The sequence below is a fragment of the Enterobacter sp. BWH52 genome (assembly GCF_001037565.1).
Lineage (GTDB): Bacteria > Pseudomonadota > Gammaproteobacteria > Enterobacterales > Enterobacteriaceae > Enterobacter > Enterobacter hormaechei_C.
In genome coordinates this window covers 891,050-1,006,392 of sequence record NZ_KQ089854.1, presented here as the reverse complement: position 1 = coordinate 1,006,392, position 115,343 = coordinate 891,050, and the positions used below count along the sequence as shown (strand labels likewise).

Genomic DNA, 115,343 nt, shown 5'->3' with positions numbered 1-115,343 from the left:
ACGCTGCGCCGACTTCGGGCCAACGCCCGGCAGGCAGCGCAGTGCTTCCATTAACTGCGTGAGCAGCGGACTGGTTTGCATCAGAATGGCATCTTAAAGCCCGGCGGCAGTTGCATACCGCTGGAAACAGAGGCCATTTTCTCTTTCTGGGTTTCGTCGATACGGCGAGCGGCATCGTTAAACGCGGCTGCAACCAGATCTTCCAGCATCTCTTTGTCGTCTTCGAGCAGGCTCGGGTCGATTTCCACGCGACGGCAGTTATGCGCACCGTTGATGGTCACCTTGACCAGACCGGCACCGGATTCACCCGTGACTTCCAGTTGAGCGATCTCTTCCTGCATCTTCTGCATTTTTTCCTGCATCTGCTGAGCCTGCTTCATCAGGCCACCCAGACCGCCTTTTCCACCAAACATAGGCTTCTCTCTTCTTTCACGTTAAGGATTACAACCGTAAGTCAGACTCACGATCAAATGGGGCGAATACTCTCTTCATCCAGATCGGCGTCGAAGAACCGGCGCAGGGTCTGGATGTTGTTATCCGCGATAATCGACTCGCGCGCCTGCGCGAGCTTCTCTTCATAAATCGCCTGTCGCCACTCGAGCGGCGTTTTCACCGCCGGATTATCATCTTCAATGATAGTCAATTCAACCGGCACACCCTGTAATGCGGTAAGCGCCTCGGCCAGCGCCTTTTGCGCGCCTGGGGAGTTGAGGTGCCGCTGGCCAGGGCGCAGGTGCAGACGCACCTGATTACCGTCCTGCTCTTTCCAGGCGTTCAGCGCGACCTGCTCAACCAGCTTCGGCAGCTGAAGTTTGCTGACCTCAGCGGCCCAGGCGTCGCGCTCGATGGACTCTTCCGCGAGCTTCGCGGACAGCTCCGGCGTTTTTTCATGCTCCAGCGCCTTTTTCAGCGCTTTTGGCGTGGCGACCACTTCCTTGACCGTTTCAACAACGGTAGTCGCCTTCCAGCGGTATGCCTCTTCTTTCGCCGGGGCTTTTTGCTCGAGCGCGGACGGTGCCGGACGCGACTGCACGCGCTCCGTTACCGAGGCCAGTCGTTCAAGCGCGGCGTTGTTCACCGGCCGCGCTCTTGCAGGCGCTGCCGGTTCACTCTTTTTTGGTTTGGTTGCTCCCTGCGCACGTTGCAACTGGCTTCGTGCGGCAAGCACCGAACTGGTGGCATCCGACAGCGGCACGTTTTGCGGCGGCGGCGATGCCGGTTGCGGTGGCACCTGCTGCGGTGACATTACCGCGGTCGGCGCAACCGGCGCAAAGGACTGCCGGGGCGTTTCCGGCTCCGGCAATGGCTTGCGCGGATGGAAGGCCAGTGCGCGCAGCATCGTCATTTCAACGCCCATCCGGCGATCCGGTGCAAACGGCAGCTCTTTGCGGCCGATCAGCAGCGTCTGATAATAAAGCTGAACGTCAGCCGGCGGCACGGTGCGCGCAAGTTCGCGCATCCGCTGCTCAATGGTCGCCATGTCCGCGCCAATGGCCGACGGGGACAGTTGCAGCATCGCCACGCGGTGTAGCAGGCTGAGCATCTCGACCAGCAGCGCTTCCCACTCAATGCCACGGGCAGCGGCGTCGTTGACGAGGGTCATTACCCGCTCACCGTTGGCGGCAATCATCGCTTCAATAAGCGACAGCGCCTGATCGTCATCCAGCGTGCCGAGCATGGTGCTGACCGCGTCGGTGGAGAGTTTACCGTCACCGCTGGCAATCGCCTGGTCGGTCAGGCTCAGCGCATCGCGCAGGCTGCCGTCCGCGGCACGGGCCAGCAGTTGCAGCGCGCGCGGTTCATGGACAATGTTCTCTTCATCGAGGATATGCTCAAGCTGAGCGCGGATCTGCTCAACGTCGAGCGCCTTCAGATGGAATTGCAGGCAGCGTGAGAGGATCGTGACCGGCAGCTTTTGCGGATCGGTGGTCGCCAGCAGGAATTTGACATGCGCAGGCGGCTCTTCCAGCGTTTTCAGCAGGGCGTTGAAGCTGTGGCGCGACAGCATGTGCACTTCATCGATCAGATAGACCTTGAAGCGGCCGCGCGCCGGGGCGTACTGCACGTTGTCGAGCAGATCGCGGGTGTCTTCCACTTTGGTGCGCGAGGCGGCGTCGATCTCAATCAGATCGACAAAACGCCCCTGCTCGATCTCACGACAGTTGTCGCACACGCCGCACGGGGTGGCGGTGATCCCGGTTTCGCAGTTCAGACCTTTTGCCAGCAGACGGGCAATAGAGGTTTTACCGACGCCGCGGGTGCCGGAAAAAAGATAGGCGTGATGGATGCGACCTAGCGACAAGCCGTTCGCCAGGGCCGTCAGCACATGTTCCTGACCGACAACGTCAGCAAAGGTTTGTGGTCGCCATTTACGGGCTAACACCTGATAACTCATGGGCAGGCTCTGCAACGCTGGAAGGTGAATTAATGGAGGGGAATGCTATCACAACCTCACCCATTGAGCGAGGTTGTGAGATATGGGATTAATGTCCCGGGAATGGCACCAGGCTGTAGCTGGTAATACCCTGTTTTTCCAGACGCTGCTCGCCGCCGAGATCGAACAGGTTGATGATGAATGCCGCGTCGGTCACTTCCCCGCCCAGACGACGGATCAGCTTCACGGTCGCTTCGATGGTGCCGCCGGTTGCCAGCAGATCGTCCACCACCAGCACTTTGTCGCCTGGCTTGATAGCATCAACGTGAATTTCCAGCTGATCGGTGCCGTATTCCAGCTCATAGCTCTCAGCAATGGTTTCACGCGGCAGTTTGCGCGGCTTACGCACCGGCACAAAACCCACGCCCATCGCCAGCGCAACCGGTGCGCCAAACAGGAAGCCACGGGCTTCAGTACCTACTACTTTGGTGATCCCGGCGTTTTTATAACGCTCAACCAGCAGTTCAATGCTGAGGGCGTACGCTTTCGGGTCTTCCAGCAAGCTGGTGACATCGCGGAAAAGAATGCCAGGTTTTGGATAGTCCTGGATACTTTTGATGCTATTTTTCAGATATTCAAGCTGCTGTGCAGTTGCGGTCATCGGTTTGTGCCTAAATGAAACAGTGTTACTCACGGCGCGCGACGAGTCGGTCAAAGTAACAGTTGTTTAACCTTTGACCAGGCGCACCTGTGCTCGAAAACGGTCGAATTTACTGGCTGTGCGCCATAATTGCAACCGCCATGATGAGGCTTCAGTGCTTTTGTTGCTTTTCATCAACCACGGGGATCCGCCACATAAAGATCAGCAGGCAAACCAGGATCGCCAGCAGCAGAATGCGCACCCACATCATTTTCACCAGCCATAACGAGACGGCGAAGGTGATCAGGATGAAGGCAATGGCGCGCGGCTTGGCCCCGGGCGGCATAGCCCGGTGTTTTTGCCAGTGCCGCAGGTAGCCGCCGAACCACGAGCGGTACAGAAGCCAGTGGTGAAAACGCGGCGACGAGCGGGCGAAGCACCAGGCGGCCAACAGGATAAACGGGGTGGTCGGCAGCAAGGGCAAAACCACACCCAGCGTACCCAGCACTACCGCGAGCCAGCCAATGATGATTAAAATAGTACGCTGCATAATGCGAATCGTTATCAAACTGAACGGCTACTTTACCACTGGAGAGCGCCTTGAAAACAGCACTGCTTCTTGAGAGGCTGCAAAATCAGCTGATCGCGCTGCGGGCGCAGGCCACACCGCTGATGGGCCACGCCACGCTGAAACCGCGCTTTGACCGGCAGCTCTTCCGCACCCGCAGCACCGTCATTCAGGATTATCTTGCTGAAGCGCAGACCAACCTCGACGAGCTTCGCCACGCGGTTGAGAGTGAACAGCAGGAACAGGTCGCGTGGCTTGCGGAGCATCTTACCGAGCAGATCACCGCCCTGCACCGGGAAATCGCCGCCTGGCCGCTACGGGCGTGGGACAGCGCCTCGCCGGGACTGGGAAAATGGCAGCGCAAGCGGCTGGAGAACCAGGAGTTTGAGCGCCGTCTGTTTGAGATGAAGCGTGAGCGCGAAGCCCGCCTGAACATCAGCGAAACGCTGGAAGAGCAGCAGTTATTAATGCGTGAAATCAGCGCGCTGGAAGGCCGCATCGTCCGCTGCCGTCAGGCGCTGGATGAGATTGAACGCGTCATTGAACGCCTGACCCGTTAACAGGAGCCGCTGATGTCACTGGAAAATGCCCCCGATGAGGTCAAACTGGCCGTCGATTTAATTATGCTGCTGGAGAATCATGCGATCCCGGCTGAGACGGTGCTGAAAGCGCTGGAGATTGTGCGGCGGGATTTTGAGGGGAAACTTCCCCCTCACCCTGCCCTCTCCCCAGTGGGGAGAGGGAAATAATTCAGGCGGGAGTCGGGTCGTCCCCCTTAATCTCGCGCTTCACTTCCGTATGCTCGTCACCTTTCTCGTTACGCAGGTGCACTTCAAGCTGGTTGAAGGCGATATTAATGTTGTTTTCACGACACAGACGGTCAATGGTGCGGTTCAGCTCATCGACGGTGTAGCTGCGATCGCGCAGTTCACGTACGTACAGGCGCAGCTCATGATCCAGCGTGCTTGGCCCGAAGGTGGTGAAGAACACGTCAGGCGCAGGATCGTGCATCACTTTAGGATGTGATTTCGCGGCTTCCAGCAGGACCTCTTTCACTTTATCCAGATCTGAACCGTAGGCCACCCCGAGTCGGATCACCACGCGGGTGGTGGTATCCGAGAGCGACCAGTTGATCAGGCGCTCGGTCACAAAGGCTTTGTTCGGGATGATCACCTCTTTACGATCGAAGTCGGTAATGGTGGTCGCACGGATGCGGATCTTGCTGACGGTCCCGGAGAAGGTGCCGATGGTGACGGTATCGCCGATACGCACCGGACGTTCGAACAGGATAATCAGGCCAGAGACAAAGTTACCAAAGATCTCCTGCAAGCCGAAGCCGAGACCCACCGACAACGCTGCCGCCAGCCACTGGAGTTTATCCCACGAGACGCCCAGCGAACCGAATACCGTCATCGCCCCGACAATAATAATGACGTAGTTCAGGATGGTAGTAATGGCGTACGACGCCCCCTGACGCAGGTTCAGTCTTGAGAGCACCAGCACTTCCAGCAGACCCGGCAGGTTGCGGATCAACGCCCAGGCAACCACTGACGACACCAGCGCAAAGAGCAGGCTGCCCATGGTGACGCTTTTCATTACCGCAGCGCCCGCTTCGGTACCGTTGTATTGCCAGAGCGTGATACTGTCGAGGTAGGCGAAGACGGTAATTAAATCAGACCAGATGGCCCAGAACATCACCGCAAACAGGGCGATCATCACCAGCATGGTAATACGCATCGTTTGCTGGTTGACCTGCTCCAGGGCGATAGTCGGCTCTTCCTGCGGCTCTGCCCCTTCAGCCCCCTCTTTCACCTGATGCTGCCGACGGGCAACAGCACGACGATACGCAATGCGGCGCGCCGCTACGCTCAAACCACGCAGCACGGTCTGGAACAGCAGGTTCCACACAATCACCAGATAAACCGTTTCGATCCAGCGGCCTGACAGACGCAGCGTGGTATAGAAGTAACCCGTCGCCGTCAGCACCATCAGCGCCAGCGGAATGATCGCCAGCACCGTTACGGTAACCAGACGAAGATTATGGGACTCTTTATCCCGCCAGCTGTCGCGGCACATCGGCCACATAAGGACGGCAATCAGCAGCAGGTTCAGCATAATCACCAGTTGCCCCAGTACGTCATCCATCAGATGCAGCGGCGAAAGCTCGGCCACAACTGACCAGAAGTGCAGCGGCAGCAGCGCGAGGCTGATGCGTACAATCTGGCGACGCCAGTGGCTGGTGAGTTTTTCCGGCATGTTGAAGTGGCGGACGGCGACGCCATCTTTTTCCAGCACTTTCCAGCACAGGCCAAACACCAGCCAGAACAGCGCCAGCTTCTTGCTGAACGCCCACAGCAGATCGCTGATATTCAACTGCATGGTCAGCAGGATCAGGCCCACGGCGAGTATCAACAGGCAGACCGGCAGAGCACGGATCAGATCGATCAGGATCGCTTTCGGGGTGTGCAGCTGGCTGTCGTTACGCAGTTGCCCCACTTCCGAGGCCAGCTTCGCCTGGTACTGTTTCAGCCATTTCAAACGCCAGCGTATTACGCCAGCGATGAGCAACAAAGGCAGTCCCGCCAGGAAGGCAATCATTACCGCAGGCCAGGCTTTCTCCCAGTTCACGGTAATTTTCATGCTTTTTATCTGGGATTTCAGCGTTTCCGGGAAAGATTTAAACCAGTCCCAGTCCATGGGTTTATTGCTGTTCACCCAGAAAATCTGCTGAGTCAGGATCTCCTGGAGGCTTTTAGAAACGCTCACCAGCTGCTGCTGGTTGATTTGCAGGTTAATCGCCATCATCAACTGGTTGCCCAGCTGCTTGTTGAGCTGATCGAGCAGTTCGCGGCGCATGTCCACCACCTGCAACAGCGCGTCGTGAACTTCAGCGTTCACTTCACCTGAATGGCCCTCTTCCACTTTGGCAACGAAGGTATCGCTCTGGAATAGCGCATCGCGCTGCTGGTTGACGTCAAACTGTTCAAGACGCAAATCCGCAATGCGATTGGTCATGTCTTCCAGCTCGTCGGCGGACGGCAGCGTCTGCTGTTGCTGGTAGAGAATGCGCGACAGCAGCAGGCTGCCCTTCAGGACGGCAATCTGCTCCTTGACGTTACGCTCGGCCTGCAACGCGCGATCCAGCCAGTTTTTGACCTTGATATTCTGCTGTACCAGCGCGCTGCCGTTTTCAGTCGCCTGGATCAGACGTTCGCTCAGCTGGTGGTTAATCTCCAGCTCCTGCTTCACCAGCGGGTTGGCCTGAATACGCGCCGTCTCGTCTGGCGAGACCGCTTCCTGGGCCGTTTTTTCAGTCAGGGTCAGGCGCTTGCTGTTTACCGCTTCCTGCAACAGCTGAAGCTGATGCTCAAGCCGGTTGATATTCGCGGTCACGTAGTCACGCTGTTTTTGCAGCGCATCCTGTAGCACCGTGTTGCCTTCCAGGCTCTTACGCTGCTGTTCAATCTCCGCGTTTAGCAGCGTCTGCTGGATATTCAGCAGCGTTTGCTGGGTGGGGCGAAGCGCCCCTTCCCCAACGGTGACGCCATTCAGACGGTTACGTATCTGCTGTAGCTGTTGCGATGCGGAGTACATGGCGTTCTGCACGCGCTCAGGCTGGGTTTGCAGCGAAACCAGCTGGCTGTTATAGGTTGAGAGATCGGACTGCGCCGTTTGCAGATCGTCCAGCAGCTGCGCCACGCGCGACTCAAGCTGGCGCAACGACAGCGTGGCAAGCGTTTTTCGGGTTTCATCGTCGTTGTCGACGTCGCTGAGCGCATTCAGCGCCTCCGTAGCCTTACGCATGTTTTCCGGCGCCTGAGCGACCTTCTGCCTCAGCTGGGCCGTTTCGGCTTTGATGCGCTCTATCTTGTCCAGCGTTTCCAGGGTTTCCGTCAGGTCCTGCTGAACAAGTTTTTCCAGGGCGGACAGATCTTTCTGCTTATTCAGGGTGTCGAGTTGCGCCTGAACATCAGCACGCGTGGGAATGTCACTGCCGTTGTCTGCACGGGCCCAGGAAAGCGGCGCGGCTGCAAAGTAAAACAGCAGGATCAAAAACAGGGCCAGAACAGGATGTTGCGAGCGATTGGTGTGCAGCATAGTTGTGAATGTGATGTGAGAAATGACCGGAAATAGTCGGGCATGAAGGATATCACGCCCGGCTGAAGCAGAATAGTACGACGGAAAGGGTCTACGATTTTTCCCGTACCCGATCAGGCAGAACGGGGGTGATGCTTACTTTGAAGGGTCGGACAGAGCTGGCACATCTCAAGAAAAATGTCGACATAGCTGCGCGCCTCTGATCTGAGATCGAACGACTCCGGAGCAAAAAGCCAGTTTTCCATCAGGCCGGAAATATAGCTGCGCATCAGGATCGCCGCCCGGCGGGTGAGTAAGGTGGCAGGAAGCATTTTGGCCTGCATGCACTCCGTGAGGACCTGTTCGATGCGATCGTAGCTTTCCAGACACAGGTCGCGTTGCGCCTGCTGAACCACCGCCATTTCGCCAACGAACTCACATTTATGGAAGATGATTTCCATCATCAGACGGCGGCGCTCTTCAACAACTGTCGCTTCAAGGATATATACTAGAATTTCTCTTAACACAGAGAGTGGATCGTGAGGGAATTTTGCCCGATACTCACTCTCAAGATCGCTAATGCTGGACTCTGAAAGCTCCCAGATTTCACCAAACAGATCGGACTTGTCTTTGAAATGCCAGTAAATCGCTCCCCGCGTGACGCCCGCGGCCTGAGCAATCTGTGCCAGCGAGGTTGCCGAAACACCCTGCTGTGAGAACAAACGCATTGCCACATCCAGAATGTGTTGTCGGGTTTCCAGCGCTTGTTGTTTGGTTTTTCGTGCCATACGTTGATGAATTTACAGGAGTCAGATTTACATACATTTATGAATGTATGTACCATAGCATGACGATAATATAAACGCAGCAATGGGTTTTTAGACTCAGGACCCTTGATCAATTTGAAATCGGACACTCGAGGTTTACATATGAACAAAAACAGAGGGTTAACGCCTCTGGCGGTCGTTCTGATGCTCTCAGGCAGCTTAGCGCTTACAGGATGTGACGACAAAGAGGCTCAACAAGGAGCTCAGCAGGTGCCAGAAGTTGGCGTCGTGACGCTCAAATCCGAACCTCTCCAGATGACAACAGAACTACCGGGCCGCACCAGCGCCTATCGCATTGCGGAAGTGCGTCCGCAGGTAAGCGGTATCATCCTGAAACGTAACTTCACCGAAGGCGGTGATGTCAAGGCAGGTGAGTCTCTGTATCAGATTGATCCAGCAACCTACCAGGCGTCTTATGAGAGCGCTAAAGGCGATCTGGCGAAAGCAGAAGCGGCAGCCAAAATTTCGCAGCTGACGTTGAATCGTTACAAGAAGCTGCTCGGCACGCAGTACATCAGCCAACAGGATTATGATTCAGCCCTGGCCGATGCGCAGCAAGCCAACGCGGCCGTTGTGGCGGCGAAAGCGGCGGTAGAAACCGCGCGTATTAACCTGGCCTACACCAAAGTGACCTCCCCTATCAGCGGTCGCATTGGTAAATCTGCCGTCACCGAAGGTGCACTGGTGCAAAACGGTCAGACCAACGCACTGGCCACCGTGCAGCAGCTTGACCCGATCTATGTTGACGTTACCCAGTCCAGCAACGATTTCCTGCGTCTCAAACAGGAGCTGGCAAGCGGTCAACTGAAACAGGAAAACGGTAAAGCCAAGGTTGAACTGGTTACCAACGACGGTATCGAGTTCTCGCAGACCGGTACACTGGAATTTTCTGATGTGACCGTCGATCAGACCACCGGCTCAATCACCATCCGGGCCATTTTCCCGAATCCGGATAAAACCCTGCTGCCGGGTATGTTCGTACGCGCCCGTCTTGAGGAAGGGACTAACCCAAGCGCCATTCTGGTTCCTCAGCAGGGTGTGACCCGTACGCCACGCGGCGATGCGAGCGCGCTGGTTGTGGGTGCCGATAACAAAGTCGAAATGCGCAATATCACTGCAACGCAGGCGATTGGCGACAAGTGGCTGGTGACGGAAGGTCTGAAAGATGGCGATCGCGTGATTATTACTGGTTTGCAAAAAGTTCGTCCTGGCGCGCAGGTCAAAGCGCAGGAAGTGAAATCTGACGACAAACAACAAGCGTCGGCCGCTGGCCAGTCAGAACAAACCAAGTCTTAACTTAAACAGGAGCCGTTAAGACATGCCTAATTTCTTTATCGATCGCCCCATATTTGCGTGGGTGATCGCCATTATCATCATGCTGGCCGGGGGACTTGCGATCCTGAAGCTGCCTGTTGCGCAATATCCAACGATTGCGCCACCGGCAGTAACGATCTCCGCAACCTATCCGGGCGCTGATGCGAAAACGGTGCAGGATACCGTTACGCAGGTTATCGAACAGAACATGAACGGTATCGATAACCTGATGTACATGTCCTCAAACAGTGACTCAACCGGTACGGTTCAGATCACCCTGACCTTTGAATCCGGTACGGATGCGGACATTGCGCAGGTTCAGGTGCAGAACAAATTGCAGCTGGCGATGCCTCTGCTGCCGCAGGAAGTACAACAGCAGGGCGTGAGCGTCGAGAAATCGTCCAGTAGCTTCCTGATGGTTGTCGGCGTGATCAACACCAACGGCACCATGACGCAGGAGGATATTTCCGACTACGTGGGCGCCAACATGAAGGACGCCATCAGCCGTACGTCAGGTGTGGGTGACGTTCAGCTGTTTGGTTCCCAGTACGCCATGCGTATCTGGATGGATCCGAATAAACTGAACAACTTCCAGCTGACGCCGGTTGACGTGATTAACGCCATCAAAGCGCAGAACGCCCAGGTGGCAGCCGGTCAGTTAGGCGGTACGCCGCCGGTCAAGGGCCAGCAGCTTAACGCCTCGATCATCGCGCAAACCCGTCTGACCTCCGCGGATGAGTTCAGCAAAATTCTGCTGAAAGTGAATCAGGACGGTTCGCAGGTTCGCCTGCGTGACGTAGCGAAAGTGGAGCTGGGCGGCGAGAACTACGACGTTATCGCGAAGTTCAACGGCAAGCCGGCATCTGGTCTGGGTATCAAACTGGCGACCGGCGCTAACGCCCTGGACACCGCGACGGCTATTCGTGCAGAGTTGAAGAAGATGGAACCGTTCTTCCCGTCAGGTCTGAAAATCGTTTATCCGTATGACACTACGCCGTTCGTAAAAATTTCGATTCACGAAGTGGTAAAAACCCTGGTTGAGGCGATCATCCTCGTCTTCCTGGTAATGTACCTGTTCCTGCAAAACTTCCGCGCGACGCTGATCCCAACCATCGCCGTACCGGTTGTATTGCTTGGGACCTTCGCGGTTCTGGCGATATTTGGCTACTCGATAAACACCCTGACGATGTTCGGGATGGTGCTCGCCATCGGCCTGCTGGTGGATGACGCCATCGTGGTGGTCGAAAACGTCGAGCGTGTGATGGCGGAAGAAGGCCTGCCGCCGAAGGAAGCAACCCGTAAATCTATGGGCCAGATCCAGGGCGCGCTGGTCGGTATCGCGATGGTACTGTCCGCGGTATTTATCCCGATGGCCTTCTTTGGCGGCTCTACCGGTGCGATTTACCGTCAGTTCTCCATCACCATCGTTTCGGCGATGGCGCTGTCGGTACTGGTTGCGCTGATCCTGACGCCAGCCCTGTGCGCGACGATGCTGAAGCCGATTCAGAAAGGCGGACACGGCGAGCATAAAGGGTTCTTCGGCTGGTTCAACCGCATGTTTGATAAGAGCACGCACCACTACACCGACAGCGTGGGTAACATCCTGCGCAGCACCGGTCGTTACCTGCTGCTCTATATCATCATCGTGGTGGGGATGGCATTCCTGTTCGTTCGTCTGCCAAGCTCGTTCCTGCCAGATGAAGACCAGGGCGTGTTCCTGAGTATGGCGCAGCTTCCGGCCGGTGCGACGCAAGAGCGTACGCAGAAAGTGCTGGATGAGATGACCGACTACTTCCTGACCAAAGAGAAAGACAACGTCGAATCCGTGTTTGCGGTTAACGGCTTTGGCTTCGCGGGTCGTGGTCAGAACACCGGTATCGCCTTCGTTTCTCTGAAAGACTGGTCTGAACGTCCAGGTGCAGAGAACAAGGTAGAAGCCATTACCGGCCGTGCAATGGGCACCTTCTCACAGATTAAAGATGCGATGGTCTTTGCCTTTAACCTGCCAGCGATTGTTGAACTGGGTACGGCGACCGGCTTCGACTTCCAGCTGATTGACCAGGGCGGTCTGGGCCACGAAAAACTGACGCAGGCGCGTAACCAGCTGTTTGGCGAGGTGGCAAAACACCCTGACCTGCTGGTGGGCGTGCGTCCTAACGGTCTGGAAGATACGCCGCAGTACAAGATCGATATCGACCAGGAAAAAGCGCAGGCGCTGGGTGTTTCCATCAGCGACATTAATACCACGCTGGGTGCAGCCTGGGGTGGCAGCTACGTCAACGACTTCATCGACCGTGGTCGCGTGAAGAAAGTGTACGTGATGTCCGAAGCGCAATACCGCATGCTGCCGAACGATATCAACAACTGGTACGTTCGCGGTAGCGATGGCCAGATGGTGCCGTTCTCCGCCTTCTCAACCTCGCGCTGGGAATACGGTTCGCCGCGTCTGGAGCGTTATAACGGCTTGCCATCGATGGAAATCCTCGGTCAGGCAGCGCCAGGCCGAAGCACCGGTGAAGCCATGAACCTGATGGAAGAACTGGCCAGCAAACTACCTGCGGGTATCGGCTACGACTGGACCGGCATGTCCTATCAGGAACGTCTGTCCGGTAACCAGGCCCCTGCCCTGTACGCCATTTCACTGATTGTGGTGTTCCTGTGTCTAGCGGCATTGTATGAGAGCTGGTCGATTCCGTTCTCCGTTATGCTGGTGGTTCCGCTGGGGGTTATCGGCGCACTGCTTGCCGCAACCTTCCGTGGGCTGACCAACGACGTTTACTTCCAGGTGGGCCTGCTGACAACCATTGGCTTGTCGGCGAAGAACGCGATACTCATCGTCGAATTCGCCAAAGATCTGATGGAGAAAGAAGGAAAAGGCCTGATTGAAGCCACGCTGGAAGCCGTTCGTATGCGTTTGCGTCCAATCCTGATGACGTCCCTGGCGTTTATCCTCGGCGTTATGCCGCTGGTTATCAGCTCCGGCGCGGGCTCCGGCGCACAGAACGCGGTAGGTACGGGTGTAATGGGTGGTATGGTCACGGCGACCGTTCTCGCCATCTTCTTCGTACCGGTGTTCTTCGTGGTGGTTCGTCGCCGCTTCAGCCGCAAAAATGAAGATGTTGAGCACAATCATTCGGTAGAACATCACTGATACCGGTTTCACATGATAAAAAGGCCGCATTTGCGGCCTTTTTCATTTTCAGAAAAAATCATAAAATAGACCTATTGCTTTTCTATTTATTTTCTTCTTTTTAAATGAGGCCTGGCATAATAGGCCGATAACTTACACCAGGGACTCAGCCTTCTTTTATTATCATTTTGCGGCGTAAATTATTCGGACTATTCCTAAGTAACGGAAATTATCTGAAGATATCTGGTTTCGGACTTCACATGAAACTTTGCGCTAACTCAATGAATTTTAAGGAACCGATAAAAAACGGTTTTTTATTTGATTAACGTGGTTGCTGCAAAAGGTACATTTGCGTAAAGGCTCGCACAGTAACGATTTAATTGTAATTTTTCGTAATAGCGCGGTGAAATCTTGATCAGAGTGGCTTATAGTTAGAGTTATCAGGAACACAGCTCCCATGTGGCTAAGCAAGTTGTATCCATCCCGACATGATGTTCGGTGAGTAAAAAATCACTCAGAAGGGGATGCGCTATGGACGAGTACTCGCCAAAAAGGCATGATATCGCGCAGTTGAAATTTCTCTGCGAATCCTTGTACCATGACTGCCTTGCCAATCTTGAAGAAAGTAACCATGGCTGGGTGAACGATCCAACGTCTGCTATCAATTTACAGCTTAACGAGCTGATCGAGCATATCGCCACCTTCGCACTTAATTATAAAATTAAGTACAATGAAGATAATAAGTTGATAGAGCAAATTGATGAATACCTGGACGACACCTTTATGTTGTTCAGCAGCTACGGCATTAACGCACAGGATTTGCAGAAATGGCGTAAATCAGGAAACCGCCTATTTCGCTGCTTCACTAATGTCAGCAGAGCTAATCCGGTTAGTCTTTCCTGTTAAAATTATTACAATTACTAAGGTGAATTTATGTCTGATAAACCATTAACAAAAGTCGATTATTTGATGCGCCTGCGACGCTGCCAGTCAATTGACACCCTCGAACGTGTTATTGAAAAAAATAAATACGAGCTCTCTGATAATGAACTGGCGGTATTTTATTCAGCTGCCGACCATCGTCTGGCTGAACTAACCATGAATAAACTGTATGACAAGATCCCCTCTTCGGTATGGAAATTTGTTCGTTAATCGTTGAAGAGAGACTGTAAAGGCATTACGCCCGTTGTTAAGCTGAATTTACCTTTCGAATTACGCTTCAAGTGCAAACGCCAGGTTCCCGTATAAAACGTATTTATGCGCATAAATGTTGTGACTCCCGTCACAGCCGCTTTTAGGGAACGTTCCCTTTCTGGTTAATCCTCTTTACGCTGCGTAAAACGATTCCAGAGAGGTTCCCATGAGTGAAGAAAAACAGAAGATGATTGCAGGTGAATATTACCGCCCTGGCGATGACACGCTGAGGGCTGACCGTTTACGCGCGCGTCATCTTGTTCACCGCTATAACCATACCGCACCCGATGAGAAGGCCGAACGTCGCGCCTTATTAGCTGACCTGCTGGGCCAAAGCGAAGGCGCCTATATAGAACCGAGCTTCCGCTGCGACTACGGGTATAACATCTATCTGGGCAATAATTTTTATGCCAACTTTGACTGCGTCATGCTGGATGTCTGCCCTGTCCGCATTGGCGATAACTGTATGCTTGCGCCGGGGGTGCACATTTATACGGCCACGCATCCTCTGGATGCGACCGAACGTAACAGCGGGCTGGAGTACGGTAAACCGGTCACCATTGGTGATAACGTCTGGATCGGCGGACGTGCGATCATTAACCCGGGCGTAACCATTGGCGATAATGCGGTTATCGCTTCCGGCGCGGTAGTGACCAAAGACGTGCCGGCCAATGCTGTCGTGGGCGGCAATCCGGCGAAAATCATTAAAATGCTCTAAGCGCATCCTGAGTAACTGTTATGCTTTTTCCTGGCATAACTGTTACTTTCATCGCGTAAACCCCTCTCATAAAATAAGCAGATCACCTGTATTTTCAACAATCATAAAGGCAAAAAATGACAGAGATACAGCGCCTGCTTACCGCCACCATCGACGATCTCAATACTCGCGAAAAGCGCGACAATCGCCCGCGCTTTAGCATCAGCTTTATTCGCAAACACCCCGGGTTGTTCGTCGCCATGTACGCCGCCTGGCTGGCAACGCTTATCGTCATGCTGAAGTCTGAAACGCTGGTCGATTCCGTCTGGCTGCTGGTAGTGCTGTTCGTGGTGTTTAACGCGTTTTTCTTTTTCGACGTCAATCCGCGTTACCGGTATGAAGATATCGACGTACTCGATTTCCGCGTGTGCTACAACGGGGAGTGGTACAACACGCGTTACGTGCCGAAGGAGCTGATCGACAGCATCCTGCACTCGCCGGCTGTCGAAGCCGGGCAAAAAGAGAAGTTGCAGAAAATGGTCACCACCAAGGGCCAGCTCTCTTTTTATGATGTCTTTACCCTTTCCCGCCCCACTGCTGCGTAATTAACGCCTGAAGACGTCGGATACCCGGCGCAAACTGCGAAGCAGAGGTATTGCCGTAACCTAAAACCAGACCGGTTTGCCCCTGCTTCGTCTCAAGGTAATATCCGCTCAGCGCAGCGGGTGCCAGCTGAAACGCTCTTGCCTGCTCCACCAGCCGCTGGTCGTCGATACCGTCAATCGCCAGCGCCAGGTGCATCCCTCCTTCTCCGGCAAGAACGCGATGCGGCGTATGAAGCTCTGCGCTTAGCACCTCTCGCAGTTGGCGGTATCGCTTACGATAAAGTCGGCGCATGGCGGCAAGATGTCGCGCATAGTGGCCTTCCTCAATAAACAGCGCCAGGGTGCGCTGTTCAGCGCGATGCCCGCCGCGCAGCAGCGAGCCGATGGCGGGACGTGCCGCCTTCGCCAGCGCTGGCGGTAACACCATGAACCCCATTCGGAGCGACGGAAACAGCGTTTTGCTGAACGTCCCCAGATACACAACGGGCGCGTTGTTGACCATACCCAGCATCGCCGGGACGGGCTCACCGGTATAACGGAATTCGCTGTCGTAATCGTCCTCAATGATCCACGCGTTGTGCTGCCGGGCCAGTTCCAGCAGCGCCAGACGCCGCCGCGCGCTGAGTACGCTTCCGTAAGGGAACTGATGCGATGGCGAGGTAAAAATCAGCGTGGGTGAAGGCGCACACAGCCCTTCCCAGCACATCCCCTCGTCATCCACCGGTATGCCGGTCATCGCCAGGCCGGTTTTGACAAAAGCGCTTTTGGCGCCGCTATAGCCGGGATTTTCCACCCAGGCGACATCCCCCGGCTCGCTTAACAGCATTGTGCACAGATTGACGCCCTCCAGCGCCCCTTCGGTTATCACTATCTGGCTGGCGTCACAGTCAATGCCGCGGGAGAGCGCAAGATGGCGGGCAATGGCGGCCCGTAGCGACGGCTCGCCGGCAGGGTCGCCATACCCTAACAGGGCGCTTCCCTCCTCGCGCAGGACGCGATCGTACAACCGCCGCCACAGCGGCAAGGGGAAATAGTTGATGGCAGGCGTTCCCGGCGTAAACGCCATCACCGGAGTGTCACGCGGCACAGGCGCGGGCAGCCGGGCGACACGTTTTGTCAGCCTGACGTCCGGGTCCGGTAATGTCCGGGCAATCGTACGAGGAGTGAATTGCCCCACCCGCGTGCCCTGGCGGCTACGCAGCAAATAACCTTCGAGCGTGAGCTGGTCCAGCGCCGCGTTGACGGTATTTCGGGACACCGAGATCTGATGCGCCAGCGTTCGTGAGCCGGGCAAATGGCTGCCGGACCGAAGCCTTCCGCACAGTATGGCCTCCCGCAAAGCAAGATAGAGCGCGCGCTGGAGCGTCTCTGTCCCACGTTTTTTAGCGCAGCATGGAGCAAGGTGTATAGCTCATCACCCGGTATATTCATCATTCCTCCTTGTGGTACCAGAAAAACATAACCTGGTGGTTCTTTTTAAGGAACCAGCAATTCATTAATCTGGAGATCTTCTTAACGTCATGGAAATAAAGATGAATACATTCAATGAGTTTGGTCAACCTGTAGGGGAAAGCCTTATCGACTGGCAGCCTCGGCCGCACCCGTCCCGGGTGGTACTTCAGGGTCGCTATTGTCGGCTTGAGCCGCTGCGCATGGAGCATGCCCACGCGTTGTTCTCTGCGTATTCCGTGGCCGGAGATACCCGAAGCTGGACGTGGCTGCTGCGTGAGCCCGATGCCACCGCAGAGGAGTTTGCCGAATGGGTGGCGAGCGTAAGCGAATTAGCCGATCCCATCCACTTTACCGTTATCGATAACCAGACCCAGTCTCCTGTCGGGACGCTGTCCCTGATGCGGATCGATCCTAAAAACGGCGTCGTGGAAGTGGGACATGTTCACTTCTCGTCACTGTTAAGCCGCACGCCCATGTCGACAGAAGCGCAGTATCTGCTGATGCGGTACGTGTTCGATACCCTGGGCTACCGGCGTTATGAATGGAAGTGCAATAGCCTGAACGAACCCTCCCGCAAAGCGGCCCTGCGTCTTGGCTTTCAGTTTGAAGGGCGTTTTCGCCAGGCGCTGGTCATTAAAGGCCGAAACCGGGACACCGACTGGTTTTCAATTCTCGACAAAGAGTGGCCAGCGCTGGCGAGCGCCTTTGAAAGCTGGCTTGCCACCGACAATTTTACTGCCGACGGCAAACAGAAAAGATCCCTGGAAAGCTGGCGAGAAACGCGCGTCTAGCGCCTTTTTTTACGCCCCTGCACCGCCTTAAAGCGCGGGTTAGATTTGCAAATCACGTATAAGCGTCCCTTGCGTTTGACTATCTGGCAATCCGGGTGACGCTGTTTTGCACTGCGCAATGAGTTAAGCACCTGCATGATTAGCCTCGCTTCGCATCAAGAAAGCCGCCAAAACGCTTGCGGAAGCGTGCCGCGCTGCCATCTGTCGAGAAGGTCTTCTGCTTCCCGGTATAAAACGGATGTGATTTAGAGGAGACATCAAGAGTAACGTAAGGATACGTTTTCCCCTCAAGCTCAATTTCACGATCTGTCTTAATCGTTGAGCCAACTTTAAAATATTCATTAGCCGTGGTGTCGTGAAACACAACGGTGCGATAGGTTGGATGGATATTCGGTTTCATCTCTGGCCTTCATGTATTGTTATAACATAACAAAATACTATCTGAGCTTTGCTGCAAAAACAACCCCTGTGACGCGCAGCCTGTTTTTGAAAGGTTTATTCAGATACCTGCCTGAGACGGTTGCATGCTATAACTATATCATTTACCGATAAAAACTTTTTCCTCTGGCGCGCAAACTCCAGGCCCGGGGCGGGCATATGGGAAGGATAAAACAGCATGCGAACCCGACATCTGGTCAGCCTGGTGACAGGCGTACTGATCTTCTCTGTGCTGGTCCCTGTGTGCCTCAGTATCTGGCTGGCGCATCGTCAGGCTGAGGAGAAATTTGTGGACGCGCTGGACAGCTATGCCTCGCGTGTTCTGATCCGTACCGACAGAGTCGTTGCGCAGGCAAAACAGGCGCTCACGCACCTACAGACATTCCACGCCCCGCCCTGCACTCCCCCGCATTTACGCGAAATGCGCCGGGTCGCGTTCTCATGGCGCTATATCCAGGAAGTGATGTATATCGATAACCTGAAACCGCTCTGCTCATCGCTTGAACAATCCAGTGATACGGCGATCTTACCGCCCCCAATGCGGATCACCGAAGATGGTTATAGCGCGTGGCTCACCTCGCAAAACGACCTCGGCATTCAGCGTTATATGGCCGTTCTGGGGAAAGGACATTATCTGGTAATGGTCGATCCGGCGTCGCTTGTGGATGTTGTTCCGTTTGGTGAAATCTCAATGGATGCCGCCCTGGTGGGCAGCTCAACCCATTATATATTTGCCAGAAGCAATGTTCTCGACCCGTATATTCTCTCTGTCGTTAAGGAGCAGCAGGACGTTACGCGCGTGCAATACAACGGCTCAATGTACGTGATGAAACCTGTACCCGAACTGGGGTTTACGGTGATCGCTTGGGCGTCGTTAAAACCGCTGGCGGCTTCCTGGCACCAGCAACTGATCATCTGGCTACCGGCTGGCATACTGCTAAGCCTGGTTGCTGCCCTTATTGTCCTGCGCATTCTCCGCCGTTTGCTGTCCCCGCGTCACCGCCTGATCGACGCGATCAACAACCGGGAGATCGAGGTTCACTACCAGCCCATCGTGGCGCTGTGTAGTGGAAAACTGGTGGGTGCTGAAGCGCTGATGCGCTGGCCGCAGCCAGATGGCAGTAACCTGTCGCCTAATCTCTTTGTTCCGCTGGCTGAGCAGACAGGGCTTATTTCAACGCTGACGCGGCTAGTGGTAAATGAGGTATTTGAGGATCTAGGCGCCTGGCTACACCATCACCCGGAACTGCATATTTCTGTCAACCTTGCGCCATCGGATTTAACGTCCCCCGAGCTGCCTCGCCAGCTGAGTCAGTTGCTCAACAAATGGGGCGTCCACCCGCGCCAGATCGCCCTTGAATTAACCGAGCGCGGGTTTGCCGATCCTGCCGTCAGCGTACCTGCTATCGCTGCATTTCGCCGCGCCGGGCACGCTATCTACATTGATGATTTTGGCACGGGTTACTCCAGCCTGAGCTATTTGCAGGATCTGGATGTCGATACTCTGAAGATTGATAAATCCTTTGTGGATGCGCTGGAGTACAAGCACGTGACTCCCCACATCATCGAAATGGCCAAATCGCTTAAACTGGCGATGGTCGCAGAAGGCATTGAAACTGAAGGGCAGATCGAATGGTTGCATCGCCACGGCGTGCAGTACGGCCAGGGCTGGTATTTCAGCAAGGCGCTGCCTAAAGAGGATTTCATTCTCTGGGCCGCGCACAACCTCAGGAAATAAACCGATTGTGCGGTGTTACGTGCGGCCACGGCAGTGGCCGCACGTTTCGGCTCAGCCGTTCTGCTGCCAGCTAAACGTGTAGCGCAGCCGGCGGTTTTGCAGAATGAAGGCCGGGGCTACGCTCGGGCTCCATGAGTCGTCCCCCCCTACGCCCATGTGAAACGCATCAAGATTCAACCAGCAGCCAGCCTCTTCCCGCAGCAAGTGCTGATGCGTTGTCTCATGCAGCTGCCGCTGGCTATAACGGCTCAGGGAGAAATGGAACTGTCCCTGCAACTGATGGGAGCCAAACGTCAGCTCGCGGGTGTCGCAGCGCAAACCGTTCTCCGTCGGGAAGATATACGGCGTCTGCATCTCTTCCAGCGGTAACGCCCAGCGCCCCTGCTGCGCCGCCAGTTTTCTGTCCGGATAGTTTTCCAGCGGGCCTAGTCCCAGCCAGCGCACCGTTTCCGGGATATCCGCCAGCATAACGCTCAGGCCCACGCGAGCGGGCTCAGGAATGTCAGACGCCACCGTCACCTGCACATCACCGTGCAGCACCCCGTGGTCATCAATCCGCCAGACCTTGCAGCTTATAAACAGCGCTTTACCCTGATGCTCCCAGACGTGCTGCGTGGTCACCACCACCTCACGGTTATGCTGCTCCGCTTCACACTGGAGGAGGCGCGCAGACATCTCATACATCCCTGCCGCTTTCCAGCGTTCCACCCACGCGTTCGGATCGATGCGGGTCGCCTCGCTGACGCCAATGTCATTGTCCAGCGGCGCGCGGGTGAAGTTATCCGTTAGCGGAGAACGGAGCGTTTCAGCGCCCTCGTTCCACCACTGGGTCAAGTTTCCGGTGAGACGGCTAAACTGCCAGCGCTGCTGCTGATGAGTAATGTCCAGCGCCTCGTCCTGCACCGTTAGCTGCGGAGAGGTTCCGCCTGCTTTCGGTGGCGCAAGGTACAGCGGCGCCGGGAGCGGCCACTGATCCCAGGCACAACGGTGGCCGGGCGGCGACCACGGCGTGGCCTGCGGCTGAACGATCTCCACGTTGAGCCAGACCTCGCCCGGCTCAGCGACAAGTTCAGGCAACGGGATCTCAACGTGCTGCGTCCCCTCGGGCGCAACAGAGAGGGGTGTTTCGCCGGAAGCCAGTACCGCACCGTCACGCGCCACCGACCATCGCAGATACTCGTTGTCAGTATGACGGAACAGATAATCGCTCTGGATCTCGACGACCAGCGGAGCGGTGCTCACCAGCGTAAAGGTAAAGAACTGCTGGGCACGCTGCGCCTCGTAAAGGGCAGGATGCGGAGTGCGATCGGGAAACACCAGCCCGTTGAGGCAGAACTGACGGTCGTTGGGCTTATCGCCAAAATCGCCGCCGTAGGCCCAGAATACCGTGCCGTCTTCCGCTTTTTTCGTCAGCGCCTGATCGACCCAGTCCCAGACAAAGCCGCCCTGCAACCGGGGATGGCTGCGGAATGCCTGCCAGTAGCTGGCAAAGCCGCCAAAGCTGTTGCCCATCGCGTGGGCATACTCGCACAGGATCAGCGGACGGGTTTCGTCCGGCATACCAATCCACTTTTTAATCGACCACTTTGGCACCGCCGGGAACGGCTGATCCTGATCGACGCGAGCGTACATCGGGCAGACAATATCGGTTGCCGCCGTACTGGCGCCGCCGCCTTCATACTGCACCGGCCGCGTGGGATCGGTGGTTTTCAGCCAGCGGTACAGCGCATCGTGATTCGCCCCATGCCCGGACTCATTCCCCAGGGACCAGATGATGATGGACGGATGATTCCGGTCCCGCTGCACCATACGCGTTACGCGTTCGCTCATTGCAGGCAGCCAGCGCGGATCGTCCGCCAGGCGGCTCATTGGCACCATGCCATGGGTTTCAATATTCGCCTCATCAACCACGTACAGGCCGTAGCGATCGCAAAGCGTGTACCACAGAGGATGGTTCGGATAATGCGAGCAGCGCACGGCGTTGAAGTTATGCTGCTTCATCAGTTCGATGTCGCGGCGCATGGTCGCCTCATCCATCACCTGCCCCTTCTCAGGATGATGTTCGTGACGGTTCATGCCGCGGATCAGCAGCGGTTTGCCGTTAAGCTTCAGCTGGCCGTTGCTGATTTCGACGCGTCTGAAACCGACATCGCAGGCTTCAGTCTCCAGCACGTTACCCTGCGCATCCCGAAGCGATATTGTCAGCCGATAGCATTCCGGTGTTTCAGCGCTCCATAGCGCAGGAGCGTTCACGGGTATCGCCACCCTAAGCCGTTCTGCCCAACTGCCGCGTTCGTCCACGATGGCCGATCCGGGCTGCTGCGTGGTTTGCGCGCAGGCTTCGCCGTTACGCCACAGGGTAAACGCCACCTCGCATTCGGCGTAGCGTGTGCCTTCCAGCGCAACGTCAACCCGGAGTATCGCCCGATCGCATTCGGCATTCAGATCGGTCACGATCTGATAATCGGCAATTCGCGTTTCCGGCTTGTGCAGCAGCGAGACGTCACGGAAAATGCCACTCATCCGCCACATGTCCTGATCTTCCAGATAGCTTCCGTCGCACCAGCGTAACACCATCACCGCCAGGCGGTTCTGCCCCGGTCGCAGCACCGCGCTGAGATTGAACTCCGCAGGCAGACGGCTGTCCTGCGAATAGCCCATCCACTGGCCGTTACACCACAGATGAAAAGCTGAATTCACCCCGTCAAAAATAATGCGGGTTTGCCCGCTGCACATCCAGGCGTCATCCATCTCAAATGTGAGCGAGTAACAACCGGTTGGGTTTTCAGCCGGAACATAGGGCGGGTTCACATTTATCGGATAGGTGACGTTGGTATAGATGGGAGTATCAAATCCCTGCATCTGCCAGTTCGACGGCACGGGCATCTCAACGGCATCAGCCAGATCGTCCGTTATCCATGCCTCCGGAACCTGCTCTGGCGCCGGGAAAAAGCTGAATCGCCAGATGCCGTTAAGCAGACGCTTGCTCCGCGAAGGCTTATCCTCGCGGGCGAAGGTTTCATCGCGCCAGCTATGAAAAGGCGCGTGTGCGGCCAGACGATTCCACTGCGTCACACCCGGGTTTTCCCAGTCACGACGCGCCAGAAGTGCGCTGAGAGTCAGCGGCAATGTAGAAGACATATCAACCTCTTTGCGAAGCGCTCACAATTTTAGCCAACATGCCCTGGTAAACGGTGGCGGTAAAGACTTTGATCGTCACCAGGCGAGCACGATCACAAAAGTGCTAGCTGCGCGCCAGTTTCTCCGCCAGCAGCGCCAGCGTTCTGAGCTGTTGCGCAAGATCTTCACGATCGGCCTGCTGTGCGGCGCGCGGCGCGGTGGAATGACGCACGATCAACGTAACGGGAAGTTGTTCCTGCCAGCATTCGTCGTGATGGGCAGGTGCCATCAGCCACTCCACGCTGCGCTCACCGGCCTCGCGGAACGCCTGCCGAACGGTGGTGAGCGGAGGTGAAAACCACGCGCTGTCAGCCGTATCATCAAACCCGACAACCGAGATCTGCCCCGGTACCGCAACGCCTTTTTCCGCACAGGCGCGTAAAACGCCAAGCGCCATCTGATCGTTAGCGACGAGGATCGCCTCCGGCAGCTGCGCGCCCGCCAGGAGCTGATGCCCTTTCTCATAGCCCGAAGCCGCGCTCCAGTCGCCCTGCGCCACCGCAAACGCCTCCACGCCGGCCTGAGCCAGCGTGGTTTTCCATCCCGCCAGACGAGCCCGGGCAGAGACAGAACTTTCCGGCCCGGCGAGCAGCGCAATTCGCTGGTGCCCCAGCGAAAGCAGATGCTCTGCCCCCAGGGCAGCGCCCTGTTCGGCATTGAAAACGAGACTGTTAACCCGAGCTGTGGGGGACACATCGAGAAAAAGAACCGGGGTCGGCGAGGCCATTTCCTGAAGCATTTCTGCCAGGGCATCTTCCAGCGGAACGTTCACCAGCAGCGCCTCTACGCGCTGCGCCAGTAATTCCTGCAAAGCAGCCTGACACTGCGCGGGTTGCTCCACCATGGAGATGAGTACGCTAGCCCCCTGCTCCACTGCCCGGGATTTTACAGCTGAGGCGATTTGCGACGGCGCATGTAGCGCCAGATCGCTGGTCATCAGCCCCAGCGTGCGGGTGCGTTTCCCGGCCAGCTGCTGCGCGCCACGGTTGGGCACATAGTGTAGCGCCGCCATGGCCTGCCGGACCTTTTCCCGCGTACGGGCAGAAACGTGTTCCGCGTCGTTAATCACCCGGGAAACGGTCTGATAAGAAACGCCTGCCACGCGGGCAACGTCATAAAGAGTGATCGCTTTCATACATTCTGGCGTCGTGAAAAGAGAAGTCTCTATTCTGACACAGTTACGCCATCATAGCCTGTGAGCGCTTCGCAAAATTAAACAATCCGCTCCGGCTGTGCAGCTTTCTGAATGCGCGGTCTCTGGCGAAACCACGGCAAACAGAGCTGGATCAGCGGGCCGATGGTTAATGCATACAGCACGGTTCCAACGCCAAACGCTCCCCCGAGGAGGTAGCCGACGATCAACACAGTCACCTCGATCGCGGTACGCACGCTGCGGATCGACCAGCCCAGCCGGGCGTGTATGCCGGTCATCAGGCCGTCGCGCGGGCCTGCGCCAAAACCCGCGCCGATATACATCCCGGTGGCAAGGGCGTTAACCACAATGCCGGAAACCAGCAGGGTGATGCGCACGGGCAGCGAGGTGAGCTCAGGGATCAGCGCCATTGACGCATCTGCCGCCAGACCAATACAAATCACATTACTGATAGTGCCCAGCCCCGGCAGCTGACGCAGCGGGATCCACAGCAGCAGCACCGCTGCCCCGGTTAAAATAATCACCGTGCCGATGCTCATCCCTGTCTGGATGGCGACGCCAAGGTGAAAGACATCCCAAGGGTCGACACCCAGATCCGAACGAATAAACATCGCGGTTGAAAGCCCGTACAGGCCTAAACCGACATAAAGTTGTACCAGACGACGTACCATTTTCTCTTCTCCGAAGTACCAGGTTCCATCTTCGGTGAAAATGGCACTATGATTAATGTCCAGTTTTCAAATAGTGGACTGCACATGTCATCACGTCGTTTTGGAAGCCAGTCTCTGGTACGCCTGTTAGGGCACTGGCAGCAAGCCTCTTCCCGTACCCCGCTGTGGCGCCAGCTGGCTGACGCGTTACGCCTGTTGATTCTGGATGGCAGGCTGGCGCTAAACACGCGCCTGCCCGGAGAGCGGGAGCTGGCCACCGCACTGAGCGTAAGCCGCACCACCATCAGCAGCGCGCTGGCGCATCTGCGGGAAGAAGGTTATCTGGAGAGCCGTCACGGCAGCGGTTCGCGGGCGATCCTGCCAGACAGCCGCGCCGTGCCCACGCTTTCCACAGCCAGTGCGGCGCTGGATCTCTCAACCGCCGCGCTCAACGCGGGGCCAGAGATCCACCAGGCCTACGCCCACGCGCTAACGGCCATCACGCCGAATCTGGCGCTGACCGGGTACGATCAGCTTGGGCTTCCGGCGCTGCGTGAAGCTATCGCCGCCCGCTACACCGCACGCGGTCTGCCCACCCGGGCAGACGAAGTGATGGTGGTGAACGGCGCCGTCAGCGGCTTTGCCCTGATCTTAAGAATGATGACCGGTCCCGGGGATCGCGTGGTGGTGGATCATCCCACTTACCCGCTGGCAATAGCCGCCATTCAGGGAGCACTATGCCGGCCCGTGGGCGTCTCGCTGCCTGAAACGGGTTGGGATACCGACGGTTTTGCCGCAACGCTCGCCCAGACCGCCCCGCGTCTGGCCTATCTGATGCCGGATTTTCATAATCCGACCGGGCGTTGCATGGATGCCGCGACGCGCCAGACCATAACCGACATCGCCGCGCAAACCCGCACCACGCTGGTGGTGGATGAAACCATGGTCGATCTCTGGTTCGATGCTCCCCCGCCGCCGCCGCTGGCCGCCTTTAACCCGGAGGCCGCGGTGATGACGCTGGGTTCCGCAGGCAAAAGTTTCTGGGGTGGGCTGCGTCTCGGCTGGATCCGCGCCTCGTCCCGCACTATCGCCACGCTCGCGCAGACGCGCGACACGCTGGATCTGGGTTCTCCGGTGCTGGAACAACTGGCCACGCTGTGGCTTATCGAAAACAGTGAAACCTTCCTGCCTGCCCGGCGGGAAATGCTGGCAGAACGTCGCGACCGCTGCGGCCAGATGCTGCGGGAACATTTCCCCGAATGGCGGTTTCAGGAAGCGGAGGGAGGGCTCTCATACTGGATTGAATTACCCGGCATGCTGGCGACGCAGCTGGCGGCACGCGCCGAGACGACAGGCATCATTATGGGCACCGGCACGCGCTTTGGGCTTTCAGGCGCGTTTGACCGCTATCTGCGAATGCCCTTCTCACTCAGTCCGCCGGAACTTGAAGAGGCATTATTGCGGATCAAACCGCTGTGGCGTGCGTTAAATAAAAGTGTAGCGCCAGTAAAACGGAGCCTGGTGTAAATTATTCGCCAGAAACAATAAAAACTGCTGACTGTAACGCATGCAGTCAGCAGTTTTCATGAAGAACAGCTTAATGTTGAGGAGGAATCGGGAAGCCTTTCAGCGAAATAATGAAATTATCCCCTTCTTTCTTTATTTTTGCACCGGTATCACACCAGTCAGACGCAATTCGAAAGAACTCATCACTTCCTACATTCCAGCCAAGACGAACATGTTTCACGTAGCCGGAACGTAACAGATTGCAGGCCTCGTTGTAGTCACTGGCAGTCGATAGTTGTTGTTTCATTTTCTCTTCTTCAGAAGTTTACGTAGTGCTTTGATTTCTTTAGGAGTAAATGGAGTTACGCTCTCTTCTTCCGTATGCTGATTATCAACATCCTCTTCCGATACTCCCGCCTCTTCTACTGCTTCAAATGCCAGCAGCAGCAGTTTCTCTGTGGTCACGCTTAAATTCTCATTATTGTCTTCCGCATAGTGGCGAAGTCTTTCTTTTAGCGCTTCATCAATTTTAACGTTTAAAACCGCAGTAACCATGATTGTCACATCCTTTCGGAACACGTGTTTAATTTAATACACGAAGATAAGTTTGTTATCCAGATATATATTTTTTAGCTTATGACAGAATAAAGGCATCCGAAAATAAAATGACAGTCTATTATTACAGGTTTATGACATTATTATTTCAGTTAAATGAAGGCTGTATTACAGAAAATACAATAGTCACATAATTTAGAAGGTTTATTCAGGGGAACAACTGAGAGGATCACAAATGGGTGGGGGCCCTGCCAGCTACATCCCGGCACCCACGTCGTCTGCCCTGGCTGCTTCCTTCCGGACCTGACCTGGTGAACAGAGTAGCGTTGCGGGAGAACCAACAGAGCCCCCATTGAGAGCGTTGATAACCAACGCGCTGGCGCATTATCCCTGTGGAGCACCTCAATTGCAAGCCGCTGGCAACCGGATGCTGGATTATTGCGCAAACTGCCCCGACAATCTTCTTTATCTTCGTATAACATTACCCTTCGCTGATTTCCCGCAGGAGAAACAATGGACGAACATGACACTTTCCCACAGCGAGTGTGGCAAATCGTGGCTTCGATTCCGGAAGGCTGTGTCACGACCTATGGGGAAGTCGCCCGGCTGGCGGGTTCTCCGCGCGCGGCGCGTCAGGTTGGCGGCGTGCTGAGAAGGCTACCGGAGGGAAGCACGTTACCGTGGCACCGGGTCGTCAATCGCCATGGTGCCATTTCCCTCACCGGGCCAGACTTGCAGCGCCAGCGTCAGGCATTACTCTCAGAAGGGGTGCAGGTGTCCGGGGCAGGACAGATTGATATGCAGAAGTATCGCTGGGAGTACTGACGCCCTCTCCCGTCAACATGGAGAGGGCGAAGGAAAATTACATCTGTGTTGGGGGTGTAGGCAGAGTCGGCTGATTGGTTTGCGTTGCAACAGGCACTTCAGTTTGCTGCACCGGTACCAGGGTCAGGTCGATTTTGGTGCCGCCTTTGTTGACCGCTTCCTGTACGGTATCGGTGATAAAGACCAGCTTATCGTTGATCGTTACCACCGCGCTCAGGAGGATACGCGCGTTAGGCTGGACGTCAGACGGGTTGTACGGCAGCACGAAGCTGAACGGCGCCTGTTTACCCTCTGTACGAACTGCACGCTGTGCAAGGACTTTAGACGGTGCATCCGCCAGAGACGCATCGGATAACGTGACCGTTAAAACCGCGTCCGGCGGCAGAGCGACTTTCTGTTTGATCCAGATGGTACCGGACACGTTGGGCTGTCGAATAGCTTGCTGTGAAAGGGTGTTAATCCCGTTTGGGGTCGCCGTTGGTACCGCTACATCGGCACTCTTATCCGCACAGGCGGACAACGCCACCGCCATTGCAACACCGCTTAACATAGGCACGAGTTTCATTGAAGTCTCCTTATCATCAATGCACCGGCGGGATCGATCCCATCCGATGTCGTTTTATTCACATAACGTAAACAAGTGTGGCACAAATCACGGATTTATGCCTAATTTTGCCCAGGTATTAAGATTATTCTACCCATCGGACCACTATCGTTTCTGCGTTATACTCAGCGTATCTTTCGCCACGGCGTTTATTGAGGACCACTATGAGTCAGGCACTGAACAATCTGCTGACATTGCTGAACCTGGAAAAAATAGAAGAAGGGCTTTTTCGCGGACAGAGCGAAGATTTAGGCTTACGCCAGGTTTTTGGCGGCCAGGTCGTGGGGCAAGCGCTGTATGCCGCCAAGGAGACCGTCCCGGCAGACCGTCTGGTGCACTCATTCCACAGCTACTTTTTACGCCCCGGTGACAGCGCTAAACCGATTGTGTACGACGTGGAAGTTCTGCGTGACGGCCAAAGCTTCAGCGCCCGTCGCGTGGCGGCCATCCAGCATGGGAAACCCATCTTCTACATGACCGCCTCCTTCCAGGCGCCAGAGCCGGGCTATGAACATCAAAAAAAGATGCCGCCTGCCCCGTCGCCGGACGATCTGAAATCGGAAACCGAAATAGCCCGCGCACTCGCGCATCTGTTGCCGCCGCAGGTAAAAGAGAAGTTTCTGTGCGATAAACCGCTGGAGATCCGCCCGGTCGAATTTCATAACCCAATGAAGGGGCATACCGCTGAGCCCGCCCGTCAGGTGTGGATCCGCGCCAACGGCAGCGTACCGGCAGACTTGCGCGTGCATCAGTATCTGCTGGGTTATGCGTCGGATTTCAACTTCCTGCCGGTTGCGCTACAGCCGCACGGTGTGGGCTTCCTCGAAAAAGGGATGCAGGTAGCCACAATTGACCATTCCATGTGGTTCCACCGTCCATTCGATATGAATGAATGGCTGCTTTACAGCGTGGAAAGTACCTCTGCGTCCAGCGCGCGCGGTTTTGTTCGCGGGGAATTTTACACCCAGGATGGTGTGCTGGTGGCTTCTACCGTGCAGGAAGGTGTGATGCGTAATCGCGGGTGATGTAAAAAGCCCGGTGGCTATGCTTACCGGGCCTGCAAATTACGCTTTTTCAGGCCGGGTAAGGCGAAGCCGCCGCCCGGCAAGGCACTCAAATTATGCGTTATAGGCATTCTCGCCGTGGCTGTTGACGTCCAGGCCTTCGCGCTCCTGCTCTTCCGGCACGCGCAGCCCTACGGTCATATCAGCCAGCTTGTAACCGATAAAGGCCACAACACCCGACCAGACAACGGTGATTGCGATACTTTCCAGCTGTACCAGCACCTGATGCCCCATGGTTACACCTTCTGCGTAACCCACACCGCCCAGAGATTGGGCAGCAAAGATACCGGTCATGATACAGCCGACAATGCCGCACACACCGTGCACGCCGAATACATCACACGGATCGTCAACGCGCAGAACACGTTTCAGTGCGGTAACGCCCCACAGCCCCGCCAGTCCTGCGACGATACCGATCAGCAGCGCACCGCCTACGCCCACGTAACCGCACGCTGGCGTAATACCTACCAGACCGGCAATCGCCCCGGAACAGGCACCCAGCAGCGATGGCTTGCCGCGAACGGCCCACTCGCCAAATACCCATGAGAGGATAGCGCCGGCGGTTGCCACAACGGTATTCACGAAGGCCAGTGCAGCGATTTCGTTAGCGGCGCTGGCTGAACCTGCGTTGAAGCCGAACCAGCCAAAGTAGAGGATGGCGGTGCCGGTAAAGACCATCGGCAGATTGTGCGGCTTGAATGCTTCCTTCCCGAAGCCCACGCGCTTGCCAATCAGGTAGGCGCCTACCAGGCCTGCTACCGCGGCGTTGATGTGCACAACGGTACCACCCGCAAAGTCCAGCGCGCCATGGGAAGCCAACAGACCACCGCCCCAGACCATATGCGCAATCGGGATATAGGAGAGCGTCAGCCAGACCACCACGAAAATCAGTACCGCAGAGAAGCGGATACGCTCAGCCAGCGCGCCCACAATCAGCCCCACGGTGATGCAGGCGAATGAGCCCTGAAACGCGACATGAATATACTGATAGAAGCTGCCCATTACCGCGGTCAGTTCGATATTTTTCAGCATCGCCCAGTTAACGTTGCCGAAGAAGGCGTTGCCCTCCCCGAAGGCCAGCGAGTAACCGTAAACTACCCACAGCACGCACACCAGCGCGAACGTGACGGCAACCTGCGTCAGCATGGAGAGTACGTTCTTGCCGCGGATCAGGCCGCCGTAAAACAGCGCGATCCCCGGAATCGTCATGAACAGCACCAGCGCGGTGCAAATCATCATAAAGGCGTTATCGGCTTTGTCTGCCACAGCAGGTGCAGCCATTGCCAGGCCCGGCAGCAGTGCCAGCGACCCCAGACCTGTTTTCATTGTTGCTTTCTTCATTTTCTCGATCCCTATCACTGTGTGCCTGGAGTTACTTACAACGCCGCTTCGTCAGATTCGCCGGTACGGATGCGAATAACGCGCTGTAGTTCGGCAACGAAAATTTTGCCGTCGCCAATTTTTCCGGTATAGGCCGCTTTGCTGACGACATCAATCACCTCATCAAGCTGATCGTCGGCAATCGCCACATCAATTTTCACTTTTGGCAGGAAGTTAACGCTGTATTCCGCCCCGCGATAAAGCTCGGCATGACCTTTCTGACGCCCAAAGCCTTTCACTTCGGTGACAGTCAGTCCCTGAATACCCATGGAAGACAGCGCTTCACGCACGTCTTCGAGTTTGAATGGTTTGATTACCACCGTAACCAGCTTCATATATCCCCTCCAGTCAGAATTCGGTAATGGCCGCAGCTAACACGAGAGTGATATTGCAAAGGGTGTGCCAGAAGTGAAAGGTGAGGAGGAAAGCGCCGCAGCGCGCATGCGCCGGGAAAAAGTGAAAAAAAACGCACCATGGCAGTGCAGGGTGCGTTTCAGTTTTGCACCAACGGTTAAGTCTGTTAGCGCATTGCCTTGTTATGGTGCATCAGGCGCTGAGTGACTCTTCCTCGCGCACGCTGGCGGTCAGTTCGTCGCCTGCCAGCTGCAACTGATACATCTGCCAGTAGCGTCCTTTTGCCTCAAGCAGCGCTCTGTGTGTACCCCGTTCAACGGCCTGGCCACGGTGCAGCACCAGAATGGTATCGGCATCGACGATCGTTGACAGGCGGTGGGCGATCACCACCAGCGTAGTGTGATCCCGCACGGCAGCCAGCGCCTGCTGGATCGCCTGCTCGGTACCGGAGTCAATACTTGCGGTCGCTTCATCCAGAATTAACACCTGTGGCGTCTCAATCAGCACGCGCGCCAGCGCCAGAAGTTGCTTTTGCCCGACGGAGAGGTTGTTGCCCTGCTCACCCAGCCGGGTATTGATCCCCTCGCTTAACCCGCGCGCCAGATCCGCCAACTGCACCGTTTCCAGCACCTCCCATACCTGCTCAGGGGTGAAAGGACGTCCCAGCGTCACGTTGGCATAAAAGGTATCCGCCAGCACCACCGGATCCTGCTGCACCATCGCGACGCCCTTACGCAACGCGTTGTGGGTAAGCGAGGCAAGCGGCCGTCCGTCCAGACGGATCTCCCCCTGCGTCAACGGATAGTAGCCCATCAGCAAACTGGCGAGCGTGCTTTTGCCGCTGCCGGTATGCCCAACCAGGGCGACAAAACCACGCGACGGTACCTCGAGGTTGATATCCTGCAAGACAAGCTGGTCGTCGCGGTAGGCAAACGAGACATGATCAAACGCTATGGATCCACTTTCCAGCGGGCGTTCGTCATCGCCATAGGTCTGACGCGGCCTGTCCATGAGCTCGAATACACGTTCGCCCGCGACCACTGCCTGTTGCAGCATCGACTGCTGCGTGGTGAGTTCAATCAGCGGTTCGTTAAGGCGTCCGAGGTAACTGATAAACGCGTACAGTACCCCCACCTCGATGGTTCCGCGCGTCGTCAGGCCGAACAGCATCAGCAGTCCGCACAGCACCAGCGCCGAGAAGAGGCTCAGCAGCGGACGTAACAGGAAACCGTCCAGGCGTAACGTCTGCATCCGCGCCATATAATGCGAGCGGCTGGCTTCCCCCATTCGCTCACCAAAACGCGCCTGCTGGCGAAACTGCTGAATAACGCTCATGCCGTTGATCACTTCGTTGAAGCCATCATTGATATCTGCAAGGTAAGCGCGCACGCGGCGCACGATCGGCGTGCTGTAGCGCTGGTAAATCACCATCACGATCAGCACCGCCGGGAAAATGGTGATTGCCACCAGCGCCATCCGCCAGTCCAGGCTGAACATCGCCACCAGCATCGCGCCAATTAGCGCGGCACTGCGCAGAACCGTTGCAACAACGGTTACATAGAGGTCGCGGATCACCTCGGTGTCATTGGTGACGCGCGAAATAACCTGCCCGACCGGCTGGGTATCAAACTCGCTCAGCGGCTGGCGCAGCGCGGCATCCATCACGTCCGTGCGCAGCTGCTGCACCACGCCCACGGCGGCCCGGTTAAAGAGCAGTGACTGCGCGTAATGCAGCCCTGCCGCCGTCAGCTGTAGCCCGACGTACGCCACGCCCAGCCCGGCGACCAGGCCGAGAGGCAAATAGCTTTTCGCTACCATGTTATCGATGAAATAGCTGATAAGCAGCGGACCGGTCACCTCCGCAATCGCGGCGATCCACAGCAACAGCACGGCGATGGAAAGCGGTTTGCGCCACGGTGAGCCATAGGCCAGCAGCCGTTTTAACGTCGGCCACATCTGTCCAAACTTACGCATCGGCCACCTCCTCATCCAGCGCGGCTTCAAGCTGTTGATAGCGGTACATATCCCGATACCAGCCGGTCTGCCCGGCGAGCTGCTCATGCTGACCACGCTGGGCAATATGTCCGTGCTGAAGCACCAGAATTTCACTGGCTTCGGTAAGCGCCGACAGACGGTGCGCGCTGATGATGACCGTGCGCCCCTCTCCCCACTGGCGAAGGTTATGCAGAATTTGATGTTCAGTACGCCCGTCAACCGCGGACAGCGCATCATCCAGAATCAGGATCTCAGCGTCCAGCAGTAGCGCGCGGGCAATAGAGATACGCTGTTTTTGTCCGCCGGAGAGCATAACGCCCCGCTCACCCACTTCCGTGTCGTAGCCCTGCGGCAGGCGCAGAATATCCTCGTGGACGCTGGCCAGACGCGCCACGTGCTCGATCTGGTCCTGTGTCGCCGTCGGACACCCGAGCGCAATATTATTGGCAATGGTGTCTGAAAACAAAAACGGCGTCTGGCTGACGACCGCCAGGCGGCTGCGCCAGTCATCCAACAGCAGACGTGGCAGAGGGATGTCGTGAAAACGGATATCGCCTTCGCTCACGTCAAAATGGCGCTGAATCAGTGACAGAATGGTGCTTTTACCGGAGCCCGTCGGGCCGCAGATGCCCAGCATCTGACCAGGACGCAGCGTGAAACTGACGTTCTCAAGCACCGGATGTTCCGTTTGCGGGTAGATAAAGGCGCGGATATCAGCCTTGAGAATACCCGGACCTTCCGGTACCGGCTCGCTGCCATCGTTCACGACCGGCACTTCCGCCAGCATGGCGCGGATGCGGCTGTAAGCGGCGCTCCCACGTTCAACGATATTAAACATCCAGGCCAGCGCCAGCATCGGCCAGATCATCAGCCCAAGGTACATCGCAAAGCTGGTTAACTGCCCGAGGGTCATGGTGCCTCGCACCACCATCCAGCTGCCGCCGCCCACCGCCAGCAGGTTCGCCATACCAATCGCAATATAAATTGTCGGATCGAAACGGGCATCAATACGCGCCACGCGCATGTTTTTCGCGCCGGTATCGGCGGCGTCGGCGGCAAACAGCGCGGACTGGCGGTCTTCCAGACCAAACGCTTTGATCATGCGGATGCTGGTCATGCTCTCCTGGGTGCGATCGTTCAGCGACGAGAACGCCGCCTGCGCCAGCTTAAAGCGTTCATGGAGCTGCTCGCCGTAGCGGTTAATTGCCAGCGCCATCAGCGGCATTGGCAGCAGCGCCAGCAGCGTGAGCTCCCAGCTAATTTGCGTAGACATCACAATCAATACCGCACAGCCCATCACCAGGGAATCCACCAGCGTTAACACCCCTTCACCGGCGGCAAACACCACGCGGTCTACATCGTTAGTGGCGCGGGCGATGAGATCCCCGGTACGGTGACGCAGATAAAACTCAGGGTGCTGGCGGCTCAGCTGACGGTAAAAGTCCTCGCGCAGCTCAACGGCAAGCTGATAGGACGCACCGAACAGCAGCACGCGCCAGACATAACGCAGCAGGTAAACCACCACGGCCGTCAGCACCAGCGTACCGACCCACATCATCACCCGTGCGGCGGTGTAATGTTGTTCGGTAACGCCATCCACGACGTAGCCCACCACTTTGGGGGGGAACAGTTGCAGAATGGCAATGATAATAAGCAGGGCCACTGCGCCGAGGTAGCGTTGCCACTCCCGACGAAAGTACCAGCTTAATTGGGCAAATAATCGCACGCGGTCTTTTCCTGAAGGTATTTTAAGAAGTTATTCAATGGGTAACGCTGTGGTGTATTTAATCTGTTCCATGGCGAAGCTGGAGGTGACATCGGACAAGCCCGGTACGCTATTGACCAGCCGCTTGTAAAAATCATCGTAGCGCTTCATGTCTGCCACCTGAACGCGCATCAGATAGTCGTATTCCCCCGCCATGCGCCAGAAGCCGAGCACCTCGGGCATGTCGGAAACCTGCGTGACGAAGCGGCAGTACCATTCGCTGCTGTGATGCTGCGTTTTTATCAGGACGAAGGCGGTCAGTCCAAGCCCCAGTTTTTCGGGATCCAGCAGCGCCACACGTCCCAGCAGAATGCCATCATCTTCCAGCTTCTTGAGGCGCTTCCAGCACGGTGTGGTGGTCAGATTAACGGCATCTGCCAGCGCCTGCAAAGAGAGGGTACAGTCGCTTTGCAGCAAAGAAAGCAGCTTACGGTCAATTTTATCTAACATAGCCACCTCGAAGAGAAAATTATTCTCCTTACATTCTATTTTAAAGGTCAGATAGCAACAATTTTTTCTGTGCTTTTCGCTATGCTGGGCACAAAATGACAAACGGATAACTACGATGAATAGCACCTGGGTTAAACATGCCATCAGCGAAATAAATGCCGACTATCAGCGCTCGGCAGACACCCACTTAATACGCCTGCCTCTGCCGGGATTTCCCGGTATTCAGCTCTATCTGAAAGATGAAAGTACCCATCCTACCGGTAGCCTGAAGCATCGCCTGGCGCGTTCACTCTTTTTATACGGTTTATGTAACGGCTGGATTAAAGAAGGCACCACGATTATTGAATCGTCGTCCGGATCAACTGCCGTCTCCGAAGCCTACTTTGCCCGCCTGTTGGGTCTGCCGTTTATCGCCGTGATGCCCTCATGCACGGCGAAACGTAAAGTTGAACAGATCGAATTTTACGGCGGACGCTGCCACTTTGTGGACAGTGCCTGCGAAATCTATGCGGCCTCCGAAATGCTGGCCCGCGAACTGAATGGTCACTATATGGACCAATTCACCTTCGCCGAGCGCGCCACCGACTGGCGCGGCAATAATAACATTGCGGACAGCATTTTCCGCCAGATGACCCACGAGCCGCATCCTGTTCCCTCTTACATTGTCATGAGCGCGGGCACGGGCGGAACCTCCGCCACCATCGGACGTTATATCCGCTGTCAGGGTTATGATACGCAGCTGATGGTGGTTGACCCGCAAAACTCGGTGTTCCTCGATTACTGGCAATCCCGCGATGCCAGCCTGCGCAGCCCCGTGGGGAGCAAGATCGAAGGGATTGGTCGCCCGCGCGTCGAACCCTCATTCATTCCGGACGTTGTGGATGAGATGCTCCGCGTGCCGGATGCCGCCAGCGTCGCGACAGCGCACTGGCTGGAGACACAGCTTGGCCGTAAAGTCGGGGCTTCTACCGGCACCAATATGTGGGGCGCGCTACAGCTGGCCGCGAGGATGCGTGAAGAAGGCCGTACCGGCTCTGTCGTCACGCTGCTGTGCGACAGCGGGGAGCGATACCTGGACACCTATTACAACGCAGAATGGGTGCAGGCCAATATTGGCGATGTTGAGCCGTGGAAAGCGCAGATTTCGCAGCTGGTGAAATAAAAAAAGCCAGGCTTTAGCCTGGCTTGCTGGAAGGGTCTCACTATTCGGGGGAATATGGGAGGTTATTTTTGTCCAGCCAATGCGTCAAAAAATGGGACACCGCTTCGTTACGACAGTGTCCGATAACCGGTAAATGCGGGAGCGCGGCGATAAGCTGCGGCATCGCGTTCCCCATAATCAGCCCACGACCTACGTTGCTCAGCATCTCGTGGTCGTTCATGGCGTCACCAAAGGCCATACAGTCCTGCATCGTCAGCCCAAGATGATCGCTCAGCACCGCCAGCGCGGATCCTTTGTTACAGCCCACCGGCAGCACTTCAAGACAGTCCACCGCCGAGAAGGTCAGGTGCGCCCGTTCGCCCAGCGCCTCGTTAAGCTGAATACGCAGACGGCAGAGATCGTCGTGATCGCCACAGAAGCAGATCTTGGTCACCTTGTGTGCCGGAATGCGGCGCAAATCGATAAGCTGATATTTAAAGCCGCTGTAAACGTGAGCGTGCAGCAAGGCCGGGATCTCACGCCCGGTAAACCAGCCTTCATCATTAAAAACATGCACGCTGGCCTGCGTATCCCAGGTGCTGTGCAGGACAATGTCCGCCACCTCCGGATTCAGATCCTGACGGTGCAGCACATCGCCGTCGACGGAGTGAATGCGCGTTCCGTTGCCGGTGATCAAGAACGCATCGAGGGCAAATGTCCCCAGCAGATGGCGCATCTCCAGCACATGACGACCAGTAGCAAACGTCAGGGTAACTTCACGCTCGCGCAGGCGCTTAAGAGTGTTCAGGGTTTTCTCCCCTAAACGGTGATCCGGCATTAACAGCGTGCCGTCCATATCAAATGCAGCGAGCCGAGCCATGATTACTCCCGAAATGTGATGCGGTTAACTTGTGCATCAGTATTACGTGGGATATACGGAAGTAATAGTGAATAGATGATAATTATTGTTCCGGGTTTTTCATGCGCCAGCTTAACCGTCTTAACCAGTATCAGCGTCTGTGGCACCCGTCTGCCGGCGCACCGCAGCAGGTGACCATCAGTGAACTTGCCAGCCGCTGCTTTTGCAGCGAGCGACATGTTCGCACCCTGCTGCGCCAGGCGCAGGAGGCGGGCTGGCTAAGCTGGCACGCCCGCTCCGGACGAGGTAAGCGTGGGGAATTACGCTTTCACGTCACCCCGGATTCGTTGCGTAATACGATGATGGAAGAGGCCCTGAAAAGTGGACAGCAGCACAACGCGCTGGAGCTGGCCCAGCTCGCGCCTGAAGATTTGCGATCGCTGCTGCATCCGTTTATGGGCGGGCAGTGGCAGAACGATACGCCGACGCTGCGTATTCCCTACTATCGCTCGCTGGAGCCGCTTCAGCCGGGGTTTCTCCCTGGCCGGGCGGAGCAGCATCTGGCGGGACAGGTATTCTCTGGTTTGACGCGTTTTAATGGTAACAGCAGTGAACCCACGGGCGATCTGGCGCATCACTGGGAAGTCTCTGCTGACGGCCTGCGCTGGCATTTCTACATTCGCTCCACCCTGCACTGGCATAACGGCGATAAAATAGAGACGGCACAGCTCCGGCAAAGCCTGACGGCGCTATTATCGCAGCCCGGCATGGGCACGCTGTTCCGCAGCGTCTTACGTATCGAAACCACGCACCCGCAGTGCCTGACGTTTATTCTCCATCAACCTGACTACTGGCTGGCGCACAGGCTGGCAACCTACTGTAGCCGTCTGGCGCATCCCGATTACCCTGTGGTAGGCAGCGGTCCCTTTCGGCTGAGCGTTTTTGAGCCTGAACTGGTGCGTCTGGAAAGCCACGAGCAGTATCATCTTGGCCATCCGTTGCTTAAGGCTATCGAGTACTGGATCACGCCCCAGCTTTTTGACTACAGTCTGGGCACCAGCTGTCGCCACCCGGTGCAAATCGCCATTGGCGAGGCCGACGAGCTGGCCAGCCTGCGGCTGGTGAGTAACAGCACCAGTCTGGGCTTCTGCTACCTCACGCTGAAACAGAGTCCACGTCTAAGCGAACTTCAGGCAAAGCGGCTGATTAATATCATTCATCTCTCAACGCTGCTGCACACGCTTCCCCTGAACGAAGGGCTCATCACTCCTACCGAGGAACTGCTTCCCGGCTGGGCGATCCCCCAGTGGCCTGATTTAACCGACGTTGCGCTGCCAGAGGCATTGACGCTGGTCTACCACCTGCCGGTTGAGCTTCACACCATGGCCAGCCAGTTAAAAGCATACCTTGCGCGGCAGGGTTGTGAACTGACCGTCATCTTTCATGACGCCAAAACGTGGGACGGGTGCCAGCAGCTTGCCGATGCAGACATCATGATGGGAGACAGACTGATTGGCGAAGCGCCGGCGTACACGCTTGAGCAGTGGCTCCGCTGCGATGCGCTCTGGCCGCATCTGCTGAGCGCACCGGCATTCGCCCATTTGCAGGCCACGCTGGATGCGGTGCAGTCGCAGGCCGACGAGCGTGACCGACACGCAGGAATTCAGGCTATATTCAGCCGGTTAATGGAGACAGCCGTCCTGACGCCGCTCTTTAACTACCAGTATCAAATCAGCGCGCCTCCGGGCGTCAACGGCATACGCCTTAACACTCGCGGCTGGTTTGACTTCACCGAAGCCTGGCTTCCTCCACCAAACGCGTGAAGAAGCTGGTCGCCGCTTTAGCCAGGCGTTAACATGACGCTTTTACTGTAACTGTCGAGATGATCTATGAAACGTGCCGTCGTCGTGTTCAGCGGAGGACAAGATTCCACCACCTGCCTGATTCAGGCGCTTCACCAGTATGATGAAGTGCACTGCGTCACTTTTGATTATGGTCAGCGTCATCGCGCTGAAATCGATGTCGCTCGTGAACTGGCTCTCAAACTGGGCGCCCGCGCTCATAAAGTGCTGGACGTGACGCTGTTAAATGAACTGGCCGTCAGCAGCCTCACCCGCGACAGCATTCCGGTGCCTGATTACGAACCGGATGCCAGCGGCATTCCGAACACCTTCGTACCGGGCCGCAACATTCTCTTCCTGACCCTGACGGCAATATACGCTTATCAGGTGAAGGCCGAAGCGGTGATCACGGGCGTGTGCGAAACCGACTTCTCTGGCTACCCGGACTGCCGGGATGAATTCGTGAAAGCACTCAATCACGCCGTCGATCTGGGAATGGCAAAAGAGACCCGCTTCGAAACGCCGCTGATGTGGCTGGATAAGGCTGAAACCTGGGCGCTGGCCGACTACTGGGGCAAGCTGGATGTCGTTCGCAACGAGACCCTGACCTGCTACAACGGCATTAAAGGGGACGGCTGTGGGCAGTGTGCCGCCTGTAACCTGCGCGCGAACGGTCTGAATCATTATTTTGCGGATAAAGCGGGCGTTATGGCCGCAATGCAGAAAAAGACCGGGCTGAAATAAGGGCTACCTGACCGTGCTGTCGAACAGTTTTACACCGGCAGCACGGGTAATTTTCATCAGTGTAGTCAGCGTTGGGTTACCATTTTCGGACAGGGTACGGTATAGCTGCTGACGTGAAAGCCCCGCTTTGGCTGAAATCTCTCCAATACCGCCGCGCGCTTCGATAACGCGTCTGAGGGCAATCAAATAGGCTGGGATCCCCTGGTCCTCGTAAATTTCATCCAGTGCAATTTGCAGATAGAGTTGCGCGTAAGAAGGATTTTCGCGCAGCATTTTGACTACAGCTTCATCATGGCTGACGGTACTTGAGAATTTTCGCTCACTTTTGCTCATGGAGTTTATCCTTTTGATGATCTTTCCAGTAATCTATTGCCAGCATCACATCCGCTTTCTGGCTCTTTTTGTCACCGCCGATCAGCAACAATAAGATTTCCCGATGCTGGACCGCAAAATAGACTCGATAACCGGGACCACTATCAACCTTCAACTCCCAGACACCCTCTCTGAGATAACGGTAATCGCCAAAATTCCCCTTCTCAGCGCGGTCGATTCGCAGAAGGATCCGAAACGCCAGCTCCGGATCCTTTCGTCTCAACTTTGCTACCCAATCCTCAAACGGTATTTTTCCGTCGCGGGTTCGGTAACGTTTAACAACGTAGTCCCTGTTCATGATTTTATCCCTGAAAACCCTTCTTGTCTTTTATAAAAGACAAAAATTTACGCGATCATCAGCTCCAGCTTTTCGCGCAACTCCCCTTCCAGCGGCAACGCTTTCTGGGTTTTGAGATCGATACAGACAAAGGTGATCAGCGCATCGGCCACAATCTGCCCTTCTGGCTCCAGCGTAACGACCTGGCTCAATACACCACTTTTGCCATTCAGTTGTTGAACCTCACTGGTCACGGTGAGCACATCCCCCAGCACAGCCGGGCGGCGGTAGTTAATGTTGATATTGACGACCACAAACGCGATGTTGTGTGCGGTTAGCCACAGGAAGCTTTCGCTGTTCTCCAGGCCGTCCCAGCGCGCCTCTTCAAGAAATTCAAGGTAGCGGGCGTTATTGACGTGCTGGTAAACATCGAGGTGATAACCACGGACTTTGATTTGTGTCTGCATAGCGCAATAGCCTTTCGTTGTTATAGGTTCAGAGGTCATAACTGGTATGACCTCTTTATCCTGGCAAATTTTTGCCGCAGTGCAAGTGATTACGTGATTACAGCGTCAGGTGTGCGAGATTGCGCTCAACCAGCGCGCTGCCCATACCCGGCACCTGCTTGAGATCGTCAAGGGTTTTGAAAGGACCATACTCTTCACGATAGCTGACGATGGCCTGCGCTTTTTTGAGGCCCACGCCATTCATTACGCGGGCAAGATCGTCCGCAGAGGCAGTATTAATACTGACCCGCGTACCCTCGTCCTCAATGGCTTTCGTGCTGGCCGTCGCGTTGGCTTTAACCTGACCTTGTGACGTTGCATCGGCCTGAGTTTGTGCAGCCTGGGCTTTAGACGAGGGTGACGCCGCCAGCGCGCCCGCACTCATCCCGGAAGTGGCAATAGCCAGTGTAATTAACAGTGCTTTGATTCCACATTTCATGCTGTTTTCTCCTTGTTTGTTGACAGCCATGCCACGATAGCCGCACGGGAAAACAGGGACAAACAGCAGATTGCAGAAATGGAAAAGGCCGCGAAAGCGGCCTTTAGTTTTTGCAGAACGTTACGAAAATCTGCGAGCAGACACGTAATTATTGCTCCTGAGTGACCACATCACCCAGCTTGATTTTGGCTTCTTTACGCAGGTTGCTCATCAACGCTTCGAAAGCAATCTGGGCATTGTTCTGGGTAATTCCCTGAACCATGGCCTTCTTCTGCGCGTCTGGCAGCGTGCCGGCTTTCACTTCATCCAGCGCCAGAACCACCACGTTACCCTGCATATCGGTCGTGGTGCCAAAGACAGGTTTGTCTTTCGCCGGCAGGCTCAGACCAAACGCCGCCTGGCTGACAGGATCCTGACCGGTACGGCTCAGCGTTTTTGCTTCGCCAAAGCTCAGGCCAGCCGCTTTCAGCGCATCGTTCTTACCGGCTTTCAGGTCGGCCAGAATTTTCTCTGCATCCAGTTTTGCCTGCTGTGCCGCTTTGTTGTGTTTCACCAGCGCCACCACCTGATCTTTCACTTCCGCCAGGGGCTTCACTGCCTCGGCTTTGTGCTCGCTGACGCGCAGTACGAACGCACGATCACCGTCAACGGTAATGATATCTGAGTTGCTGCCCGGCGTACCATTCTCACCGACCAGACCACCATTGAAAATGGCATCTGAAACCGGTTTGAAGTTCAGTTCTTCCGGCAGGTTTTCGTGGCTGAACCAGCCCGTCTCAACCGCTTTCACGCCAGCAGCCTGCTCAGCGCCCGCCAGTGATTCGTTGTCGTTGCTTGCGGCATCGCTCACTTTCTGTTGCAGAGCATAGAAGGCATCCAGCGCTTTCTCCTGCTTCACTTTCGCAGCGATATCATCACGAACGTCAGTCAGCGGCTTGGTTTTCGCCGCCACAACATCGTCCAGACGCGCCACCAGGAAGCCGACGGAGGATTTGATTACACCAGACAGTTGGCCTTTCTCTTTCAGGCCTGCATTTTTCAGCTCATCCGGGGTAGTTGACTCTTCCAGCCAGCCCATATCACCGCCGTTTTTGGCAGAAATAATGTCGGTAGATTTTGCTTTCGCTAAGGTGGCGAAATCAGCGCCTTTGTTCAGCTCGTCCAGCACGGCTTTCGCTTCTGCTTCCGTTTTGGTCTGGATCACGCTGTAACGGTTACGCTGCGGCTGAGTGAACTGATCCTGATGCTGGTCGTAATAAGACTGGATCTCGGCGTCAGTCGCATTTTCCTGCATCGCAGCTGCATCCAGCTTGATATAGCTTACGCGGAACTGTTCCGGAGAGATGAAGTTGTTCTTGTTTTGCTCGTAGTAAGCATTAACTTCAGCGTCGCTAACCTGCTGTTTCGCTGCCAGTGCGTTGACATCAATCGTCGCTTCACGCACCACGCGTTGCTGCGCCACCAGTGCCGCCAGCTCTTCAGTTTCGCCTTTCAGCATGAAATCGGTGCCCACCACCGCGTTGATTAGCTGTTGCGTGGTCAACTGGTTACGCAGTGCCTGAGCGTACTGGTCAGCCGTCATACCCATCTGGTTAACAATGCTGTTGTAACGCGCGTTGTCGAACTTCCCATTAGACTGGAAAGCCTGCGTCGAGAAGATGGCTTTTTTAACCTGCTCATCGCTGATGCCCAGACCCAGGCTTTTCGCGTACTGATCCAGCAGCGCCTCGTCAATAAGGCGGTTTAGCGTCTGCTGACGCAGGTTTTTCATATAGCCTTCGTTGGCTGCAAGTTCAGAGTATTGGTCGCCCAGCTGTTGCTGCATGCGGTTACGTTCACCAGCAAAAGCGTTCTCGAACTGCCCACGGCTAATTTCCTGGCCATTCACTTTTGCGGCGTAGTTCGCGCCACCGCCGATGAGGTAACTACTCACACCGGTCAATATGAACGACACGATAATGATACCGAAAATAATCTTGAGCACGAGACTGTTAGCAGCCGTGCGTAAGCTGTCCATCATGGTGTAACAACACTCCGCTGTAGGTGACTGGTTACCTGACGCTGACGGAAAATCCTGACCGTCGCGCGTAAAGGCGTATTGTGACAAGAAAACAGGGCAATTGTCAGCCCACAACTCGCATAAACTCGCACAAATCAGGTCTGGACAAACAAAAAAGGCACATCAAACGATGCGCCCTTGTACTTTTCAGCTTCCCTGGAGCGGGAAAGCAATCAGTTTACTGCGTCTTTCAGCGCTTTACCTGCACGGAAACCCGGCACTTTAGCGGCAGCAATGGTGATCTCTTTGCCGGTCTGAGGGTTGCGGCCAGTACGGGCTGCACGCTCTTTAACCGCAAAAGTACCGAAGCCTACCAGTGCAACGTCGTCCCCAGCTTGCAGAGATTCAGTAACAGAAGCAATTAAAGCATCTAAAGCACGTCCAGCTGCCGCTTTAGAAATATCAGCACCCGCAGCAATTTTGTCAATCAGTTGAGATTTATTCACTGTTCTCTTCCTCTCTTTATAATTTATATCGCACCTGAATCCTTCACAGCGCGACCGCGCAGCAGTTATATCAGTCCTGCTATGACCTTACAACACCCGTTGTTGATGGCTAACCCAATCAGCAATCTAAATTAGCTATACAAAAAAAGGCTGGCAAGTACGAAATGACTTACCAGCCTTGTTTTTATTGGCGCTCTTTGCGCGAGGTCACTATTTTGCGGTTACAACCTGCATTCCGGACGGTTCATTTTGCAGTGCGAGAGTCAGAACTTCCTCAATGCGTTTCACCGGATGGATCTGCAAATCGGCAATAACGTTGTCCGGAATCTCTTCCAGATCGCGTTTATTCTCGTAAGGGATCAATACGGTTTTGATCCCACCGCGGTGTGCCGCCAGCAGTTTTTCTTTTAACCCGCCGATAGGCAGTACCTGACCACGCAGCGTAATTTCACCGGTCATGGCCACATCAGCACGAACCGGATTACCTGTCAGGCAGGAAACCAGCGCAGTACACATGGCAATACCCGCGCTTGGGCCATCTTTCGGCGTCGCCCCTTCCGGAACGTGAACGTGAATGTCGCGTTTTTCGTAGAAATCCGGGTTGATACCCAGTTTTTCCGCACGCGCGCGCACCACGGTCAGCGCCGCCTGGATGGACTCCTGCATCACTTCACCCAGCGAACCGGTGTAGGTCAGCTTGCCTTTGCCCGGAACACAGGCGGTTTCGATGGTCAGCAGATCGCCGCCCACTTCCGTCCATGCCAGACCGGTCACCTGACCAACACGGTTTTCGTTGTCTGCGCGACCGTAGTCGAAGCGTTGAACGCCCAGGTACGCATGCAGATTGTCGCCGTTAATCACGATGTGCTTCAGGCTCTTATCCAGCAGCAGCTGTTTCACCGCCTTACGGCACAGCTTAGAGATCTCACGTTCGAGGCTACGCACACCCGCTTCACGGGTGTAGTAACGAATAATGCCGACAATGGCGCTGTCCTCAACGGTCAGCTCGTTGGCTTTCAGCGCGTTACGCTCAATCTGCTTCGGCAGCAGGTGCTGTTTGGCAATGTTCAGCTTCTCGTCTTCGGTATAACCTGACAGACGGATCACTTCCATACGGTCCAGCAGCGGCGCCGGAATGTTCATGGAGTTCGACGTCGCCACAAACATCACATCGCTCAGGTCGTAATCCACTTCCAGGTAGTGATCGCTAAACGCCACGTTCTGCTCTGGATCAAGCACTTCCAGTAACGCCGACGCCGGATCGCCACGCATGTCCGAAGACATTTTGTCGATCTCATCGAGCAGGAACAGCGGGTTTTTGACGCCCACTTTCGCCATTTTCTGGATAAGCTTGCCCGGCATGGAACCGATGTAGGTACGGCGGTGACCGCGGATTTCCGCTTCATCACGCACGCCGCCCAGCGCCATACGGATGTACTTACGCCCTGTCGCTTTGGCGATGGACTGGCCCAGAGAGGTTTTACCCACCCCTGGAGGCCCTACCAGGCACAGGATTGGGCCTTTGATTTTGTTCACACGGCTCTGTACCGCGAGGTACTCAAGAATGCGGTCTTTCACACGTTCCAGGCCGTAGTGGTCGGTATCCAGGATCTCCTGGGCCTGACGCAGGTCTTTTTTGACCTTGCTGCGGGCATTCCACGGAACCTGCACCATCCACTCAATGTAGCCGCGTACAACGGTCGCTTCCGCCGACATCGGAGACATCATTTTCAGCTTCTGCAACTCAGCTTCGGCTTTCTCTTTCGCCTCTTTCGGCATCTTCGCCGCGTCGATCTTACGCTTCAGCGCTTCGTTTTCATCCGGCGCATCGTCCATCTCGCCGAGCTCTTTCTGAATGGCTTTCATTTGCTCGTTCAGATAGTACTCACGCTGAGATTTTTCCATCTGCTTTTTGACGCGGTTGCGAATGCGCTTCTCAACCTGGAGCAGATCGATCTCAGACTCCATCATCGCCATCAGGTATTCCAGACGTTCGTTAACGTCGGACATTTCCAGCACGGACTGTTTGTCAGCCAGCTTCAGCGGCATATGCGCAGCGATGGTATCCGCCAGACGTGCAGGATCGTCGATGCTGTTCAGCGACGTCAGCACTTCAGGTGGGATTTTCTTATTCAGCTTGATGTAGCCTTCGAACTGGCTGATCGCGGTGCGTACCAGCACTTCCTGCTCGCGCTCATCAAGTTCCGGTGAATCAAGGTACTCTGCCTTCGCAGAGAAGTGCTCGCCATCGTCTGACAGAGTGGTAATACGCGCACGCTGTAAGCCTTCCACCAGCACCTTCACGGTGCCGTCTGGCAGCTTCAGCATCTGCAAAATAGAGGCCACGGTCCCGACGGTGAAAAGATCGTTTACACCCGGCTCATCCGTTGATGCTTCTTTCTGCGCGACCAACATGATTTTTTTATCATGATCCATGGCGGCTTCGAGGCAACGGATAGATTTTTCCCGCCCTACAAATAAGGGTATGACCATGTGCGGATAAACCACCACATCGCGCAACGGCAATACGGGGATTTCAATGCGTTCAGAACGCTCAGGATTCATAGAGCTCTCTCTTAGTTTAGTGTCCGCCAGGTAAACTGGTCATGTAACTGTGCTTCACACAACCATTAACATGTAATCCAGTATATGGGGATGTTTCCCATACATTCAACGCCATGAATACGGAAAAAGTAAAGGGGAGATAAAATCCCCCCTTTTTGATTAACTGATTGTATGAAATGGTGAATTATTCGCCAGATGCCTGCTGCGCTTCCGGTTTACCGTAAATCAGTAACGGCTTGGTCTGGCCACCAATGACGGACTCGTCGATCACGACTTTTTCGACGTCTTCCATAGAAGGAAGATCGTACATCGTGTCGAGCAATGCTGCTTCCACGATAGAACGCAGGCCACGGGCACCGGTTTTACGCGCCATCGCTTTCTTGGCAATCGCGTCCAACGCTTCGTCACGGAATTCCAGCTCAACGCCTTCCAGATTAAACAGCGCCTGATACTGCTTGGTCAGCGCGTTTTTCGGCTCTTTCAGGATCTGAATCAACGCGTCTTCGCTCAGTTCGTTCAGGGTCGCCACAACCGGCAGACGGCCGATAAATTCCGGAATCAAACCGAATTTGATCAGATCTTCCGGCTCAACCTGCGCCAGCAGCTGGCCTTCGTTTGGTTTTTCAGACGTGGCTTTCACCGTTGCGCCAAAACCAATGCCGGAGCCGGTTTCCACACGGTGAGAGATCACTTTATCCAGGCCTGCAAACGCACCACCACAGATAAACAGGATCTTAGAGGTATCAACCTGCAAGAATTCCTGCTGCGGATGTTTACGCCCACCCTGCGGTGGAACAGCCGCAACCGTACCTTCAATCAGCTTCAGGAGCGCCTGCTGCACGCCCTCGCCCGAGACGTCACGGGTGATGGACGGGTTGTCTGATTTACGAGAGATTTTGTCGATCTCATCGATATAGACGATCCCGCGCTGGGCTTTCTGTACGTCGTAATCGCACTTCTGGAGCAGCTTCTGGATAATATTTTCAACGTCTTCACCCACATAACCGGCTTCGGTCAGGGTGGTGGCATCCGCCATAGTGAACGGAACATCCAGCAGGCGCGCCAGCGTTTCTGCCAGCAGGGTTTTACCGGAACCGGTAGGCCCGATCAGCAAAATGTTACTTTTGCCCAGTTCTACGCCATTGCTGGTATCGCCGTTACGCAGACGTTTGTAGTGGTTGTATACCGCCACCGCCAGCACTTTTTTCGCCTGCTCCTGACCAATAACATAGTCGTCCAGGTGGTGGCGAATCTCGTGTGGCGTTGGTAACGCGCTGCGCTCACGGTGCGGCGCGACTTCTTTAATCTCTTCGCGAATGATGTCGTTACATAAATCGACGCATTCGTCGCAGATATACACGGACGGCCCGGCAATCAGTTTACGCACTTCATGCTGGCTTTTGCCGCAAAAAGAGCAGTACAGCAGTTTGCCCGAACCATCTTTGCGTTTATCTGTCATGAGTCCAAACCTCTTTTTAAGTTCTATGTGCCGCACATGACGACGCAAATGCCATTCTCAGACGCAAGCTGCTTACAGGCAACGTGCCGCCCTACATTAGTATAGCGGCACACTCGCGTCGCGGGCATCAATTACGATGGGTCAAAATGGAGTCGACTAAGCCGTACTCAACTGCCTCTGGCGCAGAGAGGAAGCGATCGCGCTCGGTATCGCGCTCGATCTGCTCGAGAGGTTGACCCGTATGCTGCGCCATAAGTTCATTCATGCGCGCTTTTACTTTCAGAATTTCTCGGGCGTGGATTTCAATATCCGTCGCCTGGCCCTGGTAACCACCCAGCGGCTGGTGAATCATCACGCGGGAGTTAGGCAGGCAGAAACGCTTACCTTTCGCCCCTGCGGTTAACAGGAAAGCCCCCATGGACGCCGCCTGCCCCATACAGATGGTGCTGACATCCGGCTTGATGAATTGCATGGTGTCATAAATAGACATGCCCGCCGTAATCACACCGCCCGGCGAGTTGATATACAGGTAAATGTCTTTTTCCGGGTTTTCCGCTTCCAGGAACAGCATCTGCGCCACGATCAGGTTAGCCATATGGTCTTCCACCTGGCCGGTCAGAAAGATAACGCGTTCCTTGAGCAGACGGGAATAGATATCGAAAGAACGCTCACCGCGTGAGGTCTGTTCAATAACCATTGGCACCAGCGCCATATGGGGTGCAAAGTTATCTCGTTCGCCACTGTATGACATTTCCGTCTCCTGGTTCAAAATTGAAAACACCTGCTGTACTGATTGTAACCTTATGGACGGATTATCAGCCAGTCTCAATCATCGTGATTACATACTAATGGGGGTCGCCATGCCCTATTTCAAGCATAACAACGTTTTGTTGTAACGCTAACACTGAAAGGGCGTTTTAGCACCCTTCCAGGACTAAAGCTGTGATAAAAAAAACCCGTCGCCGGAGGGCAACGGGTTTTTTGTTCAAACTTTAAACCGTTGGGGCGAAATTACGCCTGCTGGTTCATCAGTTCGGTGAAAGAGGTCTCTTTTTCGGTGACTTTCGCTTTCGCCAGTACCGCTTCTACAGCCTGCTCTTCCAGCGCGACGTTGCGCATGTTGTCCATCAGCTCTTTGTTCTTACCGTAGAACTCGATCACTTCTGATGGATCTTCGTATGCAGAAGCCATCTCTTCGATCAGGCCTTTCACACGCTCTTCGTCAGCTTTCAGCTCGTGGGTACGAATCACTTCGCCCAGCAGCAGGCCAACAACAACGCGACGTTTCGCTTGCTCTTCGAACAGCTCGCGTGGCAGTTCCATCGCTTGCTGCTGGTTGCCACCGAAGCGCTGTGCAGCCTGACGGCGCAGAACGTCGATTTCGCTGTCGATCAGGGCAGCAGGAACGTCGATGTCGTTCGCTTTCACCAGACCTTCAATCGCCTGAGACTTCACGCGGTTACGTACAGCGCCGTTCAGCTCGCGCTCCATGTTTTTACGCACTTCGGTACGCAGGCCCGCAACAGAACCGTCTTCCACGCCGAAACGCTTGATGAATTCTTCAGTCAGTTCTGGCAGTTCGCGCTCTTCCACTTTCTTCAGGTTGATAACGAACTTCGCTGCTTTACCTTTCAGGTTTTCAGCGTGGTATTCTTCAGGGAAGGTCACGTCGATGGTGAACTCTTCGCCCGCTTTGTGGCCTTTGATACCGTCTTCGAAGCCTGGGATCATACGACCCTGGCCCATCGCCAGTACGAAATCAGACGCTTTACCGCCTTCGAACTCTTCGCCGTCTACAGAACCGGTGAAGTCGATGGTTACGCGGTCTTCTGCGTCAACAGCGCCTTCTTTCTCTTTCCAGTTCGCCTGCTGCTTACGCAGGGTATCCAGCATGCCGTCAACGTCTTCGTCGGTCACGGAAACGATCGGTTTTTCAACTTCGATAGATTCCAGACCTTTCAGCTCAACTTCCGGGTACACTTCGAACTCTACGGAGTAGGTGAAGTCTTCGCCCTGCTTGTATTCGCCTGGAACGTAGTTCGGCGCACCGGCTGGATTGATTTTTTCTTTGATGATCGCGTCGATAAAGTTGCGGCTCATCAGTTCACCCAGCACATCCTGACGCACGGAAGCGCCATAACGCTGAGCAACAACATTCATTGGTACTTTGCCCTTGCGGAAGCCGTCAATACGTACTTTTTTTGCTACGTTGACCAGCTCGCTTTTCACAGCAGTTTCGATGCTGTCAGCAGCGATAGTAATCGTTACACGGCGGCCAAGGCCTTGAGTGGTTTCAACTGAAACTTGCATCTTGTTACCTCAAAAAAATCACAGTGCTCGGTCAACTCTGAATCTGTCTGTTATACCGGGATGCTCTCTTATGTGCAGATTCACATTCCCTGTCGCCAGAATCATCCCGAAGACATTCAATAAGACGCGGCATTATAGCGGCATCACTTAGGTGAGTCGAGAACGGTTGGAGCATGTTGCTGCGGCTTTTTTCACACTTTAAGGCTATTTTTAGCCTTAAAAACGCGCCATCCGCTCAAAACTCAGACAAAACAAAACGGCCCGAAGGCCGTCTTGACGAAATCTGTAAGCAACATACTGGAAAAACTCCGGCGGTTGCAAATCCGATTTATCAGGCGATGGTGCCTGCACCCCGACAAGGCGGTGATGCGAATACCGTATCCTGTAGCCCTTCCCATTCCTTAATGGTGTAGGTATGCAGCGCCAGCGCATGTACGGTTGTGGAGAGTTCTTCCGTCAAGGTGCTGTAGATCAAGCGGTGTCGGTTCAGGAAACGTTCTCCCGTGAAGCGATCGCTGACCAGAACCACTTTAAAGTGGCTTTCAGAACCTGCCGGCACGTTATGACGATAGCTTTCGTCGACAACTTCGAGAAACACAGGGTTGAACGCTGCCCTTAATTTTTCTTCTATCTGTTCACGTATCATCATGAAATCACTCCTCCGACAACGCTAAGATGTCACCCATCCCTTTAAATATTAGCCGCTTTTACCGGTTCCATTACGCCTTGACAACAAATATTTAGCTTTCGTCTGATTTTCTCACCCAAACGAATGAAGTTCACTATGTGGTTCATACGTTTTGTCACTTACAGGCAGAGAAAAGCGGAAAGGTGGTCAGTTTTCGGACAAGGCGATGAATTTACATGCGTTGACCACTTCCCCTGGCCGTTAGCGATGTTATGATGGCGGCAATTTTTCTCTTTTTGCTTACGATTCGTTGAGAACCCGAAAATGTTAAAAAAACTCTTCTTTCCGTTGGTAGCACTCTTTATGCTCGCCGGCTGCGCGACTCCGCCGACGACCATTGACGTTTCACCAAAAATTACCCTGCCTCAGCAGGATCCAAGCCTGATGGGCGTTACGGTCAGCATTAATGGCGCCGATCAGCGTCAGGACCAGGCGCTGGCGAAAGTGACTCGCGACAACCAGCAGGTCACGCTGACCGCCTCCCGCGACCTGCGCTTCCTGTTGCAGGAAGTGCTGGAGAAACAGATGACCTCCCGCGGCTACATGATTGGCCCAAGCGGCGCGGTTGATCTGCAAATCATCGTGAACAACCTGTACGCTGACGTCTCCCAGGGTAACGTTCGCTACAACATTGCGACTAAAGCCGATATCGCCATCATCGCTACCGCGAAGAACGGCAACAAAATGAACAAAAACTACCGTGCGAGTTATTCCGTTGAAGGCGCATTCCAGGCCTCCAACAAAAATATCGCTGACGCGGTTAACAGCGTGCTGACTGACACCATTGCCGACATGGCACAGGACACCAGCATTCACGACTTCATCAAGCAGAACGCCCGTTAATCCTGCTGACTGACCCGGTGCTTCACCGGGTCAGTTCATAAGAACATGTCCAGTCACTACTTACGCATTTTCCAGCAACCGAAATCAGCTATTCTGCTGATCCTTGGTTTCGCCTCCGGTTTGCCCCTTGCGCTCACCTCCGGCACGTTACAGGCGTGGATGACGGTTGAGAACATCGATCTTAAAACCATTGGTTTCTTCTCGCTCGTCGGCCAGGCTTACGTCTTTAAGTTCCTGTGGTCGCCGGTGATGGATCGCTATACCCCACCGTTCCTCGGGCGCCGTCGCGGTTGGTTAGCGATGACGCAGGTGCTGCTGTTGCTGGCCATTGCCGCAATGGGTTTCCTTGAGCCGTCAACACAGCTGCGCTGGATGGCCGCGCTTGCGGTGGTCATCGCCTTCTGCTCCGCTTCGCAGGACATTGTTTTTGACGCCTGGAAGACGGACGTCCTGCCAGCGGAAGAGCGTGGTGCCGGTGCGGCAATCAGCGTGCTTGGCTACCGCCTGGGTATGCTGGTTTCCGGCGGGCTGGCCCTCTGGCTTGCCGACCGCTATCTCGGCTGGCAGGGAATGTACTGGCTGATGGCCGCTCTGCTGATCCCCTGCATTATTGCCACGCTATTCGCGCCTGAACCGAGCGATGTGATTCCGGTTCCCCGCTCGCTGGAGCAGGCCGTCGCCGCACCGCTCCGCGACTTCTTTGGTCGCAATAATGCCTGGCTTATCCTGCTGCTGATTGTCCTTTATAAGCTCGGCGACGCTTTCGCCATGAGTCTGACCACCACCTTCCTGATCCGCGGCGTCGGGTTTGATGCGGGCGAGGTCGGCGTGGTGAACAAAACCCTGGGGCTGTTTGCCACGATCGTCGGCGCGCTGTACGGCGGCGTATTGATGCAGCGTCTGTCGCTGTTCCGTGCTCTGCTGATCTTCGGCATCCTTCAGGGCGCTTCGAATGCCGGTTACTGGCTGCTGTCGATCACCGACAAGCATATGATCAGCATGGCGACGGCGGTATTCTTTGAAAATCTGTGCGGAGGTATGGGCACTGCGGCATTTGTCGCCCTGCTGATGACGCTGTGCAATAAGTCATTTTCCGCCACCCAGTTTGCCCTGCTCTCTGCCCTCTCAGCCGTCGGGCGCGTGTACGTAGGTCCCGTCGCGGGCTGGTTTGTTGAAGCCCACGGCTGGCCGACATTTTATCTCTTCTCTGTGGTGGCGGCTGTGCCGGGGATTTTATTGTTGCTGGTCTGTCGCCAGACGCTGGAATATACCCAGCGGACGGAACACTTCATGCCGCGCACGGAATATCAGGCTGCTTACCGGTTTGCCCTGCGTCTGCTGATGGCAGGTTGTCTTGCGCTGGTAGTGTGGCTCGCGGTTCTCATTATCAATGCGACGACCACCTTGTCGCTTCCTTTTGAAACCCAGCTGCTTGATGCAGGCGTGTTTCTCGTCATCGTGGGTATCCTGACCGGTGGGATGCTGGATTTCATGTCACTGCGGAAAACGCAGATGACATGAAGTAAAAAGCGAAAGGTTATTTCCCGTTGTAATAACGACACGAAATTATAACGGCGAAATAACCGCCATCGGCAAAAAAAAATATTTGTTGTTTTGTGCGGGATAGCATTCGGAAATTATTGGAGCTTATTTCGCTACGCTATTTTCCGTTAAACGATTCAGCATTCGAAAGATTGAATTTTCGTTTTTTAGTTGTCTTTTTATTGATAATTAATTGTTAATTATTTGTGTATTTTCCGCAATGGTTATACCAATTGTCCCTTTTGCGGTATGCTGGGGCACCCTTTCGTTATAACGCCCACTCCGTGCGGCTTCCCCCGGAAAACGCGACATAATTTGCAACACTTGTGACATGTGCGGCAGAACCCGGTAACACCTTCCTGACACAGGGCTAATGATGTTTACAGTAATGTAACCTTCCCGTAAAATGCCCCCACACTTTAAACGCCACCAGACTCCCGTGGAATTGAGGTCGTTAAATGAGACTCAGGAAATACAATAAAAGTTTGGGATGGTTGTCATTATTCGCAGGCACTGTATTACTCAGTGGCTGCGATTCTGCACTACTAGACCCCAAAGGACAGATTGGACTGGAACAACGTTCATTGATACTGACGGCTTTTGGCCTGATGTTGATTGTGGTTATTCCTGCCATCTTGATGGCTGTTGGTTTCGCCTGGAAGTATCGTGCGAGCAATAAAGATGCGAAGTATAGCCCTAACTGGTCACACTCCAATAAAGTGGAAGCTGTGGTCTGGACGGTACCTATTCTGATCATCCTGTTCCTTGCTGTACTGACCTGGAAAACCACTCACGCACTTGAGCCGAGCAAACCGCTGGTTCACGATGAAAAACCTATTACCATTGAAGTGGTCTCCATGGACTGGAAATGGTTCTTCATCTATCCAGAACAGGGCATTGCTACCGTGAATGAAATCGCCTTCCCGGCGAACACTCCGGTTCAGTTCAAAGTGACCTCCAACTCCGTAATGAACTCCTTCTTCATCCCACGTCTGGGTAGCCAGATTTACGCGATGGCCGGTATGCAGACTAACCTGCACCTGATCGCGAATGAAGCAGGCACCTACGACGGTATCTCCGCCAGCTATAGTGGCCCGGGCTTCTCGGGTATGAAGTTCAAAGCTATCGCTACGCCAGACCGCGCGACTTTCGACCAGTGGGTTGCAAAAGCGAAGCAGTCTACCAACACCATGTCTGACATGGCGGCGTTCGAAAAAGTGGCTGCACCTAGCGAATACAACAAGGTGGAGTACTTCTCTAACGTGAAACCGAATCTGTTCAAAGATGTTATTGGCAAATTTATGGATCACGGCATGAGCATGGACATGACCCAGCCTGAAGGCGAGCACAACACGCACCAGGGTATGGAAGGCATGGACATGAGCCACGCGGAAACCGCTCACTAAGGGGCCGAGGAAGAAAATGTTCGGAAAATTGACACTGGATGCAGTGCCCTACCATGAACCGATTATTATGGTTACGGTGGCTGCAATTATCATTGGTGGCGCGGCCTTAGTTGGCCTGATCACTTACTTCGGTAAGTGGAACTACCTGTGGAATGAGTGGCTGACTTCGGTTGACCACAAAAAACTCGGTATCATGTACTGCATCGTCGGTATCGTCATGTTAATTCGTGGCTTTGCGGATGCAATCATGATGCGTAGCCAGCAGGCGCTTGCGTCTGCGGGCGAAGCCGGCTTCCTGCCACCGCACCACTACGATCAGATCTTTACCGCCCACGGCGTTATCATGATCTTCTTCGTGGCGATGCCGCTGGTAATCGGTCTGATGAACGTGGTCGTTCCGCTGCAAATCGGCGCGCGCGACGTTGCGTTCCCGTTCCTGAACAACCTGAGCTTCTGGTTTACGGTTGTCGGCGTTATCCTGGTTAACCTGTCACTGGGTGTGGGCGAATTTGCTCAGACCGGCTGGCTGGCCTACCCGCCGCTGTCGGGAATTGAGTACAGTCCGGGCGTGGGCGTTGACTACTGGATTTGGGCGCTTCAGCTCTCCGGTGTCGGTACCACTCTGACCGGTATTAACTTCTTCGTGACCATCCTGAAGATGCGTGCACCAGGTATGACGATGTTCAAGATGCCAGTATTTACCTGGGCATCTCTGTGCGCCAACGTCCTGATTATCGCGTCGTTCCCAATTCTGACCGTCACCATCGCGCTGCTGACCCTGGATCGCTATCTGGGTACCCATTTCTTCACGAATGATATGGGTGGCAACATGATGATGTACATCAACCTGATTTGGGCCTGGGGTCACCCGGAAGTGTACATCCTGGTTCTGCCGGTGTTCGGTGTGTTCTCCGAAATCGCGGCAACCTTCTCGCGTAAACGTCTGTTTGGTTACACCTCTCTGGTGTGGGCAACCGTATGTATTACCGTTCTGTCGTTCATCGTCTGGCTGCACCACTTCTTCACTATGGGTGCGGGCGCCAACGTAAACGCCTTCTTCGGTATTACCACCATGATTATCGCGATCCCGACCGGGGTTAAGATCTTCAACTGGCTGTTCACCATGTACCAGGGCCGTATCGTGTTCCACTCAGCCATGCTGTGGACCATCGGCTTCATCGTGACCTTCTCCGTAGGTGGGATGACCGGGGTACTGCTGGCGGTACCTGGTGCTGACTTCGTTCTGCACAACAGTCTGTTCCTGATTGCGCACTTCCATAACGTTATCATCGGTGGCGTGGTCTTCGGCTGCTTCGCTGGCGTAACCTACTGGTGGCCAAAAGCGTTCGGCTTCACGCTGAACGAGAAATGGGGTAAACGCGCGTTCTGGTTCTGGATCATTGGCTTCTTCGTAGCATTTATGCCGCTGTACGTGCTGGGCTTCATGGGTATGACCCGTCGTCTGAGCCAGCAGATCGATCCGCAGTTCCACCCAATGCTGATGATTGCAGCAGGCGGCGCAGCGCTGATTGCCTGCGGTATTCTGTGCCAGCTGATTCAGTACTACGTGTCTATCCGTGACCGTAACCTGAACCGCGACCTGACCGGTGACCCGTGGGGTGGCCGTACGCTGGAGTGGTCTACCTCTTCTCCACCTCCGTTCTATAACTTTGCCGTAGTGCCACACATTCATGAGCGTGACGCATTCTGGGAAATGAAAGAAAAAGGTGAAGCGTACAAGCAACCTGAACATTACGAAGAGATCCATATGCCGAAAAACAGCGGTGCGGGCATCGTCATTGCCGCCTTCGCAACGGTATTTGGTTTCGCAATGATCTGGCACATCTGGTGGATGGCGATTGTTGGCTTCGCTGGCATCGTAATCAGCTGGATTGTGAAGAGCTTTGACGAGGACGTGGACTACTACGTACCAGTCCGTGAAGTTGAAAAGCTGGAAAACCAGCATTTTGACGAGATTTCTAAAGCGGGGCTGAAAAATGGCAACTGATACTCTGGCGCACTCGACTGCCCACGCGCATGAACATGCGCACCATGATACAGGACCGACGAAAGTCTTCGGTTTCTGGATCTACCTGATGAGCGACTGCATCCTGTTCTGCTGTCTGTTCGCAACCTATGCCGTTCTGGTGAACGGCACAGCGGGCGGCCCGACCGGTAAGGACATCTTTGAGCTGCCGTTCGTACTGGTTGAAACCGCACTGCTGTTATTCAGCTCCATCACCTACGGCATGGCGGCTATCGCCATGTACAAAAACAACAAGAGCCAGGTTGTCTCCTGGCTGGCGTTGACCTGGCTGTTTGGTGCTGGCTTTATCGGGATGGAAATCTATGAATTCCATCACCTGATCATGGAAGGTTTCGGCCCGGATCGTAGCGGCTTCCTGTCAGCGTTCTTCGCGCTGGTCGGCACCCACGGTCTGCACGTGACCTCGGGTCTGATCTGGATGGCGGTACTGATGTTCCAGATCTCCCGTCGCGGCCTGACCAGTACTAACCGTACCCGTATTATGTGCCTGAGCCTGTTCTGGCACTTCCTGGACGTGGTATGGATCTGTGTGTTCTCTGTTGTCTATCTGATGGGGGCGATGTAATGAGTCATTCTAACGATCATGGCGCTTCCCACGGCAGCGTAAAAACCTACATGACAGGTTTCATCCTGTCGATCATTCTGACGGTGATCCCGTTCTGGATGGTGATGAACGGTTCTGCATCTAAGCCGGTTATCCTGGGCGCAATCCTGGTGACCGCGGTGATTCAGATTCTGGTGCATCTGGTTTGCTTCCTGCACATGAACACCAAGTCCGATGAAGGCTGGAACATGACGGCCTTTATCTTTACCGTGATTATCATCGCTATCCTGGTAGTCGGTTCCATCTGGATTATGTGGAACCTTAACTACAACATGATGGTTCACTAAGAGCGGCGAGTATGTTTAAGCAATACCTGCAAGTCACGAAACCAGGCATCATCTTTGGCAACCTGATCTCCGTAATCGGAGGGTTCCTGCTGGCCTCTAAAGGCAGCATTGATTACACCCTCTTTATTTACACGCTGGTCGGTGTGTCACTGGTGGTTGCGTCCGGTTGTGTATTTAACAACTACATCGACATGGATATCGACAAGAAGATGGAAAGGACCAAAAATCGGGTGCTGGTTAAAGGCCTGATTGCCCCTTCCGTCTCGCTGGTGTACGCCACCTTGCTGGGTATTGCTGGCTTTATGCTGCTGTGGTTTGGTGCTAACCCGCTGGCCTGCTGGCTGGGGGTGATGGGGTTCGTGGTGTATGTAGGCGTCTACAGCCTTTATATGAAACGTCACTCCGTCTACGGCACGCTGATTGGTTCTCTCTCCGGCGCTGCGCCGCCGGTGATTGGCTATTGCGCCGTCACGAACGAGTTCGACAGCGGTGCGCTGATCCTGCTGGCTATCTTTAGCCTGTGGCAGATGCCGCACTCCTACGCCATCGCGATTTTCCGCTTTAAGGATTATCAGGCGGCGAACATTCCGGTTCTGCCGGTCGTGAAAGGCATTTCGGTTGCCAAGAACCACATCACGCTCTACATCATCGCTTTTGCCGTGGCAACGCTGATGCTCTCTCTGGGCGGTTACGCCGGATATAAATATCTGGTGGTAGCAGCTGCGGTGAGCGTCTGGTGGCTCGGCATGGCCCTGCGCGGTTACAAAGTGGAAGATGACAAGGTTTGGGCACGCAAGCTGTTTGTGTTCTCGATTGTCGCCATCACCTCCCTGTCCGTGATGATGTCCGTAGACTTCATGGTGCCTGATTCACAAAACCTGCTGACTTACGTCTGGTAAGCTATAGCAAGGACATAAAGGGGTGCTTCGGCACCCCTTTTTTATTCATGAAATCTATTAGTAACGTATGTAATATTTGTTAAATAACCGATTATTTACCCCGCCCCTTCCCCGCACTACACTATGGCCTGCTTTTGAACTGAGGTGGTAATGAACGATTATAAAATGACGCCAGGCGAACTGCGTGCGACCTGGGGTTTAGGGACTGTTTTCTCGCTGCGGATGCTTGGCATGTTTATGGTCCTGCCCGTTCTGACCACATATGGCATGGCGTTACAGGGTGCCAGCGAAGCGCTGATCGGTCTGGCGATCGGTATCTACGGCCTGGCGCAGGCAATATTCCAGATCCCCTTTGGCTTGCTCTCCGACCGAGTGGGTCGCAAACCGCTGATTGTCGGCGGGCTGCTGGTGTTTGTGCTCGGCAGCATCATCGCCGCCCTCTCCCACTCCATCTGGGGAATTATTCTTGGGCGCGCCCTGCAAGGTTCCGGGGCGATTGCCGCCGCCGTGATGGCGCTGCTGTCAGACTTAACCCGCGAGCAAAACCGCACCAAAGCCATGGCGTTTATCGGCGTCAGCTTTGGCGTCACGTTTGCCATTGCCATGGTGCTGGGGCCCGTTATCACCCATTCACTCGGCCTGCACGCCCTGTTCTGGATGATTGCGGTGCTGGCGACCATCGGGATCGCACTCACGCTGTGGGTTGTACCTGACAGTAAAAACCACGTCCTCAACCGTGAATCCGGGATGGTCAAAGGCTGCTTCAGCAAAGTCATCGCCGAGCCGCGCCTGCTTAAGCTGAACTTCGGCATTATGTGCCTGCACATTCTGCTGATGTCCACCTTTGTCGCCCTGCCCGGTCAACTGGCCTCAGCAGGTTTTCCGGCGGCAGAGCACTGGAAAATTTATCTGGTCACAATGCTGATCTCGTTTGTCTCCGTTGTGCCCTTCATTATTTACGCCGAAGTGAAGCGCAAAATGAAACGCGTCTTCGTGGGCTGCGTGGCGTTACTGCTGATTGCCGAGATTGTGCTGTGGGGCGCCGGCCCGCATTTCTGGGAGCTGATCGCTGGCGTACAACTGTTCTTCCTGGCCTTTAATCTGATGGAAGCCCTGCTGCCGTCGCTTATCAGCAAAGAGTCTCCGGCAGGATACAAAGGCACCGCGATGGGCATTTACTCCACCAGCCAGTTTCTCGGCGTGGCGATCGGCGGGTCACTCGGCGGCTGGGTGGATGGTCTGTTTGACTCCCAGACCGTTTTCCTCGCCGGTGCGCTGCTGGCGATGCTCTGGCTGTTTGTGGCCAGCACCATGAAAGAGCCGCGTTACGTGAGTAGCCTGCGGGTAGAAATTCCCGATGACGTGGCAATCGGTGACGCGTTACAACAGCGTCTGGAAGCGACAGAGGGCGTGAGCGAAGTGCTGATTGTCCCGGAAGAGCGCAGTGCGTATGTCAAAATTGACAGCAAAGTGACTAACCGCTTTGAGGTAGAGCAGGCGCTGAAGGCCTGAAAAAATGCCCGGTTTAGCCGGGCATGATTGTCTTAATCGCGGAAGTTTTTAAACTGGAATGGCTGACCGAGATCGCCGCCACGCACCAGCGCCATCACGGATTGCAGGTCATCACGGGATTTTCCGGTCACGCGGATCTCTTCCCCCTGGATCTGCGCCTGCACTTTGAGCTTACTGTCTTTGATAAGCTTCACGATTTTCTTCTGCACGGCGCTTTCAATTCCCTGCTTCAGCTTCGCTTCCACAAACCAGGTTTTGCCGCTGTGAACAAAATCTTCCGGCACATCGAGTGAGGTCCCTTCAATGCCGCGCTTGAGCAGCTTGGCGCGCAGGATATCCAGCAACTGGTTGACCTGGAAATCAGACTCGCTCAGGACTTTGATCGTCTTGTTCGCGTCGTTCAGTTCAATGGTCGCCTCAACGCCACGAAAATCGAAACGTGACTCAACCTCACGGACAGCATTTTCTACGCCGTTACGCGCTTCCTGCAAATCAACTTCAGAAACAATATCGAAAGATGGCATCTTTTCTTCTCCCTTCATTTTTGTTGCGTTGCATAATACCCGCAACGAGGCATAACGAGAAGCTTAGCTGATGGCGCTATACTTAGCGTCATAGCACCTGGCGCCGTTGCAGGTGAGGAGGAACGATGAAAGTAACAGTGCTTGGATGCGGAGCCCTTGGCCAACTCTGGCTTACAGCGCTATGCAAACAGGGACACGACGTTCAGGGCTGGCTGCGAATTCCCCAGCCCTATTGCAGTGTGAACGTGATGGGTACAGACGGTTCAATTTTTAATGAGTCTTTGACGGCAAACGATCCGGAATTTCTTGCCACCAGCGATTTGCTGCTGGTCACGCTGAAGGCCTGGCAGGTCTCCGATGCGGTGAAAAGCCTGGCCGCCCAGTTACCTGAAAGCACGCCAATCCTGCTGATTCACAACGGTATGGGTACCATTGAAGAGCTAAAATCTGTCCGGCAACCGCTGCTGATGGGGACAACCACCCACGCGGCGCGTCGCGACGGTAACGTCATTATCCATGTTGCCAGTGGTATCACTCATATCGGTCCCGCGCGTGAACAGCCCGGCGATTACAGCTATCTTGCGGATACCCTGCAAAGCACGCTGCCTGACGTCGCCTGGCACAATAACATTCGCGCGGAACTGTGGCGCAAACTGGCGGTGAACTGCGCGATTAATCCGCTGACCGCCCTGCTGGATTGCCCTAACGGTGAACTGCGCCAGCATCCTGATCGGGTAGCGCTGATTTGCCGGGAAGTTGCCGCCGTCATTGAACGCGAAGGCTACCACACCTCAGAGTCCGATTTACGTTATTATGTCGACCAGGTGATTGAGAGTACGGCAGAAAATATCTCCTCAATGTTGCAGGATATCCGGGCTATGCGGCATACCGAAATTGATTACATTACCGGTTATCTGTTAAAACGCGCCCGGGCACACGGCATTACCGTTGCGGAAAACAGCCGTCTGTTTGAGTTAGTAAAACGAAAGGAGAGTGAGTATGAGCGCATCGGCACTGGTATGCCTCGCCCCTGGTAGCGAAGAGACAGAAGCGGTCACCACCATTGATTTGCTGGTACGTGGTGGTATTAAGGTTACTACCGCCAGCGTCGCCAGCGACGGAAGCCTGGCGATTACCTGCTCGCGTGGGGTGAAGATTCTGGCGGATGCACCGCTTGTACAGGTGGCGGACGGTGATTACGACATTATCGTTCTGCCGGGTGGTCTGAAGGGGGCTGAGTGTTTCCGCGACAGCCCGCTGCTGGTTGAAACCGTTCGTCAGTTTCATCTTTCCGGGCGTATCGTCGCGGCAATCTGTGCAGCCGCAGGTACGGTGCTGGTTCCGCACGACATTTTCCCCATCGGCAATATGACCGGCTTCCCTGGTCTGAAGGATACAATTCCGGAAGACCAGTGGGTGGATAAACGCGTGGTCTGGGATCCGCGCGTTAACCTGCTCACCAGCCAGGGGCCGGGCACCGCCATTGATTTTGGCCTGAAGATTATTGACCTGCTGGTTGGGCGCGAAAAAGCGTACGAAGTCGCGTCATCACTGGTGATGGCGGCGGGGATTTATAACTACTACGAATAAAAAAGTCGGGTGGCGCAAGGTAAAAGCAAAACGGCAACCCGAGGTTGCCGTTTTTAATGTTTGCGGCCTCTCCCTGTGGGAGAGGGACGGGGTGAGGGCATCAGGCCGCACTCCCCGACAATAAACTACGGGCGATACACCTTCACGTTCGCGAAGCCCTGCTCACGCAGATACAGCGCCTGCAAACGGCTCATGACCCCACGCTCACACCACAGCAGATACGTTTTGCTCTGGTCGAGATCGCCAAACTGGGTGCTCAGCTTGTAGAACGGCAGCGAAACCACCTCCACGCCTTCCACCTGCAACGGCTTGTCATCCTGCTCATCAACAGAACGGATATCCAGAATCGTATCGTTAGCACCAAAGCCGCTGACCGTCTCCACCTCAACCACTTCCTGCTCGGTCTGCTGGGCGATCTCACGGATATCGATGTTGGACGCTTCCGCCACCACTTTTTCCAGGATGCTGAAATCGAAGTTCTCTTCTTCCGCTTCGATCTTCGCCTTCACCGCTTTAATGGTTGGACTTTTTGAGATCACACCGCAATATTCCGGCATGGTACGGGCAAAATCTTCGGTACCGATTTCGCGCGCCAGATCGATGATGTGCTCTTTATCATGGGAGATCAGCGGACGCAGGATCAGGGTATCAGACACGTTGTCGATCAGGCGCAGGTTGGTCAGCGTCTGGCTGGAGACCTGCCCCAGCGCTTCACCGGTGACCAGCGCCTGCACGCCGTAGCGTTCAGCCACTTTGGATGCCGCACGCACCATCATGCGCTTCAGGATGACGCCCATCTGGCCGTCGTCCACTTTCTCCAGAATCTCGCCGACCACCGGTTCGAAATTGATTGCCACAAAACGCACGCGGTGGGAGCTGCCGAAGCGGTTCCACAGGTAATGCGCCACCTGACGAACGCCGATTTCATGCGCCGCGCCGCCCAGGTTAAAGAAGCAGTAGTGCACGCGGCAGCCGCGACGCATCAGCATGTAGCTGGAGACACCGGAGTCGAAGCCGCCCGAGATCAGCGACAGCACATCTTCCTGCGTGCCGATCGGGAAACCACCAATACCTTCATAACGACCCTTAACCAGCAGCAGACGATCGTTCTCGATCTCAAGATTAACGGTAACGTCCGGGTTAGTCAGGCGCACGCGCGCCGTCTCAACGTGCTGGTTCAGACCGCCGCCAACGTAGCGCTCGACTTCAATCGAGCTGAACTCGTGTTTACCACGACGCTTCACGCGCACGCAGAAGGTTTTGCCTTCGATCTGGTCGCGGTACTGTACCAGCGCCTTTTCGAAGATATCGTGCATATCGCTGAACGGAACGTCTTCCACTTCCAGAATATGATGAATACCAGGAATACGGGTCAGCGCGTCGCGAATATCAAGACGTTTGCTTTCGTCTTTCGCGCGGACTTCAACGTGGTCCCAGTGACGCACCACAGCGAGCGTTTCGTCGTAGTGTTTTAATACGTTACGAATGTTCCCGGTGAGAATTTTAATAAAGCGCAAACGCACAGATTGGCTTTTGATGGTGATTTCGGGGAACAATTTAATGATAAACTTCATGGCGGCAATGTTTCTTAGGCAAGCTTATAAAGGCTTGTAGTGGAAAATGATACAGCAGCCCACACCCGTGGCTGCATCCAGGCGCGCAAGTATACCACCATCGCGCCACTCGCGTTATTTGATAATTGCCCCGAGTCCGTTACCATGTTGGGGCGAAGAATATAAGAGTTAATTCACTATGCCGAAGAAGAACGACGCACCGGCCAGTTTTGAAACTGCGCTGAGTGAGCTTGAGCAGATTGTTACCCGCCTCGAGAGCGGCGATTTACCGCTGGAAGATGCCCTCAACGAATTTGAACGCGGTGTGCAGCTTGCGCGCCAGGGGCAGGTAAAGCTTCAGCAGGCCGAGCAGCGTGTGCAGATCCTGCTTTCCGACAGCGAAGACGCTAAAACCACGCCATTCACACCGGACGCCGAGTAAATGGATTTCTCCAACGCGCTTCAGGCGCGCGTCATCCGCGCCAACGACGCGCTGCGCCGTTTCATTGAGCCGCAGCCTTTTCAGAACACTCCACTGGTTGAAGCCATGCACTATGGCGCACTCTTGGGGGGTAAACGCCTGCGTCCATTCCTGGTGTATGCCACGGGCAACATGTTCGGTATCAGCGATAACACGCTGGACGCCCCGGCAGCCGCCGTGGAGTGTATCCACGCCTATTCGCTGATCCACGATGATTTGCCAGCCATGGACGATGACGATCTGCGTCGCGGTCAGCCAACCTGCCATATCAAATTTGGCGAAGCGAATGCCATTCTGGCGGGTGATGCGCTGCAAACTCTGGCCTTCTCCATTTTGAGCGATGCGCCGATGGTTGAAGTGAGCGATCGCGATCGTCTGGCAATGGTGTCCGAACTGGCAATGGCCAGCGGCGTCGCCGGGATGTGCGGCGGCCAGGCGCTGGATTTAGAGGCTGAAGGTCGTCAGGTTACTCTGGAACAGCTGGAGCGCATCCACCGTCACAAAACGGGCGCACTGATTCGTGCAGCCGTTCGCCTGGGCGCGCTGAGCGCGGGTGAACGCGGGCGTAAAGCCCTGCCGATTCTGGACAGATACGCAGAAAGTATCGGTCTGGCATTCCAGGTTCAGGATGACATTCTGGATGTGGTGGGCGATACTGCAACATTGGGAAAACGTCAGGGTGCGGATCAGCAGCTTGGCAAAAGTACCTATCCCGCCCTGTTGGGCCTTGAGCATGCCCAACGTAAAGCCCGGGATCTGATAGACGATGCCCGCCAGTCGCTGAATGAGCTGGCCGCGCAATCGCTGGATACCTCGGCACTGGAAGCGCTAGCGGACTACATAATCCAGCGTGATAAATAAACTATAAATCTCGATGAGCCTTTGATGAGTTTTGATATTGCCAAATACCCGACACTGGCGTTAGTTGACTCCACTCAGGAGTTACGTCTGTTGCCGAAAGAGAGTCTGCCGAAGCTGTGTGACGAGCTGCGTCGCTACCTGCTCGACAGCGTTAGCCGCTCCAGCGGCCACTTCGCCTCCGGACTTGGCACGGTTGAGCTGACCGTGGCGTTGCATTACGTCTATAACACGCCGTTCGATCAGCTGATCTGGGATGTCGGCCACCAGGCCTATCCGCACAAAATTCTGACCGGTCGTCGCGATAAAATTGGCACCATTCGCCAGAAAGGGGGCCTGCACCCGTTCCCGTGGCGCGGCGAGAGTGAATATGACGTGTTAAGCGTCGGCCACTCTTCCACCTCCATTTCTGCGGGCATTGGTATTGCCGTTGCCGCCGAAAAAGAGAATAAACAACGTCGCACTGTCTGCGTGATTGGCGACGGGGCGATCACCGCCGGGATGGCCTTTGAGGCCATGAACCACGCGGGCGATATCAAACCGGACATGCTGGTGATCCTCAACGATAACGAAATGTCGATCTCCGAGAACGTCGGCGCGCTGAATAACCATCTGGCGCAGCTGCTGTCCGGCAAGCTTTACTCCTCACTGCGTGAAGGCGGTAAAAAAGTCTTCTCCGGCGTACCGCCGATCAAAGAGCTGCTTAAGCGTACCGAAGAACACATCAAAGGCATGGTCGTGCCGGGTACGCTGTTCGAAGAGCTGGGCTTTAACTATATCGGCCCGGTGGACGGCCACGATGTGCTGGGCCTGGTGACGACGCTTAAAAACATGCGCGACCTGAAAGGCCCTCAGTTCCTGCATATCATGACCAAAAAAGGGCGTGGTTACGAACCGGCGGAGAAAGATCCGATCACCTTCCACGCGGTGCCTAAGTTCGACCATACCAGCGGCTGCCTGCCGAAAAGCAGCGGCGGGATGCCGAGCTACTCAAAAATCTTCGGCGACTGGCTGTGCGAAACGGCGGCGAAAGACAACATGCTGATGGCGGTGACGCCTGCCATGCGTGAAGGCTCCGGCATGGTGGAGTTTTCCAAAAAATACCCGGACCAGTATTTCGACGTCGCCATTGCCGAGCAACACGCGGTCACTTTTGCTGCGGGCCTGGCGATTGGCGGCTACAAGCCGGTGGTGGCGATCTACTCTACCTTCCTGCAACGCGCCTACGATCAGGTTATCCATGACGTTGCCATCCAGAAGCTGCCGGTGCTGTTTGCTATCGATCGCGCGGGCATTGTGGGGGCTGACGGCCAGACGCACCAGGGCGCGTTTGATCTCTCCTTCCTGCGCTGCATCCCGGACATGGTGATCATGACGCCAAGCGACGAAAACGAGTGTCGTCAGATGCTGTATACCGGTTACCACTATCAGGACGGCCCCTGCGCCGTACGTTATCCGCGCGGTAATGCCCTTGGCGTTGAATTACAGCCGCTGGAAAAACTGGATATCGGTAAAGCTCTGGTGAAACGCCGCGGTGAAAAAGTGGCGATCCTGAACTTTGGTACGCTGATGCCGGAAGCGGCAAAAGTCGCTGAAAACCTTAATGCGACGCTGGTCGATATGCGCTTCGTGAAGCCGCTCGATGAATCTCTGATTCTGAGCATGGCGGAAAGCCATGACGTGCTGGTCACGCTGGAAGAGAACGCCATCATGGGTGGCGCGGGTAGCGGCGTGAACGAAGTGCTGATGGCGAACCGTAAAGCCGTTCCGGTGCTTAATCTCGGCCTGCCGGACCACTTCATCCCGCAAGGCACCCAGGATGAGGCGCGCGCCGACATTGGTCTGGACGCCGCCGGTATCGAAGCCAAAATCCGCACCTGGCTGGCCTGATCCCTCCCCTTTTCTGCTCCTGCTATGCTTAAACGTATTGTTTAAACAGCAGGAGCGGAACCATGCAATACACGACATTAGGAAAAACGGACCTTAAGGTGTCCCGGCTTTGCCTGGGATGCATGACGTTTGGCGAGCCTGACCGGGGAAATCATGCCTGGACGCTGCCGGAAGAGAGCAGCCGCCCCATCATCAAGCGCGCCATTGACGGCGGCATCAACTTCTTCGATACCGCCAACAGCTACTCCGACGGCAGCAGCGAAGAGATTGTTGGCCGCGCCCTGCGAGATTTTGCCCGTCGTGATGACGTTGTGGTCGCCACTAAGGTGTACTACCCGTCAGGCGACCTGGCGGAAGGCCTTTCTCGCGCGCAGATCCTGCGTTCTATTGATGACAGCCTCAGACGCCTGAACATGGATTACGTCGACCTGCTGCAAATCCACCGCTGGGATTACAACACCCCGATCGAAGAGACGCTTGAAGCGTTGAACGACGTCGTGAAAGCCGGTAAAGCGCGCTACATCGGCGCATCGTCCATGCATGCCTCACAGTTTGCCCAGGCGCTCGATCTCCAGGCACAGCACGGCTGGGCGCGCTTTGTCACCATGCAGGATCACTACAACCTGATTTACCGGGAAGAAGAGCGCGAGATGCTGCCGCTCTGCTACCAGGAAGGCGTGGCGGTGATCCCGTGGAGCCCGCTGGCGCGCGGAAGGTTAACCCGTCCGTGGGGCGAAACCACCGCCCGGCTGGTATCGGACGAAGTGGGTAAAAACCTGTATGACGATACAGAAACCAGCGATGCGTTAATTGCCGAACGCTTAGCCGGGATCGCCGACGATATCGGTGCAACGCGCGCGCAGGTGGCACTGGCGTGGCTGCTGAGCAAGCGCGGTGTCGCCGCGCCGATTGTGGGCACATCGCGGGAAGAACAGCTGGATGAGTTGTTGAGTGCGGTGGACTTATCGTTGACGCCGGAGCAGATTGCCGAGCTGGAGACGCCGTATCAGCAACATCCGGTGGTAGGGTTTAAATAAACAATTCAGGGAACAAAATCCGTAGGCCGGGTAAGCGCAGCGCCACCCGGCAATACAGAGCGCACAAAATTACGCGAAGTGATCGTACCCTTTCCAGTCAAGCGTAACCGGGGCGCCGTCGCGGACAAACAGCAGCCCTTCACTTTCCGGCATCACCTGCCCGATGCAGGTAAATTTCGCCCCCAGATGCGCTAACGCCACATCCAGTGTTCCGCGATTCAGCTCAGGCACCGTGAAGCACAGCTCATAATCTTCTCCACCGGATAACGCCCATCGCAGCGCCTGCTCAGGCTCGGCATGGCGACGCAACGGCTCTGACAGAGGAAACAGATCCAGATCGATCCGCGCGCCCACGCCGCTGGCTTTCAGGATATGGCCGAGATCGGAGATCAGCCCGTCAGACAAATCGATAGCCGAACTGGCCCGCTCGCGCAGCGCCTGGCCGTGCAAAATACGCGGCGTGGGCCGGAGATGGCGCTTCACCAGGTACGCCGCATCGTCAGCATCTTCAACCGTTAAACGGTTCTGAAGGATTGCCAGCCCTGCCGCGCTATCCCCCGGCGTACCGGTCACGTAGATCCAGTCGCCCGGTTTTGCGCCCGAACGTTTCAGCGCGCGCCCGGCAGGCACATAGCCGTGGATTGCCAGGGTCATCGACAGCGGACCGGCAGTGGTATCACCGCCAATCAGCTGCATATCGTAATAATTCAGCTGCTCAAACAGGGCATCGCTGAAGGCTTCAAGCCAGGCTTCATCCACCTCTGGCAAGGTCAGAGCCAGCGTCAGCCAGGCCGGGTCGGCGCCCATTGCCGCCAGATCGCTGACGTTAACCGCCAGTGCTTTATACGCCAGATCGGCAGGATCGATGTCGGGCAGGAAATGTCGCCCACACACTAAGGTGTCGGTGCTGATTGCCAGCGTCTGTTTTTCGGGAATATTGAGAAGTGCGCAGTCATCGCCGATGCCGGTTTCAACATCAAGACGAGAGGTTCTGACACGGTCGAAATAACGGGCAATCAGGGAGAATTCGCCACATGCCATACGTTATGCCTCAGCAAATAAAAGAAAAAACCGGAGCCACACTGCCCGTCAGGCAATGCAGAACTCCGGTTTGCGGATCACTTTTTGTGGGGACGGATCGCAGGTGCGGCTTTATCCAGCACGCCGTTAACAAACTTGTGGCTGTCTTCAGCGCCGAAGGTTTTCGCCAGTTCGATCGCTTCGTTGATGGCCACTTTGTACGGCACATCATCACGTTTAGACAGCTCAAACAGCGCGATACGCAACACTGCTTTTTCGACCTGGCCCAGCTCTTCGAGCAGACGGGACAGGTATGGCTTCATCAGACCATCGAGATACGCGCTATTAGTCGCCACTCCCGACAGCAGTTCACGGAAGTACAGAACGTCAACGTCTTTCACGTCCTGTTCTGACAGGAACTGGTATTCAACATCAGCGATGTCGTTCTGGGACAACTGCCAGGAGTAAAGTGCCTGGACGGCACATTCACGGGCGCGGCGACGAGCAGCAGGTTTCACGGAATTCCCCTTACAAAAAAATCAGGCCTTGATGGCTTTCAATACATTGATCATTTCAAGCGCGGTCAGTGCAGCTTCTGCACCTTTGTTACCGGCTTTGGTGCCAGCACGTTCGATGGCTTGTTCAATACTTTCGGTGGTCAGCACGCCGAACGCGACAGGAATTTCAGCATCCTGCGCAACGTGCGCCAGACCATTGCTTGCACCGCCCGCAACGTATTCGAAGTGCGCAGTGCCGCCACGAATAACAGTACCCAGCGCAATCACCGCGTCGTATTTACCGGTTTTCGCCAGCGCGCCCGCTGCCAGTGGCAGTTCGTAAGCACCTGGTACCCAAACGACGGTAATGTTGTCATCTTTAACCTGGCCGATACGTTTCAGGGCGTCAACCGCACCTTCCAGCAGGCTATCATTGATGAAGTTGTTGAAACGCGCAATGGTGATGGCGACGCGAGCGTCCGGGGTAGCTACAGCAGCTTCAATAATGTTCATACTCTTCCTTTACGGGTTCATTTGGCCCCGCAGGGGGGCGGATTTTATCATAATACTTTGCGTACTGCTTCCCTATTTCAGGAGCAATTACGCTGTCGTTAAATGGAGGCAGACATCCGGGCCTACCGGACGAATCTCACTGAATGAGAGTTGCGGCGCATCGGCCAGTTTTTCAAGGCCGGGCAGCACAAACAGGCCGCGCGCGTCGTTACCTAACAGTTTAGGCGCAACGTAGACGAGAAGCTCATCCACCAGCCCCGCCTGAAGCAGTGCGCCGGCGAGCGTCGGACCGGCTTCAACCCAGATACTGTTGACCTGCTGTTTGCCGAGCAACATCATCAGCACCACCAGATCCAGATGCCCGTTATGTTCCGGCACCGTAATGCTGCGCACGCCTTGCGGCCATTCGCGCGTATCTTCTTTGGTGCGTGCAATCCAGGTTTCCCCCGGCTGCTGCACGATGCGGTGCTCCGGCGTCACGCGGTTCTGGCTATCAATAATAATGCGCAGCGGCTGACGCAGGTTCTCCTGCGGATAGAGCGCCTGCGTATCTGCATTCAGCTCTTCCCAGCGTACGGTCATGGCCGGATCGTCAGCCAGTACCGTTTCACTGCTGGTGAGAATAGCATGGCTTTGCGCGCGCAGACGTTGCACATCGCGCCTTGCCTGTGGCGAGGTGATCCACTGGCTCTCGCCGTTCGCCATCGCCGTGCGGCCATCCAGTGACGCGCCAAGCTTAAGCTGGATAAACGGGAAGCCGGTGCGCATACGCTTCAGGAAGCCTTTATTCAGGGCTTCCGCATCCTGCATCATCAGGCCGTGGCTGACGTCGATTCCTTCCTGTTGCAGACGATACAGTCCGCGGCCCGCTACCTGCGGGTTAGGATCCTGCATGGCGGCGACAACGCGCGAGACGCCCGCCGCAATCAGCGCTTCACAGCACGGCGGCGTACGCCCATGGTGGCTGCATGGCTCCAGCGTCACATAGGCCGTCGCGCCACGCGCTTTCTCCCCCGCCATGCGCAAGGCATGCACTTCAGCATGCGGCTCGCCTGCGCGATAGTGAAAACCTTCCCCCACGATCTCACCATCTTTAACAATGACGCACCCGACATTGGGGTTAGGGTGAGTGGTAAACCGACCGCGCTGCGCCAGCTTCATGGCTCGCGCCATGTACATCTCGTCGTGCATGGTCTTAATCCTGTAAGCGGGCGATCTCTTCGCCAAACTCTTTGATGTCTTCGAAGCTGCGGTAAACGGAGGCAAAGCGGATATAGGCGACTTTATCGAGCTTTTTCAGCTGTTCCATCACCAGATTGCCGATCATTTTGCTCGGCACTTCGCGCTCACCTAACCCCCGCAGATAAGATTTAATGTGGTTTAACGCCATTTCGACGTCATCGGAGCTGACGGGCCGTTTTTCCAGCGCCTTGAGCATCCCGCTACGCAGTTTTTCTTCATTGAACGGTTCGCGCACATCGTTACTTTTTACCACGCGCGGCATTACCAACTCTGCCACCTCGAAGGTGGTAAAACGCTCGTTGCACACCAGACACTGCCGACGACGACGCACGGAAGACCCTTCGCCTACAAGACGTGAGTCGATGACTTTGGTATCCACAGCGGAGCAAAATGGGCAATGCATACGATGTCCCTGTTATCTGGTTAACTGATTTCTATTTTACCCTGAACTGGCCCGACAACAAAGGAAGAGCTTTTTGAGACAAAGGATCTATGCCTGACGGCACTATCCTGTCTACCATTGCAGCAATCTGTGATTTCAAGGAATTAAACGCAATGACAAGACGTTACCTGAAAATAGTGCTGGTGGGGAGCCTGTTCACGCTTAGCGCCTGCGCACAGCAAAGCGAAGTCCGCGAGATGAAACAAAGCGTGAATACGCTTAACGTGGCGATGGACAAACTTAATAAAGAAACCGTGAAGATCACCCAGCAGAACGCGCTGAATGCCAAATCCAGCAATGGCGTTTATTTATTGCCAGGTGCAAACACGCCCGCGCGTCTGAACAGCCAGATTGGCACGCTAAAGATGTCTCTGGTGAATGTTGCAGCGAATGCCGATGGTACTCGCGCAACATTACGCATTCAGGGTGAGTCCAACGATCCGCTGCCCGCGTTCAGCGGCACCGTAGAGTGGGGCCAGATTCAGGGCACCACGGAGAGCTATCAGGAAGTGAACGTGAAGAATCAGCTCTTCACCGCCCCCGCCAGCACGCTGGCGCCGAGCGATGTTGACATCCCGCTCCAGCTGAGCGGACTGACGCCAGAACAGCTGGGCTTTATCCGTATTCACGACATTCAACCCGCCGCGCAATAACCCGCCCTTTTAGCGGAGTGAAATGTCACTCCGCTAACATTTACATTTCGTATGGATTGGCAACATAAATGATTGCCGCTACAATCGCGCCCGTCTAAAGTACGCAAACGTGAACGCAATCGATTACGTATGTGAGAGATATGTGAAACAACACATATTTTTGTGAGCAAGGATTCCTATAATAGGCTCCGCAGAAACACGAAATATTTAGAAACGCAATTCGCGCATTTTTCACTCCCGGAAGGGAATTTCAATCAGTGGCATGATTATGAAAAAAACATTACTCGCAGCCGGTGCAGTTCTGGCACTGTCCTCCTCTTTCACTGTTAACGCAGCGGAAAACGACAAACCACAATACCTCTCCGACTGGTGGCACCAGAGCGTTAACGTGGTAGGCAGCTACCATACCCGTTTCGGACCGCAGATCCGTAACGATACTTACCTCGAGTACGAAGCATTCGCTAAAAAAGACTGGTTTGATTTCTATGGCTACATGGACGCACCGGTATTCTTCGGCGGTAACACCGACGCGAAAGGTATCTGGAACCACGGTTCCCCACTGTTCATGGAGATCGAACCACGCTTCTCCATTGATAAACTGACTGGTACCAGCCTGGCGTTTGGTCCGTTCAAAGAGTGGTATTTCGCAAACAACTACATCTACGACATGGGCCGCAACAAGTCCGGTCGCCAGAGCACCTGGTATATGGGTCTGGGTACAGACATTGAGACTGGCCTGCCGATGAGCCTGTCCATGAACGTCTACGCAAAATACCAGTGGCAGAACTACGGCGCTGCGAACGAGAACGAGTGGGATGGCTACCGTTTCAAAGTGAAATACTTTGTGCCAATTACCCAACTGTGGGGCGGCAACCTGAGCTATATCGGCTTCACCAACTTTGACTGGGGTTCAGACCTGGGCGATAACGATTTCCGCGACCTGAACGGCAGAAAAGCGCGCACTAACGACTCCATCGCGTCCAGCCACATCCTGGCGCTGAACTACGATCACTGGCACTACTCTGTTGTTGCGCGTTACTGGCACAACGGTGGTCAGTGGAACGACGACGCCAGCCTGAACTTCGGCAACGGCGACTTCAGCGTTCGTTCTACCGGTTGGGGCGGTTACCTGGTCGTGGGTTACAACTTCTAATTAGTGCGGGATTGTGCGGGCTGGTGCCCTCACCCCTTCCCTCTCCCACGGGAGAGGGCGCAAACACAAAAAACGGCAACATCGTTGCCGTTTTGCTTTTACCTCGCCACCCGGCTTTTTACTGCTTCACCTTGCGCAAAAAATCCGCCAAAGACCTGTCCGCGCTTTCGCTAAAGCGTCTTTCCGTCAGCGTAATATGCAAACACCGGTCGAGACGGAAGCAGCGGTAGTCATCGCGCCGTTCACACCATGCCGCCAGCAGCCAGTGCTCACCCCAGAAGAACAGCCCCAGCGGCTGAACCTCACGCCAGGTTAACTGCCCGGCTTCATCGCGATAGTGCAGCGCCAGCACACGCAGGGCAGAAATTGCCTGGTGGATTACGTCAAAACCACTACGGGAGTGTGGCTGAAGGGCAATATCCGGTGCGTAAATTCGCGTCTGTTCAGCTTTGCGGCGGCTCTCTTCTGGCAGGATCGCCAGCACTTTTTCCTGGGCCGACTCCAGCTCGCGCGACAGCGATTCCCCGCCCCAGGTTTTGAGCAGACGGATCGCCACCATCAGCGCCTCGGACTCCTTGTTGGTCAGCATCAACGGGGGTAAATCAAAACCCGACATTAGCCGATATCCGCTTCCCGCCTCGCCTTCCACCGGCACGCCGGAAAGCGACAGGTCGCGGATATCGCGGTACACCGTGCGCTCGGACACGCCAAGCCTTTCCGCCAGATGCGCTGCCGTTGTCAGACGCCTGCCCCGCAGGATCTGCACAATCTGGAACAAACGGTCAGCGCGTCGGGTCATCGGTTTACTCTCATACCGGTTGATGGAGGCCGACGCGATTACCTTCGCTGTCGGTAAACAGGGCTATAGTGCCAATGCCTTGCGGCAGTTCCAGCGGGCCAAACACGCACTCACCGCCCGCAGAAGCAATACGATCGAGCGTGGCCGCCAGATTGTCAGTATGCAGGTAAATAATAGCGCCCTGCGAAGAGGGTGTAACGCCGTCAAATTTCGCCAGCGCGCCGCCGGTGGCCGGATCCTCGTGCGGGAAAACCGCCAGCTCAGCCACGTCCATCTTCTCGCGCCGCAGCGCGACCTGCATCACCGACTCATAAAATTTGATGGCGCGATCCATATCGGCGACCGGAATTTCAAACCAGTTAATGACACTTTTCATACGTCCTCCTGCCTGTTGTTAGGGTTCAGAAGGAGTCTACGACAGGGCTCCTGACAGCATACTGTCAGGAGTGTTTGTGAGATGCAGACAAAAAAATCCCGGCCAGCAGGCCGGGATTTCGATACCGCATAAGACGCTTACGGCAGAATGGACGGCTGATCCGCCCCTTCTTTCTCGACTTTCTGCTGGATCAGATGCTCGCGCTTCATGCCCAGCTTCAGCGCCAGCGCGGACGCGACGTAGATAGACGAGGCCGTACCGATAGACACACCGATCAGCATGGTCAGCGAGAAGCCTTCCAGCACCGGGCCACCGAACAGGAACAGCATCAGGATCACCATCAGGGTGGTGCCGGAGGTGATCAACGTACGGTGCAGCGTCTGGGTCAACGACACGTTAAAGATTTCGTACGGCGTGCCGCGACGGATCTTACGGAAGTTTTCACGAATACGGTCAGATACCACGATACTGTCGTTCAGTGAGTAACCGATAACGGACATCAGGGATGCCACAATCGTCAGGTCAATCTCAATGTGGAAGAGGGACAGTATGCCCATGGTGATCACCACGTCGTGCGCCAGGGCGATAACCACGCCTGCCGCCAGTCGCCACTCAAAGCGGAAACCGACGTAAATCAGGATCGAGATCAGCGCCACAAGCAGCGCCATCGCACCGGTCTGCGCCAGGTCAGCACCAACGCTCGGGCCGACAAACTCAATACGCTTAACCGTTGCGTCCTGGCTGGTCGTTTCGTTAATAACCTGAACGACCTTGCTGCCCAACTCCTGGCTGCCGTTGGCATCGTGTACCGGCGGCATACGCACCATGATGTCGCGGCTGCTGCCGAAGTTCTGTAGCAGCGGCTCTTCAAAGCCCGCTTTTTGCAGAGACTCACGCATCTGGTCCATATCGACCGGTTTTTCCAGGGTAATTTCGATCACCGTACCACCGGTGAAATCCAGGCCCCAGTTAAAGCCTTTCACGCCCATAATGACGATGGACAAGATCAGCAGAAAACCTGAAATGCCGAAGGCCCAGTAGTCCCAGCGCATAAAGTCCCAGACTTTACGGCCGTGGTTCAATTGTTCAACAGTATATTCCTGTGCCACAACGCACTCCTCAGATAGACAGCTTTTTGACGCGCTTGCCGCCGTACAGCAGGTTCACGATGGCACGGGTGCCGACAATAGCGGTAAACATCGACGTTGCGACACCGATACCGGTAGTAATCGCAAAGCCTTTGATCGCGCCAGTACCCACTGCATACAGGATAAGAACCTTAATCAGTGTTGTTACGTTCGCATCGAAGATGGAGCTGAACGCCCCTTTGTAGCCTTCTTCAATCGCCTGCTGTACAGAACGACCGTTGCTCAGCTCTTCTTTGATACGTTCGTTTATCAGTACGTTGGCGTCGACCGCCACCGCAAGGGTTAGAACGATACCCGCGATACCTGGCATGGTTAGCGTCGCCCCTGGCAGCAGGGACATGATACCGATGATCAGCACCAGGTTGGCAATCAGCGCGGAGGTCGCAATCAGGCCGAACTTCTTATAGAAGAAGATCATGAAGATGATGGACACCGCCAGACCGGCCAGACACGCTTCCAGACCCTGTTTGATGTTCTGCATACCCAGGGTTGGACCGATGGTACGTTCTTCAACAATCTGAATTGGCGCAATCAGCGCACCGGCACGCAGCAGCAGAGAGAGCTGACGCGCTTCGTTCGGGTTGCTGATACCGGTAATACGGAAGCTGTTACCCAGACGAGACTGGATGTTGGCGATGTTAATCACCTCTTCCTCTTTCACCAGCACGGCACGGCCATTGGCGTCTTTCTTACCGCTGTCTTTGTACTCCACGAACAGGGTCGCCATCGGCTTGCCGATGTTGTCCTTGGTGAAGTTAGACATGATGTTGCCACCTGCGCTATCCAGCGAGATGTTAACCTGCGGCTGGTTGTACTCATCCTGGCTTGAAGTGGAGTCGGTGATATGGTCACCGGTCAGGATCACGCGTTTGTACAGCACAACCGGCTGGCCTTCGCGGGTCTGCTTCACTTCGGAATCGCCCGGCACACGGCCTGAAGCCGCAGCAGCCTGGTCAACGTTGGAGTTAACCAGACGGAACTCCAGGGTCGCCGTCGCGCCCAGAATCTCTTTCGCACGGGCGGTATCCTGGATACCCGGCAGTTCGACCACGATACGGTCTGCACCCTGACGCTGTACCAGTGGCTCAGCCACGCCCAGCTGGTTTACACGGTTACGCAGAATGTTAATGTTCTGCTGAACGGCGTATTCACGTGCTTCACTCAGACGCGCGTCGGTCATTACCGCACGCAGCTGATTGCTGCCCTGAGAGGTGATAACCAGATCGCGGTGACGCTGAGACAGATAGGTCACAGCCTGATCGCGTGCCGCGCTGTCGCGGAACGTGATGCTCATGCCGTAGTTATCTTCTTTACGTACGGTGGTGTACGGAATGCCCTTATCGCGCAGATCGCTGCGCAGGCTGTCGATATTCTGTTCCTGTAGCTTGCCGAGCGCGGTATCCATATCCACTTCCATCAGGAAGTGAACGCCGCCACGCAGGTCAAGACCCAGTTTCATTGGCTCTGCGTTCAGCGCAGCCAGCCAGCGTGGGGTTGCAGGAGCAAGGTTAAGCGCCACGACATATTTATCACCCAGCACGCCCATCAGCGCTTCACGTGCGCGGAGCTGCGTGTCGGTGGTGTCGAAGCGAGCAAGAATTGCGCCCTCTTCCAGTGCCACAGACTTAGCGGTAATTTTTTCTTCTTGTAACGTTTTCTGGACCTGGATCAGCGTTTGCTCACTGGCGGCGACACCGCGCGCGCCAGTGATTTGAACGGCCGGATCCTCACCATACAGGTTGGGAAGCGCGTACAGCAGGCCGACGATAATCACGACGACCAGCATGATGTACTTCCACAAAGGATAACGGTTTAACACGGCAGTTCCCTTTGGGAAAAGTTGGGATTACAGCGCCTTCATGGTGCCTTTCGGCAGAACGGCAGCTACGAAGTCACGTTTGATAACCACTTCAGTGGTGTCGTTGAGGGCGATAGCAATGTAGCCGTTTTCCGCTACTTTGGTTACGCGACCCACCAGGCCACCATTGGTCAGGACTTCATCGCCCTTCGCGATGGAGTTCATCAGGTTTTTGTGCTCTTTAGTACGCTTCTGCTGTGGACGCAGGATCATGAAGTAGAAGATCAGACCGAACACAACCAGCATCAGAATCAGAGACATCGGGCTGCCCTGCGCTGGTGCACCCGTTGCTGCTACCGCATCAGAAATAAAAAAGCTCATTCAAATTCCCTCATTATTAAAATTAATCAACGTTCAACGGTGGAACATCCCGCCCCTGACGTTGGTAGAAATCGGTCACGAAGCTCTCTAATTTACCCTCTTCGATAGCCTTACGTAAACCAGCCATTAAGCGCTGATAATAACGAAGATTATGAATGGTATTGAGACGCGCCCCCAAAATCTCGTTGCAACGATCGAGATGATGCAGGTACGCGCGAGAATAATTGCGACAGGTATAGCAATCGCACTCGGAATCGAGCGGGCTGGTGTCACTCTTATGCTTCGCGTTACGGATTTTCACCACGCCATCGGTAACGAACAGATGACCGTTACGCGCGTTTCGGGTTGGCATAACGCAGTCGAACATATCAATGCCGCGACGTACGCCTTCCACCAGATCTTCTGGTTTACCCACACCCATCAGGTATCGTGGTTTATCCGCCGGGATTTGCGGGCAGACATGCTCCAGAATGCGGTGCATATCTTCCTTCGGCTCACCCACAGCCAAACCGCCGACAGCGTAGCCATCAAAGCCTATCTCTACCAGACCTTTAACCGAGATATCGCGTAAATCTTCGTAAACGCTGCCCTGGATAATGCCGAACAGCGCATTTTTGTTTTGCAGGGAGTCAAAACGGTCGCGGCTACGCTTCGCCCAACGCAGGGACATCTCCATAGAACGCTTGGCGTAGTCCCAGTCCGCCGGGTATGGCGTACATTCGTCGAAGATCATTACGATATCGGAGCCGAGATCGTACTGAATCTCCATGGATTTTTCTGGATCGAGGAAGATTGGATCGCCGTTGATCGGGTTACGGAAGTGTACGCCCTGCTCAGTGATCTTACGGATATCGCCCAGGCTGAAGACCTGGAAACCGCCGGAGTCGGTGAGGATGGGGCCTTTCCACTGCATGAAGTCGTGCAGATCGCCGTGGAGCTTCATGATCTCCTGGCCTGGACGCAGCCACAGGTGGAAGGTGTTGCCGAGGATAATCTGTGCGCCAGTGGCTTCAACTTCTTCCGGCGTCATTCCTTTTACGGTGCCGTACGTGCCCACAGGCATAAACGCGGGGGTTTCTACCACGCCGCGATCAAACACCAGACGACCGCGACGCGCGCGACCATCGGTGGTATCGAGTTCAAATTTCATTTTTTCTCCGACGTCAGAAAAACAGTCCAACGTTGTAACACAGTGCCGCGGACTTATTCCCCGACACGCTCATTCAAAGCCTGCGGATTGTACGTGATAAACATCGCGTCACCGTAGCTAAAAAAGCGATATTTTTGTTCTACCGCAGACTTGTAGGCGTTCATCGTATGCTGATACCCCGCAAACGCGGAAACCAGCATAATCAGCGTCGATTCAGGCAGATGGAAGTTGGTCACCAGCGCATCAATGACTTTGTACTGATAGCCCGGGTAGATAAAAATCTGCGTATCGCCAAAGAACGGTTCAATCAGCTCGCTTTTCGCGGCCTGCGCGGCGCTCTCAAGGGAACGTACCGACGTTGTACCGACGGCCACGACGCGGCTTCCGCGCGCTTTCGCCGCCAGCACCGCATCCACCACCTCCTGCGGCACTTCGGCGTACTCAGAGTGCATGATGTGATCTTCGATGCTGTCCACGCGTACCGGCTGGAACGTCCCCGCGCCGACGTGCAGCGTCACGAAGGCCATCTCAACGCCCTTGGCGCGCAGCTTTTCCAGCAGCGGTTCATCAAAGTGCAGGCCCGCCGTTGGCGCCGCCACCGCACCCGGCTTCTGGCTGTAGACGGTCTGATACAGCTCGCGGTCGGCCTCTTCGTCCGGGCGTTCAATGTACGGCGGCAGCGGCATGTGGCCGATGGCGTTGAGGATATCAAGCACCGTGCGTTCGTCGTTGAACTCCACCTCGAACAGCGCGTCGTGACGCGCGGTCATGGTCGCTTTGATGCTCTCGTCATCCCCCAGCAGCAGCTCCGCGCCCGGCTTAGGCGCTTTGGAGGCGCGAATATGTGCCAGAATACGTTTATCATCGAGCATACGTTCGACCAGCACCTCAATCTTGCCGCCGCTGGCTTTACGGCCAAACAGACGCGCCGGGATCACGCGGGTATTATTAAAGACCAGCAGATCGCCAGGGTTGAGCTTGTCGAGCAGATCGGTGAAAGTACCGTGCGTCAGCGCGCCCGTTGGCCCGTCCAGTGACAGCAAGCGACAGCTGCTACGCTCAGGCATGGGGTAGTGAGCAATCAGGGATTCAGGTAGTTCAAAGGAGAAATCGGCGACGCGCATGACGTATACTCGTGACTTAAAAACAGGCGGCATAGTCTAGTGCTCACACCCTTTTGCTGCAACAACTAGCCGCCACCGGACAACGAAAACGCATGAATTTTCTCGCTCACCTGCATCTCGCTCACCTCGCGGACAGCTCCCTCTCCGGCAATTTGCTGGCCGATTTTGTACGCGGCAACCCGGCGGAAGAGTATTCCCCTGAGGTTGTCGACGGGATTTTTATGCACCGCCGCATCGACGTGCTGACCGATAACCTGCCGGAAGTGACGGAAGCCAAAACCTGGTTCCGCCCCGAAACGCGACGGGTGGCGCCGATCACGCTCGACGTCATGTGGGATCATTTCCTGTCGCGCCACTGGCCGCAGCTGTCGCCTGATATGTCGCTGCCTGAGTTTGTGCGCTACGCCCACGCGCAGGTGTCGATCATTTTGCCGGACTCCCCGCCGCGCTTTGTGAATCTGAATAACTATCTCTGGTCTGAACGCTGGCTGGAGCGATACCGCGAGATGGATTTCATTCAGAACGTCCTGAACGGCATGGCGAGCCGTCGACCGCGTCTGGACGCGCTGCGCGACTCATGGCATGACCTGGATGAACATTACGATGCGCTGGAAACCCGCTTCTGGCAGTTCTACCCGCGTATGATGACGCAGGCGAAAAATAAAGAACTGTGATGCCGGTATGATTGATAGGTAAAAGCTGGTGGAACGATTGTTACCACCTCTTTGTCTTATTCCCGTACTGCCTCTATACTGGCCCGCGTTGCGTTCCAAATAACCTTAGTATCTACAGGAGAATCATATGGTTCTGGTAACTCGTCCGGCTCCGGATTTTACAGCTGCCGCCGTTCTGGGCAATGGTGAAATCGTTGAAAACTTCAACTTCAAACAGCATACCAACGGTAAAGCGACCGTTCTGTTCTTCTGGCCAATGGACTTCACTTTCGTTTGCCCGTCTGAGCTGATCGCGTTCGACAAACGTTACGAAGAATTCCAGAAGCGTGGCGTGGAAGTGGTTGGCGTCTCCTTCGACTCTGAATTTGTACACAACGCATGGCGTAACACCCCTGTCGAAAACGGCGGCATCGGTGCGGTGAAATACGCGATGGTTGCGGACATCAAACGCGAAATCCAGCAGGCTTACGGTATCGAACATCCGGACGCTGGCGTTGCACTGCGTGGTTCTTTCCTGATCGATGCAAACGGCATCGTTCGTCACCAGGTTGTGAACGATCTGCCGCTGGGTCGTAACATTGACGAAATGCTGCGCATGGTTGACGCGCTCCAGTTCCACGAAGAGCACGGTGAAGTGTGCCCGGCTCAGTGGGAAAAAGGTAAAGAAGGTATGGCGGCTTCCCCAGACGGCGTAGCTAAATACCTGTCTGAGAACGTATCCAGCCTGTAATCGGCACGGTTTACGAAAAAACCCGCGAATACGCGGGTTTTTTTATGGCTTATGCTGCGCCGTCTTTTTTTACCTCGCGCCAGATGCGCCATGCCATACCCGCAAGCACCATCACCCCCGCAATCAGTACGCCCCAGACCATCAGCGTTTTCATTCTGCTTTCCTGCTCAGCCGCAGACGTCGCGGTTAAACGCGCCTCGCCCCCCAGCGGGACAGGTTCCAGCGTATCCGCCATCGGCAAGGCTGCCAGATCGTAGGTTTTACGCAGTTCGGTCGGGATCAGCATATCCGTCTCCACGCTCGCCGGTTTCGCAGCCCCGTTCCCCCACGCGAGCAGGTACGGCCCCTTCCCCTGCGCGTTAAACACCAGATCGTAGCGCACGCGCTGCCCTATCACGCCCGGCAGGTTCTCGGGCAAACGCGCATTGAGGGTCTTGATTTTTACCGCCTCGACCAGCCCGCCAGGGAGCGGAACAGGTTCAGACGTTTTGCCGCCGAGCTGGTAGATCACCTCTTTTTTCAGCGTATGCCACCGATCCTTATCCGCCCCCCGCCAGGCTATTTCTGCCGGGAGAACGCCGTCGCCATTCAGCATGAAGGCGATCGCACTCAGAGGCTGCGGATGTTTCCAGCGCCACACGGCTTCACTTTCGGATAACCGCTCCCCCTCTCCCGCCAGGCTAATGTGCTCTGATTCCGGCTGCGCAGGCGCGTTAATCGCGTTGACGCCGGTTAACGTCAGGGCAGAACGTCCCGTGTTCAGCACCAGCAGCAGATAGCGATTCGCCTCAGGTGATAACACCAGATCGGTATCGATGCGGTCGAGCTTCAGGCGATCCTGTCCACTCATCACGTCCAGCAGGGGCATCTCTTCGCGCAAGGTATACCAGTTTTTCAGATCCTCGCTGTAATAGACCGATGCCGTTCCCTGCCACGAGCCCTGCGGCGTGTCCCAGAAAAGCTGGAGCTGAGAGAGCGGAACCTCCATCGCGTTTTCCGGCAGGGTCAGCAGATAGTGCTGTCCGGCAGCCGCAGCGTGTTGCCCTTCCAGCACAATTTCCACACCGTTTCTGGCCCGTAGCATAATTTTATCGCCGCTGTCCTCTTCCCCGCCCGGCGAGGCGTTAAGCGCAAAAAGGCGCAGCGCCGTGGTGGTCGGTGCCGGCTGCGGACGCGTCGTAGTAACCAGGCTGAACGGTACAGGCTCTCCCGACTGATTAAACACGCGCACGTCGTGCAGATCGGGCGATGTGCTCTGCTGATAAATCGCCAGCGGCAGCATGACCCGATACCACGGCGAAGAGGCAGAGGTATCAAGGGACAGGCCGTAGGCATAATCCCGCGGGGATTCCGCTGGCGCGCCCTCGCTGAATGCCGGACCGGCCATGGCCAGCAGTGCTGCATAAACAACCGCATTCATCCATCTCATTTTTCTTCTCCTGCTTTAGGCGGTAGCGGCGAGAAATAGCCCACAATCAGGACCAGGATCGCCACGCCAATAAACGCGACGGCGCGCGCCAGGCCGCCACCGCCCGCGCTGTCCACCAGCATCAGTTTGAGCATCACCACCCCCAGCAGCGCCGCACCGCCAAGCCACTGCTGACGGGAGGCCTGACGGGTGGCGCGGATCATCACCACCAGCGCGCAGAACATCCAGAACAGGGCAAAGGTGGTCTGAATAAGCCGCGAATGCCACAGCGATTCCATGTTCCAGGCCACCTCGCCGTACCACGCCAGCGCACGCAGCAACGCGCCGTTGAGCCACCAGAAGCCAAGCGCCATCAGCACAACGGCGGGCCAAGGTCGGGACTGCGCAAGCGATGCCGGATAGTAGCGATCCACTGCCCGATAAAATACTACCAGCCCCAGCAGCGCGAACGCCGCCCCTTCCTCAAGCGGGTTCACCAGCGGCAGCCAGGTCTGTCGATAGACCACACCGTCCTGGAAATTGGTCACGACCAGCAATACCACCAGCGCCACAACCACAGGGATCGCGGCAAGGCAGGCGTAGAGCGCAGGCCATACCCGGAAAGGCCATCCGCGACGCCGTACGGCCGCGGAGAGCGCCATAATCACCCCACCGCCGACAGCCATCGCAATGCCGCTTCCCCAGGCCGCCATGCCCCATGGCAGGGAGCGGGCAAACCAGTAAAGCTCGGCGGCAAGGGCGAGTAAAATCATCCACAACAGCGACAGATGCAGCCCCATTGAGATGCGCGGCAGAAGTTTATCTTCGTCGCGCCGCAGCAGCATCAGGGCGGCAGGCAGCGCGATAGCCCAGGCCAGATTTGCCCAGCCGGCCGCCAGAATCTGCTGGTGCGAGACCTGATACAGCACCATCAGCAGCATCACCGGCCACAGCAGCCATTTGCTGGCATCCAGCTCCCACCATGCCAGACGAGCGGCAGCCTGCCGCCATCCCCAGGCCGACGCCGCCGTCAGCGCCAGCACGCCTGCCAGAAGCGATAACTCCTGCTTCAGGAACAACTGCGACGCGCCCAGCAACGCCACTAACCAGAACAGCAACCCACCGGCCAGCAATGCCCAGCTGCCCGGCAGCGCGATTTTCTGCCACAGCCAGGCCGCAGCCAGCCAGCAAAGACTGAGCACTGCGAAAATAAGCAGGAGGCTCAGCGAAGTGACGCCGTCCATTTGCGCCCATATCGCGCTGCCGAGCGCCAGCACCAGCAACGCCGTCCCGCTATAGCTCATGCGCCGCTGCTGCTGTTGCACGCCCAACCAAAGAATACCCAGCCCTTCCAGCGCCCAGGCCATCGCCGTCCAGCGCGCTGAAAGCGCCAGCGGAATGGCAAGCGTGGCAAACCCGCCGCCGATCGCCAGCGCCGCCATAACCAGCGGTCGTCCGATGGAGGGGTAACGCCGCAGCGCGAGAAACGCCAGCGAGAGGTAAAACGCACCATAGCCCAGCGCGCTTAGCGCCGGGCCGTACGTCCAGTGAGACGTCATGCCATACTGCATCCCAAAACCAATCAGCGGCGGAGCAAACAGCAGTACGCCGTCAATAATCTGTTTGCCTTTTTCCTGCGCCCGCAGCGACAGCGCCACGCTAAACACGCCAAAAATAAGCGTATTGGCAATCAGGAACAGCTGACAAATAACATAGTCTTCCGGCTGGTAGTCGCTCAGTCCCCACACCCCGCCAACGCCAAACGTGAAGAGCAGCCCGAGCAGGTTGAGCTCGCGCCAGTGCTGCCAGATGCTGATGACGAGAATGCCGATGGACAGCAGGAGATAGAAGGAGAATAGCGCCACAAAGCTACCGCCCCCGGTAGACAGGAGCAGCGGCGCAAGATATCCGCCGAGGCTCGCCAGCATGGCAAGGCTCAGCGCCTTTTGCAGCACGGCCAGCCCGACGCTCGCCGCGCAAATCACCACCAGCAGCGTAAACGCCAGCGTCATCGGCAGCATCTGCCACAGCCGGAATGCGCCAAAGACGGTCAGATAAAGCACGCCGGTCGCTCCGCCCTGGAGGATCAGCGCGTAGATCCGCTGCCTGTGCCGCAGCCGCCATCCAACGGCCAGCAGAACCATGGCAAACAGCGCCGTGGCGGCAAGACGCAGCTCAAGCGGAAACAGTGAATGTTCAACGGTATAGCGCAGCAGGAAAGAGAGGCCGAGGAAGAGCAGTACAATCCCCAGTTTTGCCAGCGGATTGCCCTGCATAAACCAGCGCGTCAGCGAGGACAGGATGCCGCCAAAGGCGGAAGGACGTTTTGCCGCCGGTACAGGCACAGGCTCTGCTTCAGTGACGGGCGGTTCGGGACGCCAGGGATCGACAGGTGCGTTAACGGCCTCTGACACCGGCGCTGGCGTCTTCACCGGCGCGGCGGTCTGCACCTGCTCCGGTGCTTTCTCAGCCACACTACGCTGCTCGAGCGCCTCAATGCGCTGGCGAAGCCGGGCGATCTCCTGCCGCGCCGCCGTGCTTCGGTTAAAGCCTATCACCGCGAGCACGGGTGCCACGACCAGCGCAAAAACCAGGAACAAACAGCCAAGGATGTAAAGCTCGTCCATGTTTCCACCTTCACCGTAAACGATCCGTTAAGATTGACACAAATCGTTGCATTTGCGCCATCTTAAAAGGTGAAAACCATTCTGCCTGCGCTTAGCTGCCGAACCAGACCGCAGCGGAGATCGCTGGCAGCGTGAGCACGCTCCCCTGGAACGTCGCTTTACCCTCTTTGCTCTTCCACATTTTACCAGCCAGCAGCGGTGAATCTTCCAGCACGACTTCACACGCCTCGCCCCGGTTGATCGCCACCAGCACGCGCTGCTGGTTATAGACGCGGACAAACACCACCACGTTATCGTGGGCGTACATCACCTGACAGCCCCCGTATCGCAGGGCCTGGCTCTGCTTGCGCAGCGTCGCCATGCGCTGGTAGAGGCTGAACAGATCCTGATCCTGCTTTTCAGGCTCCCACGGGAAGGTTTTACGGCAGAACGGATCGTTGTTGCCGTCCAGCCCGACTTCATCGCCATAGTAGATGCAGGGTACGCCCGGCCAGGTAAAGAGCCAGGTCACCGCCAGCGGCAGACGCGCCACATCCTTACCCAGCAACGATTTAAAGCGTGCGGTATCGTGGCTGTCGAGCTGGTTAAACATCCGCAGCTGCTGCTGATGCGACAGGCCAGCGCGATAGTTTTCCATCCACGCCATGCAGGTTTCGGCGTCAATATGCTGCGGATCGTAAGAGATATCGGTGTTAGCGAGGAAACCCCACAGCGGGAAGGTGAAGCCGCGATAGTTCATCGCCGCGTCTTCTGCATCAGCCTGCAACCACTGACGCGCGTCGCCAAAGTGCTCCCCGAAGACGAATGCTTCCGACCGGGCCGCTTTTGCCGACCGGGTAATGGCGGCGACATGCTGAAGGTTATTCCGCGCCCCGCCTGCTTCACCCAGCATATGCACCACGTCCAGCCGCCAGCCGTCCATGTTCCACGGCGCTTTCAGCCAGTGGCGCACGATGCTGTCGTCGCCGCCGTAGATCTCATTCACCAGCGATGGCGACTGGAAATCGAGCTTCGGCAGGCTCGGGTAGCCCAGCCAGTCCAGGGCGCGGCCATTCTCGTCAAAACTGTACCAGTCACGCTGCGGTAAGTCCGGATTATGGCATGCGCCGCCCATCGACTGATTGTGACGGTCAAACCACGCGTGAGAATCACCGCTGTGATTGAACACGCCATCAAGGATCAGGCGCATACCCTCTTTTTGCGTGTTGTGCCGCAGCCGCAGCAGCGCTTCGTCACCGCCAAACTGCTCGTCAACGTGGCGGTAGTCCTGCGTATCGTATTTGTGCACGCTTGGCGCTTTAAACACCGGGTTCAGGTACAGCGCCGTCACGCCGAGCTTTTTCAGGTACGGCAGTTTTTCGCTGATACCGTCGAGATCGCCGCCGTAAAAGGTCGATCCCCCCGCCTGGGCGGTCAGCGGCTCGTCCCATTTTTTCAGAATGATGTCGTGACCGACCGCATGATGGTAATAAACCTTGTCCTGATCGACGGTGCGCTTTTCACTGCGCGCAAAGCGGTCCGGGAAAATCTGGTAAAAGACCTGATCGTTAACCCACTGCGGGCCGTTATCCGGGTGATCCACGGCAAACTGCTCCAGCCTGGCCGGAGGGAAACGGCTGAAACCCTGCGGGGTAAACCACAGCTGGCGGTTGTTCCACAGCAGCTTGAAGCCGTAGCGGCGACGCGGTTGCCCGCTGCGCAAATCGATATTTGCCCGCCACGCCGTGACGCCCGGCTGCGGCTGGCTGCGCACTTTGTGCATTTTCAGCGACGTTTCTTCGTTATCCACTTCGGCGCGCAGGGTCACACGTTCAGGCTGATTGTCCCCTGCCAGCCAGAGCGTAATCACAAGGTTGTCTTTGTTTTGCTTAACAAATGGGGCAACCGGAAGGTGCCAGGCGTTTAACATCACGAATCCCCTTTGATGAAATTGACGTCACCTTGCCACAGGGTGATTAAGGATAGCTCACCATGATGGGATTTATTGGGGGAGGAGGACGGGGGAGGAGGCATCAGTGCAGCCTGATGCCCTCACCCTAACCCTCTCCCACGGGGAGAGGGGAAAAGAATGTTACTGTGCTTCCGCCAGCTGACGATCGCGGCGACATTTAAACATCCAGCCCACCAGCAGCAGGACGATCCACGCGAAGCCCACGTACAGGGAAATACGGGTATCCGGGTGATAACCAATCAGGCCAATGATGAAGACCAGGAAGATCAGACCGACAATGGTCGTTGGCACGCCGCCCGGCACTTTAAACTTCAGCGCTTTGGCCTCTTCTGGCGACAGGCGGCGACGGAACGCAATCTGCGACAGCAGGATCATGATCCACACCCACACGGTGGCGAAGGTCGCCAGTGACGCAATCACCAGGAAGACGTTCTCCGGCATGATGTAGTTCAGGTAAACCGAGAACAGCAGCGCCACGGTCATGACCAGCACCGTTACCCACGGGGTGCCGCGACGCGACGTTTTGGCAAACACCTTCGGCGCACTGCCCTGCTCCGCCATGCCGTGCAGCATACGGCCCACGCCGAACACGTCACTGTTGATGGCCGACAGCGAGGCGGTCAGCACCACAAAGTTGAGAATGCTGGCGGCAAACGCAATGCCCATATGCTGGAAAGTCAGGACAAACGGGCTGCCGTTGGTGCCCACCTGGTTCCACGGGTAGATGGACATAATCACAAACAGCGTGCCCACGTAGAACACCAGGATACGCATCGGCACCGAGTTGATGGCGCGCGGAATAGACTTCTCCGGATCTTTCGCTTCCCCGGCGGTGATGCCGATAATCTCGATTCCGCCATAGGCGAACATGACCATCTGGAGCGACATGACCATCCCGAGCCAGCCGTTGCTAAAGAAGCCGCCGTTGCTCCACAGGTTATGGATGCCGGTTGGCTGCCCACCGTTGCCGATACCCCAGATGATGATGCCGAAACCGGCGAGGATCATGATGATAATGGTCGCGACCTTGAAGAAGGAGAACCAGAACTCCAGCTCGCCAAACACCTTCACGCTCATCAGGTTAACGGCGCAGATAATCAGCACCACGCTCAGCACCCAGATCCAGTGCGGCACGGCAGGGAACCAGACCCCCATATAGATGCCAAACGCCGTCACATCGGCAATGGCGACAATCAGGATTTCAAAGCAATAAGTCCAGCCAGTGATAAACCCGGCCAGCGGGCCTAAGTTCTCTTGTGCATAGCGTGAAAACGAGCTGGCAGACGGGTTGTGAACCGACATCTCCCCCAGCGCACGCATGATGATATAGGCCGCGGCACCGCCGATGATGTAGGCCAGCAGAACGCTTGGACCGGCCATTTTGATGGCATCTGCCGAGCCATAAAAAAGACCGGTGCCGATAGCCGAGCCCAGCGCCATAAAGCGGATGTGGCGGGTGCTCAATCCACGTTTAAGTTTGTTAGTGCTTTCCATTAAAATCTTGCCATTCAACACGAAAAAAACAAAAAACCACGGGGCCTTAAGCCCCGTGGTTAAACAATTTGTTGCCGTTGATTAATGGGCGTTGGATGTCACCTGACGCCCGGCCGCACGGTCCCAGATAATCGCAAGAACCAGCGCTACAACGGAAGGCATCAGCCAGGCCAGGCCCTGCTCGGACAGCGGCAGACGCTGTGTCCAGGCTGGCAGGATTTCTGCAAATGCTGATGCTTTGATCCCGTCAAGGATACCAAAAATCAGGCTGATAAACATGGCCGGCGCAATAATTCGCGTCGAGTTATGCCACCACGGGCGGGTGAAGCTCAGCACCACCAGCACGATACATGGCGGATAGATAGCCGTCAGCACCGGAATTGACACCTGGATCAGGTGGCTCAGACCGAGGTTTGAAACCGCCATGGAGAAGATGCCGAGGATAAACACCAGCGTGCGGTAAGAGAGCGGCAGATACTGAGCGAAGAACTCCGCGCAGGCGCAGGTCAGACCCACCGCCGTCACCAGACAGGCCAGGAAAATCAGCGCCGCCAGCAGCATGCTGCCTGCACCACCAAAGGTGTGCTGCACGTAAGCATGCAGGATCGCCGCGCCGTTTGCGCTCTGATCGACCAGCGTTGCGCTATCTGAACCCAGACGGAACAGCGCCAGATACAGCAGCGTCAGGCCGACACCGGCCATCAGGCCAGCCCAGATAGTGTAACGAGTCAGCAGGCGCGCTTCGGTCACCCCACGGGAGCGCGCGGCGTTAACGATAACGATACCAAACACCATCGCGCCAAGCGTATCCATCGTCAGATAGCCGTTCACGAAACCGTTTGAGAACGCCGCGTTCTGGTAGGCGTCCATCGCGGAGCTGATGGGCCCCGCAGGCCAGACAATGGCCGCAACCGCCAGCACAATCAGCGCCACAATTTTCAGCGGTGCCAGGAAGTTACCCACGGTATCCAGCAGTTTGCCCGGATAGAGAGAAACCAGAATCACGATGGCGAAGTAAATGAGGCTGTAAATAAACAGTGGCATCGCGCCGTCACCGGTCAGCGGGGCGATACCCACTTCAAAGGAGACGGTCGCCGTGCGCGGGGTCGCGAACAGCGGGCCAACGGCCAGATAGCAGACGGTTGCCAGCAGAACGCCAGCCACTTTGCCAATCGGGGTGCTGAGGCTGTCCACACCGCCACCGACTTTCGCCAGCGCGATAACGGTCAGTACCGGCAGGCCCACGGCAGTAAGCAGGAAGCCAAACGCAGCCGTCCAGACGTGTTCACCCGCCTGTAAGCCAACCATTGGAGGAAAAATGATATTACCTGCGCCAACGAACAGCGCAAATGTCATAAAGCCCAGCGCGATAATGTCACGCGATTTCAAGTGATGGGTCATAAAACCTTACTGCCTGTGGATGTGGTGTTGAATACGTTGAGATTTTCGCCATCCCTGATGGGACGATACAGCGGAAAATTTGCTCAATTTCAGCGGGATATGCTCCCGTCCTGGCGTGGCGAAGAATAGTTTTTCGATTTACCACGCAAATACAGTCGGTCTGACAGTATATGGGGGGCAATTTAAACGCTTATAACGTTTAAAGGCAAGAAGGGATCGTAAAACCAGAACAATATGCCAGCATGAAAATCCAGACCAACATAATATGCCATGTATAAGAAAAACTCATGGCTAATCATGCGAACAAAAAAGCACCAGCCGTATAATATTCATCCGCGTTTCGCTTGACTGCAAAGCAAACGGGCCAGCAATCGCTGGCCCGTGGAAAGGTAGCCTGACACACACGCTGTCAGGCGCTTTTTTTGGCAATTAATCGTTCCGGAATCACGAAGCTAAAGCGCGTGCCCTTACCGAGGGTGCTTTCGATATTGAGCCGGCTTTCGTGGTGGCTGACGGCATGCTTCACAATTGCCAGCCCCAGTCCGCTTCCGCCGGTCTGCCGCGAGCGCGCCTTATCCACCCGGTAGAACCGTTCGGTGAGACGCGGGAGGTGTTCAGGCCCAATCCCCGGCCCGTTGTCCTCGACGCTAAACTCAGCCCCTGCCGGAGTATGCTGCCAGCGTACCGCGATATGCGTCCCTGTCGGGGTATGATTCACGGCGTTATAGACCAGGTTTGAGATAGCGCTTCGCAGCTCATCTTCACTGCCGAGCACTTTCAGCGTGTTATCAACATCAAAACTCAGGGTGTGCTGATTATGACTCAGCGTTTGGGCTTCGCGCTCCACCACCCGCAACATCATCGGCACATCAATGATGTCATTTAGCGCCAGCGACGGGGCAGCCTCAATTTTTGAAAGCGTCAGCAGCTGTTTGACCAGCCCTTCCATGCGGAACGTCTGCTCCCTCATGGTATGCAGCGCTTTCTCACGCGGCGCCCCCTCAAGCGTTTGCTCCTGCATCATCTCCAGGTAGCCCTGAAGCACCGTCAACGGCGTACGCAGCTCGTGGCTGACGTTGGCAAAGAAGTTACGTCTCGCGCCCTCAAGCTGGTGCATCTGGGTAACGTCCCTCGCCACCATCAGCCACTGCCGATCGCTGTAGGGCATCACGCGGATCTCCAGATGGCGACCGTTATTGAGCTTCAGATTGTGCGGGCGCGAAAAATCCCGCTTTTTCAGATACAGCGTGAACTCGGGATAACGCAGAAGGTTGAGGATGTTCTGACCGTTATCATCCGGCCAGCGCAGGCCCAGCAGCTGCTGTGCGAGGCCATTGCACCAGAAGATGGTCCCTTCTTCCGTCGTCAGGATCACCGCGTCCGGCAGCGACTCCGCACCGCTACGAAAGCGTTTGATCAGGCTTCCCAGCTCACGACGGCGCTTTTTATTACGCATCTGCATCTGGTGCAGGCCGTAGAGTAGCGGTTCCCAGCTCCCGCTTCCCGGCGGGGGTGTCATACTTCTGTCGACCCACAGCCACCAGGAAAGACGCAGTAAATTCCAGAAATGCCAGACGAGCAATCCCGTCACGGCCACCAGTAAAAACCACGGCAGATAGCCAAAGATAGCCCCCAGAATGAGGGCCGGAATACAGCATAAGATCAGTTCAAAGACGAGCCTTTTCCATGACAGACGTTCCAGCACGCGTCACACTCCTGTCATTGTTCAGAAACGGGTCGAGAAGCGATAACCCGTGCCGCGGACCGTCTGTACCATGCGATCGTGGCCGCTCAGTTCCAGTGCTTTACGCAGGCGGCGAATATGGACGTCAACCGTTCGGTCTTCGACATAGACGTTAGTTCCCCAGACGTTATTCAGCAACTGTTCGCGGCTGTAAACGCGCTCCGGGTGGGTCATAAAGAAGTGCAGGAGTTTAAATTCGGTCGGTCCCATATCGAGGGGATTTTCACCGGTCATGACCCGGTGTGAGGTAGGATCCAGGCTCAGCCCCTGCATCTCAATCACCTCTTCCACCGCCATCGGTGAAATACGGCGCATCACGGCTTTGATACGCGCCACCAGCTCTTTCGGGGAGAACGGTTTGGTGATGTAATCGTCCGCGCCGGTTTCCAGACCGCGCACGCGATCCTCTTCCTCGCCGCGCGCCGTCAGCATCACCACCGGGATATCACGGGTCATCGCCTCGCGTTTGATATGCTTGATAAACTGTAATCCGGAACCGCCAGGCAGCATCCAGTCCAGCAGGATCAGATCGGGCCAGGGTTCATTCAGCTGGTTCACCGCGCTGTCATAATCTTCCGCTTCAACCGGCTGGAAGCCATTTTGTTCAAGCACGAAGCACACCATTTCACGGATCGGAGCTTCATCTTCTACGACCAGAATACGTCTCGCCATACTTTGCCCTGTCTTATCGTATTTAAGTTACAAGTCTGTAATGCGGCGTCATTATGCGTCAGATTTATGACAGATTTATGAAAAACATTACCACTATAAATGGCAAACTGTTGTTTTATTACAGCGGTTATTTTCCGTTCCACGAAAGTTTATAATCCTGCTTTCTTATTATTGCCACGGATCTTTTATGCGCATACTTCACACCTCAGACTGGCACCTGGGTCAAAATTTTTACAGCAAAAGCCGCGCCGCGGAACATGAAGCGTTCCTGAACTGGCTGCTGGAGACGGCTCAGGCTCACGAGGTGGACGCGATTATTGTGGCGGGCGACATTTTTGATACCGGATCGCCGCCGAGCTATGCGCGTGAGCTATACAACCGTTTTGTGGTCAACCTCCAGCGTACCGGTTGTCACCTGGTGATTGTCGCCGGAAATCATGACTCGGTGGCGACGCTGAATGAATCCCGCGATATTCTGGCGTTCCTCAATACCACCGTGGTGGCCAGCGCCGGGCACGCGCCGCAGATCCTGAAAAAACGCGACGGCACGCCGGGCGCGGTGCTGTGCCCAATCCCGTTTTTACGCCCGCGCGATATCGTGCAAAGCCAGGCGGGTCTGTCCGGCAGCGAAAAACAGCAGCATCTGTTGCAGGCCATCACCCGCTATTATCACCAGCAGCATACGGAAGCCTGCGCCCTGCGCGGCGATCAGGCCATTCCGATCATTGCCACCGGACACCTCACCACCGTCGGAGCCAGTAAGAGTGACGCGGTGCGCGAGATCTATATCGGTACGCTGGACGCGTTTCCGGCGCAAAACTTCCCCCCCGCCGACTACATTGCCCTCGGGCATATTCACCGGGCCCAGATCGTCGGCGGCTGCGAGCATATCCGCTACTGCGGCTCGCCCATTTCGCTCAGTTTTGACGAAACGGGCAAAGCCAAATCCGTCCATCTGGTGAGCTTCACCGGGGGCAAACTCAGCGCCGTTGAGACGCTTGAGGTGCCGGTCACCCAGCCGCTGGCGGTGCTGAAAGGCGATCTGGCCGCCATTACCGCTCAGCTTGAGCAGTGGCGCGGCGCAGCGCTTAATCCCCCCGTCTGGCTCGATATCGAAATCACCACCGACGACTACCTGTACGATATGCAGCGTAAAATTCAGACGCTGACGGAAGACCTTCCCGTGGAAGTACTGCTGGTACGCCGCAGCCGCGAGCAGCGCGAGAAAATACTGCTCAACGCCCAGCGTGAAACGCTTAGCGAACTTCGGGTTGAAGAGGTGTTCGCGCGGCGGCTTGCGCATGAAGAGGTGGACGAGGCCAGACGCACCAGGCTTAACGAGCTGTTTGCCCAGACCCTGCACTCCCTCCATGACGAGGACGAAAACGCATGAAAATTCTGAGCCTGCGTCTGAAAAATCTGAATTCGCTAAAGGGTGAGTGGAAAATTGATTTCACCGCGGAGCCGTTCGTCAGCAACGGGCTGTTTGCCATCACCGGCGCAACCGGCGCTGGTAAAACCACGCTGCTGGATGCCATCTGCCTGGCGCTGTACCACGAAACGCCGCGTCTTAATAAGGTCTCTCAGGCGCAAAACGACCTGATGACGCGCGATACCGCCGAATGCCTGGCGGAAGTGGAATTTGAGGTCAAAGGCGTTGCTTATCGCGCTTTCTGGAGCCAGAACCGCGCCCGCAACCAGCCGGACGGGAACTTACAGGCACCGCGCGTAGAGCTGGCCCGCTGCGAAGACGGCAAAATTCTGGCCGACAAAGTCACGGATAAGCTGGAACAAACCGCCGCACTCACCGGGCTGGACTATGGTCGCTTTACCCGCTCGATGTTGCTCTCGCAGGGGCAGTTTGCCGCCTTCCTGAATGCTAAACCGAGCGATCGCGCTGAGCTGCTGGAGGAACTGACCGGCACGGAAATTTACGGCCAGATTTCCGCCATGGTTTTTGAAAAACACAAAGCGGCACGTAACGCGCTGGAGATGTGCGAAGCGCAGGCCGCAGGGGTTGTGCTGTTGAGCGAGGAACAGCAGCAGCACTTGCAGCAAAGTTTGCAGGCACTTACTGACGAAGAGAAAATCCTGCTGGCACAGCAGCAGAGCCAACAGAAAGATTTTCAGTGGCTTACGCGTAACGACGAACTGATACGTGAGCAGCAGCGCGCAGCCGCTTCGCAGCAGCAGGCGCAACAGGCTCTGACGGACGCCGCGCCGCAACTGGCTAAGCTCCAGCTGGCGCAGCCCGCCGCCCAGCTACGTCCGCTATGGCAGCACCAGCAGGAGCAGACCGCCCGCCTGTCGCAAACCGCAGAGCGAATTGTCGAAGTAAATACTCGCTTACTCGACAGAGCGGCACAGCGCGCGCGTATCCGCAACGGTGCGCAGCGCAACCGTGAACAGTTGCAGACAGAGCACACGGCGCTGACGCAGTGGCTAACCGAACACGATCGTTTCCGTCAGTGGGGACAGGAAATTGCCGGCTGGCGGGCGCATTTTACGCAGCTGAATCGCGATAAAAATCAGCTTGTTGCCCAGGCAGCGCGCATGGCTGAGCTTCGTCAGAAGCTGGCTGAGCTGCCGGAGAGTACGCTGACGCTGACGGCTGAGGATCTCGCGACGGCAATGGAGCAACAGGCACAATCGCGGGCGCTCCGCCAGCGTCTGACTGCGCTTCACGCTCGCTATCAGCCGCTGCAAAAACGACTGCGCCAGAATGCGGAAAGCGTGCAGAAAGCGCAGGCTGAGCAGGGTAAGCTCAATGAAACGCTGATCCTGCGGCGTCAGCAGTTCAAAGAAAAAAATCAGCACTATGCCGACCTGAAAGCGCTCTGTGAGCGTGAGGCGACAATCAAGGATCTTGAGAATTATCGTGCTCAGCTGGAAGCGGGTAAGCCTTGCCCGCTCTGCGGTTCACGCGAACACCCGGCAGTTGTGCAGTATCAGGCGCTTGAACTGACTGACAATCAGCGCCGCCGCGACGCGCTGGAGAAAGAGGTTGCAGCGCTAAAAGAGGAAGGATTGCTGGTACTCGGGCAGGTGAATGCGCTGACCCAACAGATCCAGCGCGAGACTGAGGAAGCACAGGCTCTCTCTGAGGAAGAGCAAGCACTCACTAAAGAGTGGCTGGAGGTCTGCACCTCCCTGAACATAGCGCTGAATATTCAGGATGATATAGCACTCTGGATGAGCGCACAGGAGCAGTATGAACGCCAGCTGTATCAGCTCAGCCAGCGTCTGACGCTGCAAAACCAGCTCATTGAACAGGAAGGTCAGGCGCGCCAGTACCAGCAGCAGCTGACGGCGACGCGTCAGGCGCTGGCGGCCTCGCTAGAGTCGCTGTCGCTTAGCGTGCCCGATGAAGGGGCCGAAAGCGCCTGGCTGAGCGCGCGCGAAAGCGAATATACCCTGTGGCAGGAAAAACAGGCCCAGCACGGTACGATTCAGGAACGTATTAACGCCCTGATGCCAATCCTGGAGACGCTGCCGGTTACCGATGATACAGAAGCCGACGCGGTTATACCTGAGAACTGGCGCGGCATCCACGACGAATGCGTGTCGCTGCAAAGCCAGCTCACCACCCTCCAGCAGCAGGAGACGCTTGAGCGTGAACGGCTCCAGCAATCACAGGCTCAGTTCAACGCCGCGCTGACCGCGAGCTGCTTTGCCGATCGGGAGGCATTTCTCTCCGCCCTGCTGGATGAAGCGTCGATCCGCCAGCTTGAACAGCAAAAGCAGACGCTGGAAAACCAGCTCCAGCAGACCACGGCGCTTTCGGTGCAGGCAAGCCAGCAGCTTCAGGCGCATCAGGCACAGCGCCCCGAAGGGCTGGAAACCGATGCCGCAACGCTTCAGGCGCAGTTACATCAGCTGGCGCAACAGCTTCGGGACAACACCACGCATCAGGGGGAGATCCGCCAGCAGCTCAAACAGGACGCCGATAACCGTCTGCACCAGCAGGCGCTTATGCAGCAGATTGAGGAGGCGGCGCGTCAGGCCGACGACTGGGGCTATCTCAATGCGCTGATAGGCTCCAGCACCGGCGATAAATTCCGTAAATTCGCCCAAGGGCTAACGCTGGATAATCTGGTGTGGCTTGCCAACCAGCAGCTCAACCGTCTGCATGGCCGCTATCTGCTTCAGCGTAAAGCCAGCGACGCGCTGGAGCTGGAAGTGGTCGATACCTGGCAGGCCGATGCGATACGCGATACCCGTACCCTTTCCGGCGGGGAGAGTTTCCTGGTCAGTCTGGCGCTGGCTTTAGCGCTTTCCGATCTGGTCAGTCACAAAACGCGCATTGATTCGCTGTTCCTGGATGAAGGGTTCGGCACGCTCGACAGTGAAACGCTGGACACCGCGCTGGATGCGCTCGACGCACTGAACGCCACCGGGAAAACCATCGGCGTGATCAGCCACGTTGAGGCGATGAAAGAGCGTATTCCGGTGCAGATCAAGGTGAAGAAGATCAACGGGCTGGGGTATAGCAGGCTGGACAGGGAGTTTGCGGTGAATTGAATGGGGGACGGTGCGGTCTGATGCCCTCACCCTGGCCCTCTCCCTGTGGGAGAGGGTACAAACATCAAAAACGGCAACGCAAGTTACCGTTTTGCGTTTATTCCGGCCACAGCCACGCCGCGCCTCGCACGCCGCTGGAGTCACCGTGGACGGCTTTGCGGATCGGTGTTTCGCACTCGCCGCCAAATACCCACTGTTTCACCAGCGTTGGCACCGTGGCGTAAAGTCGGTCGACGTTGCTCATGCCGCCGCCCAGCACAATCACGTCCGGATCGAGGATATTGATCACATGCGCCAGTGACTTAGCCAGCCGCATTTCGTAGCGGCTGAGCGCCAGTTCAGCCACCGGATCCTGCTCCTCAACCAGACGCATAATCTCGTTACCTTTCAGCGGCTGGCCGCTCAGACGATGATAATCGGTGGCAAACCCCGTACCGGAGATAAAGGTCTCTATACAGCCCTGCTTGCCACAGTAGCACGGCACTTCGGCGCGGTATTTGAGTTCATCTTCATCCATCCACGGCAGCGGGTTGTGCCCCCACTCGCCCGCGGTGCCGTTGCCGCCAATATGCGAGCGCCCTCCGAAGGCCACGCCCGCCCCGCAGCCGGTGCCGATAATTACGGCAAATACGGTCTGCGCGCCAGCCGCTGCGCCATCCACGGCCTCAGACACCGCCAGGCAGTTTGCGTCATTCGCCAGACGCACTTCCCGGTTCAGGCGTTGACTTAAGTCTTTATCAAACGGCTGACCGTTGAGCCAGGTGGAGTTGGCGTTTTTCACCACGCCGGTATACGGCGAAATGGAGCCAGGGATCCCCATCCCGACTGTGCCCGTCTCGCCCGTTGCCTGCTCTGCCATATCGACCAGGCGGGCAATCGTCTCTATGGTCTGGTGATAATCATCGCGCGGCGTAGGCAGACGGTGGCGAAACAGTTGCTCCCCCTGCTCGCTCAACGCGATGACTTCTGTTTTGGTGCCGCCCAAATCAATCCCAATACGCACAAGACACTCCTCATTATTTTGATTATCAACAGAGTAGAAGCCCGCTTCCCGATTAGCAATGCAAGCGATGCGACAATTCGTTATCATGCCCGCTGATTTAACGACAAGGCCGTGGAAATTATCATGCTGTGGTTCAAAAATTTGATGGTTTACCGTCTCAGCCGCGACGTTTCGCTGCGTGCAGAAGAGATGGAAAAACAGTTAGCCGCTTACTCCTTTACCCCTTGCGGTAGCCAGGATATGGCAAAAACCGGCTGGGTTCCGCCAATGGGTTCTCAAAGCGATGCGCTGACCCACGCCAGCAGCACGGGGCAAATCATCGTTTGCGCCCGCAAAGAAGAGAAGATCCTGCCGACGCCCGTGGTTAAGCAGGCACTCGAAGCGAAGATCTTCAAGCTGGAAGCTGAACAGGGCCGTAAGCTTAAAAAAACCGAAAAAGATTCGCTGAAGGATGAAGTGCTGCACTCGCTGCTGCCGCGCGCGTTTAGCCGCTTTAGCCAGACCATGATGTGGATCGACACCGTTAACGGGCTGATCATGGTGGACTGCGCCAGCGCCAAAAAAGCCGAAGATACGCTGGCGCTGCTGCGTAAGAGCCTTGGCTCATTACCGGTGGTACCGCTGGCGCTGGAAACGCCGATTGAGCTGACCCTGACCGAGTGGGTGCGCAGCGGGACTGCCGCGCAGGGCTTCCAGATCCTTGATGAAGCAGAGCTGAAAGCGTTGCTGGAAGATGGCGGCGTGATCCGAGCGAAGAAACAGGAACTGGTGAGCGACGAAATCGCCGTGCACATTGAAGCGGGCAAAGTGGTGACCAAACTGGCTCTCGACTGGCAGCAGCGCATTCAGTTTGTGATGTGTGATGACGGCTCCGTGAAGCGCCTGAAATTCTGCGATGAACTGCGCGATCAGAACGAAGATATCGACCGCGAAGATTATGCTCAGCGCTTTGACGCAGACTTTATCCTGATGACCGGCGAGCTGGCGGCGCTAATTCAGAACCTGGTGGAAGGTCTCGGCGGCGAAGCGCAGCGCTGACAGGCAAAACGTAGGCCGGGTAAGCGAATGCGCCACCCGGCATGCTTTTATTTCAGATAGCGGCACAGATAAGAGGTTGGCTCTGCAACCTGTAAATGGAACTCGCTGTGGCCCGGCACGTTGAAGACCTGCCCGGCACTATATACTTTCCACTCCGTTTCACCCGGCAGCAGGACGTTCAGCGCGCCGCTGACCACCGTCATCTCTTCCGCTTCTGCGGTGCCAAAGGTGTATTCCCCTTCCGCCATTACGCCGACACTGGCGCGGCCAGTGCTGCTGCTGGTAAAACCAATGGATTTCACTTTACCGGAAAAGTATTCGTTACTTTGAAGCATGAACTGGCCCTTATATTTATAGAGAAAAATCCACTATAGGGGCCATGCTCATGACCTGTCACGCAAAATCATTACACCAGTAATTCTGACGCCAGACGCGCCATCAGGACGTTAGAGAGCAGCACCGGAACATCCAGCGCCTTTTGCAATAAATCACGATGCCGCTGATGGAAGCCCAGGCAGTCGAGCATCAGGACATCCGCCCCTCTGTCGATCAATTCCTGCCCGGCCGCAATCAGCTTCGCTTCGCTGTCCCAGAACGGGTTAGCCAGCGCGTACAGCGGGGTGTGCTCCAGCGCAGCCCACTTCACCGTCTGGTTATCCAGCAGTTCCTCAACGGGAACGATGACCCCAACCTGATGACCATCAACAATAGAGGCCACCAGCGGGGGGATAATCCGCATCGGTTCGAGCAGAATGGCATTACGCGCGCTGAGTCCTTTAACGGGTGCCGTGCTCATCAGCAAAATGACGTCATAGTCCTGATTGTCGAGCACTTCGATCACGCCCTGTAGCGCGCGCTCGATTTTCTGGCGCGACACATGCGCCAGTTTACCGTCACTGAGTAACGTTGCCAGGGGATCTTCCCCCTCTCCGACCGCGTAGTCTTCCATGACCTCTTCCCGACTGAGCTTCCCTAACAGACTGAGATGCGTAATTTGTTGTTCAGAGACATGCTCGGTTAAGAGCGGTAATACTTCGCTTACAGGCACCACACCAATCGTGAGGATCGCCAACGTCGCCTTCATTTTGATCGCCTTCCGTTACTACCACAACTGCCACACAGGTGCAGGCTCACTACGCTGCACTGTTCATTTATTCAACAAAACAGCACCAAGCGTAGCAGGGGATCTCAACACCGTAGTGTAAAGATCGACTGGCCTTTCCGAATCCACCTGTAATAACTAAATATTAACTGCTGCTTAACATCAGCGATAAGTTAAAAGTGTGATTCAGGCACGGTTGTAACGAATTCGGATTCCTGTCAGGACTTCTCAGGATCCTCATAGCGCCGTTTCGCATCCAGCGCTTCCTGTTCGGTTTCATGTTCGCTGATCAGCGAATCAGGTTTAGGGTGATCGGCACGCAGCTGGTACCAGGTTACGGTTTGATCACCATTACCTTTTTCAACGGTAACGATGCGGGCTTCACGTGGATAGGGAGGTCTGGTTGGCATAGCTCATCCTTTTTTTATGTCTGAGCTATGAGTATAGACGGCTGTTAGCTGGCGCAAGCCAAACGCAGGGCGGTAATAATCTGAATCGCAACTTTTTCGGGTGACGCCGACGCATCCACAACGTGGTGTGCCGCCTCGCGGTACAGTGCATCGCGTTCGGCGAGGACCTCGCTGACCTCTTCACTCAGCGGTTTCGCGGTCAGCGCCGGGCGCTGCCCCTCTTCCGGAAACGCCTCCAGCCGCCCCACCAGCGTAGAGACCGGGGCACAGAGGTAGATCACGACACCCTTTTCGCGCATAAACTGGCGGTTATACGACGCCAGGATAATGCCCCCACCGGTCGCAATCACGGTTGACGGCGCGGTCACCGCTTCCAGCGTGGCCGTTTCACGCGCACGAAAGCTCTCCCAACCCTCATCTTCAACGATATCGGCGATAGTCTTACCCGCATTCTCCTGAAGCCAGTGGTCAGTATCGACAAACTGACTCTGGCACAAACGCGCCAGCTCCAGACCAACGGTGGTTTTCCCACAGCCGCGAGGGCCAACTAAAAAGATGGGTGGGTTCATAACCAGGTGTTCCCCTTGCTGCCGGATAACTGAAGGCTGTAAAGAAATGATTGCAGTAGATGTTGCGCTAACTTTACTGCAAAGCGGTACGGAATGACAAGCCTGTGGAAGCCACACTGTACCACAAAACCGCCCGGAGGTGGGCTACGCCGGGCGGCGCTTCACTTCCAGCAGCCATTTATCCAGCTCGGCGGCAAACTGCTGGCGATCGCGCTGCGACAGGCTGTCCGGCCCACCGGTTTGCACGCCGCTGGAACGCAGCGTATCCATAAAATCACGCATGGTGAGCTTCTCCCGGATCGTTGCCGGAGAGTAGCGCTCGCCGCGCGGGTTAAGCGCCGCGGCCCCCTTCGCCAGCACGTCGGCAGCCAGCGGGATATCCGCCGTGATCACCAGATCTCCTGCGTCACACAGGCGTACTATCTCGTTATCCGCCACGTCAAACCCGGCCGGAACGCGCAGAGATCGGATGTATCTGGAGGGCGGCACGCGGATATTCTGGTTCGCCACCAGCGTTAGCGGCATCTGCACGCGCTCGGCAGCACGAAATAAAATCTCTTTAATCACATTCGGACACGCATCCGCATCAACCCAAATCGCCATCGTCTATCCCCATTATGATTCTGGCGACTATTGTCGCCTGCATTTCGTTGTTAAGCTATCAATGAGAGATAACAACGCATAATAACGGAGAGACGTGATGGATAAGAAAATCGGGTTTATCGGCTGCGGAAACATGGGCAAAGCTATCCTCGGCGGACTGATTGCCAGCGGGCAGGTGCTGCCGGGGCAGATTTGGGTCTATACCCCATCCCCGGATAAAGTCGCGGCGCTGCGTGATGAGTATGGTGTCAACGCTGCCGAAAGCGCGCAGGAAGTGGCTCAGGTGGCGGATATTGTCTTTGGCGCCGTTAAGCCGAATATCATGATTAAAGTCCTGGGCGAGATCACCTCCAGCCTTAACAAAGAGACCCTGGTGGTGTCGATTGCCGCAGGCGTGACCCTCGATCAGCTCGCCCGCGCGCTGGGTCACGACCGTAAGATTGTTCGCGCCATGCCAAACACCCCGTCGCTGGTGAATGCCGGTATGACCTCCGTTACCCCGAACGCACTGGTCACATCTGAAGACGTGGCAGATGTACTGAATATCTTCCGCTGCTTCGGCGAAGCGGAAGTGATTGCCGAACCGATGATCCACCCGGTGGTCGGCGTGAGCGGCTCTGCCCCGGCGTATGTCTTTATGTTTATCGAAGCCATGGCCGATGCCGCCGTATTGGGCGGAATGCCGCGCGCGCAGGCCTACAAATTTGCAGCGCAGGCGGTGATGGGCTCGGCCAAAATGGTGCTGGAAACGGGTAAGCATCCGGGCGAATTGAAAGATATGGTGTGCTCGCCGGGGGGCACAACCATTGAAGCCGTGCGCGTGCTGGAAGATCGCGGATTCCGCTCCGCCGTGATCGAGGCGATGGAAAAATGCATGGAAAAATCAGAGAAGCTCAGTAAGTCCTGATGCGCTACGCCGGGCGTCAGGCGGCCACTTCGGTGCGGCCCCGTCCGGCATTTTTGGCTTTATAGAGGGCCACGTCCGCCGCCTTTAGCCATTCACGATAGTGGGTGAACTGCGCTCCCCAGGGGGCAACCCCAACGCTGATACACAACCTCGCCGTTGGTGCTCCGTGCAGCGGCATGTTGACCAGCCGTTCATGGACGCGCGACATCGCTGCAATCGCGCTGTCGGCAGGCGTGCCGGACATGATCACCGCGAACTCATCCCCACCAAAGCGGCCAATATAATCGCCGGAGCGCAGAGTCAGCTGAAGCTGGCGCGTAATGGCAACAATCGCTTCATCCCCCACGTCATGCCCCCAGGTGTCGTTGATCGTCTTGAAGTGATCGATATCGATGAGCAGTATCGTCGCCTGTCGATGGCTGCGACGGCAGGCCTCAAATTCGTAACGCAGCAGCGTTTCCCAGTGACGGCGATTGAACACGCCGGTCATTCCGTCGCGGGTACTCATCAGCTCAAGCCGACGCTTATGCTCTGCCAGCCGGATCGCCGTGCGGTGGCTGAGCCATGCAAACAGCATGGGGTAGACCACCAGCACGGGGAGCGTCAGCCACAACGCCAGCGGTTCAGAGGTCAATAGCACAGGAGTACCCGTGGATTGCACGGTGAGCAGAGCAGACAGGGCAAGCAGCGCCAGTCCTGTCAGAAATAAGCGACATCCCCCCGATCCCATCATATTCATGCCGATCATCATGATCAGCGCCGCCGTTGGTAGCGCATTGAACCCTGTTAGCCCCATCCAGACACCGGCAAGAATGGCATCGATTTTCAGATTAACAATTTCACTTCTGTGGGGTTCAGCCGAACGAAAAGCCAGCTGCCAGGCCAGATGGGGCCAGACAAAGACCCAGCCCACCAGCAATAACCACCAAACGCCGGAAAGAAACTGGCTCACCAGAACGCTGGCAAGCGGAACAAATAGCGCCGCCAGACCAACGATGCGTGCCAGCCGTATTCGCCGGGCAAATCGCAGACCGGAACGGTATGAATCATCCTGAGAAAGCTGCTGGTGCCACGCTTCCCGAATGTTCTCGTGACTGTCATAAAACTCATCATTCATCATCTTTGGGAATATTCTGAAACATTTTCCCAAATTATAGAGAGGGGGATAGCGGGGAAAGTATGAAATTTTGGGTGAGCCACAGCCGTGACTCACCCGTTAGCACTACGCCTGTTTTTTCAGGCACGCGCTCATGAACTTGCTGCGATCGTCGCCTTTCAGCATCTGCTGTGTCGCCTGGGCATTGCACTCGCGCATTTTTTGCTGCTGCGGGGTCAGGCTTTTTTCACCGGGTTTTGTCGCACCATTTTTTAGGCAGTCGCTCATGTACGTTTTACGGGCATCCCCTTTCAGGCTTTGCGATGTCGCCTGTTGGTTACAGGTCGTCATGCGTTGCTGCTGGGGCGTCAACGTTTTCTCTTCCGCATGTGCTGATGCCATCAGACACAGGCCAGAGAGCAGGGTAATCAGTATTGTTGTTTTCATTGCACCATCCTTTATGTGAAGTTCCACGTTAAGTCTGGTTCGTTACGGAAAAAAAACCACCCTGCGCACCTGATTTTCGCCGGGCTCAGCGGTTATTTCAGCCCTGTAGCGGCACAATGATCATTATCCGGTTTCGCCGGCAGGGAGGCGGTAATTAATAGCAGAAATTATGCGGTGAAAACTGTGCTCTGTCTCAATTTAATTTACCCTGAAAAATGTGTAAAAATAAAAACAGAGCGACGCCAGGCATCCTGCATGACAATTCTGTGACATGTCATTTCACCTCTGGCCGGTTAACTGCGAGGATGCCTCAAAAGCTTTTTTACGTATTGCTGAAGCAGCTCCGCATCCTCTGCGGGAACCTGTGAATCAGGGCGAGCTTTTTCCAGCGCGCCTTCAACGTTGTCGATCAACGCCTCCTGCTCTGGTTTTGCCATCTGTCGCAGCAGCGCCGTCACAACGATTTCCAGCGCCTCGACCTGGGCAACCAGCTCTTTCGACTCTTCTTCCTTTTGGGCAAGCTTAACCAACAACTCAGCAATGAGATTTTTCATGGTGCTATTTCCTTATGTGATTTCCCCTGAAATTAACACCCTCACTGAATAATGAAAAGCATGGATTGGCTTTATCTTATGCAAAAGTGACATCGCTGCCAAAAAAGATATTTCGTGGAGAAAGCGAAACGTTTTTCTAAAAGAAAGGCGCCGCATTTCGTTATATAAAAATGCGGCGTTCATAAGAATAAATAATATATTATCGTGTTTACCGGGCCGACTTTGCCTCAGCGATTCGCCTGCGACGGCGTAAGGCAAAGGCCAGTTGAATAATATTCAGCAGTACCACCACCGCCGTCGCGGCAAATACCCAGCGGAAACCCGCCATCGCCGAGACCGAGGCGCCAATAAGCGGACCCGCTACGTTGCCTAAATACATGAACGACTGGTTGTAGCCAAAAATGCGGCCGGTTACCTGGTCACTGGAATATTTCACCAGCAGCGTCTGAACAGCGGGCAGCATGGCGCCATCCGCGAAGCCAAGCAGGAAGCGCAGGATGCCCAACTGAAGAGGTGTGGTGACGAATGACATGGCAAAGAAAAGGATCACCGCAATGATGAGCGTTGCCATCAGAATACGTGCCGTACCGATCCTGTCGCCCAGTTTCCCCAGGCGCGGAGCAGACATCAGCGCCGACACGCCCGGCACGGCGGCAATCATCCCGCTCAGAAACGCAATGTTGCTGCTGTCCGGCGCCATCGACTTGATAAACAGCGCCAGAATCGGCCCCACCGAGCCGTTACAGAGCTGGATCACCATCGTCGTCACAAAGAGGCTAATCATCAGGCCAGGATAAGGCAGCGAGGCGAAAACCGCTTTTCCGCTCAGGCGTTCGGATTTGCTGACAACAGGCCGCCCGCCCTCTTTAATCAGAAAAAGGGTGACCAGAAAGCTGATCGTCAGCAGGATCGCAGTAATGATAAAGACCGCACGCAGCCCGACATGGTCCGCCAGGAAGCCGCCGAGCAGCGGGCCGCCAATGACCCCGCTGATCTGGGCGGTGGAAAGCGTGCTGAGCGCCCAGCCGCTTCGCTCACGCGGTACCTGTGAGGCCACCAGCGCCATGGCATTCGGAATGTACCCAGAGGTCAGCCCCATTATCGCCCGCAGAATAAACAGCTGCCAGACGTTGGTGGCGAAGGCCTGGAGCAAAATGGCTATCGCCATCCCCAGCGAGGCGCGGAGCAGCATCAACTTGCGCCCCTTGCGATCTGCCAGGCTACCCCACATCGGCGACACAATGGCGGAGACCAGAAACGTCACGCTGAACGTCAGGCCGGACCACATGGAGAGCGCTTCATGGGAAGTGACCCCCAGCTGCGACACATACAGCGGCAGGAAGGGCAATATCTGGCTGATAGCCAGTCCGGTGAAGAAGCAGCCGAACCAGACTGAAATGAGGTTAACTTTCCAGGATTCCATAACAGAAATAGTCTTCATTTTTAGGCGAATTCGCCGACAGATTAGCAAGTTACGCGCAATGACATAGCGCCAGAGATGCGGCCTTGCAGACTTTGGTGTTTTATCTTCCCAGTCATCATATTTGTGAAATAAGTCACAATTCATCCAAATTTCGGCGGAAGATTATGCTTCATCGACATAATCCATATCCGCGCATTCCCAGATGGAAATGGTTGGCATGGGCGGCATTATAGTCCGGTCCCAGACTGTTACCGTAATAACCACAGCTTGCCGAGAGCAGCGCCTGTAGCCAGGGCTGCGTCTTTTCCGCTTTCCAGCCGTTTAGAACGGTAACACGCTGTCCGTTTGCCAGCCTGAAAGCGCTGATATCCAGCGCATCCGCCGTGGCATGTTCGCTGCGCCGCGCATCCGGGCGGCTGTAGATATTGCGGCAGGCAAAGCTGCCCAGATGTTCAATACGCGCAAGCTCGCTTCCCGTCCAGGTTTTGGTGAGCGGCCGGGCCTGCTGGCTGACAAACAGCGCCGAACTTAACGCCAGCAGGCAACTGGCAAGAAAGCTGCTGTTCAGACTGACCGGGCCAAAATCACGTACGCGCACCACGTTACTCAGTGGACACTCCCCGGCGCTGTCAGCGACCGCCTGGGTACGGATAAGCCGACGTTGGTTCGCCTGCGTTAACAGGCTTTCGCACGCCTGGGGGGTTAAACGCCGAAGTTTAAACTGGGTTATTTTTCCGGGCGGATCGTCAAGCGTAAGCGGCACGAAAGGGTTGTACTGCGACGGCAACCAGCGGTAGCCCACCGTGACGATCCCGGCAATAACAATAAGAATAAACAGACCTTTTCCTTTCACGCGCCCCCCTTCAGCATCCCTCAAAACATTATGGCAGAAGGCCGCGAAACCCGCCGGGCATCGTGGTATGTTATTGGCTTTTCGTCAGACTGGAAGAGAGTGAGATGGCAAAGCAGCGCGTAGGTATTGTCTTTGGGGGAAAATCGGCAGAGCACGAGGTGTCATTGCAATCGGCTAAAAATATCGTTGATGCGATTGATAAAAGCCGTTTTGACGTGGTGCTGCTGGGCATAGATAAACAGGGCCAGTGGCATGTTAACGATGCCAGCCAGTATCTGTTACACGCTGACGATCCGGCGCACATCGCCCTTAATCCTTCTGATATCAGCGTCGCAACGGTTCCAGGCGTGGTACAGGGACAGCTTATCGATGCCGGGAACGCGCAGGCGCTGGCACAGATTGACGTGGTGTTTCCTATCGTTCACGGCACGCTGGGCGAAGATGGCTCCCTGCAAGGCATGCTGCGGATGGCGAACCTGCCGTTTGTCGGTTCCGATGTGCTGGGCTCTGCCGCCTGCATGGATAAAGACGTCACAAAACGTCTCCTGCGCGACGCTGGTCTGAATATTGCGCCGTTCGTGACGCTTACTCGTGCCAACCGCGATAAACATAGCTTCGCGCAGATCCAGGCGCAACTCGGCCTGCCGCTATTTGTGAAACCAGCAAATCAGGGCTCGTCCGTTGGCGTCAGCAAAGTCACCAGCGAAGCGCAGTTTAACGAAGCCGTTCGTCTGGCCTTTGAGTTTGACCATAAGGTGGTGGTTGAGCAGGGAATTAACGGACGCGAAATTGAGTGCGCCGTACTGGGCAACGACTTCCCGCAGGCGAGTACCTGCGGTGAAGTAGTGCTGAACAGCGACTTCTATTCCTACGACACCAAATATATTGACGACAAAGGTGCCCAGGTTGTGGTCCCCGCCGCGCTCGATCCTGACGTTAACGACAAGATCCGCGCGATCGCCGTTGAAGCCTATCAGGCGCTGGGATGCTGTGGGATGGCGCGCGTCGACGTGTTTCTGACGCCGGATAACGAGGTGGTGATTAACGAAATCAACACCCTGCCGGGCTTTACCAATATCAGCATGTACCCGAAACTGTGGCATGCCAGCGGGATAAGCTATCCGGAACTGCTCACCCGCCTGATTGAACTGGCGCTGGAGCGTCACGCCGCTGACAGCGCCCTGAAAAGCTCTGTTAACTAACGGTTAGTCGGTTTTCTCTGCCGTCGTCGTCTCATCGGGGCGACGGCGGATAATGAATCCCGCCAGCCAGAAACTGATTATCCAGGTCACCAGCCCAACCGCATAGGTTTGCCAGCCTTTCGCTTCAAATCCCAGCAGCCCGACAACACCGTTGAGAATAAAGATCAGCCCGATCGCAAAGGCGTAGTAATGCCAGTCACGGCGTAGTTTGGAAGTGAGCTTCATGACAACTCCGGCAGAAAAAAAACTATCCTCTCACAGTTTGATAAAGGCGTCTGTGGCGGATACGTAAATTCTGAAAAGCAGCGCAGTTTCACTTATGTTATCAATTTGTGACGTGATGCAGAATTCGACAATCCAGGAGAAATCCTGAACCGAATTTCCCACGATTCTGATATTGACAAATGCTATGACCTGTCACACTCACCCTGTACGACGCGTATTAAAACAGAGTGATATTTTCGGGAGGTCTTATGGCAGACTTTACATTGTCGAAACCGATTTTTGGCGGAAAACAACCAAAAACCTCCACGGCGGGGAATATTGCCTATGCCCTGTTTGTTCTGTTTTGTTTCTGGGCAGGAACCCAACTGCTGAATATGCTGGTGCATGCTCCTGGCGTGTATGAGCATCTGATGCAGGTGCAGGATACAGGCCGCCCACGCGTTGAAATCGGTTTAGGCGTGAGCACCGTATTTGGACTCATTCCCTTCCTCGCGGGCAGCATGGTTCTGGGCGTGATTGCCCTCGTCCTGCGCTGGCGCAATCGCCACTGATTACAGTCCCATACAGCGTGCCCGACGATCGTCCACGCGTTTCGCGAACCAGGCGGTCGTCAGGTTACGCGTGATCTTCGGGCTTTCCAGTTGAATCCCTGGCAGAATGGCTCTGGGTAATGCCTTTCCACTTTTCTTCTCGGCCAGCGCAAAGACCTGCTTATAGAGATCCGTTTTCTCAAACGCCAGGCTGTCGCCCTTCTCCAGCTGTCGGCGAATGTCGTTGTTGCTCATCTCCAGCTTCGTCGAGAGTTTTCGCACCGCACGTTCGGTGGTCCCAGCCTCACTGCTGCCGTATGCAATGAGATCGCCATCCAAAGCGAGCTTCACACCGCTGGCGCGGCTTACCGCATTCTGGAAGGCTGCATTTCGGCTGGCATACCAGCCCGCATTAAAGTCGGCAAAGCGATACAGCGGTTTATCGTAGTTGGCCCGATAATTCAGCAGGTGATACGTCCCAAACCACAGCCCACCGCGCAGGGAGAAGACCTCCTGACGCACCGTACCATCGATATCCCACGGATAGCCGTCGGTATGCTTTTCCGCAAATGCGATACTCACCTGCATCGGACCGCCGGTATGCACCGGATTCAGCGATCCAAACAGCCTCTGCCCCATCGGCACCATATTGATGAAATCATCGAAAATGGCGCTAAGCTGCTTCTCGGTTTTCACCGTATCCAGCCGTTCGCTATAGCTTTTACCGTTTGGCGAGGTGATTTTAAGGGCGGTATGTACCAGGAAAACCGGGATATGCATCGATTCGGCCCGGCGGTCGATCTCTTTCCAGGCGATTTTGTTCAGGCCAGGCACAACAGGATCTGACTGATACATCGATTCCTGCTGCGCCACCGCGAGCACCGAGCAGATATTCTCTTCGGTAGGCGCGATCTTCTGGCTTTTGAAGGTCGTTGCCAGCGCATCAGCCCACTCACTGCGATCCTTCACGCTGGCGGGCATCTTCTGCCGCACCACGCTCGCCACATCCACAGGCTTCTCCCCTTCTTTGAGCGGGGCAGCCCCTTTTTCGGCACAGCCCGCCAGCACGAAAGCGGCGAGTAACGTCAGAGGTAATGCACGTGGTACGGCAAATGGCATAGCAATTCCTTTTTAACCTAATGTATGGGTGACTTCCTGCACGTCCTTATCGTCCAGCTCACGCTCGAAACTGCGTAAACGTTTGTAGATGGACATCAGCTCCACAAGCGTAGTCCAGGAGCTAATCAGATACTGGAACGAACCGCGAACCTGACCAAAGACGTTGGTGATTTGGGTCATCAGACCGAGCGTAATCGTACCCGCAACGATGGACGGGAACAGCAGGAACAACCCGAAAACGTTATCAACCTGAAGATAAAGAATGCGCGCGATATTGAAATACATGTAATGGAAATAGAGGCGGAAGTAGTTACGACGTACGGCGCCAAACAGCTCACGCACGGTAGGCGGTGACGCACGGTTGGCATCGTCTTCACCATACACCAGCTCTTTACGGTAGGCCGCTTCCACGCGCTGGTTTTTAAACTCCAGCCCCGGCAACTTGATCCCTACCACCGCCAGCAGCCCCGTTCCCATCAGCGACCAGACAATCGCGGCAATCACCAGGCCGTAGGGCAGATGGCCGACAATCGGCAGCTCCGGAACGTGCGACGAGAGCGTCACCAGCACCGGCAGGAAGGCGATCAGCGTCATGATGGCGTTGATAAAGCTCACGCCCATATCTTCCAGAGTAGAGGCAAAACGCATGGTGTCTTCCTGCACACGCTGTGCGGCACCTTCGATATGTCGCAGGTGCTGCCAGTGCGCCATATAGTGTTCGTTCATCGCGGTACGCCAGCGGAACACATAGTGGCTGACGAAAAAGTTATTCATCACGCCGATCACCACGGCGATGAGGGCGATGCCGAGGAAGATCCCCACCTCATGGTAGAACTGGTTAATGGTCACTTTATGCGGCGAACTCAGCGCCGTCTGGATCAGATCGTAAAACGGCGCATACCAGGCGTTGACCGCTACGCCCACCTCAACCAGGAACCAGGTGACAAAGATGATTAACGACGTGCCGAGAATCGACCAGTATTGCCAGCGGTGAGGAGAATAGACAAACCAGAACATGGCAAAAAGCCCTACGCAGAGCACGTAATAAGCGTAGAAAAGCAGATAGCTCATGGACCAGAAGCGCGCTGCGCTAATGGGAATATCGCCCGTTGCCCCCGTAAGACGGGTCAGCCACGCGCCGCCACCGGCCTGCCAGAAAATGACAGCCAGCAGTGCCCAAATAAATGCCGACAGGAAAAAGGGCCCCGGCTTTGGGAAAAAAGACTTAAACATTGTGCTTCCTTCTTGTTGTTATGGCTGTTGCTGTGTTCAACATATCGCCACACGAAACCTTGCCTGTACCAGCCTCCCGGCTCAGGCAAAAAAGTGAGACCTGCGGGTGAATTATTAGTTCGCTTCCCAGTTTTCAAGAATTGTTTCGGTGCGTTTCATTCGCAACAGCGATCGTAGCGTCTATCATACGGTCGATGTCACAAAATGGGAGCCACGCTGTAAGTAAATTGTTCAAATTTACCCACGGTTACGTTTTTCTCGCTATCGTTATGCAAATCGGGCCATTGCCCGACGCCGATTAGTAGTATAACTACCCGTAACTTTCCTTATTCACTTGATGGATGCTTTTCGTTGAAACGTTGTCTGCTCTCTATCGCCGCGCTGTGTGCGGTGAGCCTGTCCACCGCCCAGGCAGCACAGCCTCTGACGGCCCCGGTTCTGGCCTCTGACATTGCCGATCGCTACGCGAACCTTATTTATTACGGCAGCGGTGCGACGGGAATGGCGCTGGTCGTGATCGACGGTAACCAGCGGGTGTTTCGCAGCTTCGGTGAAACACGACCGGGAAATAACGTTCGTCCGCAGCTGGATTCCGTTATCCGTGTCGCGTCGATAACCAAGCTGATGACCAGCGAAATGCTGGTGAAACTGCTCGATCAGGGCGTGGTGAAACTCGACGATCCGCTCAGCAAATATGCGCCGCCCGGCGCTCGCGTTCCGACATATCAGGGAACGCCGATCAGACTGGTGAATCTGGCGACCCATACCAGCGCCCTGCCGCGAGAACAGCCCGGTGGCGCTGCGCATCGCCCTGTCTTTGTCTGGCCAACCCGTGAGCAACGCTGGAACTACCTGAGCACAGCAACCCTGAAATCGGCCCCGGGCTCGCAGGCTGGCTATTCTAACCTGGCGTTTGATCTGCTGGCCGACGCTTTAGCGACGGCCTCGGGTAAGCCCTACCCTCAACTGTTTGAAGAGCAGATCACGCGTCCGCTCGGGATGAAAGATACCACTTACACCCCCTCCCCGGACCAGTGCAAGCGTCTGATGGTGGCGGAAAAAGGGGCCAGCCCGTGCAATAACACGCTGGCCGCCATTGGCAGCGGTGGAGTTTACTCTACGCCTGGCGACATGATGCGCTGGATGCAACAGTTCCTCTCATCGGATTTTTACGCGCGCAGCAATCAGGCCGACCGCATGCAGACGCTCATCTACCAGCGTGCTCAGTTACGTCGCGTCATTGGCATGGATGTACCCGGTAAAGCCGATGCCCTCGGCATGGGCTGGGTGTATATGGCGCCAAAAGATGGCCGACCGGGGATTATTCAAAAAACCGGTGGAGGTGGCGGATTCATCACCTATATGGCGATGATTCCGCAATCAAACGTAGGTGCTTTTGTGGTGGTCACCCGGTCGCCAAATACACGCTTCGTGAATATGAGTGATGGCGTAAATAATCTGGTGGCCGAGCTGAGCGCCAATAAATCGCAGGTGCTTACGGCCTCTAACTGATCTCAATAGTCCGTGGGCAAACGGTTGATACTGACCAGTTTGCCCCGGCTCATATTGATGTAGTTCCCCTGACGCAGCGCCGCCAGAACCTCCGCAACGACCGAACGAGAAATACGCGTGCTACGCTGAATATGATTCATAACACCAATTTTTGAACGTAGCGCGTCATCCCACTCGGCCATATTCAACAGCATCGCCCGAATTTGGCTATAGGAATTATTTCCAATCAGCTGTATATCACGTTTTCCCAGTAAATGGTTTAGCCATGACAGCCAGCAGAAAGCTTCTTGCCAAACATGCGCTTCTTGAATAAGTTCGCATGCAGTAGAGGCAGGCAAATAAAATCCGGTACAAGGTGTTTGTGCAATCAGAGAATATTCAAGATAGTTGTCATTTATCCATGCGCTTAAACCGTGGATATACGGTGCCCGCGCAATACCCATAAGTAATTCGTCTGATTTACGGTGGACGGCAGTCAGACCGGATTGTATGACAACGGTCAATGGTTCATCATCATTATTGCCGGTAGTTATTAATTGTTGTGGTTCGGTCTTAAATGGGGTACCGGCGATTTCCAGACACTTAATGAGCCGGCTTAATTCAGAAAGTGGTTTCGCATTAACGTTCATGCATACCTCAAGTCATCTGTATCTGTCGGTTCTTTATTATTTTTAAAGCACATAAAAAAGCGGGGGCAAAATCCCCCGCGTTTTTTTCTTACCAGGTATATTTCACACCCAGGTTTGCTCCCCAGTTCTGGTCAACGTCGCCGCCGCCCAGATAAGTCGCATCAGTGTAAGCACTGAAGTTTTTCGTGAAGCTGAACTGAGTACCCAGTCCCACGCGAACCGCAGAGCCTTCTACGCCGTTATCAATGCTGTCGTTGTTGATATCAGCATTGTTGTCAGCATCGTCATACACGTAAGCCAGTTTGAAGTAAGGCGTTAATGCCTGCTCGCCGCCGTAGTTGAAGGTATAACCTGCATCCACGCCGACTTCATAACGCATACTGTCGTAAGACTGACCATCGATACGCATGTCGTTGCTTAACTGGTAGTCATCACCGGACTGGAACAGGCCAGAAATCGCCGCGTAAGGCGTGACGTAGCCAGACAGGTTTGGTTTCCAGTCATAGCCCAGTTTCATCCCGAAACCAACGGCGTCAGTCGTGGTATTACCGTCAACATACTGACCATTGCTCATGGTGGCAGAGAGGTCGTTGTTGAAGCGGGTGTAACTCAGTGAGCTGTCGAGGAAGATATCGTTCATGAACTTCGCCGACGCGTAGATCATCGCAGTCTGGCTGTCCTGATCGACCTGACCCGTACGATCGCTGATATCACCCTTCGCGAAACCAGCCGCACCACCGACAATCCACTTCGCGTTATTACCGTCGATCTGAGTATCCAGACCTACCATAATGCCGCTTACGTCCTGATCGTAGCTAACGGTGCCATTATCCGCGTCAAAGTTGCCGCCGAAATAGCTCACCCATGCGCCGCCGTTATCTGCCAGGCCATGACGGCTGTTGGTCAGACGGGTACCCACGGTATCCTGTTGCAGATTCCAGATGTTGGTATTAGCAGAAGGAATGCTCAGCGCCATGTTGGCGTAGTCAGTCAGCTCTTCCTGCTGGAGAACAACGGTGTCGCCCTTCTGCTGCGCCTGATAGGTGTATGCACCTAAATCAGCTTTATTTGCCGCAGTAAAGCTCGCAGCGGTATCCGCGTTATTGTCATAGACGCGAATGATCTCTTTGTTTTTGTAGTCAGCTACGGAGCCTGCGCCGGTCGCATCGTCGATGCGCACTTTATAGTTACCGGCAACGTCACCGTTCACCGCCAGATGACCGTCAGAGTTCAGCGCGACAACACCATAGTCGTAGTCCGCTTTA

At 55.6% G+C, this 115,343-nt stretch carries 110 protein-coding genes, 1 other RNA gene, 1 pseudogene and 1 other annotated feature (2 of these 113 running past the window's edge); of the genes and pseudogenes, 41 read left to right on the top strand and 71 right to left on the bottom strand.

What is annotated here, in order from left to right:
• From recR to SK47_RS04710, 5 genes are all read right to left on the bottom strand, one after another.
• Positions 1 to 81, bottom strand: partial view of a recombination mediator RecR gene (gene recR, locus SK47_RS04730; protein WP_006809843.1) — the start only. The gene continues 525 nt to the left of window position 1, outside the view; 81 of the gene's 606 nt are visible here — the first part of the coding sequence; its start codon is at positions 79 to 81; its stop codon lies off the left edge, out of view.
• Positions 81 to 413 (bottom strand): YbaB/EbfC family nucleoid-associated protein, encoded by a 333-nt coding sequence (locus SK47_RS04725; protein WP_003858972.1) that lies wholly within the window; start codon positions 411 to 413, stop codon positions 81 to 83. Before SK47_RS04725 ends, recR begins: the two co-directional genes overlap by 1 nt.
• Positions 414 to 466: 53 nt before the next feature.
• The gene (dnaX, locus tag SK47_RS04720) at positions 467 to 2,395 is read right to left on the bottom strand and encodes a DNA polymerase III subunit gamma/tau (RefSeq protein WP_047654112.1); all 1,929 of its coding nucleotides are present in this window, start codon (positions 2,393 to 2,395) and stop codon (positions 467 to 469) included.
• Positions 1,073 to 1,137 (bottom strand) — a sequence feature (DnaX frameshifting element). (Overlaps the previous gene by 65 nt.)
• Positions 2,396 to 2,483: 88 nt before the next feature.
• Entirely contained in the window at positions 2,484 to 3,035 is a 552-nt protein-coding gene (gene apt, locus SK47_RS04715; RefSeq protein ID WP_000127359.1) for an adenine phosphoribosyltransferase, read from the bottom strand.
• 151 nt (positions 3,036 to 3,186) lie between these two features.
• Positions 3,187 to 3,564: a DUF454 family protein gene (locus SK47_RS04710; protein ID WP_015571246.1), complete on the bottom strand. Its 378-nt coding sequence runs from the start codon at positions 3,562 to 3,564 to the stop codon at positions 3,187 to 3,189.
• A gap of 50 nt (positions 3,565 to 3,614) precedes the next feature.
• On the opposite strand from SK47_RS04710, the gene priC reads away from it, so the two are divergent.
• Both priC and rsmS read left to right on the top strand, forming a co-directional pair.
• Positions 3,615 to 4,142 (top strand): primosomal replication protein N'', encoded by a 528-nt coding sequence (gene priC, locus SK47_RS04705; RefSeq protein ID WP_045346373.1) that lies wholly within the window; start codon positions 3,615 to 3,617, stop codon positions 4,140 to 4,142.
• 12 nt (positions 4,143 to 4,154) lie between these two features.
• A complete protein-coding gene (rsmS, locus tag SK47_RS04700; RefSeq protein WP_023315540.1) occupies positions 4,155 to 4,331 on the top strand; it encodes a pleiotropic regulatory protein RsmS in 177 nt (58 codons plus the stop codon).
• Position 4,332: 1 nt separating this feature from the next.
• On the opposite strand, the gene mscK is transcribed toward rsmS, so the two are convergent.
• The gene (mscK, locus tag SK47_RS04695; protein ID WP_032657418.1) at positions 4,333 to 7,680 is read right to left on the bottom strand and encodes a mechanosensitive channel MscK; all 3,348 of its coding nucleotides are present in this window, start codon (positions 7,678 to 7,680) and stop codon (positions 4,333 to 4,335) included.
• Positions 7,681 to 7,793: 113 nt separating this feature from the next.
• A complete protein-coding gene (gene acrR, locus SK47_RS04690; protein WP_045337214.1) occupies positions 7,794 to 8,447 on the bottom strand; it encodes a multidrug efflux transporter transcriptional repressor AcrR in 654 nt (217 codons plus the stop codon).
• Between the two features lie 141 nt (positions 8,448 to 8,588).
• On the opposite strand from acrR, the gene acrA reads away from it, so the two are divergent.
• The 6 genes from acrA to SK47_RS04660 all read left to right on the top strand — a co-directional run bounded on the left by acrA (position 8,589) and on the right by SK47_RS04660 (position 15,426).
• A complete protein-coding gene (gene acrA, locus SK47_RS04685) occupies positions 8,589 to 9,782 on the top strand; it encodes a multidrug efflux RND transporter periplasmic adaptor subunit AcrA (RefSeq protein WP_022650498.1) in 1,194 nt (397 codons plus the stop codon).
• Positions 9,783 to 9,804: 22 nt separating this feature from the next.
• Positions 9,805 to 12,951 (top strand): multidrug efflux RND transporter permease subunit AcrB, encoded by a 3,147-nt coding sequence (acrB, locus tag SK47_RS04680; protein WP_022650497.1) that lies wholly within the window; start codon positions 9,805 to 9,807, stop codon positions 12,949 to 12,951.
• A 510-nt stretch (positions 12,952 to 13,461) separates the two neighbouring features.
• A complete protein-coding gene (tomB, locus tag SK47_RS04675) occupies positions 13,462 to 13,836 on the top strand; it encodes an Hha toxicity modulator TomB (RefSeq protein ID WP_006809850.1) in 375 nt (124 codons plus the stop codon).
• Between the two features lie 27 nt (positions 13,837 to 13,863).
• Positions 13,864 to 14,082, top strand: coding sequence for an HHA domain-containing protein (locus SK47_RS04670; RefSeq protein ID WP_015571250.1), 219 nt, complete (start codon positions 13,864 to 13,866; stop codon positions 14,080 to 14,082).
• A gap of 208 nt (positions 14,083 to 14,290) precedes the next feature.
• A complete protein-coding gene (maa, locus tag SK47_RS04665; RefSeq protein ID WP_048243549.1) occupies positions 14,291 to 14,842 on the top strand; it encodes a maltose O-acetyltransferase in 552 nt (183 codons plus the stop codon).
• A gap of 116 nt (positions 14,843 to 14,958) precedes the next feature.
• Positions 14,959 to 15,426, top strand: coding sequence for a YlaC family protein (locus SK47_RS04660; protein WP_022650495.1), 468 nt, complete (start codon positions 14,959 to 14,961; stop codon positions 15,424 to 15,426).
• On the opposite strand, the pseudogene SK47_RS04655 reads toward SK47_RS04660, so the two are convergent.
• Positions 15,398 to 16,857: pseudogene (locus SK47_RS04655) on the bottom strand (PLP-dependent aminotransferase family protein). The gene SK47_RS04660 and the pseudogene SK47_RS04655 sit on opposite strands and share 29 nt — an antisense overlap.
• A gap of 101 nt (positions 16,858 to 16,958) precedes the next feature.
• Here SK47_RS04655 and SK47_RS04650 point away from each other — a divergent pair.
• The gene (locus SK47_RS04650) at positions 16,959 to 17,669 is read left to right on the top strand and encodes a GNAT family N-acetyltransferase (RefSeq protein ID WP_022650493.1); all 711 of its coding nucleotides are present in this window, start codon (positions 16,959 to 16,961) and stop codon (positions 17,667 to 17,669) included.
• On the opposite strand, the gene ykgO is transcribed toward SK47_RS04650, so the two are convergent.
• Together ykgO and SK47_RS04640 are read right to left on the bottom strand one after the other, a co-directional pair.
• Positions 17,666 to 17,806: a type B 50S ribosomal protein L36 gene (ykgO, locus tag SK47_RS04645; protein ID WP_003859006.1), complete on the bottom strand. Its 141-nt coding sequence runs from the start codon at positions 17,804 to 17,806 to the stop codon at positions 17,666 to 17,668. The genes SK47_RS04650 and ykgO overlap by 4 nt on opposite strands.
• A gap of 2 nt (positions 17,807 to 17,808) precedes the next feature.
• Positions 17,809 to 18,069, bottom strand: a complete 261-nt coding sequence (locus SK47_RS04640) for a type B 50S ribosomal protein L31 (RefSeq protein WP_015571255.1) — start codon at positions 18,067 to 18,069, stop codon at positions 17,809 to 17,811.
• A gap of 216 nt (positions 18,070 to 18,285) precedes the next feature.
• Between SK47_RS04640 and SK47_RS04635 the strand changes: the two genes are divergently transcribed.
• Positions 18,286 to 19,845 (top strand): EAL domain-containing protein, encoded by a 1,560-nt coding sequence (locus SK47_RS04635; RefSeq protein ID WP_048243548.1) that lies wholly within the window; start codon positions 18,286 to 18,288, stop codon positions 19,843 to 19,845.
• A gap of 51 nt (positions 19,846 to 19,896) precedes the next feature.
• On the opposite strand, the gene SK47_RS04630 is transcribed toward SK47_RS04635, so the two are convergent.
• The 3 genes from SK47_RS04630 to SK47_RS04620 form a co-directional block, all read right to left on the bottom strand.
• The gene (locus SK47_RS04630) at positions 19,897 to 22,986 is read right to left on the bottom strand and encodes a beta-galactosidase (RefSeq protein ID WP_048243547.1); all 3,090 of its coding nucleotides are present in this window, start codon (positions 22,984 to 22,986) and stop codon (positions 19,897 to 19,899) included.
• A gap of 103 nt (positions 22,987 to 23,089) precedes the next feature.
• On the bottom strand, positions 23,090 to 24,160 hold the full coding sequence (locus SK47_RS04625; RefSeq protein WP_023324240.1) for a LacI family DNA-binding transcriptional regulator: 1,071 nt from the start codon (positions 24,158 to 24,160) through the stop codon (positions 23,090 to 23,092).
• 77 nt (positions 24,161 to 24,237) lie between these two features.
• Positions 24,238 to 24,849 (bottom strand): membrane protein YczE, encoded by a 612-nt coding sequence (locus SK47_RS04620; protein WP_023324239.1) that lies wholly within the window; start codon positions 24,847 to 24,849, stop codon positions 24,238 to 24,240.
• An 84-nt stretch (positions 24,850 to 24,933) separates the two neighbouring features.
• Between SK47_RS04620 and SK47_RS04615 the strand changes: the two genes are divergently transcribed.
• Positions 24,934 to 26,355, top strand: coding sequence for a MocR-like transcription factor YczR (locus tag SK47_RS04615; RefSeq protein ID WP_022650488.1), 1,422 nt, complete (start codon positions 24,934 to 24,936; stop codon positions 26,353 to 26,355).
• Positions 26,356 to 26,425: 70 nt separating this feature from the next.
• Here the strand turns inward: SK47_RS04615 and SK47_RS04610 are convergent, their stop codons facing one another.
• The 3 genes from SK47_RS04610 to ffs form a co-directional block, all read right to left on the bottom strand.
• On the bottom strand, positions 26,426 to 26,641 hold the full coding sequence (locus tag SK47_RS04610) for a hypothetical protein (RefSeq protein WP_015571263.1): 216 nt from the start codon (positions 26,639 to 26,641) through the stop codon (positions 26,426 to 26,428).
• Positions 26,638 to 26,889: a hypothetical protein gene (locus SK47_RS04605; RefSeq protein ID WP_006809862.1), complete on the bottom strand. Its 252-nt coding sequence runs from the start codon at positions 26,887 to 26,889 to the stop codon at positions 26,638 to 26,640. Before SK47_RS04605 ends, SK47_RS04610 begins: the two co-directional genes overlap by 4 nt.
• Before the next feature lie 246 nt (positions 26,890 to 27,135).
• An RNA gene (gene ffs, locus SK47_RS22915) (signal recognition particle sRNA small type) lies at positions 27,136 to 27,232 on the bottom strand.
• 170 nt (positions 27,233 to 27,402) lie between these two features.
• On the opposite strand from ffs, the gene SK47_RS04600 reads away from it, so the two are divergent.
• Positions 27,403 to 27,714, top strand: coding sequence for an MGMT family protein (locus tag SK47_RS04600; protein ID WP_003859016.1), 312 nt, complete (start codon positions 27,403 to 27,405; stop codon positions 27,712 to 27,714).
• A 37-nt stretch (positions 27,715 to 27,751) separates the two neighbouring features.
• Here SK47_RS04600 and SK47_RS04595 read toward each other — a convergent pair whose 3' ends face one another.
• Positions 27,752 to 28,279 carry a YbaY family lipoprotein gene (locus SK47_RS04595; RefSeq protein ID WP_048243546.1) on the bottom strand — a complete coding sequence of 176 codons (528 nt, stop codon included), beginning with the start codon at positions 28,277 to 28,279 and terminating at the stop codon, positions 27,752 to 27,754.
• A 203-nt stretch (positions 28,280 to 28,482) separates the two neighbouring features.
• On the opposite strand from SK47_RS04595, the gene tesB reads away from it, so the two are divergent.
• Positions 28,483 to 29,343 carry an acyl-CoA thioesterase II gene (tesB, locus tag SK47_RS04590; protein WP_022650486.1) on the top strand — a complete coding sequence of 287 codons (861 nt, stop codon included), beginning with the start codon at positions 28,483 to 28,485 and terminating at the stop codon, positions 29,341 to 29,343.
• A gap of 93 nt (positions 29,344 to 29,436) precedes the next feature.
• Here tesB and amtB read toward each other — a convergent pair whose 3' ends face one another.
• The 5 genes from amtB to SK47_RS04565 all read right to left on the bottom strand — a co-directional run bounded on the left by amtB (position 29,437) and on the right by SK47_RS04565 (position 35,326).
• Positions 29,437 to 30,723, bottom strand: a complete 1,287-nt coding sequence (amtB, locus tag SK47_RS04585) for an ammonium transporter AmtB (protein ID WP_022650485.1) — start codon at positions 30,721 to 30,723, stop codon at positions 29,437 to 29,439.
• Positions 30,724 to 30,758: 35 nt separating this feature from the next.
• Positions 30,759 to 31,097, bottom strand: a complete 339-nt coding sequence (glnK, locus tag SK47_RS04580; protein ID WP_006809867.1) for a P-II family nitrogen regulator — start codon at positions 31,095 to 31,097, stop codon at positions 30,759 to 30,761.
• Between the two features lie 211 nt (positions 31,098 to 31,308).
• Entirely contained in the window at positions 31,309 to 33,090 is a 1,782-nt protein-coding gene (locus tag SK47_RS04575) for a SmdB family multidrug efflux ABC transporter permease/ATP-binding protein (protein ID WP_048243545.1), read from the bottom strand.
• A complete protein-coding gene (locus SK47_RS04570) occupies positions 33,083 to 34,837 on the bottom strand; it encodes a SmdA family multidrug ABC transporter permease/ATP-binding protein (protein WP_022650483.1) in 1,755 nt (584 codons plus the stop codon). Before SK47_RS04570 ends, SK47_RS04575 begins: the two co-directional genes overlap by 8 nt.
• A 30-nt stretch (positions 34,838 to 34,867) precedes the next feature.
• On the bottom strand, positions 34,868 to 35,326 hold the full coding sequence (locus SK47_RS04565) for an Lrp/AsnC family transcriptional regulator (protein WP_015571267.1): 459 nt from the start codon (positions 35,324 to 35,326) through the stop codon (positions 34,868 to 34,870).
• 115 nt (positions 35,327 to 35,441) lie between these two features.
• On the opposite strand from SK47_RS04565, the gene SK47_RS04560 reads away from it, so the two are divergent.
• Positions 35,442 to 36,488, top strand: a complete 1,047-nt coding sequence (locus tag SK47_RS04560) for a PLP-dependent cysteine synthase family protein (RefSeq protein WP_003859036.1) — start codon at positions 35,442 to 35,444, stop codon at positions 36,486 to 36,488.
• 40 nt (positions 36,489 to 36,528) lie between these two features.
• Here SK47_RS04560 and cof read toward each other — a convergent pair whose 3' ends face one another.
• Positions 36,529 to 37,347, bottom strand: a complete 819-nt coding sequence (gene cof / locus SK47_RS04555; protein WP_003859037.1) for an HMP-PP phosphatase — start codon at positions 37,345 to 37,347, stop codon at positions 36,529 to 36,531.
• 101 nt (positions 37,348 to 37,448) lie between these two features.
• Between cof and SK47_RS04550 the strand changes: the two genes are divergently transcribed.
• The gene (locus SK47_RS04550) at positions 37,449 to 39,149 is read left to right on the top strand and encodes an SgrR family transcriptional regulator (RefSeq protein WP_003859038.1); all 1,701 of its coding nucleotides are present in this window, start codon (positions 37,449 to 37,451) and stop codon (positions 39,147 to 39,149) included.
• Between the two features lie 66 nt (positions 39,150 to 39,215).
• Positions 39,216 to 39,911, top strand: a complete 696-nt coding sequence (gene queC, locus SK47_RS04545) for a 7-cyano-7-deazaguanine synthase QueC (RefSeq protein WP_015571271.1) — start codon at positions 39,216 to 39,218, stop codon at positions 39,909 to 39,911.
• A gap of 3 nt (positions 39,912 to 39,914) precedes the next feature.
• Here queC and SK47_RS04540 read toward each other — a convergent pair whose 3' ends face one another.
• From SK47_RS04540 to bolA, 11 genes are all read right to left on the bottom strand, one after another.
• Positions 39,915 to 40,244 carry a helix-turn-helix domain-containing transcriptional regulator gene (locus SK47_RS04540; RefSeq protein ID WP_022650480.1) on the bottom strand — a complete coding sequence of 110 codons (330 nt, stop codon included), beginning with the start codon at positions 40,242 to 40,244 and terminating at the stop codon, positions 39,915 to 39,917.
• Entirely contained in the window at positions 40,231 to 40,581 is a 351-nt protein-coding gene (locus SK47_RS04535) for a type II toxin-antitoxin system RelE/ParE family toxin (RefSeq protein WP_023324235.1), read from the bottom strand. The genes SK47_RS04540 and SK47_RS04535 overlap by 14 nt, the downstream gene beginning before the upstream one ends.
• 47 nt (positions 40,582 to 40,628) lie before the next feature.
• A complete protein-coding gene (locus SK47_RS04530; RefSeq protein ID WP_003859042.1) occupies positions 40,629 to 41,027 on the bottom strand; it encodes a YbgC/FadM family acyl-CoA thioesterase in 399 nt (132 codons plus the stop codon).
• A gap of 97 nt (positions 41,028 to 41,124) precedes the next feature.
• On the bottom strand, positions 41,125 to 41,505 hold the full coding sequence (locus SK47_RS04525; RefSeq protein WP_003859045.1) for a helix-hairpin-helix domain-containing protein: 381 nt from the start codon (positions 41,503 to 41,505) through the stop codon (positions 41,125 to 41,127).
• 148 nt (positions 41,506 to 41,653) lie between these two features.
• Entirely contained in the window at positions 41,654 to 43,525 is a 1,872-nt protein-coding gene (gene ppiD, locus SK47_RS04520) for a peptidylprolyl isomerase (RefSeq protein WP_032657391.1), read from the bottom strand.
• Between the two features lie 212 nt (positions 43,526 to 43,737).
• Entirely contained in the window at positions 43,738 to 44,010 is a 273-nt protein-coding gene (gene hupB / locus SK47_RS04515; RefSeq protein ID WP_002444653.1) for a nucleoid-associated protein HU-beta, read from the bottom strand.
• A gap of 210 nt (positions 44,011 to 44,220) precedes the next feature.
• Entirely contained in the window at positions 44,221 to 46,575 is a 2,355-nt protein-coding gene (gene lon / locus SK47_RS04510; protein WP_006809878.1) for an endopeptidase La, read from the bottom strand.
• A gap of 184 nt (positions 46,576 to 46,759) precedes the next feature.
• Entirely contained in the window at positions 46,760 to 48,034 is a 1,275-nt protein-coding gene (gene clpX, locus SK47_RS04505) for an ATP-dependent protease ATP-binding subunit ClpX (RefSeq protein ID WP_006809879.1), read from the bottom strand.
• A gap of 127 nt (positions 48,035 to 48,161) precedes the next feature.
• Positions 48,162 to 48,785, bottom strand: a complete 624-nt coding sequence (gene clpP / locus SK47_RS04500) for an ATP-dependent Clp endopeptidase proteolytic subunit ClpP (RefSeq protein ID WP_006809880.1) — start codon at positions 48,783 to 48,785, stop codon at positions 48,162 to 48,164.
• Positions 48,786 to 49,045: 260 nt separating this feature from the next.
• Positions 49,046 to 50,344 carry a trigger factor gene (gene tig / locus SK47_RS04495; RefSeq protein WP_015571277.1) on the bottom strand — a complete coding sequence of 433 codons (1,299 nt, stop codon included), beginning with the start codon at positions 50,342 to 50,344 and terminating at the stop codon, positions 49,046 to 49,048.
• 331 nt (positions 50,345 to 50,675) lie between these two features.
• A complete protein-coding gene (gene bolA / locus SK47_RS04490; RefSeq protein ID WP_003859051.1) occupies positions 50,676 to 50,993 on the bottom strand; it encodes a transcriptional regulator BolA in 318 nt (105 codons plus the stop codon).
• A 303-nt stretch (positions 50,994 to 51,296) separates the two neighbouring features.
• On the opposite strand from bolA, the gene SK47_RS04485 reads away from it, so the two are divergent.
• From SK47_RS04485 to SK47_RS04445, 8 genes are all read left to right on the top strand, one after another.
• Positions 51,297 to 51,875 carry a lipoprotein gene (locus SK47_RS04485; protein WP_003859052.1) on the top strand — a complete coding sequence of 193 codons (579 nt, stop codon included), beginning with the start codon at positions 51,297 to 51,299 and terminating at the stop codon, positions 51,873 to 51,875.
• Between the two features lie 45 nt (positions 51,876 to 51,920).
• Positions 51,921 to 53,396, top strand: a complete 1,476-nt coding sequence (gene ampG / locus SK47_RS04480) for a muropeptide MFS transporter AmpG (protein WP_048243543.1) — start codon at positions 51,921 to 51,923, stop codon at positions 53,394 to 53,396.
• 479 nt (positions 53,397 to 53,875) lie between these two features.
• On the top strand, positions 53,876 to 54,823 hold the full coding sequence (gene cyoA, locus SK47_RS04470; RefSeq protein ID WP_003859054.1) for a cytochrome o ubiquinol oxidase subunit II: 948 nt from the start codon (positions 53,876 to 53,878) through the stop codon (positions 54,821 to 54,823).
• A 16-nt stretch (positions 54,824 to 54,839) separates the two neighbouring features.
• Positions 54,840 to 56,831, top strand: coding sequence for a cytochrome o ubiquinol oxidase subunit I (gene cyoB / locus SK47_RS04465; protein ID WP_048243542.1), 1,992 nt, complete (start codon positions 54,840 to 54,842; stop codon positions 56,829 to 56,831).
• Entirely contained in the window at positions 56,821 to 57,435 is a 615-nt protein-coding gene (locus SK47_RS04460; protein WP_003859057.1) for a cytochrome o ubiquinol oxidase subunit III, read from the top strand. The genes cyoB and SK47_RS04460 overlap by 11 nt, the downstream gene beginning before the upstream one ends.
• Entirely contained in the window at positions 57,435 to 57,761 is a 327-nt protein-coding gene (locus tag SK47_RS04455) for a cytochrome o ubiquinol oxidase subunit IV (protein ID WP_006809888.1), read from the top strand. The genes SK47_RS04460 and SK47_RS04455 overlap by 1 nt, the downstream gene beginning before the upstream one ends.
• An 11-nt stretch (positions 57,762 to 57,772) precedes the next feature.
• Positions 57,773 to 58,660: a heme o synthase gene (gene cyoE, locus SK47_RS04450; protein WP_003859062.1), complete on the top strand. Its 888-nt coding sequence runs from the start codon at positions 57,773 to 57,775 to the stop codon at positions 58,658 to 58,660.
• Positions 58,661 to 58,810: 150 nt separating this feature from the next.
• Positions 58,811 to 60,172 (top strand): MFS transporter, encoded by a 1,362-nt coding sequence (locus tag SK47_RS04445; protein ID WP_022650465.1) that lies wholly within the window; start codon positions 58,811 to 58,813, stop codon positions 60,170 to 60,172.
• Positions 60,173 to 60,204: 32 nt separating this feature from the next.
• Here SK47_RS04445 and SK47_RS04440 read toward each other — a convergent pair whose 3' ends face one another.
• A complete protein-coding gene (locus SK47_RS04440) occupies positions 60,205 to 60,696 on the bottom strand; it encodes a YajQ family cyclic di-GMP-binding protein (RefSeq protein WP_017383179.1) in 492 nt (163 codons plus the stop codon).
• Between the two features lie 125 nt (positions 60,697 to 60,821).
• On the opposite strand from SK47_RS04440, the gene panE reads away from it, so the two are divergent.
• Entirely contained in the window at positions 60,822 to 61,733 is a 912-nt protein-coding gene (gene panE, locus SK47_RS04435; protein ID WP_022650464.1) for a 2-dehydropantoate 2-reductase, read from the top strand.
• Positions 61,696 to 62,286: a protein deglycase YajL gene (gene yajL / locus SK47_RS04430; RefSeq protein ID WP_003859085.1), complete on the top strand. Its 591-nt coding sequence runs from the start codon at positions 61,696 to 61,698 to the stop codon at positions 62,284 to 62,286. Before panE ends, yajL begins: the two co-directional genes overlap by 38 nt.
• 125 nt (positions 62,287 to 62,411) lie before the next feature.
• On the opposite strand, the gene thiI is transcribed toward yajL, so the two are convergent.
• Positions 62,412 to 63,860 (bottom strand): tRNA uracil 4-sulfurtransferase ThiI, encoded by a 1,449-nt coding sequence (gene thiI / locus SK47_RS04425; protein ID WP_048243541.1) that lies wholly within the window; start codon positions 63,858 to 63,860, stop codon positions 62,412 to 62,414.
• Positions 63,861 to 64,038: 178 nt separating this feature from the next.
• On the opposite strand from thiI, the gene xseB reads away from it, so the two are divergent.
• From xseB to SK47_RS04405, 4 genes are all read left to right on the top strand, one after another.
• Positions 64,039 to 64,281: an exodeoxyribonuclease VII small subunit gene (xseB, locus tag SK47_RS04420; protein WP_003859094.1), complete on the top strand. Its 243-nt coding sequence runs from the start codon at positions 64,039 to 64,041 to the stop codon at positions 64,279 to 64,281.
• Positions 64,282 to 65,181, top strand: a complete 900-nt coding sequence (gene ispA, locus SK47_RS04415) for a (2E,6E)-farnesyl diphosphate synthase (protein WP_032608639.1) — start codon at positions 64,282 to 64,284, stop codon at positions 65,179 to 65,181. It abuts the gene before it with no gap.
• Positions 65,182 to 65,205: 24 nt separating this feature from the next.
• Complete coding sequence (gene dxs / locus SK47_RS04410) at positions 65,206 to 67,068, top strand: 1-deoxy-D-xylulose-5-phosphate synthase (RefSeq protein WP_023315518.1); 1,863 nt, start codon at positions 65,206 to 65,208, stop codon at positions 67,066 to 67,068.
• A 62-nt stretch (positions 67,069 to 67,130) separates the two neighbouring features.
• On the top strand, positions 67,131 to 68,105 hold the full coding sequence (locus tag SK47_RS04405; protein WP_023315517.1) for an aldo/keto reductase: 975 nt from the start codon (positions 67,131 to 67,133) through the stop codon (positions 68,103 to 68,105).
• 69 nt (positions 68,106 to 68,174) lie between these two features.
• On the opposite strand, the gene thiL is transcribed toward SK47_RS04405, so the two are convergent.
• The 5 genes from thiL to nrdR all read right to left on the bottom strand — a co-directional run bounded on the left by thiL (position 68,175) and on the right by nrdR (position 71,780).
• Positions 68,175 to 69,146, bottom strand: a complete 972-nt coding sequence (thiL, locus tag SK47_RS04400) for a thiamine-phosphate kinase (RefSeq protein WP_023315516.1) — start codon at positions 69,144 to 69,146, stop codon at positions 68,175 to 68,177.
• A gap of 77 nt (positions 69,147 to 69,223) precedes the next feature.
• Entirely contained in the window at positions 69,224 to 69,643 is a 420-nt protein-coding gene (gene nusB / locus SK47_RS04395) for a transcription antitermination factor NusB (protein ID WP_006809908.1), read from the bottom strand.
• A gap of 21 nt (positions 69,644 to 69,664) precedes the next feature.
• Positions 69,665 to 70,135, bottom strand: a complete 471-nt coding sequence (gene ribE / locus SK47_RS04390) for a 6,7-dimethyl-8-ribityllumazine synthase (RefSeq protein ID WP_003859098.1) — start codon at positions 70,133 to 70,135, stop codon at positions 69,665 to 69,667.
• Positions 70,136 to 70,222: 87 nt separating this feature from the next.
• On the bottom strand, positions 70,223 to 71,326 hold the full coding sequence (ribD, locus tag SK47_RS04385; RefSeq protein WP_022650459.1) for a bifunctional diaminohydroxyphosphoribosylaminopyrimidine deaminase/5-amino-6-(5-phosphoribosylamino)uracil reductase RibD: 1,104 nt from the start codon (positions 71,324 to 71,326) through the stop codon (positions 70,223 to 70,225).
• A 4-nt stretch (positions 71,327 to 71,330) separates the two neighbouring features.
• Complete coding sequence (nrdR, locus tag SK47_RS04380) at positions 71,331 to 71,780, bottom strand: transcriptional regulator NrdR (protein WP_003859099.1); 450 nt, start codon at positions 71,778 to 71,780, stop codon at positions 71,331 to 71,333.
• A 152-nt stretch (positions 71,781 to 71,932) separates the two neighbouring features.
• On the opposite strand from nrdR, the gene SK47_RS04375 reads away from it, so the two are divergent.
• Together SK47_RS04375 and SK47_RS04370 are read left to right on the top strand one after the other, a co-directional pair.
• Positions 71,933 to 72,472 (top strand): SadB/YajI family lipoprotein, encoded by a 540-nt coding sequence (locus SK47_RS04375; protein ID WP_003859100.1) that lies wholly within the window; start codon positions 71,933 to 71,935, stop codon positions 72,470 to 72,472.
• A gap of 268 nt (positions 72,473 to 72,740) precedes the next feature.
• On the top strand, positions 72,741 to 73,625 hold the full coding sequence (locus tag SK47_RS04370; protein WP_032610182.1) for a nucleoside-specific channel-forming protein Tsx: 885 nt from the start codon (positions 72,741 to 72,743) through the stop codon (positions 73,623 to 73,625).
• Positions 73,626 to 73,743: 118 nt separating this feature from the next.
• Here SK47_RS04370 and SK47_RS04365 read toward each other — a convergent pair whose 3' ends face one another.
• The 7 genes from SK47_RS04365 to queA form a co-directional block, all read right to left on the bottom strand.
• Entirely contained in the window at positions 73,744 to 74,424 is a 681-nt protein-coding gene (locus SK47_RS04365) for a helix-turn-helix transcriptional regulator (protein ID WP_006809913.1), read from the bottom strand.
• Positions 74,425 to 74,434: 10 nt separating this feature from the next.
• Positions 74,435 to 74,800, bottom strand: a complete 366-nt coding sequence (locus SK47_RS04360; RefSeq protein ID WP_023315514.1) for a VOC family protein — start codon at positions 74,798 to 74,800, stop codon at positions 74,435 to 74,437.
• Between the two features lie 137 nt (positions 74,801 to 74,937).
• Positions 74,938 to 75,909, bottom strand: a complete 972-nt coding sequence (secF, locus tag SK47_RS04355) for a protein translocase subunit SecF (protein ID WP_003859105.1) — start codon at positions 75,907 to 75,909, stop codon at positions 74,938 to 74,940.
• Between the two features lie 10 nt (positions 75,910 to 75,919).
• Entirely contained in the window at positions 75,920 to 77,767 is a 1,848-nt protein-coding gene (gene secD, locus SK47_RS04350) for a protein translocase subunit SecD (RefSeq protein ID WP_003859106.1), read from the bottom strand.
• Between the two features lie 27 nt (positions 77,768 to 77,794).
• Positions 77,795 to 78,127 (bottom strand): preprotein translocase subunit YajC, encoded by a 333-nt coding sequence (yajC, locus tag SK47_RS04345; RefSeq protein WP_003859109.1) that lies wholly within the window; start codon positions 78,125 to 78,127, stop codon positions 77,795 to 77,797.
• Positions 78,128 to 78,149: 22 nt separating this feature from the next.
• Positions 78,150 to 79,277, bottom strand: a complete 1,128-nt coding sequence (gene tgt / locus SK47_RS04340) for a tRNA guanosine(34) transglycosylase Tgt (protein WP_003859110.1) — start codon at positions 79,275 to 79,277, stop codon at positions 78,150 to 78,152.
• Positions 79,278 to 79,330: 53 nt separating this feature from the next.
• Positions 79,331 to 80,401, bottom strand: a complete 1,071-nt coding sequence (gene queA / locus SK47_RS04335) for a tRNA preQ1(34) S-adenosylmethionine ribosyltransferase-isomerase QueA (protein ID WP_003859111.1) — start codon at positions 80,399 to 80,401, stop codon at positions 79,331 to 79,333.
• A gap of 92 nt (positions 80,402 to 80,493) precedes the next feature.
• Between queA and acpH the strand changes: the two genes are divergently transcribed.
• Both acpH and SK47_RS04325 read left to right on the top strand, forming a co-directional pair.
• On the top strand, positions 80,494 to 81,075 hold the full coding sequence (acpH, locus tag SK47_RS04330; RefSeq protein WP_023315511.1) for an ACP phosphodiesterase: 582 nt from the start codon (positions 80,494 to 80,496) through the stop codon (positions 81,073 to 81,075).
• Positions 81,076 to 81,202: 127 nt separating this feature from the next.
• Positions 81,203 to 81,805, top strand: a complete 603-nt coding sequence (locus SK47_RS04325) for a peroxiredoxin C (protein WP_003859113.1) — start codon at positions 81,203 to 81,205, stop codon at positions 81,803 to 81,805.
• A gap of 49 nt (positions 81,806 to 81,854) precedes the next feature.
• Here the strand turns inward: SK47_RS04325 and SK47_RS04320 are convergent, their stop codons facing one another.
• The 7 genes from SK47_RS04320 to phoB form a co-directional block, all read right to left on the bottom strand.
• On the bottom strand, positions 81,855 to 83,234 hold the full coding sequence (locus tag SK47_RS04320) for a DUF3999 domain-containing protein (protein ID WP_048243540.1): 1,380 nt from the start codon (positions 83,232 to 83,234) through the stop codon (positions 81,855 to 81,857).
• Complete coding sequence (locus tag SK47_RS04315) at positions 83,231 to 85,840, bottom strand: DUF2339 domain-containing protein (RefSeq protein ID WP_048241312.1); 2,610 nt, start codon at positions 85,838 to 85,840, stop codon at positions 83,231 to 83,233. Before SK47_RS04315 ends, SK47_RS04320 begins: the two co-directional genes overlap by 4 nt.
• 91 nt (positions 85,841 to 85,931) lie before the next feature.
• Complete coding sequence (gene malZ, locus SK47_RS04310) at positions 85,932 to 87,749, bottom strand: maltodextrin glucosidase (protein ID WP_048243538.1); 1,818 nt, start codon at positions 87,747 to 87,749, stop codon at positions 85,932 to 85,934.
• A 162-nt stretch (positions 87,750 to 87,911) separates the two neighbouring features.
• Positions 87,912 to 89,285 (bottom strand): proline-specific permease ProY, encoded by a 1,374-nt coding sequence (gene proY, locus SK47_RS04305; protein WP_003859117.1) that lies wholly within the window; start codon positions 89,283 to 89,285, stop codon positions 87,912 to 87,914.
• Positions 89,286 to 89,366: 81 nt separating this feature from the next.
• The gene (gene brnQ / locus SK47_RS04300; protein ID WP_003859118.1) at positions 89,367 to 90,686 is read right to left on the bottom strand and encodes a branched-chain amino acid transporter carrier protein BrnQ; all 1,320 of its coding nucleotides are present in this window, start codon (positions 90,684 to 90,686) and stop codon (positions 89,367 to 89,369) included.
• Positions 90,687 to 91,095: 409 nt separating this feature from the next.
• Positions 91,096 to 92,391: a phosphate regulon sensor histidine kinase PhoR gene (gene phoR, locus SK47_RS04295; RefSeq protein WP_003859119.1), complete on the bottom strand. Its 1,296-nt coding sequence runs from the start codon at positions 92,389 to 92,391 to the stop codon at positions 91,096 to 91,098.
• Positions 92,392 to 92,412: 21 nt separating this feature from the next.
• Positions 92,413 to 93,102: a phosphate response regulator transcription factor PhoB gene (phoB, locus tag SK47_RS04290; protein WP_003859122.1), complete on the bottom strand. Its 690-nt coding sequence runs from the start codon at positions 93,100 to 93,102 to the stop codon at positions 92,413 to 92,415.
• 187 nt (positions 93,103 to 93,289) lie between these two features.
• Here phoB and sbcD point away from each other — a divergent pair, with 187 nt between their 5' ends.
• Positions 93,290 to 94,495 (top strand): exonuclease subunit SbcD, encoded by a 1,206-nt coding sequence (sbcD, locus tag SK47_RS04285; RefSeq protein ID WP_048243536.1) that lies wholly within the window; start codon positions 93,290 to 93,292, stop codon positions 94,493 to 94,495.
• On the top strand, positions 94,492 to 97,623 hold the full coding sequence (sbcC, locus tag SK47_RS04280) for an exonuclease subunit SbcC (RefSeq protein WP_048243535.1): 3,132 nt from the start codon (positions 94,492 to 94,494) through the stop codon (positions 97,621 to 97,623). The genes sbcD and sbcC overlap by 4 nt, the downstream gene beginning before the upstream one ends.
• A gap of 97 nt (positions 97,624 to 97,720) precedes the next feature.
• Here sbcC and mak read toward each other — a convergent pair whose 3' ends face one another.
• Entirely contained in the window at positions 97,721 to 98,626 is a 906-nt protein-coding gene (mak, locus tag SK47_RS04275) for a fructokinase (protein ID WP_003859127.1), read from the bottom strand.
• A gap of 123 nt (positions 98,627 to 98,749) precedes the next feature.
• Here mak and rdgC point away from each other — a divergent pair, with 123 nt between their 5' ends.
• Positions 98,750 to 99,664, top strand: a complete 915-nt coding sequence (gene rdgC / locus SK47_RS04270) for a recombination-associated protein RdgC (RefSeq protein ID WP_003859129.1) — start codon at positions 98,750 to 98,752, stop codon at positions 99,662 to 99,664.
• A 47-nt stretch (positions 99,665 to 99,711) separates the two neighbouring features.
• On the opposite strand, the gene ppnP is transcribed toward rdgC, so the two are convergent.
• The 5 genes from ppnP to SK47_RS04245 form a co-directional block, all read right to left on the bottom strand.
• Entirely contained in the window at positions 99,712 to 99,999 is a 288-nt protein-coding gene (ppnP, locus tag SK47_RS04265; protein ID WP_003859131.1) for a pyrimidine/purine nucleoside phosphorylase, read from the bottom strand.
• A gap of 71 nt (positions 100,000 to 100,070) precedes the next feature.
• Positions 100,071 to 100,748: an AroM family protein gene (locus tag SK47_RS04260; protein WP_003859133.1), complete on the bottom strand. Its 678-nt coding sequence runs from the start codon at positions 100,746 to 100,748 to the stop codon at positions 100,071 to 100,073.
• A gap of 236 nt (positions 100,749 to 100,984) precedes the next feature.
• Positions 100,985 to 101,176: a protein YaiA gene (yaiA, locus tag SK47_RS04255; RefSeq protein WP_003859135.1), complete on the bottom strand. Its 192-nt coding sequence runs from the start codon at positions 101,174 to 101,176 to the stop codon at positions 100,985 to 100,987.
• Positions 101,177 to 101,220: 44 nt separating this feature from the next.
• Positions 101,221 to 101,745, bottom strand: coding sequence for a shikimate kinase AroL (gene aroL / locus SK47_RS04250; RefSeq protein WP_023315502.1), 525 nt, complete (start codon positions 101,743 to 101,745; stop codon positions 101,221 to 101,223).
• Between the two features lie 144 nt (positions 101,746 to 101,889).
• Entirely contained in the window at positions 101,890 to 102,348 is a 459-nt protein-coding gene (locus SK47_RS04245; protein ID WP_003859141.1) for a YaiI/YqxD family protein, read from the bottom strand.
• A gap of 97 nt (positions 102,349 to 102,445) precedes the next feature.
• Between SK47_RS04245 and proC the strand changes: the two genes are divergently transcribed.
• Entirely contained in the window at positions 102,446 to 103,255 is an 810-nt protein-coding gene (gene proC, locus SK47_RS04240) for a pyrroline-5-carboxylate reductase (RefSeq protein ID WP_023315501.1), read from the top strand.
• 16 nt (positions 103,256 to 103,271) lie between these two features.
• Here proC and adrA read toward each other — a convergent pair whose 3' ends face one another.
• From adrA to SK47_RS04215, 5 genes are all read right to left on the bottom strand, one after another.
• A complete protein-coding gene (gene adrA / locus SK47_RS04235) occupies positions 103,272 to 104,375 on the bottom strand; it encodes a diguanylate cyclase AdrA (protein ID WP_023324219.1) in 1,104 nt (367 codons plus the stop codon).
• Between the two features lie 102 nt (positions 104,376 to 104,477).
• Entirely contained in the window at positions 104,478 to 104,798 is a 321-nt protein-coding gene (gene psiF / locus SK47_RS04230; RefSeq protein ID WP_022650447.1) for a phosphate starvation-inducible protein PsiF, read from the bottom strand.
• A 293-nt stretch (positions 104,799 to 105,091) separates the two neighbouring features.
• Positions 105,092 to 105,352 carry an anti-adapter protein IraP gene (gene iraP / locus SK47_RS04225; RefSeq protein WP_003859148.1) on the bottom strand — a complete coding sequence of 87 codons (261 nt, stop codon included), beginning with the start codon at positions 105,350 to 105,352 and terminating at the stop codon, positions 105,092 to 105,094.
• A gap of 208 nt (positions 105,353 to 105,560) precedes the next feature.
• Entirely contained in the window at positions 105,561 to 106,775 is a 1,215-nt protein-coding gene (locus SK47_RS04220; RefSeq protein WP_015571317.1) for a multidrug efflux MFS transporter, read from the bottom strand.
• Positions 106,776 to 106,944: 169 nt separating this feature from the next.
• Positions 106,945 to 107,628, bottom strand: coding sequence for an extensin-like domain-containing protein (locus SK47_RS04215; RefSeq protein WP_048243533.1), 684 nt, complete (start codon positions 107,626 to 107,628; stop codon positions 106,945 to 106,947).
• A gap of 104 nt (positions 107,629 to 107,732) precedes the next feature.
• Here SK47_RS04215 and ddlA point away from each other — a divergent pair, with 104 nt between their 5' ends.
• Positions 107,733 to 108,830: a D-alanine--D-alanine ligase gene (ddlA, locus tag SK47_RS04210; protein WP_048243532.1), complete on the top strand. Its 1,098-nt coding sequence runs from the start codon at positions 107,733 to 107,735 to the stop codon at positions 108,828 to 108,830.
• A gap of 3 nt (positions 108,831 to 108,833) precedes the next feature.
• Here ddlA and SK47_RS04205 read toward each other — a convergent pair whose 3' ends face one another.
• Positions 108,834 to 109,055, bottom strand: coding sequence for a DUF2754 domain-containing protein (locus tag SK47_RS04205; protein WP_045344168.1), 222 nt, complete (start codon positions 109,053 to 109,055; stop codon positions 108,834 to 108,836).
• A gap of 248 nt (positions 109,056 to 109,303) precedes the next feature.
• Between SK47_RS04205 and SK47_RS04200 the strand changes: the two genes are divergently transcribed.
• Positions 109,304 to 109,606, top strand: a complete 303-nt coding sequence (locus SK47_RS04200) for a DUF2755 family protein (RefSeq protein WP_003859159.1) — start codon at positions 109,304 to 109,306, stop codon at positions 109,604 to 109,606.
• On the opposite strand, the gene SK47_RS04195 is transcribed toward SK47_RS04200, so the two are convergent.
• Positions 109,607 to 110,704 (bottom strand): DUF1615 domain-containing protein, encoded by a 1,098-nt coding sequence (locus SK47_RS04195; RefSeq protein ID WP_045347332.1) that lies wholly within the window; start codon positions 110,702 to 110,704, stop codon positions 109,607 to 109,609.
• Between the two features lie 12 nt (positions 110,705 to 110,716).
• On the bottom strand, positions 110,717 to 111,937 hold the full coding sequence (sbmA, locus tag SK47_RS04190) for a peptide antibiotic transporter SbmA (RefSeq protein ID WP_003859162.1): 1,221 nt from the start codon (positions 111,935 to 111,937) through the stop codon (positions 110,717 to 110,719).
• Between the two features lie 351 nt (positions 111,938 to 112,288).
• Between sbmA and ampH the strand changes: the two genes are divergently transcribed.
• A complete protein-coding gene (gene ampH / locus SK47_RS04185; protein WP_048243531.1) occupies positions 112,289 to 113,449 on the top strand; it encodes a D-alanyl-D-alanine-carboxypeptidase/endopeptidase AmpH in 1,161 nt (386 codons plus the stop codon).
• A 2-nt stretch (positions 113,450 to 113,451) separates the two neighbouring features.
• Here the strand turns inward: ampH and SK47_RS04180 are convergent, their stop codons facing one another.
• On the bottom strand, positions 113,452 to 114,078 hold the full coding sequence (locus SK47_RS04180; protein ID WP_003859165.1) for a helix-turn-helix domain-containing protein: 627 nt from the start codon (positions 114,076 to 114,078) through the stop codon (positions 113,452 to 113,454).
• An 88-nt stretch (positions 114,079 to 114,166) separates the two neighbouring features.
• On the bottom strand, positions 114,167 to 115,343 hold the 3' portion of the coding sequence (locus SK47_RS04175; protein ID WP_032608624.1) for an autotransporter outer membrane beta-barrel domain-containing protein. 1,598 nt of this gene lie beyond the right edge of the window; only the last 1,177 of its 2,775 coding nucleotides appear in the window; its start codon lies off the right edge, out of view; its stop codon occupies positions 114,167 to 114,169.

Coding starts and splice junctions, on each gene's coding strand:
- SK47_RS04725 (WP_003858972.1), bottom strand. CDS start 413: ATGTTTGGTGGAAAAGGCGGTCTGGGTGGCCTGATGAAGCAGGCTCAG.
- dnaX (WP_047654112.1), bottom strand. CDS start 2,395: ATGAGTTATCAGGTGTTAGCCCGTAAATGGCGACCACAAACCTTTGCT.
- apt (WP_000127359.1), bottom strand. CDS start 3,035: ATGACCGCAACTGCACAGCAGCTTGAATATCTGAAAAATAGCATCAAA.
- SK47_RS04710 (WP_015571246.1), bottom strand. CDS start 3,564: ATGCAGCGTACTATTTTAATCATCATTGGCTGGCTCGCGGTAGTGCTG.
- rsmS (WP_023315540.1), top strand. CDS start 4,155: ATGTCACTGGAAAATGCCCCCGATGAGGTCAAACTGGCCGTCGATTTA.
- mscK (WP_032657418.1), bottom strand. CDS start 7,680: ATGCTGCACACCAATCGCTCGCAACATCCTGTTCTGGCCCTGTTTTTG.
- acrR (WP_045337214.1), bottom strand. CDS start 8,447: ATGGCACGAAAAACCAAACAACAAGCGCTGGAAACCCGACAACACATT.
- acrA (WP_022650498.1), top strand. CDS start 8,589: ATGAACAAAAACAGAGGGTTAACGCCTCTGGCGGTCGTTCTGATGCTC.
- acrB (WP_022650497.1), top strand. CDS start 9,805: ATGCCTAATTTCTTTATCGATCGCCCCATATTTGCGTGGGTGATCGCC.
- tomB (WP_006809850.1), top strand. CDS start 13,462: ATGGACGAGTACTCGCCAAAAAGGCATGATATCGCGCAGTTGAAATTT.
- SK47_RS04670 (WP_015571250.1), top strand. CDS start 13,864: ATGTCTGATAAACCATTAACAAAAGTCGATTATTTGATGCGCCTGCGA.
- maa (WP_048243549.1), top strand. CDS start 14,291: ATGAGTGAAGAAAAACAGAAGATGATTGCAGGTGAATATTACCGCCCT.
- SK47_RS04660 (WP_022650495.1), top strand. CDS start 14,959: ATGACAGAGATACAGCGCCTGCTTACCGCCACCATCGACGATCTCAAT.
- SK47_RS04650 (WP_022650493.1), top strand. CDS start 16,959: ATGAATACATTCAATGAGTTTGGTCAACCTGTAGGGGAAAGCCTTATC.
- ykgO (WP_003859006.1), bottom strand. CDS start 17,806: ATGCAGGTGCTTAACTCATTGCGCAGTGCAAAACAGCGTCACCCGGAT.
- SK47_RS04640 (WP_015571255.1), bottom strand. CDS start 18,069: ATGAAACCGAATATCCATCCAACCTATCGCACCGTTGTGTTTCACGAC.
- SK47_RS04635 (WP_048243548.1), top strand. CDS start 18,286: ATGCGAACCCGACATCTGGTCAGCCTGGTGACAGGCGTACTGATCTTC.
- SK47_RS04630 (WP_048243547.1), bottom strand. CDS start 22,986: ATGTCTTCTACATTGCCGCTGACTCTCAGCGCACTTCTGGCGCGTCGT.
- SK47_RS04625 (WP_023324240.1), bottom strand. CDS start 24,160: ATGAAAGCGATCACTCTTTATGACGTTGCCCGCGTGGCAGGCGTTTCT.
- SK47_RS04620 (WP_023324239.1), bottom strand. CDS start 24,849: ATGGTACGTCGTCTGGTACAACTTTATGTCGGTTTAGGCCTGTACGGG.
- SK47_RS04615 (WP_022650488.1), top strand. CDS start 24,934: ATGTCATCACGTCGTTTTGGAAGCCAGTCTCTGGTACGCCTGTTAGGG.
- SK47_RS04610 (WP_015571263.1), bottom strand. CDS start 26,641: ATGAAACAACAACTATCGACTGCCAGTGACTACAACGAGGCCTGCAAT.
- SK47_RS04605 (WP_006809862.1), bottom strand. CDS start 26,889: ATGGTTACTGCGGTTTTAAACGTTAAAATTGATGAAGCGCTAAAAGAA.
- SK47_RS04600 (WP_003859016.1), top strand. CDS start 27,403: ATGGACGAACATGACACTTTCCCACAGCGAGTGTGGCAAATCGTGGCT.
- SK47_RS04595 (WP_048243546.1), bottom strand. CDS start 28,279: ATGAAACTCGTGCCTATGTTAAGCGGTGTTGCAATGGCGGTGGCGTTG.
- tesB (WP_022650486.1), top strand. CDS start 28,483: ATGAGTCAGGCACTGAACAATCTGCTGACATTGCTGAACCTGGAAAAA.
- amtB (WP_022650485.1), bottom strand. CDS start 30,723: ATGAAGAAAGCAACAATGAAAACAGGTCTGGGGTCGCTGGCACTGCTG.
- glnK (WP_006809867.1), bottom strand. CDS start 31,097: ATGAAGCTGGTTACGGTGGTAATCAAACCATTCAAACTCGAAGACGTG.
- SK47_RS04575 (WP_048243545.1), bottom strand. CDS start 33,090: ATGCGTAAGTTTGGACAGATGTGGCCGACGTTAAAACGGCTGCTGGCC.
- SK47_RS04565 (WP_015571267.1), bottom strand. CDS start 35,326: ATGTTAGATAAAATTGACCGTAAGCTGCTTTCTTTGCTGCAAAGCGAC.
- SK47_RS04560 (WP_003859036.1), top strand. CDS start 35,442: ATGAATAGCACCTGGGTTAAACATGCCATCAGCGAAATAAATGCCGAC.
- cof (WP_003859037.1), bottom strand. CDS start 37,347: ATGGCTCGGCTCGCTGCATTTGATATGGACGGCACGCTGTTAATGCCG.
- SK47_RS04550 (WP_003859038.1), top strand. CDS start 37,449: ATGCGCCAGCTTAACCGTCTTAACCAGTATCAGCGTCTGTGGCACCCG.
- queC (WP_015571271.1), top strand. CDS start 39,216: ATGAAACGTGCCGTCGTCGTGTTCAGCGGAGGACAAGATTCCACCACC.
- SK47_RS04540 (WP_022650480.1), bottom strand. CDS start 40,244: ATGAGCAAAAGTGAGCGAAAATTCTCAAGTACCGTCAGCCATGATGAA.
- SK47_RS04535 (WP_023324235.1), bottom strand. CDS start 40,581: ATGAACAGGGACTACGTTGTTAAACGTTACCGAACCCGCGACGGAAAA.
- SK47_RS04530 (WP_003859042.1), bottom strand. CDS start 41,027: ATGCAGACACAAATCAAAGTCCGTGGTTATCACCTCGATGTTTACCAG.
- SK47_RS04525 (WP_003859045.1), bottom strand. CDS start 41,505: ATGAAATGTGGAATCAAAGCACTGTTAATTACACTGGCTATTGCCACT.
- ppiD (WP_032657391.1), bottom strand. CDS start 43,525: ATGATGGACAGCTTACGCACGGCTGCTAACAGTCTCGTGCTCAAGATT.
- lon (WP_006809878.1), bottom strand. CDS start 46,575: ATGAATCCTGAGCGTTCTGAACGCATTGAAATCCCCGTATTGCCGTTG.
- clpX (WP_006809879.1), bottom strand. CDS start 48,034: ATGACAGATAAACGCAAAGATGGTTCGGGCAAACTGCTGTACTGCTCT.
- clpP (WP_006809880.1), bottom strand. CDS start 48,785: ATGTCATACAGTGGCGAACGAGATAACTTTGCACCCCATATGGCGCTG.
- tig (WP_015571277.1), bottom strand. CDS start 50,344: ATGCAAGTTTCAGTTGAAACCACTCAAGGCCTTGGCCGCCGTGTAACG.
- bolA (WP_003859051.1), bottom strand. CDS start 50,993: ATGATGATACGTGAACAGATAGAAGAAAAATTAAGGGCAGCGTTCAAC.
- SK47_RS04485 (WP_003859052.1), top strand. CDS start 51,297: ATGTTAAAAAAACTCTTCTTTCCGTTGGTAGCACTCTTTATGCTCGCC.
- ampG (WP_048243543.1), top strand. CDS start 51,921: ATGTCCAGTCACTACTTACGCATTTTCCAGCAACCGAAATCAGCTATT.
- cyoA (WP_003859054.1), top strand. CDS start 53,876: ATGAGACTCAGGAAATACAATAAAAGTTTGGGATGGTTGTCATTATTC.
- cyoB (WP_048243542.1), top strand. CDS start 54,840: ATGTTCGGAAAATTGACACTGGATGCAGTGCCCTACCATGAACCGATT.
- SK47_RS04460 (WP_003859057.1), top strand. CDS start 56,821: ATGGCAACTGATACTCTGGCGCACTCGACTGCCCACGCGCATGAACAT.
- SK47_RS04455 (WP_006809888.1), top strand. CDS start 57,435: ATGAGTCATTCTAACGATCATGGCGCTTCCCACGGCAGCGTAAAAACC.
- cyoE (WP_003859062.1), top strand. CDS start 57,773: ATGTTTAAGCAATACCTGCAAGTCACGAAACCAGGCATCATCTTTGGC.
- SK47_RS04445 (WP_022650465.1), top strand. CDS start 58,811: ATGAACGATTATAAAATGACGCCAGGCGAACTGCGTGCGACCTGGGGT.
- SK47_RS04440 (WP_017383179.1), bottom strand. CDS start 60,696: ATGCCATCTTTCGATATTGTTTCTGAAGTTGATTTGCAGGAAGCGCGT.
- panE (WP_022650464.1), top strand. CDS start 60,822: ATGAAAGTAACAGTGCTTGGATGCGGAGCCCTTGGCCAACTCTGGCTT.
- yajL (WP_003859085.1), top strand. CDS start 61,696: ATGAGCGCATCGGCACTGGTATGCCTCGCCCCTGGTAGCGAAGAGACA.
- thiI (WP_048243541.1), bottom strand. CDS start 63,860: ATGAAGTTTATCATTAAATTGTTCCCCGAAATCACCATCAAAAGCCAA.
- xseB (WP_003859094.1), top strand. CDS start 64,039: ATGCCGAAGAAGAACGACGCACCGGCCAGTTTTGAAACTGCGCTGAGT.
- ispA (WP_032608639.1), top strand. CDS start 64,282: ATGGATTTCTCCAACGCGCTTCAGGCGCGCGTCATCCGCGCCAACGAC.
- dxs (WP_023315518.1), top strand. CDS start 65,206: ATGAGTTTTGATATTGCCAAATACCCGACACTGGCGTTAGTTGACTCC.
- SK47_RS04405 (WP_023315517.1), top strand. CDS start 67,131: ATGCAATACACGACATTAGGAAAAACGGACCTTAAGGTGTCCCGGCTT.
- thiL (WP_023315516.1), bottom strand. CDS start 69,146: ATGGCATGTGGCGAATTCTCCCTGATTGCCCGTTATTTCGACCGTGTC.
- ribE (WP_003859098.1), bottom strand. CDS start 70,135: ATGAACATTATTGAAGCTGCTGTAGCTACCCCGGACGCTCGCGTCGCC.
- ribD (WP_022650459.1), bottom strand. CDS start 71,326: ATGCACGACGAGATGTACATGGCGCGAGCCATGAAGCTGGCGCAGCGC.
- nrdR (WP_003859099.1), bottom strand. CDS start 71,780: ATGCATTGCCCATTTTGCTCCGCTGTGGATACCAAAGTCATCGACTCA.
- SK47_RS04375 (WP_003859100.1), top strand. CDS start 71,933: ATGACAAGACGTTACCTGAAAATAGTGCTGGTGGGGAGCCTGTTCACG.
- SK47_RS04370 (WP_032610182.1), top strand. CDS start 72,741: ATGAAAAAAACATTACTCGCAGCCGGTGCAGTTCTGGCACTGTCCTCC.
- SK47_RS04365 (WP_006809913.1), bottom strand. CDS start 74,424: ATGACCCGACGCGCTGACCGTTTGTTCCAGATTGTGCAGATCCTGCGG.
- SK47_RS04360 (WP_023315514.1), bottom strand. CDS start 74,800: ATGAAAAGTGTCATTAACTGGTTTGAAATTCCGGTCGCCGATATGGAT.
- yajC (WP_003859109.1), bottom strand. CDS start 78,127: ATGAGCTTTTTTATTTCTGATGCGGTAGCAGCAACGGGTGCACCAGCG.
- tgt (WP_003859110.1), bottom strand. CDS start 79,277: ATGAAATTTGAACTCGATACCACCGATGGTCGCGCGCGTCGCGGTCGT.
- queA (WP_003859111.1), bottom strand. CDS start 80,401: ATGCGCGTCGCCGATTTCTCCTTTGAACTACCTGAATCCCTGATTGCT.
- acpH (WP_023315511.1), top strand. CDS start 80,494: ATGAATTTTCTCGCTCACCTGCATCTCGCTCACCTCGCGGACAGCTCC.
- SK47_RS04325 (WP_003859113.1), top strand. CDS start 81,203: ATGGTTCTGGTAACTCGTCCGGCTCCGGATTTTACAGCTGCCGCCGTT.
- SK47_RS04320 (WP_048243540.1), bottom strand. CDS start 83,234: ATGAGATGGATGAATGCGGTTGTTTATGCAGCACTGCTGGCCATGGCC.
- SK47_RS04315 (WP_048241312.1), bottom strand. CDS start 85,840: ATGGACGAGCTTTACATCCTTGGCTGTTTGTTCCTGGTTTTTGCGCTG.
- malZ (WP_048243538.1), bottom strand. CDS start 87,749: ATGTTAAACGCCTGGCACCTTCCGGTTGCCCCATTTGTTAAGCAAAAC.
- proY (WP_003859117.1), bottom strand. CDS start 89,285: ATGGAAAGCACTAACAAACTTAAACGTGGATTGAGCACCCGCCACATC.
- brnQ (WP_003859118.1), bottom strand. CDS start 90,686: ATGACCCATCACTTGAAATCGCGTGACATTATCGCGCTGGGCTTTATG.
- phoB (WP_003859122.1), bottom strand. CDS start 93,102: ATGGCGAGACGTATTCTGGTCGTAGAAGATGAAGCTCCGATCCGTGAA.
- sbcD (WP_048243536.1), top strand. CDS start 93,290: ATGCGCATACTTCACACCTCAGACTGGCACCTGGGTCAAAATTTTTAC.
- sbcC (WP_048243535.1), top strand. CDS start 94,492: ATGAAAATTCTGAGCCTGCGTCTGAAAAATCTGAATTCGCTAAAGGGT.
- rdgC (WP_003859129.1), top strand. CDS start 98,750: ATGCTGTGGTTCAAAAATTTGATGGTTTACCGTCTCAGCCGCGACGTT.
- ppnP (WP_003859131.1), bottom strand. CDS start 99,999: ATGCTTCAAAGTAACGAATACTTTTCCGGTAAAGTGAAATCCATTGGT.
- SK47_RS04260 (WP_003859133.1), bottom strand. CDS start 100,748: ATGAAGGCGACGTTGGCGATCCTCACGATTGGTGTGGTGCCTGTAAGC.
- yaiA (WP_003859135.1), bottom strand. CDS start 101,176: ATGCCAACCAGACCTCCCTATCCACGTGAAGCCCGCATCGTTACCGTT.
- aroL (WP_023315502.1), bottom strand. CDS start 101,745: ATGAACCCACCCATCTTTTTAGTTGGCCCTCGCGGCTGTGGGAAAACC.
- SK47_RS04245 (WP_003859141.1), bottom strand. CDS start 102,348: ATGGCGATTTGGGTTGATGCGGATGCGTGTCCGAATGTGATTAAAGAG.
- proC (WP_023315501.1), top strand. CDS start 102,446: ATGGATAAGAAAATCGGGTTTATCGGCTGCGGAAACATGGGCAAAGCT.
- adrA (WP_023324219.1), bottom strand. CDS start 104,375: ATGATGAATGATGAGTTTTATGACAGTCACGAGAACATTCGGGAAGCG.
- psiF (WP_022650447.1), bottom strand. CDS start 104,798: ATGAAAACAACAATACTGATTACCCTGCTCTCTGGCCTGTGTCTGATG.
- iraP (WP_003859148.1), bottom strand. CDS start 105,352: ATGAAAAATCTCATTGCTGAGTTGTTGGTTAAGCTTGCCCAAAAGGAA.
- SK47_RS04220 (WP_015571317.1), bottom strand. CDS start 106,775: ATGGAATCCTGGAAAGTTAACCTCATTTCAGTCTGGTTCGGCTGCTTC.
- ddlA (WP_048243532.1), top strand. CDS start 107,733: ATGGCAAAGCAGCGCGTAGGTATTGTCTTTGGGGGAAAATCGGCAGAG.
- SK47_RS04205 (WP_045344168.1), bottom strand. CDS start 109,055: ATGAAGCTCACTTCCAAACTACGCCGTGACTGGCATTACTACGCCTTT.
- SK47_RS04200 (WP_003859159.1), top strand. CDS start 109,304: ATGGCAGACTTTACATTGTCGAAACCGATTTTTGGCGGAAAACAACCA.
- SK47_RS04195 (WP_045347332.1), bottom strand. CDS start 110,704: ATGCCATTTGCCGTACCACGTGCATTACCTCTGACGTTACTCGCCGCT.
- sbmA (WP_003859162.1), bottom strand. CDS start 111,937: ATGTTTAAGTCTTTTTTCCCAAAGCCGGGGCCCTTTTTCCTGTCGGCA.
- SK47_RS04180 (WP_003859165.1), bottom strand. CDS start 114,078: ATGAACGTTAATGCGAAACCACTTTCTGAATTAAGCCGGCTCATTAAG.